Consider the following 115,343-nt stretch of genomic DNA (forward strand, 5'->3'; position numbering starts at 1 on the left):
GATTTTCGTGCGGATGTGTTGATTTCATTACCAAACCATTTTTTAAAGAAGGTGGAACATTATTTTTAGATGAGATTGGCGACTTGTCTTTAGATGTGCAAACTATGCTACTACGCACTTTGGAAGATGGTGTCATACGACCTGTTGGTAGTGAAGTAAATCGTCAAATTAATGTACGTATTATTGCGGCAACTAACAATAATTTACAAAAACCGACATACATCACGCCTCTTATGTATTGCGTAAACTACAAAAAGCAGGAGTTATTATTAAAAAAGGAACACGGCGTTGGAGCTACTGCTTATCCTGACAGCTACTCATGTCAACTATTCTGTCTTTTGATTTGATTTATTGATGAGATTTACAATTTTTTCATAGTTAAATTCATAGAGTAACTTACTTAAATATTCGATAGTTGCTGTATGCTCCATAGACAATTCTCCTATAATATTCTGTATTGTTTCTATTTCTGCTTCGGTAGCAGCCTGTTTCAATAAAAACTTTTGCTCGTTAGAAAACACTCTCATGAGTTCTAAAGGCGAAAGCTTTTGTTTCTCGTCTTCATCTTTACATTGAAATTGCAAAGTTAAATGTTTTTCTATGATTTTTAATAATTGTGGTGGAGAAACAGGTTTTGTCAAAATATCATCGCAACCACTGGTAATAATAGCCTGCTTTTCTTTGTGAAAAGCGAAAGCTGTGATCACAATAATAATAGCTTTATTATCAGATCTTTTGATATCCTTTATTACTTGATGACCGTCTAACTCTGACATATGTATATCTAATAAAATGAGATGCGGTTTATATTTCTGCCATAGGTCTATTACTTGTTTGCCATCGTGAGCTTCATGGATTTCAAATGCAAATGGAGTCAAGATTTTTCTTAGTAGTAAACGATTGACTTCTTGATCATCAGCAATTAGTACGCGTAGTTTTGAAGATGGCTGAGTGTTCAGTGGGTGGATATGAACATCTTTTTTCACCATTTCTTCCGACACAGTAACCAGTATATCAACCGCTATTGTAGTGCCCTTCATCGGAACGCTATCAATTGAAATTTCTCCGTTCATAAGTTGAACAAACTTAAGACTAATAGCCATTCCTAATCCGGTACCTTCTTTTTTTTGTTTACCAGATTTTGTTTGTGCAAATGGCTGGAAAACTTTTTGTATTTCGTGTTGTGCTATCCCGCTACCAGTATCGCGTATTGTAAAAATAATACGTATTTTTTGTGCTGAAATGGGTTTCGAAGTTACCAAGAAGTGAACAGAGCCTTCTTCAGTGAATTTTAAAGCATTGGAAAGAACATTGAGCAATATTTGTCTTACTTTGGTTTTATCACAATAGACAAAGTGTGGTAAATCTTTTCCTTCGAAAAGAAACTGTATATTTTTTTGCTGCGCCTGAAAACTAAAAATATTACTCAATTCTTGTAAAAGCTCGAATAAGTCAACATTTTGTAATTCTAATTCCATACGTTCTGCTTCAATTTTTGATAAGTCAAGAACCATATTGATAATGTTTAGTAGATGTTCTCCTGATTGATAGATTAATTGAAGATCTTTACGCGTTTCTCTACAGATATTTTCCTTTTGACCTAATGTGTAAGAAAACCCCATAATCGCATTTAGTGGTGTACGAAGTTCGTGGCTCATGAGGGCTAAAAACTCGCTCTTAGCACGACTTGCTTTCTCTGCAAATATTGTTGCCTCTTTTAACTGTGCCGTTTTTTCATCTACCATTTTATGTAATCGCGACTTTTCCTGTTCTTGATAAGCATAAAATTGTCGTTGTAAATGTAGTTTTTCTTCTTTCTCTTCGTTAACACGATCAGCTAAAGCAAGAGAAAAAGCAATCGCTTCAAAAATGATTATAGATTTTGAAATGTCATTGTCCCATACATTGTAAGGTATAAAGCCTTCCGTATGAAGAAACATAACTATTGATGCCAAACCAACAGAGAGCCATCCTAATCCAAAGTAAATGATACTACGATTTTTATGGCGGAGTTTCCATGTAAGCCATGGGAAACTACATGTGATAGATAAAATGCCTACCGCTAAAAATTTGATATTATTTTCAAAAGCCATTATTCCTGCAAAGTACAAGCATGAAATTGTTGGTATTGCAGTGATAAAAAAATGAAATACGTATTTCAAACGCGGAAAATGCATTCTCACATCAAGTAAGTAGTAAACAAACAAACAAAGAAATAACCATGCACAGAGAATGGAAAAAATATGCAACTCGTTATCAAAATTGTGAACATTATAAGCAGCAGTAATACCTTCCTGTTGCAATAAAAAAAGGTTTACTCCTACAAAGTATAGACAATAGTATAAATATTTTATATTTCTAGTAAAAATACCAATAACAGTGTTGTAGATTAGGAGAATAAAGAAGCAACCGTAAAAGAAAGCTTGGTGTGTTAATTCTCGCACATCATTTTTTATAAACGCTTCTTTTTCATAAAGGCGGATATCAAAACGAAGAATTCGACTAGACACAATACGTAGGTATACAACATAACTTTGGTTTTGTTCAAGATGTAATGGAAACAACAAATAACGATGTTTTACATCGCGCTTGTTGTAAGCGACTTTTGTTCCTACATGCGATTTATATACTATACGTTTGTTGTGTTCAAGATAAACATCAAGATAGTTGAGCGGTTGTACAGAATACAACATCCATTTTTTGTATTCACTATTGTTGGTAATTTCTAATCGCAGCCAAAATGCCGACGAAGAATGACTGAAATTATTGATTTTCACGGCATTCCAATTGGGCATAGGCAAGGATTTTACTTTCCCTATGCCTAGGTTACCAGTCTTATCTTCGTAATATGTGAAACGTATATTGTCATTAACTTTCGTTTGTAAAACAAGTCCTTGAATATGAGCAACGAAAATAAATAACAAAAAAAACTTTTTCAACATAACATTATACCTATTGCGAAATTATAATTTGTATTTCAGAATGAAATAGTCCAGTAGACATTATAAAGATTTCATTGTCATGGTTAACATTTCTCTGAGTTCTTTCAATGAGCTATATCTTTTTGTGGAATCTTGGTGCATTGTTTTGTATAGAATTTCTCTAACGCCCTCATTTAGGTTATGTGAAATCTCTTCTAAGGGTTTCTCCTTATTAGGATCTATAATTTTTCCTTGTGGAATCTTATAGGGAGTATTGTAGCATACCATTTTATATAGACATGCTCCAATACTGTAAATATCGTTTTTTATCGTAGATTTTCCAAAAGAAGCGGGATCATTCCAATCCTTATAAGAATCAAGGGCATAATTAGGGAATAAAAACATTACCCCTAAAAATAAAATTTTGGGAACAATAATTCCTTGTTTTTTTTGTAAAAAAATAGCACATGGATTTAGACTCCCATGCCCTATGCCAAAAGAAGAGTGTGTATATTCTAATACAGAAGCAAGTGTGTGTGCTATTTGTAAAGATTCTAGCAAGGAAAGGTTTTCTTCTTCTAAAAAATCGCACAATAAAGCACCTTCACAAAATTCCATGGTAACAACACACTTCTTTTCGTGGTAGAAAGTATTGTTTATACTTAAAATATTAGGATGTTTTATTTGTAAAAGTAGTGTCGATAATTTGTGTATGGCAGTATCTTCGAGTACTTTTTTCGAATATAGTACATCGCTCGCGATAACAAAAAATTTTTGCGAATCGTTTCTCGCGATAAAAGATTCTTCACTTTGTCTCCATATTTGTGTGTGAGTAATGCGAACATTCGCAAGTCCAGGTAGTGTTGTTTCCCAATCAACACAAACAGGGCTCTTCTTAGGACGCAAACTGATATGGCTATATGATTGAAGTGTATGAAGATACGAAGAAAATTTTTCATGTAAAATTTCTATGTACGACGCAATACTATGATTTTCTTGAGACTCTTGCTTGGCTATTTGTTTATTACGCTCTACAAAATTGTATACTTTATTAGAAACAAAGAAAAAATGATTACCCAAAATCTCAAAAGGTTGTTCTCCTGAAAGAATTTTCTCTTCCCCCGTTTTTAGTTGTGAGTTACCAACACGAATATAAGCCTTCCCTAAATTTTTTATATATACGTTTTCTTGTTCTTGGTAGAGAAGGAGATGTACTCTAGATACAAGATCATTGGAAATAACAATATCACAGATAAAAGAACGGCCTAAATAAAAGTTACGTTTACGTATAGGATAAATAATTTTTTGCTTATTTTTTTGTATAGTATAAATGTATGGAAAATCTGTCGTAGAAGATTTGTAAGCCATAAAATCAAGTAAGTCGATGTGCAGATCTTGTGCATTTTGATATCTATTTTCATGTTTTTGACATAAGCATTTGTAGTAGATATCTTGTAATCGCTTTTCTACTTTGTCATCATCATAAAAAATGACCTCTCTTTTTTTTGATATGTTTATCATAATTTGATCATAATTATTACCTTGGATATAATATCGCTTTACTAAGATTTCATAGAAAGTAGTACCTAAAGAATAAATATCACTAGATGGAGCTGGCTTAAATTTCTTCTCAAATCTTTCTGGAGCTGTATAACGTATAGTTCCTGAATAATTTTCAATAAAATCATCACTAGTTGCCAATCCAAAATCAACGAGTTTTGCTCTGCCGTCTTGAGAAACAAGAATATTTTGCGGTTTAATATCTTGATGATAGATCGTTTTACTGTGTAAATAACTAAGAGCATCTGCTAACTCTGAAAACAATTTGCATACAATAGATACGAAGGTATTTTGTGAAATATTTTTACAGTATAACGATATTGTTTGCGACTCTAAATACTCCATCACAATGTATGGGTTATTTTTCGCAATACCAAAATCATAGATTTGTACAGTATTTGGATGATTAATAGAGGCAAGAACTTGGGCTTCTTCAATAAACTTAGCTATCATTTGTTCACTATAAGCGCTTTTTACTATTTTAATGGCCACATAACGGCATAAAACAGGGTCCCATCCTTTATAAACTAATCCAAATCCTCCCTTCCCAATCTCATGTAAAATTTCATACTTACCTATGTAAATTTTGTTTTGCCTCTTTTTCGCGATTTCGCCTGACAAAGATTTCGAAGTAGTAGAATCTTTATCTCTTTTATTATCAGAGACTTCTGGGATTTTTAATTGATCTCTTGTAAATTCAAGTTGATTTGAAGTAGACGACAATATCTTTTGGTTCTCTTCTTTTAATTCTAAGTTTGTTACTGAATTTTCTTGCATATCGTTAAGACTTATGAGAGGTAAAAGTTCGTCGTATTCAACAATAGATTTAGTAAAAAAAGTTAAATCTGTCTGCGACTGCACTTTTTCAGCAACAAACTTAGAATTAAAAGAAAAAATGCTTGCGGTGTTTGGACATTCATATGAATCGCCAAATTGGTAACACCTAACTTTATGATTTTTAGAACAATAGGGACAAGTGATTTTTAATATTTGATATTGGTTCATGTTTTTCCCATGGTTACTTCAAAGTATCGCGAAATAATACGACAATACTATCGTAATCAAAATTTTCGACTAGTTTCCTAATATGGTTTGCAACAATAGGCTTTTTATCTTGTAGTTGTAAACTAATTTGTAATAGTAATTCTACATTTGCTTCTTCTGCCGCATGAATGATTTGTTGAATTTGATGCGTAGGAATCTCTGCTAGATCGTTAACTGTTACTGGTTGACAACTCGTAGAAATTTCGTCTAGATCAAAATTCTTTTCTACAGAATAAGATATGTGCTTCATTATTTCACTAACTAAATCTCTTTTACTAAGTGGCTTTCGTAGGTAACCATCGCAAAGCTGTGCAATAATTTTTTCATCTTGTTTTAAAGAAGAAGCAGTAGCTGCAATAATGGGAATATGCCGCAGTTCAGGGTCACGCTTGAGAATATCAGAGGCTTGATAACCGTTCATTATCGGCATTTTCATATCCAATAAAATTAGGTCTGGTCGATGTATTTTAACTTTTTCAATACCCTCTTTACCGTTATGAGCAAAAACGATGTCAAAATTCCAATTTTTAAGATAGATGGCAAATATTTCACGATTGTATTTTACATCGTCCACAATAAGAATAGTCGCTGAAGAGAAATTTATACAAGACAAATCTAAAGAGTTGTCTACTTGTGTTTTTATATTCTCGGTGGAAGCGATTTCGACATCATCAAATGTTATGCGAAAAGTAGTACCTTTCCCAAATTCAGACTCTACCTCAATTTTCCCTTCCATTAATTCAACAAGACTTTTCACAATTGCCAAACCTAACCCAGTACCACCATACACTGCATAATTTTGTTGTTTTGATTGGGAGAAAACTTCAAAGATGCGTTTATGTTGTTCTTTGGCAATGCCAATACCGCTATCGATAATTTCGATAACTAGTCTAAAGCGCTCTTCTTTTGGTACTTCATGAACTTTTGCTTTTACTTTAATATGACCTACATGGGTAAACTTAATAGCATTGCCAATTAGGTTTATAAGTATTTGGCGTAACCGTACTTCATCGGAAATAATGATAGGGAAATTATTATCTATATCAATCTGAAAATCTAATTCTTTGTCAGATGTTTGTTGACGAAAAATAACTTCCATTTCTTCTAGCAAAATCTGTAAGCGCACAGCACTAAATTGCAACTCTATTTTCCCTGCTTCTATTTTAGATATATCAAGAACATCATTGATAAGAGCAAGTAAAGCTTTACCGCTAGTATGAATAGCATTTATATAACTTTTCTTTTGCGGATCATGTTCTTCCTCGGAAAGTATTTCGGTAAAACCAAGAATAGCATTCATTGGAGTACGAATTTCGTGTGACATGTTTGCTAAAAATTTGCTTTTAGCCTGATTGGCTTGCTGTTCTGCCTTTTTAGCTTTTTGTAATTCGCAATTGGAGGCAATTAAATTTTGTTGTGCAATTCGACGTTCTTTTATCTCTTGACCAAGGCGATAATTCCACAATAAAATTAACACAAAAACAATCGCAACAATAAAAAAAATAATGGTAATTCGATACCAAAATTTTTTCCAATGCACTTTTTTTTCAATATGGATATTGCTCCAACGATGCTCTATATCTTTCTTTTCTTCTTGCGAAAAAGAAGCAAGATAACGGTTGAGGATTTTGACCAACTCTGGCCAATCTTTTCTTACGCCAAAGGCCATGTCGTAACTGTATTTGGTTGTTGCTGCCACTCGTATATTCATTATTCCTTTAGTTCTTATGGTATACGTGATTGTGGCTAAGTTTCCAATAAAAGCATCGACTTCGCCTTTAGAAACGCTTTGTAGTGCGTTTTCGAAATTATCATAAAGGTGGCAATTTAGTGTTGGCCAATCTCTTTTTAGAATTTCAACAATAGCATATCCTTTCACAGCAGCTATTTTTTTACCAATAAGTCCCTGCAAACCATTAATAAACGGAGCATCTTGCTCACTAATAATAATTAATCGTAAAGACAGGTACGGTTTAGTAAACCTAAGATAATGACTACGACTTGGCATTTTCACTACACATGACAAAACATCAATTTCTTTATTTTTTGCTTTAGCGAGAACCTGTTCCCAAATTAAACCTTTTTGCGGATTCATTTTGATATCAAAAGCTTGATTAATTTTTTGTACATACTCGCTGGACACTCCTTGAAAAACTCCTACTTCATTAATAAATTCTATCGGCGCCCAATCTGAAGTTATCCCCAAATGCAATTGTTGGTGGTCTTGTAACCATTTTTCTTCTTTAGGAGTTAAACGAAAATCTTTTGAGGAGCGATCACTACCTAGTTCTAGCCATTTTTTGTTGATTGAATGTCGTTGTTCTTCTGTCATTGCGTTTAGTGCCTTTTGAAAAACATTGCGTATTAGAGGCCAGTCACTTCTAATACCAATGCAAAGTTGATCAAAATTTTGTAATCGTTTATCGACAAGTTTAGAGTTTATTTGTAGACCATTTAAAAAATGTTTCTTGATACTGTAACTGACAATACCAATGCTATCCATGCATGCATCTACGCGATCAGATTGAACTAACAACAGTGCTTCGAGAATAGTAGGTGTAGTAACGATTTTAATTTGCGGGTATAATTTGGCTATGGCGGAAATCGTAGCAACGCCCTTTTGCAAAGCAATCGTTTTTATATGATCAAGACTTTCAAGTACTTGAGCATTTTTCTTCATAACGAGCACAAGAGGATTACTAATATATCCTGCGGTAAAATTCATATACTGCCGTCGTTCTTCAATGTCCCATAACACAGGCAATACGTCTATTTTGCGTTCGCGACACATATTTTGAAGTTTTCCCCATCTATAACCATGAATATATTCGAAACTAGTATCGGTAAGTATTGTATCGATAAACTTCATGTAACTAATAGCAAGTCCTTGGGGAGTGCCATTTACATTATAATCAAATGGAGGCCAATCTAACTCGTTACCAATGCGAATAATAGGATACGTTTCTAAAAAAGCTTTTTCTTGCGGTGTCAGTGCTTTTTCTAATCGGCGTATAGTCTCTTCTATATTTTGCGCTACGGCGATACAAGCAAGTAAGCATAGGGCCAAAGTAAAACTTACGAGTTGTTGCAATTCAAACATTCTAATGAATCTCCTTATGTTCAATATTATTTGCCGTATATCCTGAGCAAGAAATTAAGTCGCTATCAAAAAGTACAATAAATCGTTTCACAATGTGTGGTATAGCCAGTAGATTATAGCTTTATTTATAGTTTTTTATTGTAATATTTTTGCGAGTAACTGTACATTGTAGTCTTTTGAAAAAGCAAATAGTATGCCATTACAGACCGAGCACAAACTCTGTTTTTCGGCATTTCAAGATGAATTGTCTTGCATTTATTTCGAATAGATTTTTTATATTTTGAATAGGTCTTATGTATTTTGAATAGATTTCCTACATTTTGTATAGACCGCTCCATATTTTGAATAGTAAAATCATTTTAATAAAAGACACAGTACTTTTGGTAAAAAAAATGAAAGTACGCACATAATTATTATCATTTTAGGTGTATTATCAGCTACGATTATGGCTAGGGTTGCGGTCGACCGTAATATCTCAGTTTAAGTCAACAGTAGTCAGATTGTGGTCACAGCTACAAATTTTTCAGCATAATGGCTTAATTGATGACAGGTCTAAACTTTTTTTATTATTTTAGGTGCAATATTTGCATATTTGATGATTCAAAAGTGGCCATTTTTATTTAGGAATAAAATATGTTAAACAACGCGCATGTTCTAATTGTTGATGATGTGGCAAAAAATATTCAGGTATTGGGTACTGTCTTACGTGGGCAGAGTTATAAAATAAGCTATGCGCAAAATGGTAAACAGGCAGTCGAACTTGCGAAAAAAAAACGTTTTGATTTAATTTTACTCGATATTATGATGCCTGAGCTAGATGGTTTTGGAGCATGTAAAGCTTTAAAACAAGATGGACTAAACACCGAAACACCTGTTATATTTTTAACAGCAAAAATCGAAAAAGAAGAAGTTGTTAAAGGTTTTGAAATAGGAGCTGTTGATTATATAAGTAAGCCGTTTAATAGCCAAGAGCTGCTTTCACGCGTGCATACTCATTTGACGATTGGCTATCAAAAGCGTAAGATAGAAGAGCAAAAAGAAGCGCTGAGTAAAGAGTTAGAAATTACCGAAACGCTATTTGCAGAGGCTTGCTACAATACCGATGGTGAATTACTTGGAAGTAGTGAAGTTATTACTAAAGTACGCGATTCTATCGCAAAATATGCTAGTGATCGAAAGTCAGTTTTCTTAATAGGAGAAACCGAATGTGCTGAAGAAGCTATTGCACGCACTATTCACAAATTATCTAAATGCGAAGGAGCATTTATTCAAATTAATTGCAACGCTTTCAAAGTAAACTTTTTTGAAAAAGCGCTTTCTCTAAATAACGATGATGACTTTATTCCAAAAGTACTTCTTGCTACTTGTGGTACTTTATTTTTGGAAAACATCTATGAATTACCAACTACTCTTCAAGAGAGTCTGCTAGAAATTCTAAAGCAACATGAGATAAATATAAAAATTGTATGTTATGGTGGGTCAAAAGCGAAAAGTAATCTACACTCAGATTTAAACAGCTTGCTAAGCAAACATGTTTTACACGTCCCTACTTTACTTGAAAGGCGCGAAGACATACCAATATTGATCGATTACTACATTAAATTTTATGCACAACAACGCGGAAAAAAAATTACCACCATGGATGAAAAATCTCTTAAAAAACTAAGCAATTATTCATGGCCTGGCAATACCAAGGAATTAAAAAACTTGATCGAACGCAGCGTTACTTTTTCTAGTCCTGATACAACAGAAGTTGTTATTGATGATGAATGGTTAGCTCCTGGAATACGCATAGATAACTATCGTTTAATCGAAAAAATTGGCCAAGGCGGTATGGGAGAAGTTTGGAGAGCAAAACACCATGCCTTGGTAAGGCCTGTCGTGATAAAGCGCATTCAGGAGGAACTACAAGATAAAAATGCCTCGATAATATTAAAACGTTTTGAGCGCGAAGCGCAAACAATTGCAAGACTTCAATCACCTCACACAATTACTCTTTACGATTATGGAATTGATCAATCTAATTCCATTTATTATGCAATGGAAATGCTATACGGACTGGACTTGGATCAATTAGTTTTAAATCACGGTTCTATTTCTCCTCAAAGAGCTGTATATATTTTATCGCAAGTGTGTTTGTCTTTAATGGAAGCTCATTCTAATGGGATTATTCATCGCGATATCAAACCAAGCAATATCTTTTTGTGCAAACTAGGTTGGCAATTCGATTTTATCAAAGTACTTGATTTTGGTATTGTAAAAAAAGTGGATGAAAACTCTAATCTTACAGGAGAATATATAGTTGGTTCTCCTCTTTTTATGGCTCCTGAGTTAGCGTATGGTAAAGAAATCGATGAAAGTATCGATGTTTATTCTTTTGGTTGTGTAGCTTATCATTTACTTGCCGGTCGCCATGTCTTTACTGGTAATAACCCGATGTACATTATTCAAAGGCATGTAAATGATATTCCTGAACCTATTTCGCAATTTTGTAACGATGAAATCCCCAAAGATTTAGAAAATTTAATTATGCAATGTTTGCAAAAAAAAGCAGAGAAACGACCTTCTATACACCAAGTAAAGCAGCGATTAAGTGAAATATCGTTTGTAAGTCCGTGGACTTGTACAGATGCACAACAATGGTGGGAAAGACAATTACCTGATATTGCTAGCTCCTAATTTCAGTAATTGCGTGGAGAGACAGTAAATGAAAACTCAAAATAAATTTGATATTTTAATTGTTGATGACAAACCTGAGAACTTGAAGTTATTGTATGATATTCTTAGCAAACACGATTACTTTGTTCGTCCGGTGTTAAAACCGGATCAAGCTTTAAGTATAGCGGAGCGCAAGCCGCCAAACTTGATACTACTTGATATTGATATGCCTGGTATAAATGGTTATGAAGTGTGCTCTCGTTTAAAAAACAACGAGAACACAAAGAATATCCCTGTAATTTTTATTAGCGCTTTAAATGAGCAACAAGATAAAGCACGAGCGTTTGATGTTGGTGGTATAGATTACATTCCCAAACCTTTTTATGCAGGAGAAATCTTAGCGCGTATCAAAGTCCATTTGAAACTTTACGAAGCGCAAAAAACGCTAGAACGAAGGAATATCGAGTTACAAAATCAAGCAACAGAACTAGTCGAAGCCAAAAAACGTGCTGAAGTTGCAAATCACGCCAAAAGTGAGTTCTTGGCCAATATGAGTCACGAAATTCGTACACCAATGAATGCAATCATTGGTTTTACTGAAGTGTTGGAAAATTTAATTACTGATGGACAGCAAAAAGAATATCTATCATCTATTAAAACAAGTGGTCAATTATTATTGCTTTTAATCAATGATATTTTAGATTTATCTAAGGTAGAATCCGGTAAATTGAAATTTGAATATGCAAACACAGATCTTCTAACAGTATTTAGTGAAATAAAGGCTATTTTTCGACAAAAGATATTGAATAAGAAATTACAATTTCATTTAGAGGTTGCGGATAGCTTTCCACAAATAGCTATGATAGATGAAAGACGCTTGCGCCAAATTCTCATTAATTTAATTGGAAATGCTGTTAAATTTACAGAGAAAGGTTATGTTAAATTAACAGCAGACTATCGAGTTAAAGATGCACAATGTGGTGATTTGATTTTTAGTGTCGCAGATAGTGGTATTGGTATCCCTAAAGAACAGCAAAAATTGATTTTTAATGTTTTTGAACAACAAAAAAAACAGAACCAAGATAAATACGGTGGTACTGGACTTGGCCTTGCTATTACAAAATCCTTAATCGAAAAAATGAATGGACAAATAACTTTAGAAAGTAAAGTTGATTGTGGTTCTACCTTTTACATAAATATTTTTGATGTTCCTGTAAAAACTAACAATGACAAGGAGGTAGAAACAACAGAAATTAATTCTGTTGTATTTGAGCCAGCTACTGTTTTGGTGGTCGATGATATAGAAAACAATCGCAAACTCATTGCTGCATATCTTAGACCATGCGGTTTAAATATACTTGAAGCTAAAAATGGATACGAAGCTTTTGAATTCGCGAAAAAGCATGTCCCGGATTTAGTCTTAATGGACAAACGAATGCCTCTTATTAGTGGAGAAGAGGCTATAAAACTTATTAAAAATCATCAACAAACAAAAGATATTCCGATCATTGCCTTAACCGCATCAGCAATGAAAAAAGAAGAAGAAAAACTTAACATTATTGCTGATGGCTTTTTAAGTAAACCGATTTCATCTTACAAATTGATTACAACGTTGACCAAATTTTTAGCGCACTCTTTACAACCAGTAAATTCTGTGATCAAGAATCCTGAGACAGACAGAAATTCTTTGCAGGTGCCACCAGAAATTCTAGAAGAATTGCAGAAAAGGCACAAGACATGGAAACAACTTTGCGATTTACGCGAAGTTGATGAAATTCAAAACTTTGGAGTACAAATTAGCCTACTAGGTTCAAAGCATAATATCAAAATTTTAAAATCCTGGGGAAACACTTTGGAAGAACAGGCGCAGATATTCGATATTGAAAAAATGATGAAAACTCTCAAAGAGTTTCCCAAGATTATTTCGCGTTTTTTTTCCGAAACTGATAAATAAAATTTCTGTTTTTTTGTAGGATAAATCGCGATTAGCACTGGAAATAAAAGATTACGATGGCTTAAAACTGTACGCCGAAGAATAAATATTAGTACACTCTAATGTCTTGTATATCTTGTATGAGTGGTCTAACTGACGACAACTTTTAGAAAGAAAAAAATTTTTTTCAAAGATATCTACCTTGTGCACAGTCTAATAGGGTGTACAAAGATATTTTCGAGTTAATTATTTTAATTTAACCAACAAATTTCAAATTAGAAAGAAAACAAAAATGAACGCTCAATATTATTTACTCAACTATTTATACCTGCTGTTATATAGCCTTACGAAGCGAAGGTGCGGAGATATTTTGCCATGATAAATATCATACCCTAAAGCCCTGAACTTCGACGAGTTCAGGGCTTTTTTTTTGCCCAAAAAAACTGGTGTGCCCAAATTGGTAAAGGGACTTGACTTAAAATCAAGGATTTGTGGGTTCGACTCCCACCACCAGTATTTAGAAGAGATGCCCAAATTGGTAAAGGGGAGTAGACTGCAAAGTTACTGACCGAAAGGTTTTGGAGGTTCGAATCCTCCTCTCTTCATTTTTGTGAAAACTGGTGTGCCCAAATTGGTAAAGGGACTTGACTTAGAATCAAGGGTTTGTGGGTTCGACTCCCACCACCAGTATTTAGAAGAGGTGCCCGAGTGGTTAAAAGGGGTAGACTGTAAATCTACTAGCCGAAAGGTTTTCGGAGGTTCGAATCCTCCTCTCTTCATTTTTACAAAAAACTGGTGTGCCCAAATTGGTAAAGGGACTTGACTTAAAATCAAGGATTTGTGGGTTCGACTCCCACCACCAGTATTTAGAAGAGGTGCCCGAGTGGTTAAAAGGGGTAGACTGTAAATCTACTAGCCGAAAGGTTTTCGGAGGTTCGAATCCTCCTCTCTTCATTTTTGTGAAAACTGGTGTGCCCAAATTGGTAAAGGGACTTGACTTAGAATCAAGGGTTTGTGGGTTCGACTCCCACCACCAGTATTTAGAAGAGGTGCCCGAGTGGTTAAAAGGGGTAGACTGTAAATCTACTAGCCGAAAGGTTTTCGGAGGTTCGAATCCTCCTCTCTTCATAAGTGGCCCGTCAAAAGTGTTGGCATTTGTTTACGCACCATACTAGAAAATAAAAACTCTGTACTCAGTAGGTAACTACTTTTGTCAGGTCACATAGTTTAAATCCTTAAAGTAATAGTTCACTTTTTTGGGAATAGTAAAATGACGGCAAAAGAAGAGAAAGGCTTTTTTGATGAAGACGAAATACAAAATTGTATGGATCGCATAAAAGCAACTATTCGTCGAATAGTTGTAAATGAAATCGACGCGGAAGATCTTGCTCAAGAGGTTTTTATAAAAGCGTGGAAAAATGCGGGTAGTTTTCAAGAAAAAGCAAAAATATATACGTGGTTGTACAAAATAGCTATCAATACAACCTACACATTTCTATCCAAAAACAAAAACAAGAAAGTCTATGCTTGTTCTCAATTACCAGAGAGCGCGGATCTTTCTCCTTCTACATTGGATAAAATGATATATGAAGAGGAGATGGAAATGGAAACAGGAGTAGGTAAATTCCTGCAAATGTTATCTCCTAAACTCAAATCAGCCATTGTTCTTACTATTTTACACGGGATGGACACCGGAGATGTCGCAAAAATGGAAGGTTGTTCGGAAGCAACTATCTATTGGCGAATACATCAAGCCAAAAAAGAATTGAAATTGAAGTTAGCACAATAACTGACTGTAGGTCGTAACTTATTAGGGCATGTCGACATTTAGAAAATAACATCGATTTTGCTATTTTCATAAAATTTAAATGTCGGCACGCCCTAGGATTGTGCGATACTAAACCAACACCAATCTATCTAAAATATTTATCAATACTTCTATTTCTCAAACTCTTAGATTACATTGGACTCGAGCTCGAAGAATGATGATAGCCTTAGATAACAGTTTATAGGACTAACAATAAATTGAATATAATTTTCGCTGTAAACGATAACGGCGTTCAAAGAAAATCTTATCTTGCAAATGCCATTTTGATGAAAGTGTGAATTTTTTTTCTATCCGTTTGCGTAAAACTTTTTCGAATTGCAGTTGCAAACTCAACCGCGCATCGCCTTTTTGGCAATGTTCGTAGGATAGGTCTTCGATGCTTAAGTGTCGAGCATCTATCATTTTACGTGGATTTGTCAAGACTTGAATAAACCTTTGTATTTGCTGCTTGCATTCGTTGATATGCTGTTCAACATTGCGCAGGTTATAGTTTTTATTAAGAGATGCAATCATTGAGTCTTCATAACTATCTAGTAAAAGATCTTGATCTTTATCTAAACTTTTTACTATGAAACGACAGCTCATTAACATTTCACCATACATTACATAAATATCTTTGCGCGAATATTTCATGACGAATGCAAAAATTATAAAATCTTTGCACGGAGTGAATAGTTCTAGAGGATTTGGTACAAAACTTTTGATAAAATCTCCTAATGTACTTTTTGCTGTGTGAGTCATTTGCTCTTTTGTTAGCAAAGATAAGTCCCTTTTCATTTCATCCATACGATACCTAAGATCGTAAATCAAATCTAAAGTAAATGCTTTTTTTACTTGTTTCTCATTGTATCCTGCAAATTGAAATAACTGTGAAATACGAGAACGAACAATTTCTAGATCATCTGTTATTCCCGCAATTTGCATTTTCACGTCATGGCGTTCTATACGTCTCTTGATACTTTTTCCCATTTTCCAAGTGCGATATATGTTACTAACATACCCTGCGACAAATTCGACAAGACTATCACAAAAATTTATAAACACTACTATACGCAAACCTATCGTCATTTGCAGTGCTTTTAATAGTAATTTTGATTGTGCTAGAGTACGTTCTATAATTCCGGGGCGTCCAGCTTCTTCACTTAGCATAGCCTCAAAAGCAGGGATTTCGACTTCAACAATTTTTTGTTTATTCCTTTGGCTGAACCACAAAAACACTCTTTTTCCAGCAGAAAAAACAAATTTAAAAGGAAAAATAGCTATAACAAGTGGTACAGTTATCGCAAACTTGATTGTTTTTCCTATGGCAGAAAATAATTTAATCATACCTTGACCAATGCTAATGCGATCTTCCGTTTTACCAACAGCTTTTTTTATGCGTTGTGTGATACCCATTTCTTGTTGTAGAAGTGCATTTTTGATACGCGCTGTTACACCCATTTCTTCAGGATTAACTTGTAGTCTATGACGTTGTATGGGTTTTTGATCTTCTTTCTCCAATAAAGTTTCCTGAATTCTTTTTGTTAAACTAAGATCTTGTTCCAAATCAATTTTTATTTTTTGTGGTTTTTGAGGCGCACTTGTTTTTCCTTTAGATAGTCTTAACCGAGCGCTACGCTTTTTTTTTACAACTTCTTTTTTTTGTGTAGCAGATTTTCCAAATTTAGTGGAAAACCTTTCTACTCTGCCGGAGATATCTATACCTGCTCTTTGCGGGCTAGGCGTTGTTGCAAAGTTCGGGTAATTAAAAGAGACATCCTCTTTATGTAAGAATAGTTTACCTTCTTTATAGATAGCTCGGATTGCACCCATCGATATTTTTTGTAGAATGTCGTGTTCCTCTACTCCCGATTCAACGAGCTCTTTTATCTCCAAGGTACAATCTACACTATGAGTATAAAAATCACATATTTCTTGGTAGTGAAAAATAATATTTCCATTTATATAAGTTGCGTATATTTTTCCTGTGTATATACCATGAAGTAAACTATCTTTATGTGTCGAAAAACAGCGCAATACACTATCTATTGTCGAGACACAAAGAATGTATTTATTGATATTTTTAGCAAAATTTTTTCGAATAGGAGCGAAATTATCAACCTTAGATTCTAATCGACTGTCAAGGAATTCGTTGATGTTTTTTTTAGTAATCGGAACTTTCCTCAAATCTCCACGAATTAACTGTAGTTGCATTTGCAAAGGAGCAACCATTATGTTGTTTCCACGAGAAAGGCGACGAAGACAGGCTATTGCTAAACCGCTAGAGGGTGTTTTTTTATTTATGTGGTAGAAAAATTTTTTAACAATTGTATTCCATGTCTTGCTGTTACCAAGAAAAGCTTCCCATTCCAGGATAGCAAATAAAAATTCTCGATGCTTACCTTGTTTCTGTTCAAGAAGTGCATCGATAACTAAGAGATTTTGCATGTTATTCTCCGAAACTCAGTGACTTGACAAAAGCAGAAATTAAAATACCAAAACTCAGTAGATAAATACTTTTGGTGGGTCATTTACATTGCAAAATGAAGAGCAAATACGGATAATTACAATTGTTCACGATTTATCCTTTAACAAATGGTTTGATTAATAGTAATTTTGTTATATTGGGGTAAGGACTTTCGTAATAAACAACTCCATTGCTATTTTTAACAGCGCTGCTTGTAGTTGGCCCAATTGAAATAATTTTTGATTTTATGTTTTGTAAACTTTCGCTATTTACAGTTTTCAGAAAACCTTGTATCGTTGATGGCGAAGTAAAAAAAACATAATCGTTTTCATTATTGCTCCACTGTGCGCGAAGTACTTTGTTTACTGTACAATCTGTACGGTACACCGAAATTGCAATAAAATTCCACTGCTCCTCGTATAACCAATCACTAAAGTCTTTTCGTCCCTTGTTTCCTTGTATAACAACTGTTGGATAAGGTAAAGTTTTGCGAAATAACCTTATCATGCCTTCAGCATTTTGTTCCTTTGGTTGTTGTGCTAAAATTTTCCATTTGCTTTCAATAAGATCTTTTGTCGATTTTCCTACAGCAAAAACTTTGTGTTTTAACAATGGGAAGTACTTTTGAAAACCAATAACACCGTGTTTACTGAAAAATACACAATTGCATTTTGTCCCAAGCATCTCTAAAAGTTGTTTTTCATTATGTGGCAAAGTATATGTAATTTCAATTGTAGGCGTCCAAATAATTGTCTGATCTTTTGGTGGAGTCTTGCTTCCTGTGTAAAAAATCTGATATGACACATTGTTCTCCTGAAGCGTTAGACTTGCATTTTATTAAAGACTTAATATAATATATCAAATATTTTATATCAATTCAAAATCGAAGGAGGGAATATGCGCATCATACGAAAAAAAAGCAAAAAAGTCGCATCGCAAAACAAAGGAAATGTTTGGGGAAGTCCTACTTCGCGCTATGTAGGAAATAATGCCAACAAGCCTACAGCTAAACCACTCAGACCAGGACGCCGTACAAAATCACTTACTGGTCCTGTTCACCCAGGTTTTGAAAAGTCAGCTACCGCTTACAATAAACGTAGATCTGCGACAAAGACAGTTTCAGCTCCACGTCTTACATTACAAAGAGTAAACCAAAGCCAAGATTTGTATAGTAATGGTAAGCCTCGTTCTGTTCGTAAACGTCGTACTCGTTAGAAATTAGGACGTAATCCTATTGCGCTCTACAAGATGTCCTCTCCTGTAAGAGAGGACTCTTTTGTAAAGCAAAATAGTCATGAGTTGCGAATTTAGTGTATTGTTTGTGTTTACCGAGTGGAATAATTTCATTGCTATTATAGAAAAAAATAGTTTACGATAAAAAACTTTTACCACTTTTTACCATCTTGCGTAAAAGAGGACTAGGTCGGTAACGATCTTCTCCGTACTCTTCATATAAACCCTGCAAAAATCCAAGAACATTACCTGACCCTATTTCTTCTAACCATGCAATAGGTCCTTTAGGATAATTAACCCCCTTTGTCATTGCAAGATCAATGTCTTTTGCTGTAGCTACTTGTAAAAATACCGCATCAACTGCCTCATTTATGATCATTGAGACAACACGCATCATAATAGTTTGCGCTAAATCTTTATCTTCTGTTGGCTGTGGTTTTGCAACGTTTTCAGCATAATTATAATATCCATGGCCACTTTTTCGACCATAACGTTTTGCTTGGACAAGTCGTTGTTGAGTAAAAGAAGGCTTGTAACGCTGATCATAAAAGAAAGCTTCGAAAACAGAACAGGTAACTTGGTAATTTACATCATTGCCAATAAGGTCCATTAGTTCAAAAGGCCCCATGCGAAAACCCTGCTCTTTCAAAGCCCAGTCAATAGTCGCAACATCAGCAACTCCTTCTTCAAGGATGCGAATAGCTTCTCCATAGAATGGCCGTGCAATGCGGTTTACGATAAAACCTGGCGTGTCTTTAGCTACAACAACAGTTTTCCCCCACGAGTCGATAAGCATTTTTGCCGCTTCTAGTATTTTTGAATCAGTAACTAAGCCTGGAACAATTTCAACTAAAGGCATAAGGGGTGCTGGATTAAAAAAGTGTATTCCGATGACGCGAGAATCTTTCTCGCAAGCCGCAGCAATGGCGGTAACGGATAAAGAGGATGTATTGGTTGCGAGAATACAGTTTTCATCAACAATTTTTTCGAGTTTTTGAAAGACTTGTTGCTTTATTTGCACATCTTCAATAATTGCCTCAACAACTAATTGACAATTACTTAATGATTCCAGGTCCGTTGTAAAAGTAGTTCGCGCGATGCTCTCTTGCATTTCTTCTAGAGTCATGCGCTTCTTTTCAACTAGTCGACTAAATATTTTCTCGAGTTTTTTACTTGCATTGACAAGTGCCTGTTCTTCATTGTCTATAATGGTGACGTCGTGTCCACTTGTTGCAGCAATTTGAGCAATTCCTGTTCCCATGGTGCCACTACCGATGACCCCTATTTGAATTTTCTCTGTCACAATTAATTCCCCGTAAACTTAGGTTTGCGTTTTTCTAAAAATGCTTTGACACCTTCTTTGTAATCCTCTGTTTGTCCAGCAAGCGTTTGCAGCTCTTTTTCTACTTCTAATTGTTGCTCTAAACCATTTACTAAACTACTATTTAAAGCTTTTTTGATATAGCCAAGACCTTTTGTTGGTTGCGTGGCTAAATATCTTGCTGTTTCGTGAGCTTCTTCTAACAAACATTCATCTTCAATAACTTTGTAAATCATTCCCATTTCATATGCGTGTTGTGCACTTACCTTGTCGCCAAGTAACATTAGAGCACTTGCGCGACCAAAACCGACTAAGCGCGGAAGAAAAAACGAACCGGCCGTGTCAGGCACAAGACCTATTTTGCAAAAAGATTGGATAAATGACGCACGGTTAGAGGCAAATACAATGTCGCAACACAAAGCAAGATTCGCACCTGCGCCTGCTGCGACGCCATTTACAGCACATACCACTGGTTTCGGCGTTTGACGTATTCCATTAACGATAGGGTTATACATTTGCTCGACAAAGTTACCAAGGATTTTTTCTTCCTCTGGATTTTTTGTTGCCTCTTGCAAATCTTGCCCAGCACAAAAAGCACGGCCACTACCTGTTAATAAAACGCAACGTACATTTTCATTACTATTTACATCTTCTAAAATCTCTTGGAGTTCTGCCGCCATTTCGGCATGAAAACTATTGAGAACGTCAGCTCTGTTAAGAGTAATAAGCCCGATATTGTCTTCTATTTTATATGTTACATATTGATATTGCATTGAAAATATCCTTATAAATAACAAAAGGCTACCGGTTTACCGTTAGCCTTTTCGTTTTATTGTTATTTTGCTGACTCTTAGGAAGTGGAAATAAATAATATACCCTTATACAGGGATTTTGTTCATTCGCAAGGCGCGACGAAGGCACATAGTCTTTATTCTGTAACAGAGGAACAACGAAGCAAATGAACAAAAGAACAGTAGGATATTTATTTTTTCTGCTTCCCTTAATTAGAACGTACCAACACGTTCTATATATTGATAACTCATATACATTTAAAATGTTCAAATGGCTGATGGCATCCATCGCAAAAATGCAGTGATTTGCAAAGTGTCGAACCAAATTCACTTGTTTTTTTTGTCTTTTTTGATTCGCAATAAGGGCAATGAACAATTCGGTCATCACCGAAAAGGCTAAGTAATTCATTTGTTGGTACTTTGTGTGGAGGCGCAATTCCACTTTCTTTTAATTTTTGCTTTGTTTCTTCGTCAATCCAATCTGATGTCCATGGTGGAGATAACACTGAGTTAATGACAAAATTCTCAATACTATTTTCACGTAGCTTTTGATCAATACCATCACGAATCTCTTTTGATGCAGGACAACCAGAGTATGTAGGCGTAATAATAACCTCTATATTTTCACTTGTAATAACCACATCGCGAACGATTCCCATTCCAACAATTGTCACCAGTGGTATCTCTGGATCTTTTACCTCTGCGAGCATTTGCCATATGTCTTCGCTTGTGAATTTTGTTGTTACCATACAGCACCAGGGTGAGATCTTGGTAATGTTTGCATCTCAGCTAACATATGACCTAAATACTCTGTATGTTTGCCTTCACGACCATTGTGATACAAATATTCATTACTTTCTGGAGTAATGAGTGTCGCTTCTTTTAACACCTGTTCTATTATTTCCAACCACTGTTTTTTTGAAGAATCCATATCAAAGATAATATTTTTTTCGATAAGAACTTGATCTTGTGGCATTTGAACAAATAGTTCATTTGTATAACGCCATAATTCATTTAGCGATTTTTGGATGCGTTTATGACTTTCTTCTGTTCCATCTCCCAAACGAAGAACCCATTCACTACTATGACGAATATGATACTTTACTTCTTTAATACTTTTTTGAGCAATACTTTTTAAATCATCGAAACTACTGTTACGCAACTCTTTAAAAATTATATATAAGTATGTTGCAACTAGAAACTGACGCATTATTGTAAACCCAAAGTCACCACGTGGTAGTTCTGTAATCGTGGCATTACGAAAGTCAATAGCATCGCGAAGATATGCTAAGTGATCTTCGTTGCGATCTTTTCCCTCTATTTCACCAGCAAGTTTAAGAAAATTAGCCGATTGTCCAACACAGTCTAAGGCTAAATTCGCAAGCGCAATATCTTCTTCAAGCATTGGTCCGTGACCACACCATTCTGATAAACGATGGCCAAGCACTAAATTGCTGTCTCCCAAAAAAAGTAAGTATTCAAACAAAGCTTCTTTTGCAGAGATATCTAAATCTTCTAATTTCATAACAACCAGCCTTATAAATTTTTAATGGCTTTAGGAACCCTGTAAAAATTTGGGTGACGGTAAATTTTGTCGTCCGATGGATCAAAAAATGGTGCTTCATCATCGGAACCTGAAGCATAAATTTCTTTTGAAGGAACAACCCAAATACTACCGTTTCCACCTCGACGGGCATATACATCGCGAGCGTTTTGTAGTGCAAGTTCAGCATCAGCAGCATGTACATTGCCAACATGCTGCTGAGGTCCACCATTTTTTTGCTGCATAAATACTTCCCATACAGACAGTAGTTCATTATCCGACATTTAAAAATCTCTCTAAATTCTTTCCTTGTTTCTTTTTAGCATAAGCAATAGAAGCTTCTCTTACCCAAGCACCATTATCGTGTGCATCATTACGTGCTTGTAGTCTCTCTTTGTTACAAGGCCCGTGTCCTTTAATTACTGCGTAAAATTCATCCCAATTAATTTCACCAAATTCCCAATTTCTGGTTTCACTGTTATATTTAAGGTCTGGGTCTGGTATTTCTAAACCAATTGTGTGTGCTTGAGCAACTGTTATATTGACAAAATGTTGACGAAGTTCATCATTGCTTTTCTTTTTTACTTTCCATTTAAACAAATCAGCGCTATTTGGAGAATTGCTATCGTGTGGTCCAAACATCATTAGTGTTGCCCACCAAAAACGATTTAACGCATCTTGGGCCATTTTTTGCTGCTCTTTTGTCCCCTTCATAAGAGTACAAATAATTTCATAGCCTTGCTTTTTATGAAAGTTTTCTTCTGCACAAATTCGTAACATCGCACGAGAATATGGACCATAAGAACATTTAGCTAACATTGTCTGATTTACAATAGCAGCACCATCAACTAACCAACCTACAATACCAATATCAGCCCAGGTAAGAGTCGGGTAATTAAAAATACTAGAGTATTTAGCTTTACCTGTAAGAAGTTGATCGACGAGCTCTTGCCTTGATGTTCCTAGAGTCTCAGCCGCGCTATAAATATAAAGACCATGGCCAGCTTCGTCTTGAACTTTTGCTAAAAGTGCCATTTTACGACGCAAATTAGGAGCACGAGTAATCCAGTTTCCTTCAGGTAGCATTCCGACAACCTCAGAATGAGCGTGTTGAGACATCATTCTCGTTAATTGTTTGCGATATTTTTCTGGCATCCAATCTTTTGGCTCTATTTTTATTCCTTCAGCAATACGTGTATCAAATTCACTATTACGAGTTAACTCGTCCATGCTTAGCTCCTTACAAAAATAGTTTATAGTCGCTATAGTATCCACTAAATTACGAAAAAATAATAGAGGACATGTACTAGCTACATGCCTCTATTTTACTGCAAATCATGATATTATGCAACACTATTACTTGTTATCTTTTTCGAGGAAGAATTTTAGTATCTTACCATTTTCATTGCGCCAATTTTCCCATGAAAACCCACCGACATATGGTTTACTAACACAATTTTCATTTACCTCATTAATGGCTTTAGCCACGTTAACTCCACTATCTATTAAACTCCATCCTTCGTAAGGGCTACGTAAGTCGTATTTTCCCCAACTAATATAAAATTTTACTGGTTCTTTGATTTTTTTTACTAGAGAGCTTAACTCCAACTCTTCTTTCTTTAAATAAAAAGCCGATACACTTGCACCTCCCGAAAAAATGTTGGGATTTTGAGCTGTAGCATAGAGGGCTAATGTTGCACCGTTTACAAAACCGATATTGAATTTAGGCTCATTTTTTGTACTATATTTACTTTCAAGAAAAGGTATCCACTCTGAAACGAGCAAATTTATATAGTTATTGCGAGAAGCCTCTACAGAATATTCTCTACCGTGTTTCTGTGGAATAAAAACAGCAATTGTAGCAGGTAATCCTTCTGCAATTAGATTATCAAGTGTATTTTGCCATTTTCCTTGCTTTAGTGCTGATGTACCGTCGTGAATAAAAAGAGTTGCGTACGATTTTTTCGAATCATAATTATGTGGAAGGTAAACAGTCAATTCGCGCTTGTCTTTAGTTTTTTCACTTTCATAAGAAAGCTTGTGTGTTGTGCCTTTTTGTTGTGCTTCTTTTAAATAAGGAGCTGCTTTCCATTTGGGCATTTTAGTAGTCGAAAATGTTCCAAAAAAGTTTTGCGAGGTTTTTTTGTTTAGAGGATCGGTAAGAATTTCATCGAAATTTTTAATAAAACGATAAGCGATACATGCATCTTCCTCTAAGTAAGAAGAAAAGTAAAAGAAATTAGTGTCCGGTATTCTTTGCATTGGGTAGTCAATACGAAAGCCAATGATGTCTCCTTCAAAACCAACATCGTCAGCCTCTCCACGGTAAACAAAATGAATAGAGTTTTTTTCTGTTATTGGAAATTGTTTTTGTTTTTCCATAAAAGCATCAATAAGTTCTTTTTTATTAGCAGAGTTGCGCACTTTCTCTACAAAATCAGAAAACTGCGACTCTACTTTTTCATAAACAACCTCTGTGTCACTGCTTACAACGGAATCACTATTGGCAATTGAAACACAAGCGATTTCTCCGAGACTGCGTATGTATATTTTTCCGTGTGCAAAGCTAGGAGGTGTCCACACTAAATCATCAAAAACCTTTTGTTTGTCTAATGATTTATACTTGCCAGAAGAGTCATTGGCTAAATGTAGGTGACCATCTTTTGTTATCAAAACAAAATGGTCGTTAACTACAATGAAAAATCCATCTCCAGGCTGACGTGATTTCCAAATTTTCTTTCCTTTTTTAACATCGATGCAACTAAAAAATCGCCCGCTATAACCGTAAATTTTATCGCCCAAAACAACTGGAGGGGAAAAGGCTTTTTTAATGTGTCTTGTCGTCCACACTTTTTTGACAGGCTCTTTTTCATCTCCGGTTAGCTCAAGTAGCGCAGCTTCTCCACCTTTGTATTTCAAGAAAATTTGCCAAGGAGTTTTCCCCACAACAGTTGGAGCTGTTGACCAATTCCCTCCCTTGTGTTCGTAGCGCCAAATTTCTTTGCCATTTTCCGGGTCAATACAATAGAGATAATTGTTTCCACCGCATAACAAGTGTGTGTTTTCTAAATTATTAATAAGAAGAGGTGACTGGTAATTGACAGCATCATCGCCCATTGTCCAGATAAGTGCACCACTTTTTTTATCAAATGCAGAAATAGTCCCTTTTTTCGATCCAGTTTGCACTATGAGAAAATTTTTGTATAAAATAGGAGAAGTTCCAAATCCATAAAAAGGCTTTTGAACTTCGTGCTCTACCGGCAAATCTTTCTTCCATACCAAACTACCATCATTCAATTGTAAACAAAGTAGTTGTCCATGGGCATCTAGTGCAAATACATAATTTTCTTCTAACACAGGTGTTGAAATGGGTCCGTCATGCGAACCGTCGTGCCCAACGTAAGTGTCGCCAATTGTATACTGCCAAATTTTTTCACCGCTATGGGCATTACAGGCAAATACATAATCTTTTTTCCCGTCAGAGTACATAGTAACGGCGTAACGATCCCAGATAGAAATACTCGAATAACCAGAGCCAAGAGAGCGCTTCCACAAAGTCTTTAGTTTGTAAGATTTGCCATTTTGTAATACACGGCTATCTTGGGAAATAGAGCTGGCATTTTCACCGCGCCACTGCGGCCAATCACTTTGCGCGCTTATTATCGCAATACAAATAAAAAATAAATACAATTGCTTCATAACTAACTTCCTAAAGACGGAAAAATAAAAACGTTTGTTTTACGAATTGGCAAGTGACGAATAGCGCCTCCTGTATGTGCTGTCCAACACAATAGGTACATGATAATAACAACCATACATAAAATGACATACCTGTGGAGAGATGATGGCTTTTCTTCTTGAAAATATTGCGCTATAGCGCTAAAAGAAGCAATGCCCAAAATAATCATCGCCATAAACGAAATTTTACCAAGCATAGCATGCTTATCGACATATTCTTTGTCTAAATCTGTTTGGGCCTCGTAAGCAAGAGGCCCTGAAATATAAGCACAAACAGCAAACACAGCACATATAATTATAAAACTATAGCTTATTTTATATAGAATTTCTTGTTTGGTAATGTGTGCACAAACCAGTAAAATAAATGAAAAAAATAGTCCTACAACAGGGACGTGCACCACCACGAGATGCCAATGAACAGCCCCCATCTACTTACCTGTCTTAATAGCTTTTGCAGGGTCAATACCAGCATCTACTTTCGAATAGTCTAGCTCGCTACCATGGATGCTGTGAGGAATTACATATACCGCTGTCATTACTATTGCAGCTATGATAACTAATATTCGTGGTAATGTTTCTTTAGCTTTTTGTTTTATTCCAACAACAGAGATAGCCGCTACCCACGCAATCCACATAATAAGCATCTTGTTATCCGTCCAGTCTCCTCCCCAAGGGAAGCCTGTCCAGTACTCTCCGAAAGCATATTTTTGTACAATCGGACCTAAAACCATGCCTCCTATAGACATTGATATAAAGGAAAACCATACAAATGATCGCATACTATCAGGTGCAAAAAGAGCTCCTAGTGCAGCGCGCATTCCAACCAATATTGCCAAAAACATCATCAGGATATGTGGAAAAAGTATATAAGTTGGTACATAATCTTTAAAACGTATAACAATATTTTCCTCAGAGTTGTTTGGAATACGTATTTGTTTATCTTTAGTTTTAATTATTACATAATACTCTAATTTTCCCGCTGCTGGTTGTTTTGGAAGATAAGCTGAAAAATTATCTTTGCCTTTTTCCATGAGCACTTGAGTGAAGTCATCTTTTGTTTTTAATCTTTTATAAAACAAAGAAGGAGAGTAGTCTCCTAGTTGTAAAGTTACAGCAGCATCCTCATAACTATTTCCACTGCGAATTAATTTGTGCTTATGTGTTTTTCCGCCAACATCGTAACTTCCTCGATAAGGATGTGTTGGTCCTGTTCTTTTCTGATAAGCGTAAGCAGAAAACATTATTATAATTGAAATAACCCACAATACGGTTTTCTTTCCTTTGCCAGAAACTTTTTCAGACATAATAACTCCTTGTGATCTTGTTTTGCCTTGAGAGTGGTTAACGAATTCCTTGTCGTTAAAATTTGTCGTACTTTTACGTAGTAAACTCGAACACTGATTACATCAGTTACTTCTTCTACACTACTTTTCGGCAAATTATAAATTTTTATTTCAATTTTTTCTACTATTTTATTTCAAGCAACGTACTTAATAAAATTAGCCTTTGCTGTTTTTTGATTACATCACTATAATTATAATAGAACCTAAACAAAAATGTTTGTTATTTTAGGTGTGTTATCTGATTTGTTTTTTGAATAGTAAATTAACGGAGAAATTACATGCCATTGTATGAATATTATTGCGAACACAACCAACAAATTTTAGAAGTGCGACATGGAATGTCGGAAACTGTTAATACATGGGAGAAACTATGTTCTGTCGCCGATATAGATTTAGGAACCACACCACGTGATTCAGAAGTAAAACGACTTATTAGTGGTGGAATGAGTGTGCCGCGAAAGAGTGTTGGGGAAGTAAAAGCTACAACCATACCTAGTAATCATTCTGGAGGGTGTAGTTGCTGTTAAACTATTAATCTTTGCTCACTTAGACATTAGTACGTGATTTTTGATCAACCACGTTACTACTGTCCAAATAATATCTAGGGTATAATTCCTAAGATGTTTTACAAAAGATTTTCTTCATAAACGAAAAAAAACTTTTAAATTTTGTAGTAAACTCAGCGTCATATTCTTTATTGACAACACTAGCAACATCCAACGCTGTTTTTTCTTGATTTTCGTTTTTTTGATTTTTGTATTCGGGATAACGATCGTCCATCTTAAAGCGCCCAGTGGACTTTAATTTGTGATTTGGTGCAATTTTCTTTTTAATACGCAATAGAAAATTTTCTAATGTTTGATAATAGACAGTTGTTTTTGTGTCATTGATTCCCCCTGTCATAGCACCTTCCCCTCTTGTAGAATGTAAACAAGCTAGAATAATAATAATTTCTATGGTAACACAACGAAGGCAAGTTGTCAAATAGAGAGTAAAGCGAAAGGATTTAGGCATGAAAAAATTATTAGTAACTTTTTGTCTGTTCTGTACATTGTTTGCAGAACAAGATCTTGTAGAAATAATCAATAAATATTACAAGCAGCTCGATCAACATGCGAAACGATCTGCCAGAGTAGAATCATTGACTAAGGCTTACGAAAAATTTACACATCTTCCTGCTTTACAAGATTTTTTGACCTATGAAGGAATCGAGTCAACAACAATAGAAATTGCAAATTCAAGAAAAATAAGTAATAAACAGATGGGCTTTTTCTATCCAGCCAAATTGTATGACAACCATCAAAAATTAATTGTAGCAATGAGCCCACTGCGTCGTTCACAAATAAAAGCAAAGTTAAATAATCTTCGCGCCGACTTAGCAAGTGAAATTGCCGCAAAGAAAGTCCAAGAAACAGCGTTAAAAACTTTAGACAAGACGATCGCAAAACTCGGTGAAAAACAACGAAAAGCAAATTTGCAACTACAGCAAATAGAACAAGCGATTAATTTGTTAGAACAACGTATAGACGACGGTCGTTCAGAGATAGATTCTCGCAGGTCTCTTCTTCGTAGTAATGCAGAAGAAGAACTTCGTCTTATTGCTATAATTCGTCGCCTAGATGGACAAATTGTTAGAGAAGTGGACGAAATACGCCGTGCTTCTTTGGTTCGTAGAAGAAATGCTTTTGAACGCCAACGACGTGCTATTATTGCTGAAGAAGATAGATTTATAAGAGACGCACGAAAAATAGAGGCGCAAATTTCTATAGATCTTAGGCAAATTAATAGTTTGAAACGTCAACTCCCAAAAATAGAAGAAAAAGCTTCTCAAGCTTCTCCAGAGTTAGAAGATTTAAAGAACAAACGCGCGCAAATTCTCAGTGGAATCGAAGCGCTAGAAGAAAAATTGTTGCCTTTGGATACACTCAACCAAGAAAAAGCGGAAACGTTAGAAGTCATTAATGAATATCAAAAATGGTGGCAAACAGCAAAACATCGTCCCAAATATCATTTTTTGTTGGCAATGTATGCTATCGATAAATTGCCAAAACAAAATATTGACATTCAAGTAAAAGAGTGGATAGGACTCGAAGGTATTGTTGAAGTGTACTTTCGTTAGAATAACGAGCGATTAGCCCTCACGGGCTTTCCTCCCGCGCTACCTTAACGGTTGGTTCCATCCAAACTAAGTACTTGGCTAGCTAGCCTTAACAAATTTTAACTCAGTACTACCATCTTTATTTTTGATAATCAAAAGCCCATCCTTAACCACCATCTGACTAGTGTCTCTAATCGTTTTAATGAAAGCATCTTCCTGCCGGTGCAATTGATCTGCATTATTAGAAATAGAAGCCATTTCAGTATGCGAAATTCCTGAATCTAGCCACAACATAGCTCCATTTTGATCTACCTGAAGTACTCCTGAGTAAGTATTGACCGTACTCTTTCCTGTAACAGCTCCACTAGCATCGCAAGTGAAAGTAATTTTCGATCCTTTAACTAGCTTTAACACTAACCCTTTATACTTCATACTTTGTAACACCCATTTAGCAGCTTGTGCTCGCTTAAGGGGATTTGTACTCGTATTCATTTTTGAAGTATCTGTCTTGGGAGGATCTGATTTTGCGTTGGCACCTGAGCTTTCGTCATTGCATGCTATCAAAATTACAAAAGAGAAAATGATAGAAATAATCCTCAACTTCATAAAAAATTTCCTTAATAAGAAAACGATATTTAAAAGAACAACTAGGGCGTGTCATCATTCAATACAGATAAAAAATATAACAGATTCGTTTAATGATACGCCAGTAGTATTGAGCCCGAGTCCGTTTGCGAGCCCGCGCCCGAAAACTTTTTGAGAGCGACAGAAAGTGATTTATTAGTTCAATACTAGTTTTTTGCGATGGAAAAAGAAACTTTGCTTCTTTGATAAATTGTTAGTGAAAGTTTCGGAAACGGGCTCGGGCTCGAAAAAACACACAATATTTTGAATAATGACTCGCCCTAAAACAATAGAACTTAGCAAGTAAAAATATAGACATAGCACAAAGAAGTCTACTTTACTTTCGCTAAAATGCCTTGGAGCAAAATGCGAAATTCTTTCATCGTTTGTACTCTTGCATTGGGGTCTTTGTGTAAACACATCATCACAATTTTTTCGAAATTTGCAGGGATTGATGGTTCATATTCTCGAATAGGAATGGGTTCTTCATTGATAATTTTTGTAAAAATTTCACGTAGACCACCTGTAAAAATTTTATGATTTGTCACCATTTGATAAATAGTTGCCGCTGCTGAGTATATATCTGAACGCTCATCCGCTTCTTTCGCGTTTTCTAGTTGCTCCGGAGCTAAATAATCAGGTGTCCCTAATCCCTTATTTGACATTGTAATACCACTGAGTCCTGTCTCTTCATATCTTTTCGCCAAACCTAAATCAGCTAGTTTTATATTCATCGCCTTGTTTTTTTTCACCACAAGAATATTCGCAGGTTTTATATCGCGATGGATAATTTTATTATTGTGTAAAAATTCAATTGCTTCTGTTAACTGTATCATAAAATTTTTTGCCATAGCGAGGGTTAAAGGACCACTGTTGTTTGTAATATACTGTTGCAAATCAATTCCCGGTACATATTCCATTGGAATGTAAAAAAAACCATGCAGTTCGGAGTAACCAGCGCGATAATAATTAACAATATATTTATGACGTAACTGCGCACCAAACTCCGCTTCCTGTAAAAAACGTTTGATTTGATTTTCATTAGGTTGCATACTTGGATGGGCTATTTTTAAAACAAGTGAACGCTGTGTTTTGATGTGTCTCGCCAAGTAAACAGCTCCCATTGCTCCACTACCAATACGGCGTAAAATTTCAAAGTCTTCTATCACTCTTAAAGGTTGTTGCTTTTCTTGTTGCTTGCACTTTTGACAGTAGTATTTATTAGCAAATGTACTTGCTTCACCTTTGGCAAATGAATCATCTTTCAATACGCATTTACATTTATCGCAATATTTTACAATTTTTAGTGGTGGTATTTGTACGCGAAAAGTTGTTCCTCCCACTCGTATATAGTGGTTGTTTTCAACATGCTCTTCACTAATGCGTTTAAACAGAATTTTTTGGGTTTTGGTATCGGGAATACCATAAAAAGTGCCATTGCTACTTCCAAGATCTTGGATATAACAGTTATAAGGCGGTACAAACTCTAACAAACAATGTAAGCGCGAAATTTTCGGGTCTTGAGGAAAGGAAAAATAAGCTTTTGGTGAACGTCCTATTGAGATTTTGCTGTATTCATCAAAACTGAAGGTTTGCCCTTTTAAATGACCAGTAACAACTTTTAAACATATTTTCATTTTGTATCTTTTCCTCGGCCAATACAATAATCTAAGACAAATTTTGTGAGTGTCAATATTTTAGGTTTTATAAAAAAGATAAATGTCGACATACTCCAACAATATAATAAAATAAAAACCAACAATAGTAAACAATTAAGTCAAGCTCTTTTGTGTATACTTATTGTAAAAAAGTGTTGCGTTTTGGATACATAAAGCTTCTGCCTTTAAAATTTCAAAGACGAAAGTTTTACATCTAAGATTTTGAAAAAAAACAACTTAAGATACTTTTCTATAATTGACAGGTATTTGGCATAATACTTGCATAAACACATAGTGTCCTTTTATTATCTCAGTTATAAAAATGTAGTTTTGGTACTATTTCATCAAGAGACAAACTAACAATTTGTTCTGCAATAGTTCATTTATTCCTAGAGCGTCAGCGCGCTCTAATAAGAAAGGAAATACAAATGCGACAAAAAATATTCATTATGACATGTGTTGTAGCCATAATGGCAGTTGGTGTTCTCTATGCACCAAGCGTTCAAGCTGATGATTCTCAAGACGCAGCTATTGCCAGATTACATCAGCAATCCCAAGCATTCGTACGCGTTGCGAAAAAAGCAACTCCAGCAGTTGTCCATATTTCTGTAGTGCGTAAAGTATCTAGTAAAGGCGGAGCGTTTGAGTTCTTCCGTAACCATCCGCAATTAAAAAATCGCGTTCCGAAAAAACAGCAAAAACAACAAGGGGCGGGTTCAGGAGTAATTGTTGATCCACGGGGTTACATTTTAAGTAACCATCATGTAGTTGACAAAGCAGAGGAAGTAATTGTTACTCTCGATGACAAAAGAAAATTTAAAGGAAAAGTCATCGGCTCTGATTCGAAAACAGATGTAGCTGTTATTAAAATTGAAGGCCGTAATCTACCTGTAGCACCTCTCGGAAATTCAGCAAATCTTGCTGTTGGGCAATGGGTCCTTGCTATAGGAAATCCCTTTGGTCTAAGCCAAACAGTAACTGCTGGTATTGTAAGTGCTAAAGGGCGTTCAGGAGTAGGTATTACTGAATACGAAGATTTTGTTCAAACGGACGCAGCAATCAATCCCGGAAATTCTGGCGGACCACTTATCAATCTCCATGGCGAGGTTATTGGAATTAATACTGCTATTCTTAGCCGCAGTGGTGGTTACCAAGGAATTGGTTTTGCAATACCTGTGAACATGGCGCGTACTGTCATGAAACAGATTATGCAAAACGGCGAAGTACGCCGTTCATGGTTGGGTGTGCAAATAGAAGAAGTCACACCAGATATTGCGCAAGCCTTTGGATTGAAAGGATCTTATGGCTGTTTAGTTCAACAAGTATTTCCAAATAGTCCTGCAAAACGTGGAGGACTTAGATCTGGAGATATTATACTTTATTTTGATGGCAACAAAATTATTCGTCCAGCACAACTGCGCCACACAGTATCAACAACTCCTGTAGGCAAAAGAGTCTCTGTAAGAATATTTCGCAAACAAAAAAACATCAGTTTGAATATTCTACTTGAGGATATTAAAAAAGCCACATGGCAGCAAGGTGTGGCAGTTCAGCCGAAACAACCAGAAAAATCTATGCCAGAATTAGCCAAAATTGATCATTTGGGGATAGAAATCCAGCAACTAACAGCAGACCTAGCCAAAGCTTTAGGTGTAAAAACAAACAAAGGTGTGGTTATCACGAATATTGAGGATCAAACCTCCGCTTCTCGTTCTTCACTAAGACCTAACGATGTGATTACTGAAATCAATCGCGTAAAAATCACAAACATTGAAGACGCCAAAAGAGTTCTTTCGCAAGACAAAGAATTGTTTTTGTTCCGTGTTATTACAGGGTTTTCACGCCGATACGTTGTTGTCAAAAAGCATTAAGCTAATGGGGATCAGATTCATTCTGGTCCCTGTTTATAACCTTATCTCTCAACATACCTTAGCTAACGCCTTTCCTAATTTCTTGCTGATCAACTTAAACGTGCTTCTTTATCCATTCTTCTTAATATTGCTAAAAGTAATGGTAAATTTACTGGGCACTCTCTAGATGTAATAAAACTCGATTCTATTATATTGCTCGCAACTCTGCACGCGCTGCTATTCTTGATACTGTTCATATTATTTAAGCTCTTGATTCTCAATAATGGTAAGATGGAAAACTTCTGTTTGTTTATGTTCTCCAAAATGTTATAATTATTCGGTTACGATAACAACCACATCTTTTACTTGAATCAGAACAGACCCAACACGCCGCTAATCATTCTTTATAAAATTTTAATTTTTTGATAAAGTTTTCTAAATGTATATCGTCTTCAAAAAATTCAGGATAATAATTGAAATCTTGTTTCGAAAGATCAAAGATTGCTACTTCTTCAAGACTAGCACAAACCATGTGTTTCCAGCCACTAGTAAAAGAAGCCCCCATACTTTTGTAGTAGCCAACAACAGAAGAAACAAAAAAATCGTATCTTAAATCATAGACAACAAAACTGTCTTCTGTAAAAATAGCGAGATATCTATCTTGTGGATCAAAACCAATATCAGTTATAGGACTTTGGGTTAGGTATTGTAATTTTCTCTCTTGCCATTCATTGTTTTGTTTTGTAAGCAAGTGTACTTCGTTGTTACTCACAAACGCCAATGTTTGTTTTGTGTTCGCCCAACAAAAACGATTAATATTTTTGGTGTGTAGATGTTTTACTTGGTAGTCGAGTTTGTTATTGGCAAAAATGGATAAAGATCCTCCTCCTTGTCCTACAGCCATAAGATTTTGTTTTATTTTTATAGACACAATTCGCGCATTTACACTACAAAACAACGATAAGCTTGTTAAGAGAATTTTTCTATTATTTAACAAATACTCAAGTGGACACTTCCAAATTTTTTGCATCCCGCCGATATAAATAAATCGATTATCGTTAGAAAAATCAAACGCTTGTATGTAATTGTCTTTTTCAGCATCAATATAAATTTCTTTTTTATTTTGATATATATCTTTACTCGTTTGATATAAGTGAAATTTACAGGTACTTTTGGAGATAGTGTTAACTAGATAAAGTAATACCCATCTTTTGTCTTTACTAAAGGCACTGTACTTCATCATGAATAGTGGCGCAAATGGTTCTATTTTACTTTTATAAGTGTCGCCGTATTTTTCCCACATAAACATCGCAATACTTGTCGGCACAAATATACAGTTTAAATTTGGGGTTGCAAATGCTCTTAAAGAGTTATCATGCATTGTTCCCGTTGACAATTTACGAAAATCATTTATTTGTTTTGTACTTATGTGTGGATCTTTAGGTTGTAGTATTTTAACTAGAGAAGGGTAGATGTTCACCTTTTTTAAGATACAATTAAGTTCGTTTGAAGAATGTTTTTTTGTAGAGAATAATTCTAATGTGGTGTTGGAATAGTTATGTATTTGTCCTTGATTTTTCAATGAAAGTATTGTTTTCTTCGTACGTATACTAGATATTTCTATCTGCTGTAAACTTTCACTAAGTACCAAGTCGTTATTCAAAAAAAATACTTCTTGGACTTCACTTGCATGTTCACAAAGTTCGTATTCAGCCTGGCTTTCTAAATTTTTTAAAAAAACTTTTTTTCGCTTGGCAAGAATGATGTTCTCAGAATTTATTTTCACCAGATCCAAGCTAGGGTAAAATTCTTTTTGAGAGTAATTTTGGTACTGTTTCTCAATAGACCATTTATTATTTTTTAACTCAAAAAATATATTTTTTGAAAGATAATCACGCAAATACAGCTTAAGTTTGTCACCGCTATACCAAAAAGTAGCGCCAATATTCCAATCACTCAGAAAATTTTGAAATACCTGTATTTTTGAATTTGTAACATTACCTATACACATATGTGAAGGGGCTATCATTAATAGCCATTTTTCATCAGGAGAAAACAGTAAACGCTTTACTGGTTTTTCGGTTTGAAACTTAGCTTTTTCGAGTAAGTTTTGCGCAGAAAGAACAGTGATTTCATTTTTCTTACTTGTATAAGCAATCATATTCTTTGCAAAAATTATACGCGGATGCTTAAAGCAAGGAAAAGAGGGAATTTCTTTTCCTTGTTTTAGAGAAAAAAAATGTAAACCTTTCTTTTGGTAAACCACATATTTATCGTCACGAGAAAATCCCATAAAAATACCATCTTCTTGATACAATTTGCGATTTTGATCGTAGATCTCCAAAGCATTTTCATTATAACTAGCCACATATCTTCCTGAATGTGAAAGTTTTGTTTTCCCTAGCTGCTGAACAACAAATAATTTTGTTTGTTTCCGTTTACTTAAGCGCGGAAGAATAAAGAATTTCAAAAAAGTATGTGTTTTTTCAAAACGACGAAACCACTCATTTGTTATTTTTTTTGATTCACTAATCACTTTATCTACTTCTTTATAAGCTTCGATCCATTTATCAAGGAGAGGCAAAAAAACACTTTTATTATTTATTGCAAAATCCATATGATATTCTAATTGTCTAGCAATGTTATTTAGCTGCTTTTCATGTCCCTCTGCGATTTTCAAATGCGCTTCGTTTACTATAAGATTTACTGCTTCTATTTTTTGATCTGTAATCTTCCATAACACTAACGCCCAAATAATAGAAGCAATAGAAATAAAAGCAAAGAATTGCGCCAAAGAATTTTGCTTGAACTGAAGTAGTAGTTTTTTTACGCCACGAACAGGGCGTATGGAAATGGGCTTTCCTTCTCTAATAGCACTTATTTCTTGTTGCAATAAGGAAACAGAGTGAAATCGTTTCTGGGGTATTTTTTCAATAGCTTTCATACAAACCAGTTCAATGTCACTATCGCGCACAATTTTTCGATTTAATTTAGAGGGGAGCATGGGAGTTGTTGTTGCTAGCTTAAAAATAATTTCAATAGGGTTTTTTCCGTCAAAAGGAACAAAGCCTGTTAGCATTTCATATAAAATTACTCCGAGAGAATATAAATCAGAAAGATGATCTGCTTGTCCAGAGGTGACTATCTCAGGAGCGATATATTTAGGCGTACCGAAAATTTCGCCGGTTTGTGTTAAATGAGTGTCTTTATCGATGTTTTTTGCTAACCCAAAGTCTAAAACAATTGCAACATTATTTTCAGTAACAATTATGTTATGTGGTTTTAAATCACGATGGATAATATTGTTTGCATGTGCATAACCAACGCCTTCGCAAATTTGGCAAAAAATAGATAATTTTTGCTCCATACTATCTTGCTGTTGTAGCCAAATATCAAAAGAAATGCCTTTTACATAAGCCATTGTAAAATAGGGATAAGTAGTACCATTTTGCTCAAAATAACTAATTTCGTAAACCTGAATAATATTAGAATGATGCAATTTCGCAATAGCACGTGCTTCTTCAATAAATCTTTTCCGAGAAACATCTGTTGTATTGTGTAAAACTTTTAAGGCACATTCGCGATTGAGTTGGCGATCATGTACATGGTACACCACTCCCATTCCACCACGCCCAAGTTCCTTGATTATTTGATATTTATTATTCATTAACGACCTACATTACGCTGTACTTTCGGGAACTTTAGTGTTACAAAATAACCGCAAAACAAACAGTAAAACGGTAAATGGTCCAAGATAAAAAGTCCAAAAAGTTTGAGATATTGCCTGAATTCCAGTGGATTCTAATGAATCAGGACCTAGTCCATCGCGACAAATCCACGCAAAAGGAATTAATAGAACGACCAGCAAAAGTAAAAAATTTATAATTGCTTTGATAAAAATGCCCCCAATTGAACATACAATATTTCGACTAAACGTAACAAGCTTCTTATTATAACTATAAACTACCACTGTTCAATGGAATTTCTTAGCAGTTGGAATGCAATTCAAATATAGCTGTGATTTTTCATTCCAAAATAATCATCACTTTGTTTTAGTATTCGTTTTTAATTTTTCTAAAGCTTTTTCCAAAACAACATCACTTGTTCCTAATTCAAACTCAGGTTGCGAGTACACCAATATATCAGGAAAAATACCATTACAATCGTATAGTTTACCATTTGCCTGAAAAGAAGCCATCCTCGATATTTTAAAACCAATGCCGCTATTTTCCAGGCGAAAAGTTTTGCTCCTGCCACTACCTCCACTACTTGGTGTACCGATAATTTTTATATTCTTACGTCTTTTTAACGCACCAAGAAAAATATCTGTTGCACTAAAGCAATTGCTATTTATAAGTACAACAATAGGTTGACTGTAATAATACACACTTTTGTTACCGGAGTGCTTTAAAATAAAATAATGCCATTGAGAAAAATCCTGTACAGGAGGATTCCACTCAGGAATAAAAGAAGTTTTGAACTGCGCAATTACTTCTCGTTCTTCTTTTGACCAAATGGCAGAATTTTCAGGGTAAAGAAAGCGACTTTGTAAATAACCATCCTCAATTTCATGAGGGGATTTTCGGTATTTTGCAACATTGACAATCTGCGGTTTTTCGCCAGGTGACATAAAGTAGGCAAATAAAACCTTAAGAATATCGCGCGAACCTCCACTATTTCCTCGAACATCAATGATCAATCCTCGTGTCGTTCTAAACTGATCCATCGCAGTATAAATTTTTTCAATGTCTTCAATCTCATCGCTCATAGAAGGAATTCGTAGGTAGCCTATATTTCCAATAAGCTTGGTTTTAGTTCGTGGCCATTTTCCGTAATACGCTTTTTTTGAAGATAATTTAACTTTCGTTTTAAAAGTTTCCGCTTGCCTTGACTCTAAAACTAGTTCTAACTCATTAGTATTTTTAACACCTAATTCTTTTCGCAAAATTCCAATATATCGCAAGTTTTTCATAGCTCTTTTTCGCATCAATTGGGGAGAACCTTTGACCACAGATTGCTTGCTTACTTCTAGCCATTTTTCTATTTTAATCCCATCCATTTCTTTAATATAAAGAAATTTTTGATGAAAAAAAGATTCGCGATTTTCCATAAAAATAAAAATTCGTCGATTATGTTCTCCAAATAAAAAAGGAGTGAATAGTTTATTGGGAAATACCTTTCTCGCTCCTCTTATAGCAGCATGTCCATCAGGAAAAAGAGCCAATATTTTATTAATTTGTAATGCCAAATTCCCCACCTCTATCCCTTCTCCAATATTACTAGAGATAACCTCTAAAGCTTTTTGATAGTTTACCTCGCGCAAAAGTAGATAAGAAAATTTACTCTCTAAATATTGCTGGAATTCTTTTAAATCCTCAACTGCTTGCGCACGAGGTAACCAACGTTTTGCCCATTTATTTTCATTTGGATACTCAAAACGCTTGCTAATATAAGAAAAATCACTCTCTTGACAAAAAATTCCCACCATTGAAATGAATATCAAATTTAATAAAAACTTCATAGAAAAATCCTTAACACATAAAGCCTATTAAGTTAGTGAAGAAAAGTAATGTCGCGTTACTTTCTCTCGCTAACTTATCAACGGGTACTGGGTTTGTTATTAATTGCTAAAAAAGCCTCATACTGCGCTACACAAAATTCCGAAATTTTTTGTAAGAAACGGCAATACTTATCATCGAAATGAGCAACAAGAAAAGTACACTCCACACTATTGTCCAAGATAATTTAAAAAGTATTATCAATAAACTCACTTCAAAGACAAATGCTGCACTAGCGCAAGTGATAGGACTTTCTATTTGCAGAGAAATAAAAAAGCAAAAAGCAAAGAGAGACAACGAAACAACGATAAGTAATTTTGGCGCTACTTCAAAATACTGTTCTGCGGAAATATACAGCAGAAAAATCACTATTATCACTAATCGCAAACTAAGTTTTACTAACCATATTGTAGAACGCCGCGCTGTTAAACTTAGTAAAAACAATAGGTTATTTTTGCTTTGTTCAGTGCTAAACGATGTTACACCCAAAAAAAGTAAATATATTACCCAAACGCCCATAACCACATGATCAACATAATATTTTTCAATTGTCACAAACCGCATTATCATAAAGGCAACAACAATTGCAAACGTCATATTTTGTATTGTGCGCCATTCTTTCCAAAAAAGAGCCTTAGTCATATTTATATCTCCTTAATGCACAACAATAGAATTGTCATTGCGGTCACTGTAGTAAAGTTTCTTATCTTCACCAACATAAAAAACGCCTTGATTTTCATCGATGTAATCTACCCAGGAATGGGCAGGCAATTTTTTGTCTAATAATGTTTGCTTTTTCGTATCATAGTAATAAAGCTTTTTATTTCCTTGGGTATATCCCAAAATAATATAACCTTTTCTCTTCCAATTTATCATCCGCATAACATCAAGCGATTTTTCGTATACGATTTTATTGGTCGTAAATTCTCGCTTCTGCACCACATTTTCAGTATTTAGTAAAAAATATTGATTTCCTATGTCAACGAACCGACCTGTCAACTCTTTTGTTTTACCATTTTCCAAGTCGACAAAAATCATTTGCTCGTAGTTCGAAATTATACATTGGTTGGTGGCTGTGTGGATTTTTAAAACGTACACTGATCTATCGCTTCTTTTAGCCTCGTATATTTTTTTTAGCTGGTTACTGCGTAAATCCTGTATCCAAAACTCAATAGAATCCCCTGTATAATAACTTTTCTCTAGGACAAGAAAGCGGTTTTCTAGTATTTCTACATTTAAATTAAATAGCAAAGGATCATTTTCTGCTCCAAAAATTTGTTTAGTACTTTGGTCTATTTGCATAGACTTACTGTTAAGTCCGAACTTTACCAAATGTAGATTTTTTTGGTTCAAAAAATAAGCGTAGTTATCGAATATTCCTATAAAATTTAAAGATCTATCTATTTGATAAGCAACATGATTATCTAATCTATCTTTAACCTGAACAATATCCAATTGCTTTGATCCTAAAAAAAGTAAATAATTTCTTTTACAGTAAAATGTTCTATGAACACTAGGATCAAATGGAATGTCATATTTTTTTTTATTTATACAATTATATACATAATACTTCTTTAAAGATGGTATTCCCCAACTGTGCTCGATGTTATAGGCTAATAAATATATTAATTCATTCCCCCAAGAAAAGAAATCATCACAATACACATTTGTCTCTTGCATTTTTTTTGATTCATAGTCAAATGTTTTTATACTTTGGCTGTAGAGAATCATTTCTTGAAAGTGTGAGGTCTTTTGGGCTCCAAAAGTATTCTTATTTATATGCCAATAATCTAATTTATACTGCACATTATTAAGCTGTAAAAAAATGCAAATAAGAATAGTTCCGATACTAAGAAATAAGGAACTAATTCTTCTTATTGATTTATAATAAATAAAACGTTGGTAGCTCATAAGAATTGCGGAAATCCCTACTCCTACAAAAATAACAATACCGCTTTTACGAATAACCTCGAATATTTCTTTTTCGTAGGGACGATATACTTTTCCTATTTGAAAACTGTAATAAATGCAAAAAATTTCTACTGTAAGCAACAAACCAATCAAGACTTTTACTATAGGAATTTCTTTTTTTGATAGTAACAACAAACCAATAATGATTGCTGTTACGCAAATAATTATCGTTAGAATAGGCAAAAAATATAAAGCATACAAAACTAACGATAAAGCTATTGCCCCTACGCAAAAAACTACAACACTCGAAAAAACGATCACCAAACTATTCTGAAAGATATGAGAACTTAATATCGCTACAGTCGTTAATACAAAGTATAAAATATACACTACAGGTTTAAATGCGTAGGCATAAAAAACACCGTGAAAAATGATAGATAACAACGCTATGTAAAAAAGGTTCGAAAACCATACAAAACGACGCGAAATTGGCAATGCTGTCGAGAATTTTCCACTATTTTGTTCATCGTCTCCACTAAAAACAACAGCAGGTAATAGTAAAGATAAGAATATTGATGTGAGTCCATATACCAGAGTAGCCACTAAGTGAAGCCTTGCGTCAGAAATAACTATAGCGAGTAAGTTAAGCGCGCAAAACAGAAAAAAAATTGCCCGCGTTTTGCGCCACTCTTTCCACAGCAATTGTTTCATATTATCGCCTCCTCAGTCAGACATTCTACAAAGACATCTTCAAGACTCATGTGTACAATACGAATGTCTTTTCCACCCATTTCTCTCAATGCTTTTTCGTGTAGCTGATTGTAGTCGCGAATAGTTAGCATACACTCTCGTCCTAATTGTTGCTGGTGTAAAACACCTTCTAGCTCAATATTTTCAGGATAAACATCAAATGAAACTTGCACTTTTCGAAATGTATTTTTTAACTCATCCACAGAGTAAGTTTTTTCTATTTTCCCATTGTGAAGAAAACCAATCGAGTCAGCAATGCGTTCTACATCTTGCAATAAGTGAGATGAAATAATGACTGTATGTCCTTCTTTCTCCACAGTCTCAACTACGCATTCCAAAAATTCGCGGCGAACAGCAACATCAAGCCCCGAAGTTGCTTCATCTAGAATAAGTAGTTGGGGACGATGCGCCATAGCCATTGTAAGTAGTAATTTACTTTTAAAGCCGCGTGACAGATGTTTGATTTTGGCTTTGCGATCCAAAGAAAATTTTTCTACTAGTTGCTTTTCATACTCAAAATCCCAAGTAGGATAAAATCGCGAAACAAACCACAAAATTTCGCGAATAGTCATCCACTCATACATTTGTAAACCTTCAGCTACATAACCTACGCGTTGTCGTATTTTCCAATCATACTTTTGAGAATTTAAGTCAAATACTTTTGATTCTCCACTTGTAGGAATTTCAAGCCCTAACAAAGTGCGCAATAATGTTGTTTTACCTACCCCATTCTTTCCAACAAGAGCATAAACAACACCAGCAGAAATACTTAAATTTACGTTGTTAAGAACCTGTTTTTTTCCAAACGTCTTACTTAAATTTTGTATAGAAATCACTTCACTCATATGTCTTTCTCCTCAATGTTTTTGAACGCAGTAATTTTTTCATCTAACACATTGCGAATCTCATCAAAAGTAAGCCCTAAGTTTAAACCTTCAACAATAGCAGGAGACATTTTTTCCCCTACTAAACGCTTTTTCTCTTCTTCAGTAAAAATATTCTGCGTAACCATAACAAAAACCCCTTTTCCTTTATGTGAACGAACAACGTTATTTCTTTCTAATTCACGATAAGCTTTTGCAACAGTATTAGGGTTTACTATTAGCTGTTTTGCTAGTTCACGCACCGAAGGTAACTTCTCATTTTCTTTCAAACGATTTGATGCAATAGCATGTTCAATGTGATCCATTATCTGCTTATATATTGGAATACTCGATTCTGGTTGAATTTGAATAAACATTCATATCCTTTCAATGTATAACGGCAACAATGCACCACTGTATTAGTTCAGCAGTACAGTTATCTGTATTAGTGTATTAGTACAGCATTTCTTTGTCAATCTTTTTTTTACTTTTTATAATAAAATAATAGGGCGTGTCATCATTCAATACAGATAAAAATATAGCGGATTCATTTAATGATACGCCAGTAGTATTGAGCCCGAGCCCGTTTGCGAGCCCGCGCCCGAAAACTTTTTGAGAGCGACAAAAAGTGATTTATTGGTTCAATACTAGTTTTTTGCGATGGAAAAAGAAACTTTGCTTCTTTGATAAATTGTTAGTGAAAGTTTCGGAAACGGGCTCGGGCTCGGGCTCGAAAAAACACACAATATTTTGAATGATGACACGCCCTAGTTTTTTTTAAGGAAATGAGTGTTTGGAGTGTAAAACAGAAATGTTGTTTATTCTAGCTTTATTGGTATTGAAACTAGATTTCTCAGCATCTAAAATTTGATAATGTTTGTGTACTTATTTTGTAAATAAACATTATAAGAATCTAGACTATTTTGATTCTGAAAATGAAAATTTGCGCAGGCTTTTGAGTTAGCTTCAACTGCAACAGCTATTTTTTAAGTTTAGAAATAGCATTTTTTCTAAAAGGCTCAATGCTTTTTGACAAATGAGGAGATATTGCCACTGCTTTGTCCCAATCGTCTAACGCTAATTGATATTTTTGCGTATAAAAATAAACAAGCCCTCTACTTTTATATGCGCTAGAATCTTTGTTGTTGAGTTTGAGCATAGCGTTAAAATCAGGTAAAGCTTTGTTAAAATTTCCTTTTGTATAGTAGACTCGCCCTCGATGATAGTAAGCTTTCCTATACTTCGGGTCTAAATCAATCGCTTTGCTATAACTATCAATAGCAAATTTATATTTCTCTAACGATATATATGATAGGCCCATTATATGGTAACCTTTTGGATTCTCAGAAATTAATAGGCCTTGTTCGCAGGCTTTTATTGCTTCTAAATTTTTTCCCATAGATCTATAGCTTACAGCTTTACTATTATAAAATTTATATGATTTGGTAATTGATTTTTGAATGCACGCATTTTGATCTTTTATTGAAAGTTCAAATTGTTGGGTATTATGATAAGCGAGTCCTCTACTGTTTAGAGAGACAATATCATTAGGATTGTGGTCAATTAGCTTTGAAAATAAGTCTATAGCAATATGAAATTTTCTAGCATTGAAGTTTGCGTATGCTTGTGAGTAGATAGTAGATCTTTGTTTTGCGGTTAGTTTTTTCTTTGCTTTAGGATTGTTTTGTTTTTTAGGAGGTACTTTATTTTGCTTTTTTGGTGTTTTGCCGTTTGTTTCTTGAGAATTTTCTTTTGCACTTGTTTCCTTTATGTGTTTTGTCGAATTTTTTGTAACACTTAACTTAGAAGAGTTATCTTTTTTTCGTATTTTGTTTGGGTTCTCTAAACTACTTGTTTTATTTGGCTTATCAGCTGTGCTTGTTTCCTTTATGTGTTTCATCGAATTTTTTGTAACATTTAACTTAGAGAAGTTATCTTTTTTTTCTATTTTGTTTGGTTTCTCTAAACTACTTGTTTTATTTGGCTTATCGGCTGTGCTTGTTTTAACTGCGACTTCTACTTCTTCGTATTGTGTCTGCGGTTTAGAGGAAGTTTGAAAAATGAGTAGAAAAAAAATAAAAGTGACAGCAACACCACTAACAGATAACCACATAGAAAATTGGCTCTTTTTTTGTACTTGGGTACGTAATTTTTTTGCACTGCGACTTTTGTTTATGGATGTTTTTTCTCTTTGTCGCTTATCTATCTTAGCTGTTTTTTCTCTGTGACCTTTTTTTATCTTCGCTGTTTTTTCTCTTTTGGCTATTGATTTTCTATTTTGATTCCTAGACGACCTCTGGATTTTTGACGTACGCCCACTTATGTTTGTCGCCTTAAGATTTGTACTAACGTTGAGAAATTTTTGAATTCCCTTGAGTTTTACCTCTAACTCTTCACTGGAAATACGGTTGTCCCCGTTTTTTTCAACCGCTTGTTCTATAGCAACAGTGAGTTGTTGCGGTAGCTTTTGTTCACTGCATTCGGACAAAAGAGGTAGTTTAGTATTCACGATTTTATTGATAGTTGAAACATATGTTCCGCCATAAAAAGGAGAATGTGATTCCCAGGTAAAAAATTGGTGAAACATAGCACCAAGGCTAAAAACATCGCTGTTTTTGTGAACTCCTCCTTCTACTTGCTCTGGACTAATATAACTCGGAGTACCAACCACGCTATCAGTGTTTGTCAAAGTAACTAAACTTTCTTCATCAGATTTCGCAATTCCTAAATCAAGTAGTTTAACCTGCCCTTCACAAATAATAATATTGGAAGGTTTTATATCGCGATGAATTACTCCATTGTTATTTAAATAAGCTACAGCACTACAAATTTGTATGGCAATGTCTATTTGTTTAAAAATATCAAGTGAAAAACGTTGATTGCGAATAATGTAAAGTAAATCAGGGCCAGAAACAAATTCCATAATGAGAAAATAACTATGCTGTAGATTTAATAACTCGATAGCTTTTACGATATTGTCGTGATTTGCCTTTTTCAAAAAGTAATATTCTCGTTTAAAGCGCTCTATTTTCTTGCTACAGTTTTCCCCTTGCGTAAGCAAACACTCCTTTACCGCAACTAAACGATTTTCCTTCATATCCAAAGCAAGATAAACTTTCCCCATGCCTCCTTGTCCTAATATTTTCTGGAGTTGGTAGCGGTTATTAAGCACTATATTTTTCATTTTGTTCCCCTTGGGATTTCTTTACCTAAATATATTATTATTCTTATTTATTTTATAATAGGTAGACTACATGTTCAATTAGTAAATAATTTAGCTAAAATGTCAACAAGTCACGATTTAAAAGACATTACTATCCGAGAACGAGAAAAATTTTTCGAATTTATCCGTATTGCGGATATTGTTTTGCAGCCATTCAAATGTCATGCGGAAATGAAGAAATTTCACCCCAAAAACCTACCTACTATGTATATAACAGCTGTTACAATGGCGGACAAAGAAAAAGTCAAAAAAGCAAACCGAAAATGGCGCACATCTCCAACTGGCTATTACGCAGATTGTAAGAAATGTGAGAAATTAAACCACGTACGTTATCTAGTTTTTATGCGGCAATATAAACGAGCTTTTGACAAAGCAGAAGAAATTTTCGAAGATACTTCTAGTTATTGGAGGTGAAGAAGCGTTGGAGGATGCACCAGGAATTTTGATGATCCCAGCTCTACAAAGAGGCGAAATCGAGCGCGCTAGACGTTACCATAACACATCAAGTACTTAACAATAAATACGATACCCGTTCTCCCTTTTTTGCTTCTTCAACATCTTGAGAGAAACATAACAGACATAAAAATATCACGACAAGAACAGCACACAATTTTTTCATTTTTAAATCCTTATTTTTTGCCAAAACCAGGCATTTTGAATTTTATACTCCCGGTGGGAGTATAAACTTCTGTTTCTTCAAAACTAAAAGATGTTGTTACAAGAGCTTCGAATAATTCTTCGGTTGTTTTTCGTGGTTCTTTGTCAAGAGCGTACTCGATAAAGCGACCCGGTATTTGAAGATGTAAATCAAAAGCAGAAAGTTGCGGTTTTTCTAAGCTTTTAGGGATTTGAGTGATAGATTTTTTATACCATTTAGGAAGTTGCTCGATGCCTATTTTACTTTGAGAAATATACTTTCCCAGTGTTTCTTTTCGTATGTCAACTTCCCACATAGAAATGCTGCTAACAGTATTGGCGGCCAGAATTTTACCATCTTTATGCCAACTTAAGGCATATACAGATGAAGTGGCTTCTAAAGTTGTTATTTTCTTTTGGCTAAAAACGTTCCACAGATCTACGGTTTTATCAGCTCCGCCAGTAGCAATAATACGGCTATCTGGTTTCCAAGATACTGCATAATTTAAGCCATGAAGCGGTAACTTACCAATTATTTGGTACTTTGTCATATCCCAAATATATATATAATCACCGTTTTTGGAACGCGAACTAAGCAGTTGTCCATTTGGACTCCACATCGCGCCTCCTTCTATAGGTTTTTCATGACCACTAAGAGTTTTGATTTTTTGCCAGTTTTTTCTCTGCCACACATGTATATCCTTGCCTTCTGTTGTTATAAAGCGTTCACCATCACTACTCCAATCGACTCCTTTTGCTTGAATAGTTTTTACTTTGGTTTTTCGTTGCCAATCCCAAAAGACAACGTTAGCACCCAATGATGCGAGAATTTTGCCATCGGGGCTCCATACCACAGCAATTACCTTGTCTGGATGCGAAAAAGTCGCGAAAGGGGTAGATGATCCTATACGCCACAAACGCACGGTTTTATCATAAGACGAAGAAGCCAAAATACTATCTTGTGGATTCCAGTCTAAAAAAACTGCTAAATCGCGATGGCCGACAAATTCTGCTATTTGCTTACCACTTTTCGTCGCAACATATATATTGTTCTTCACTGCCAATGCTATATTCGCTCCCTGATTATCCCAACGAATAACGTTTATTGAACCATCTTCTTGTACGGGAATAGGTGCTAAAACTTTAGGTATAGTCACATCCCAAATAGCCACTTTCTCTACTGAGTGAGAAGCAAATGCTGTTCCGTCATTATTCCACTCGCCGTGTGCGATTTTTTTGTGTCCTGTAAAAGTAGAAATCTGTTGCTGTTGTTTGACATTCCACAAACGTATTACCGTGTCGAAGGAAGACGTTGCAATTAAACTATCATTAGGACTCCACTTGGCAGAGATAAATGCATGTTTATTTGGGCTACGCAGTAAAGCAATTTGACCTTTTCCATTGCTATCCCATACGCGAATTGTCCTGTCTTGGGAAATAGTAGCTACATACTTACTATTATTACTCCAACTAGCTCCTGTAATATACTTAAGATGTCCACCAAAATCTCTTTTTTGCGCTGTTTTGATATTCCACAAAGTAACGATATTGTCAAAAAAATGACAGACCAAAAATTTTCCATTCGGACTAAAAGACATAAAGTTTATTGCTGTTTGATAGCGTTTGCCATTTTCGATAGCAGGAATCATGCGGTGCGTAGAATTGTGTAGAGTTTTTATTTTTTTTCTAGTGCGAACACTCCATATATGGATGTCCTTTTCATTTTGTCTGAGAACAGCTATGTATTTTCGATTCCTGCTAACAACGACCTTGGAGACTTTTGTAAGTGGCAATAAAACTTCTTTTTCACCGCTAAAAATATCTAAGGTAGTAAGAGGTTCTAAAGAAGTAATCATTCTGCTTTTATCTAGCCATGAATAAAATATGTGATGTGAGTGTGTTTTTACTATTTTGCGCTTAGATACACTCCAAATATTAATATCACTTTGCGAAGTAGCCATTAAAAATTCTCCGCCTGGAACCCACGCAATAGAATTGATACGATTATTTTGGGTAAACTCTGCTATTTGTTTATTAACGTCAATATTCCAAATGAAAATACGGCTTACTTTTTGACTAGTAGAAAAGAAAGCCAATGTTTTATTATCTTTATGCCATACCGTTTTCCCCATTGATGCTTCTTTGTCTTGCGGAAAAATTTTGCGCAATAGTGGATATCTGTACATCGCTGCTTGCACAAGAGCCTTACCTTTTTTTATTTCCACCGCTACTTCTTCACGAGGTATATCTTTTATTACCTCTAAACCCATGCCAGCAAAAACACCACATTCGCGCCATTTCCCCTGATCGTAAGCTTCTTCTGCTTTTACCAAAACGATTTTCGAAAGTCTAATCGCATTTGTTTTGGCATTTTTCTGTGCTTTTTGTTTTGCTTTCTCGGCTTTTTGTTTTTCTTCTAAAGCACTTTCTTCTGCTTCTAGAGCTTTTAGTTTTTCATTAATCGCAATCCGCTGCGCTTTTTCTGCAATGCGCCACTGCAAAAATGAAAATACACTACCAACAACAACACATAGAAAAATTACTGTTGTTGTCAGAAAAGCGGTGCGATGTCGTTTTGCTAACTTTTGCAAACGTGTCCACGTCGTAGGTGGTTTTGCCATAATTGGGCGGTCTTCGAGAAAATTTTGAAGATCTTTCGCTAACATTGCCGCACTTTTATAACGCTTTTTAGGATCTTTCTCTAAGCACTTTAAGATGATTGCCTCAAGTTCCATCGATGTTTCAGGGTTGAGGGAACGAGGGTGTATTGGTTCATCATTCCAAACTTGTTGAATAATATTAATATAAGTAACACCCTCAAAAGGAGCGCGCCCTGTTATCACCTGATACAGTGTTGCTCCTAAAGAATAAACATCAGCGCGTTTATTGATTTTCTTATCACCACGTGCTTGTTCAGGAGGCATATAAGCTGGAGTCCCTATCACGTCACCCGTTTTCGAAATGTTGTCTTGTGATCCCACAACCTTTGCCAAACCAAAGTCCATAATTTTCGGTTGTAGCGCCTTATCAATCATAATATTAGCAGGCTTGATATCGCGGTGAATAATCCCCTTGCTATGCGCATAATGCACCGCTTCTACAACCTTCAACATCATGCCAACCAGTTGCCGCGCATCAACGTTAGTAGATTTCACAAATTCCTTGAGCGAAGCGCCCGCCACTAAGTCCATAGTGAAATAAGGGGTTTTGGAAAAAACACCAATATCGTGAACGCGAATAATATTAGGATGGTCAAGAGCGGCCGTTGCTTTTGCTTCTTTAATAAAACGATTTATTTGCGTTTCACTATCAGTTTCGGCGATGAGTGTCTTAAGCGCAACGGTTCTATCTAATTGAATGTCTTGTACCTTATAAACCGTTCCCATTCCTCCTTGCCCTAGTTTACAGATAACCTCGTAGCGATTTCCCAAAATTTTGCGTGAATCATTCTGCGGCGCATCGTCATTCGCAGATTTATTGGATGCGTTTTGGTGTCGCGGAGCTTGGGTGTCAGGTTTAACACGAGACACTCCTTGTAATTGCCCTAACATGCTTTTAGCCTGCGCATGATTTGGATCAGCAGCCAAAATAGCAGCTAAATCGTTCTGCGCTTCTACCATTTTGTTCAAGCGAGTCCGCGCAAAAGCAAGATAGTAACGAACATTTACATCTTGAGGATACGTAGATAAGTATTGCACCGCACATTTTTCTACTTCGCTCCACTGTTGCTGTTGCAGTAAGCGATAAATATGCTGTTGCATTTGTTGTATGCTACTCATTTTTTAAGCTTCCCTTGGATTTTGACAAAATTGTGTTAAAGGCAAATACAATTAGCGCTTATATCAATTTCTTTATCGAAAATTATAAATACAAACCATGGAAACATCTAGTGAAATTATTTTATATCTTTCTACATTGAACAGCTACTTGCCTTTTGTTATATTCTTGTGCTATTCCAATCTTCTATAATATTGCGAGGACAAAAATGAACATTCGTAGAGAAATAAAGACAGATGAAGAAGAGGTTTATACAATAAACGAGTTAGCATTTGAAACATCAGCGGAAGCAAATCTTGTAAACGTTTTACGCGAAAAAGCGCACCCGGTGATTTCTCTAGTTGCTGAGAAAAACGGCAAAATTGTCGGACATATCATGTTTTCACCTGTTAATACTTCTCAAAATGTCAAAATTATGGGTCTCGCACCAATGGCAGTGCATCCAGAGCATCAGCGTCAGGGAATTGGTGGAGCTCTTATTCGCAGGGGAATAGAAGAGTGTCAACAGCAAGGCGTTGTTGCTATTGTCGTTTTAGGGCATCCGCAGTACTATCCTCGTTTTGGTTTTGTTCCTTCTACACAATTTGATATTAGCTGCGAATACGATGTACCGCCGGAAGTGTTTATGGCAATGGAGCTGCAACCTGCTGCGCTGGAAAATATAACAGGAGTTGTTAAGTATCATGAAGCTTTTGGCAGTGTTTAAGCAAAATAATAAACCGCAAAAGTTATAATTGACTAACTTTTTTATAGTTCAATTACTTTTGTTCTTTTTTCCATAATTGTAGGAATATTTTCGCTTGCGAATATTTCCTTAACTTTCTATAACATTGCGATATTTCTAAATAAACATTTACAAAGTCGGTTTTTAGTCTCTTTGCTTTTTTGTAATCGAAAATCGCTTCATTGTATTTTTGCAGTTTTTGATAACAACGACCTCTTTTGTAATAGCCTTCGTAATCATTAGGGTACCTTTTTATGGATAACGAAAAATCGTCCATTGCTAAAGAGTATTTTCCTAATTTATAATATGTGTCGCCACGTCTTATAGCCAAAAAGCGAGCAGGATAACCCATGTCAATAGCTTTATTCATATCTGCTAAGGCCGAATTATCTTTGTTCAAACTTGTAAAACTAATACTGCGATTAACATAGTGCTCATAATTCTTTGGCTGCAATTCAATTAGCTTAGAGAAGTCTTTAATAATGATGTTATTCCTTTTTAGAATACCTGCTATGTTGATCCTAAACTCATATAAATATACTTTGTGTTTCATTTGTATAGGTTTCGATATAGCTTTGTCTATAGCTATAGATATATATTCAAAAGCTTTTTTATATTTCTGTTGCTGTCTATATATTAATGCGATGCTCTGGTAATAAAAATATAGGGAACTGCTTATTTCTATTGCTTTTAGATAGGACTCTATCGCTTCATCATATTTTTCTAAATAATAAAAACAAATTCCTTTGTGCATGAATAAACTATGTACATCAGGAAGTTCTTTTATAGCTACTTTCGAATAATAAAGTGCTTGGCGGTGATTTTCTATATCATTATAAGTTTGAATTAAATTTTTATAAGCGTCTATATTCTTCTTGTTTAAATTAATCGCTTTTTTGAAATCAATGATTGCTTCTTTCTGTTTTATCATTTCAAGGTGTATCTCACCACGAGATTGAAGCATTTCGCTTGTTGGTTTTATTGCAATTGCCTTATCAATAGCTAATAAAGCTTGCTTAAAAGCATTGCATCGGAAATATGCCTTAGCTTGTGCAAGATGTGCATTGGCATTTTTTGGATTTGCTTCCAGAACTTTATTATTATAACTGATAGAAGCGCCATATTTCTTATGAATATACGCCCATTTTGCTAAGCGCTCATAGTTTTTTTTCGGAACTTGTGGCTTAGAGTTTTTTTGGGAAACCACAAAAGCTAGTATTAAAATAATAGAAGAATAAGTAACACGAAAAACATAATCGCGGTATTTCATCGCGAAATTGTGCAATTTTTTTTGTGGCACAACGGATGATTGTCTTTTTTTTATTTGTTGTAGTCTTCGCGAGCGAGAAGTTATTCGCAAAGCGTTATTTTTTTTAACTAGTGGTGATTTACTTGGAGGTGATTTACTTGGAGGTGATGTACGAACAACATCTTGTCCCAAAATAGCACAAAAAGCGCGATGCATTTCGGACACGTCTATGCGTTTATTTACATCGCGTACAATCGCATTGTCGACAATTTCCGAAATAGGGTCATAAAAAGAATGTACTTTAGGAACGCGAAAAATAATGGGTGGCAACGTTGTTTTTGTTATCTTATCTAAGGCAGCAGTAATACTTGATGCTTGATGAGGAGACTCAGGCAACCATAAAAAAAATTGGTAAAACATCACTCCAAGAGAAAAAGCATCGCTCTTGTTGCTAGCACCTTCAACGAGTTGTTCTGGACTCATATAAGCAAGTGTACCTATAGTATGACCAATTTTTGTCAGGGCTGTTTGGCCTTGTTGCATGTCTTTCGCAATCCCCAAATCCAAAACTTTGGGAATTCCACGGTACTTACACAAAATAATATTCGCTGGTTTTAAATCACGATGGATAACACCTTGTTTGTTAAGCATTGCGATAGCACTACAAATTTGAATCACAATGTTCAACTGCTCTTCAACACTCAAAGATAAAGGCTTTTCTACAATCAGTGATTCTAACGAATAACCATCCACATATTCCATAACAATATAATAAGTATTTTGATATTCAAAGAAATCAATCGCACGAACAATATTAGGATGGTTAATACTTTTTAAAAAATCATACTCTCTCTGCAATCTTTTAAGCTTACGTTGCTCATCAGCTGAAGGCAAGATAATTGTTTCTTTGACAGCCACAAGAGTGTTTGTCTCTATATCAAAAGCACGATAAACCGTCCCCATACCGCCACGACCAAGCTCTTGTTCTATTTTGTATTTATTATTAATTAGCATAATACTCCACTTTCTTGTGAAAATAACAAGAATATTATACCAGAGCGATATCGCAAATCAGAAAACTATTTCTAAAATTCAATGTGGTCTGGGAGGTTACAAGACCGTATCTTGTTATGGTGTCAATAGTATAGATCTGATATACGGTGCAAACAATGTGTATTTGTATACCGCACCATGCAATATTTACAACAAAACCTTATAAACAACAACACAATACAACACCCAATAAACGAAGAATCCCTATAACAACGTGCGATGCAGGGGCGGTCTTGTGCCGCCCGGATTACAATAAAAGACGATAAACAACAGCTTTGTATATCGCAAATGTGCATTGTTTACACCAAACACGAACAAATCCCTATAACAACAAGCGATGTAGGGGCGGTCTTGTGCCGCCCGGATTACAATAAAAGACGATAAACAACAGCTTTGTATATCACAAATACACATTGTTTGCAACCAATCCCTATAACAAACATACTTTGTATACCACACCATGCAATATTTACAACAAAACCCTATAGCAACACGCGATGTAGGGGCGGTCTTATGCCGCCCGGATTACAATAAAAGGCGATAAACAACAGCTTTGTATATCACAAATACATTGTTTGCACTGTATATCAGATCTATACTATTGACACTATAACAAGATACGGTCTTGTTATGCCCAGACTACATTGAATTTTAGAAATAGTTTTCTGGTTTGCGATGTAGCAAAAAGAAAATTACCCTCATTTTTATTTGTGATTCTACATTACAATCAAGACATGTCAATAAGAGATCAAAGCTGTTGCTTATTGTCTTTTATTGTAATCCGGGCGGCACAAGACCGCCCCTACATCGCACGTTGTTATAGTTGTTTTTTTTGTAGATATTGCGTGGTGTGGTATACAAAGTTGTTGTTTATCGTCTTTTATTGTAATCTGGACGGAACAAGACCGCTCTTACATCGCACGTTGTTATAGGGTTTTGTTGTAAATATTGCGTGGTGGTATGCAAAGCACGTTTGTTATAGGGATTGGTTGCAAACAATGTGTATTTGTGATATACAAAGCTGTTGTTTATCGTCTTTTATTGTAATCCGGGCGGCACAAGACCGCCCCTACATCGCGTGTTGTTATAGGGATTTGTTCGTGTTTGGTGTAAACAATGCACATTTGTGATGTACAAAGCTATTGTTTATCGCCTTTTATTGTAATCTGGGCGGCATAAGACCGTCCTACATCACGCGTTATTGTAAGTTTAAATTTGAACTGGAATAATCGTCCTAGAAAGTTGCTGTTTTGCGGTTTGGGGTATTAAAATGTTTTCCACATGAATATCTATTAAGGAGAACATATGTTACCAAATCGCAAAAATATTCGACTAAATTCATACGATTACTGTAAGGCAAGAAAATACTTTGTAACAATATGTTGTGAGGGTGGAACAAGTTATTTTGGAAAAATAGAACATTCGCAAATGTTTGTTAATAAGTTAGGAGAAATGATCGAATCACAGTTGATCATTTTACCAAAGTATTTTACAAATGTTTGTATTGATTGCTATCAAATTATGCCCAACCACATTCATGGCATTATTGAAATAAAATCAAAAAGGACTGGTATTAATCTATCGAAGATTATAGGACAATATAAATCGATAACAACAAATCTTTATATCGATGGTGTACATAAATATAACTGGCCAAGGTTCAGAAAAAGATTTTGGCAACGCGGCTTTTATGAACGCATTATTCGCAATGATAGAGAATTAAAAAATACGAGGATATATATCAAACAAAACCCTATAAATAACCAATCCCTATAACAACGTGCGATGTAGGGGCGGTCTTGTGCCGCCCGGATTACAATAAAAGACGATAAACAACAACTTGTATACCACACCACTCAATATTTACAACAAAACCCTAAACAACCAATCCCTATAACAACATGCGATATAGGGGCGGTCTTGTGCCGCCCGGATTACAATAAAAGACGATAAACAACGGTTTTGTATACCGCACGATGTAATATCTACAAAAAAAACAACTATAACAACGTGCGATGTAGGGGGTCTTGTGCCGCCCGGATTACAATAAAAGACGATAAACAACGGTTTTGTATACCGCACGATGCAATATCTACAAAAAAAACAACTATAACAACGTGCGATGTAGGGGCGGTCTTGTGCCGCCCGGATTACAATAAAAGACGATAAACAACAACTTGTATACCGCACGATGCAATATCTACAAAAAAAACAACTATAACAACGTGCGATGTAGGGGCGGTCTTGTGCCGCCCGGATTACAATAAAAGACGATAAACAACAACTTGTATACCACACCACTCAATATTTACAACAAAACCCTAAACAACCAATCCCTATAACAACGTGCGATATAAGGGCGGTCTTGTGCCGCCCGGATTACAATAAAAGACGATAAACAACAACTTGTATACCGCACGATGTAATATCTACAAAAAAAACAACTATAACAACGTACGATATAGGGGCGGTCTTGTGCCGCCCGGATTACAATAAAAGACGATAAACAACAACTTGTATACCGCACGATGCAATATCTACAAAAAAAACAACTATAACAACGTGCGATGTAGGGGCGGTCTTGTGCCGCCCGGATTACAATAAAAGACGATAAACAACAACTTGTATACCACACCACTCAATATTTACAACAAAACCCTAAACAACCAATCCCTATTAAATCCAAGTGCCTTAGTGGAAATAAGAAATAGAAAGGGCGAACTCTTAGAATTCGCGAAGATGAATTTTTTCAAGATCAAAAAAGAAAAAAAATGAAAACTTCTCAAGGTCGAGCCGAAATAAGAAAAAAAGCTCTTGTTGAACATCGTATTTCTCATCAAGTTAAAAGTCAAGAGCGTAAGGCTCAATACTTGGAAGCCGTAAAAACCAATTTGATGGACGATGTCATGCTGCTATTCTTAATTTGCACCTTGCCCTTCAATATTGAGATTCACAAAAAAACAAGCTACCGCTTAGATAAAACTATTCGGTGTTCTAGTATTGAACCCTTTCTGTCGCTCTCAAAAAGTTTTCGGGCGCGGGCTCGCAAACGGGCTCGGGCTCAATACTACTGGCGTATCATTAAATGAATCCGTTATATTTTTATCTGTATTGAATGATGACACGCCCTAGTTTTTAGCCCCTACTTTTTTTTACCAGATCCCTGACATATTGATGCATTTTGCGATGCTTTTCTGTTGTGACATCTATTTTATTTGGCATCGCGATGAAGCCAAAAATTTGTTCTATTTCTAGTTCGTTTTTTTGTATTTTATTTTTGATAAATTCGCGAAATTGTGGGTTTTTTTCATATGAATCAATAAATAGATTTTTTTTCTTTTTCGTACCGAATCGAATACCTCGTGAAAAAGATAGTCCATCATCGTCTTGACGAGCCAATTTCCAGTTATGTATGTGCTTTGTTTGTAGGTAGTCGCGATACACATGAGTAGAGGATGTTTTCTCTATTACTGGGTTTGAGATTGCTATAGATCTCTTCCAAATTTCAAAACGGAATTGTTTGGTGTATTTCTCCGAATGACAAGTTAAACATTGGTAGTTGGCAATAGACTTATGAGAATATAGAACTCCCACAATCAGTGATGTAATAGTAATAACTATAAAAAACCATATCAAATATGTACTGTATTTTCTCATTTATACATCTCATCTTCTGTCTTAGTGGTTAAAGAATAATTTATCTTTTACAAGAGAGCCAATTTTTTGTATCGATTCACCAATTGTTTCAATGGGAACAGATACTTCTTGTATACCACGGACATCGCCTTCTTTCCAGTCTGTTTTTGGACTTTGCGGATGATTGTTGTGGCAATTGACGCAACTTTTTTTCAAAGGCACTGCTTCTGAGTACCGAAGATACGATCTACCGTTCATTTTTTCAATTTTTGCGAAAGAAGTGATACTAGGGTTTTTTTTAATTGACGCGAAAATGTTCTTTTGAAAGGAATCAAATTCGTTTTGAGCGCGCCATGGAAAAGGATATTCACTGTACAGTTCAACGTGCAAGCCATGTCCTTTTTCTCCTAGTTCGTCTATTTCTTTTGCAAACGAAATGGTAAATGTTGCAGGAAAAGGAATTTCGTTGATATTTTTGGGATCATGAGAAACTTTAATTTGAGGATTTAGTTTTAGTTTGGCTACTATTTCATTAGAGTACTTAGAGCGAATTTGGTTTAGTGATTTCACAAAAAATTTAGCGGTTTTTAAGGCTGCTCTTTCATGCTGGTGTTGCATAGTAAATATTGTGCTAACTAAAATTACCGAAACAGCAAATAGTAGTATTGCAACTCCCCAGTATAAGCGGCGTATGATTTTTTGGGTATTTTGGTGTTTGTGTGCTGATTTTGTGATTTTCTGCTGGAGAGCGGTTACTCCTTTATTCTTTGCGGTAACTTTTGCTATTTGGGATTGAGCTAATGCGAATTCTTTATTGCTAAGTGCTAACTGCGCATAGTCTAACCTTGCTACATCTTCGCCAAGAACGGCTGTTTCATTGTTGGGCCATAATAGTAAAGATTGCTGAAATGCAGAGATAATGTCTTGGAATTTTTCGTACATGTCATCTTTTGATGTTTCTTTGCTGATACTTTTTAATTTGTTGTGGGCATTATTTGAAATGGTGATACTTTCTTTGTGCTCTAAAAAGCGATTGAGTTCTTGTTGAAATTCTTTGACATTTTGATAGCGATCTTTAGGTTCTAGACTCAGTGCTTTGTAACAAATATTGGCAATACTTGGATGAATATGATCAGGAAGAGGTTTGATATCTCCTTCTAAACTCTGCAAGAGAGTGCTGCGGATATCTTCTCCACAGTGAGGCGGAGAGCCGCTAAAAATTCGATATAAAATTCCTCCTAATAAATATATATCAGTCCAGCGACCAATGTTTTGACCATTGCCGGCTAGTAATTCTGGGGCTATATAACTTGGAGTTCCCATTGCTCCGACAACATCACTTTTCGATAAGCACAAGTGACTGTGGTCCTCTGAAATATCAACAGCCAATCCCCAATCCATTACAAATACTTCACCAAACTCACCAATAATAATGTTCTCTGGTTTTAAATCACAGTGGATAATATCCTTGCTATGAGCAAAGGCAATTGCATTGCAAACGGATATGAGAATTTGGATGTGTTCTTTTTCGCTTTTTCTTTTAGGCTCAGCAAGTAACTCCATCCATGTTGTACCAGCGACCAACTTCATTGACATAAATAGATTATCATTATCGCGAAATAAGTCATAAACAGGTACGATGTTTGGATGATTTAAAAAAGCCGTTATTATAGCTTCAGCGATGAACTTATGATTTTGACTGAGACAACTTTTTTTGCTGTTTTTAATGGCGACAGAGCGTTGTAAGTTTTTTTGCCAGCCTTCAAATACAACAGCCATACCACCTTCTCCAATTTGTTTTTCTACATTATAATTAGTTAAGTTGTGAGGCATTGCAATTGAAGAAGTATTTGAAAAATCGACATCTATTGTGTCATTTGGAGAAGCATTTTCGTCTATTAAAGTTTGTCTTTGTTCCATGCTTTCCCAGTTTTGATCGTTATCAAAAGTTGCTCCTGGGTCACAAATTTTATTCAGAATATCTTCATTAATATTTTTCATGGCTATCTCTATTTATGATTTTTATAAAGTGATTGAAAAATTGCATTAACATTTAGTCGCGGAAATCTTATTTTCCATACATTTTTTCTAAAAAATCGCGTATTAGTGATTAGCTAACCGCCAAAAGTAATTACCCATTGGCATTTTGCTCTTTTATTTCCTAGCTTTGTTGCTCCTTAGTTACGCAGCTATAGCTCCGCGCCTTCGTCTCGCCGCGCTAAAAAATAAAATCCCTGCATTCAATGGGTAACTACTTTTGTCAGGCCACTTAGGAAAAAAAACTCGTTTCGCTCTGCTTTTGGTTGATTTAATCAAATGCGTAGTAAGTAGCAAAAAATATGGAACTTTTTTTGAAAATAGTAATCTAAATATACATAAACTACAAAACACAAACCTAAATAAGGACTACAATAGTGAAGATATTCATATTAAGTATGAGCATTCTCTTATTATTGTTTACTGGCTGCGATAAAAACACGGAAAGCAAGCAAGCAAATAATGACAAGAAAAATGTTCAACAAAAAAACGTACGCAATACAGATAATCCGTTTGCCGCAAATATTGCTCTAGAAGCACAAGATATAAACGAAAATGAAGACAATGACGATAGCGATGAAAACGAAGTTGTTGCCAACGAGAATCGCAATATCAACATTCCTAGCAAGTGGAACATTGAAGATAGTTTTGCTTCGTTACCAGTAATTGATTTTCGCAAGTTTAAGTCGATCAATAATTCTGCGATTTCAAAAGAAGAAAAAGAAAGAGAGCAAAAGGCACGAGAGGTGTATAATCGTCTTGTTAAGGCACTAGGAAATAAGGATAGATCAAAAGCATCGGATTTGCGCGAAGAATTACATAAGAATTATAAGAATGCAAATATATCTATCGATGGCGCTTACAAGTATGCTCAGTATCTCGAAAATGTTGACAAGAAAGCCTCGATAAAGGCTTACGAATGGATTTTGATGCACTGGCCTGAGTCTTATCGTAAGTGGACTGCTATTTCTCGATTACAAAATCTACAGAATATGTACATGCATTTGTATGCCTCGGGAAATTATCACAATCCTGATTCCTCGAAGATCCGTTTTCAGCTTTCAGGAACAAATATTGGTAAAGTGGAATTGACAATTTACAAAGTCAATTTGGTCAAAATGATAGATGAAGGTCTCAATCCGCAAGCACCATCAATTCCAGAGCATGCTGAAGAAGTAAAGAAATGGACAGAAAACGTAGAAGAGAAGGCGCGTGGACGATGGTTTTATCAACAAATCCAGATGCCAAAGTTGAATGATCCGTCTTATTATATACTATCTGTCAACTCTAAGTACATCACCATGAATACCTTGTTTTCGACATCGCGCGTATCTTTAATGACAAAGTCAGATGATCGCATGTTGCTTTGTTGGGCAAAAGATATCGATAATAACATACTGAAAAACAGTAAAGTGATTGTACTTAAGGCTGGTAAGGTTGCCTATCGTGGTGCTGCAAATGCAAATGGTTTGTTTGCGGCGAAAATGTTGATGCGCAAGAATGATTCAGATAATATTCATGTAATTATCGATACTCCAAAGGGGCAAGCTGTTTCTGGCTCTTATTATTACTGGTATGCAGGATACTATCAAAGAATAAATTACGCCTATACCGACAGGCCAATTTATCGCCCTGGGCAAAAAGTACATTACAAAGGTTTCTTTCGCGAACGCAAACACGATGATAGTATAGGAGTCACAAAGGGCAATATTCGTTTAACTGTCTATGACCAACGTTGGCAAAAAGTACACGAAAAAGATTTGACGATGGATGAGTTTGGATCTATAAGTGGTGAATATACTATACCTGAGACAGCAAAACTCGGTTACTACTATTTGCAATTTAACGGTAGTGGTTATTACCATTCTGCAAATTTTGATGTTCAGGAATACAAAAAGCCAGAGTACGAAGTTTTTGTAAAAGCTAGCAAGGCAAATGTACTACAAGGTAGTAAGATGCAAGTTACAGCTAATGCCGTTTATTACTTTGGTGAACCAGTCAAAGAAGCTGATGTCGAGTATAGAATCTATGAAAGTAATTATTGGAGTAATCCGTTTTACAGATATGATAGATGGAGTTGGTTTCACGATAGCTATAGAGGTAGGTGGTCTCCTTACCAAGGACGAGGTCGTCTTATTAAGCAAGGTAAGGGTAAACTCGATGATAGTGGCAAAATCACTTTAGACATCGATACACGTAAAAATAAAGATCAAGATTTGAAGTACACTGTTGAAGTTGCGGTTATTGATAAGAGTCGTCGCAAAATTAATGGTTCTGGTACGTTTCTCGCTACGCGTTCGTCTTTTACGCTTGCGGTAAATACCGATCGCTGGTCATATCGCCCTGGAGAAAACGTTCATCTTGAAATTTTAGCCCAAGATTACGGATCAAAGCCAATTGCCGACATTGATGTTACCTTAAAAGTAACAAAACAAGATGACAAAAAAGAGCTTGTAACAAAAACCTTGCGCACCAATGGTAATGGAGCCGCTTCTTTCGATTGGAAAACAAATAAAAATGGTTATCTAAACTTTTATGTAGAAGCGCGTGACAAAGAAGGTAATTTGGTTCATGCTACGCGAAGTGTGTGGGTGGCAGACAATAGTTGGCGTTCTCCTTACTCTTATACTGGACTTAATATTGAATTAGAGAAAAGCACTTACGCTCCTGGTGAAGAAGTGCGCGGCGTTGTGACCACTGGTTACAAAGATTCATGGATACTGATGACCACAGAAACACATCGCATTCAAAGTTATGATCTGGTGAAACTAAAAGGAAGTGTTTATACGTATAATCGCGTTGCCAATGAAAAATTCCAACCGTATGTCGATGTCAAGGCAACGATGATGGAAAACAATTCTCTAGTGCAAAAGCAAAAACGCATTGTTGTGCCACCAACAAAATCGTTTTTGAATATCGCAGTTGCTCACAAGGATACATACCAGCCAGGTCAGAAAGCAACGTACACAATTAAAATAACTGATGCTGAAAATAAACCAGTTGTGACGCAGTTTTCTTTTGGTCTTGTTGATGAGGCAATCTATAGCTTACGCACAGATGATACTCCTGACATCCGTAAAGCGTTTTTTATGACACACCGCGGTGCTGTCAGAACTAACTCTTCTTACTATTTTTATTCCCTTGGATATGGTGGTCGTTCTAGTACAAATAGCAAAAAAGATAGTAAAACGAAGTTAGCCAAAGTAGCCCGTCGCGAAATAGCCGCAGGTGCTCCAGCTGAAGATCGCGACGAAGCGTCTCCCGAAGCAATTGTTCTAAAAACTAGCATGGGACCACAATTGCAAAAACCACGTGTGCGCACAGAGTTTGCAGATAGCGCAGTTTGGGAACCGAATGTTGTGACTGATGAACTTGGTATGGCAAAAGTATCATTCACCATGCCAGACAACTTAACAACTTGGCGTGCTACTATTCGCGGAGTGACTATCTCTGGAAAAGTAGGGCAAACTGTAGACAAAGTAATTACTCGCAAAAATCTCATGGCGCGCTTACAATGTCCACGAACGTTTACCGAACGCGACGAAATAGTTGTTTCTGGTGTTATTCACAACTACCTAAGCGAAGCGAAGAATGTCGTTTGCCGTCTAAAAGCAAAAGGTGTAAAGCTTCTGGGTAGTGAAGAGCAACAAGTGGTTGTCGCTCCAGGTAAGGATGTACGTGTCGATTGGCGCGTGGCGGTGAACACCATAGAAGAAGCGACTTTAGAACTCGAAGCGCTGACCAATGAAGAGTCAGACGCAATGCGCCTTAACATACCGATAGTTCCATATGGTATTGCTCTACGCCAGTCTCATTCAGGTGCAACGAGTGATCAAGTGACTATGAAGTTCAATTTGCCAAGTTCAAGTAGCGAAGATCGTGCGCGCCTTGTTGTGAGTGTAAAGCCTACTCTTGCTGGTTCGATGCTCGAATCATTGGAGTATTTAGCGGGATATCCTTACGGATGCGTTGAACAAACGATGAGTCGCTTCTTGCCATCAGTGATTGTTGCGCAGACACTGCAAAATTTAAATATGCGCCACGCAGAACTCGAAGAAAACTTACCGAAGTATGTTGCTAAAGGAACTGAGCGTCTTTACAAGTTCCAACATAGTGATGGTGGTTGGGGTTGGTGGGAAAGTGATGCCACAAATCCGCTAATGACAGCCTATGTTATGTATGGTTTTGCTCAGGCACAAAAAGCTGATTTTTCTATCAAGAGTGATGTCATGTCTCGCGGCCAAAAAGCTCTCGGAAATTTGATAAATAGTGAAAAGAACTTTGAGCACAAATGTTACATGGTATTTGCATATTCTGAAGCGAAAAAACCACAGCAAAAGTGGATCGATGAGTTGTATTCAAAAGTAGATGAAATGAACGACTACTGTCGTGCTTTACTTCTTATTATGGCGAAAAAATCTGCGAAAATGGATATCGCAAATGATCTACTAAAAATGTTGGAGAAAAATGCCAAAGTGCAAGGTGGACATTGTCACTTTACAGGAAAAACTGTACGCTATGGTTGGACAGACAATCCAATAGAAACAACGGCATACTGTTTAAAGGCGATTGTTGCGATGGACCCAAATCACTCGCTTATTCCGCAAATCTTAAAGTGGTTGGAGATCAAAAAACAAGGTAAGCGTTATCAATCGACAAAAGATACCGCAGCTGTTGTGTTTGCTTTTTGCGATTATCTTATGCACTCTGATGAGCTTAACCCTAATTACACAGGCGAAGTTATTATTAATGGTGTCAAAAAGCCTATCGAGTTTCATTCTACAGATAACGCTGCTTTAAAAGAATTCTCTGTGAAGCCGCAACTAGGTGACAATACTATCACTATCAAAAAGAATGGCCGCGGAAAAGTGTATTACTCGGCTTATATTGAGTACTATTCTACAGAACAAGATATTCCTGCGGTGTCTGAAGGTATTGGCATTAAACGTAAATATTTCAGACTAACTCCGAAAACAAATGCTGATGGCTCGATTACCCATGAAAGATCTCCTCTGGAAGGAACAATCAAGCAAGGAGAAGTTTTTGAGGTAGAGCTAGACGTTTCGGCAAGTCGCAATTACGAATATATGATGTTACAAGACTATATTCCTGCGGGTTGTGAGTTTGAAAAAGATAAAGAGAAGCGCCAAGGATATTACTACTACTGGTCCAACAAAGAGTATCGTGATGATCGTTTGGTGGTGTTTTTCGGTAGTTATTCTGGACAACAGAAAATAGTGTATCGTTTGCGTGCCGAAACTCCAGGAAATTATACAGCAATGCCTGCGCGGGCGGAAATGATGTACTTTCCTGAAATACACGCTAATTCTACACAGCGTGGTTTACAAATTATTGAAAAGAAAGATTAAGTAGGACTCGCCATCAATTAAAGTGTAACTTTCGCCGTAATCATATAGCTTTTTTTTAAAAGAGCAAAAGACGGTGAAGGTTACGCTTGTGGTGTAATGCCACCACTTCCTTCGGTTTTATTTTAAAAGCAGTATCTGTCGTTGTCAGAGCTGCGACATTGAGGTTATAATTACTACAGACTTCTGCGATTAGATCCTCGTTTCCATCCACTAGATGTAAAGATCTGAAACCAAATTCCCCACATTGTTAAAATCGCTTTTGTCGCTTTGAAAATTCCAATCAATTCTGTTAGGTAAGAATTAATTTCTTTGTACCCAACATTCCACAAATCTAAAAAGTAGTAGCGGCAAATCCTAGCAATATTGATAAAAACTATCAAAACATACCTCATCTCCCCACATTCCACTATTTCGACTAAATAACTCGTTTACAACAACTTACAACCAAAAACGCCTTCTTTGTCTCATTTGGCATAGTATTTGTTTTATATACCAATAATATTTCAAATAAGGAGAACAGTATGAAAAAGTGGGTGATTGGTTTACTGATAATAATAGTAGGTGCTAGCGCAGCGCTTTATTATAAAAAAGAAAAAGTGCAACAACTATTACAAACGACAGTACCCAAAGTGAAGGTAAAAAAAATATCAGCGAAAGTAAACTCAGTGGTATGTCTTGGGCGCCTAGAGCCTACGAATAGTCTAAAGATAGGGACTTATGCTGGTTCTATTATCAGGAAACTAAATATCAAAGAAGGCGACTATATTAAACGCGGACAAATTGTCGCTTATTTGAGTACTCACAAAGCAAAATTGCAAGAACAGAGGTATACAGAGAGTCAAATTGTAGAGAATAAAAGACGCTTAGAAGCTGAAACCAATTACGCAAAATCATTTATCCAAGAAGCAAAAGTGCGACTGGAAACGTTGAGAAAAACTAGAGCCGTAGAATTAAACGCGCAACAAATACAGGTAAGCATTAGCAAGGAAGATTTAGCGTTTGCCACTAAAGAATTTGATCGTTTAGAGTCAATGCGCGGCGAAGGGATTTCAGAACAGCAAATTGAAAAGCAATCTTATATTGTTGCTAGTAAACGCGAAGCATTGCGCTACAAGCAAAATAAGATTGAGCAGATAAAAATCAATCAACAAATGTCTATATTGATGGCGGAAAAGCAATTAGACACAGCAAAAAAAAGGTTGCCGCAAATTCAAAGCAGTATTCCGCTACACTCTTTACAACAAACTTTAAAGCTCGTAAAAGAACAGCTACAACAAACTATTGTTCGCTCACCAGTTGCAGGACAAGTTCTAAAGATATTTATTCGTGAAGGAGAAAATATCAATGGAACGCCCATTATGCATATTGGCAATACTAAAAAAATGAATGTTATCGCTGAAGTTTACCAAAATGATAGTCACAAAATTCGCGTTGGGCAAAAAGTCACGATTTCTAGCTCTTCTATAGCGAAACCTTTAAGTGGAATCGTAACAGAAATAGGTAATTTAATCTATAAAAATGATGTGCTTGGTGTTGACCCATCTGCCAAAAAAGATGCACGTGTTATTGAGGTTAAAATTGCGATTAGTGATAGCCAATCTGTTGCGCGTTTTACGAACTTGCAGGTAACTGTAAAAATAAAAATTAGCGAGGAACAGTAAAATGTCTGAGCCTCTAATAACGATCAAAGATTTAAATTTTTTCTTTGGGCAAGGGGAAGCGCGCAACCAAATACTTTTTGATATCAATATCGAATTTATGCGCGGAGAAGTCATTATTATGACCGGTCCTTCTGGATCGGGAAAAACCACTCTTCTCACTCTTATTGGCGCATTGCGAACGGTACAACAAGGTAGTTTAGTGGTAAGTAAACGCGAATATAGTGGACTTAATGAAAAAGAATTAGTTAAAGCTAGAAGAAACATTGGATTTATTTTTCAATTACACAACTTGTTTGACTCTTTAACAGCAATACAAAATGTACAAATGCCTATGGATTTAAAAGAATATACCCGTAAACAAAGACATGAACTAGCTACCGACGTTCTTTCGAAACTAGGGCTTGCAGAGCGACTATATTATAAACCAGCGGCTTTATCTGGAGGACAACGTCAACGCGTGGCAATAGGACGTGCGATTGTAAATAAACCGCAGATTATTTTGGCAGATGAACCAACAGCAGCGCTTGATACTGAAATTGGACGCCATGTTATTGGTACTCTGAAAACCACAGCTAAAGAAAATAACGGTGTGGTTTTAATTGTTACTCACGACAGCCGTGTTCTCGACTTTGCTGACAGAATCATCAACATGGTCGATGGCCGTATTGCTTCTGATATTCTAGTCGAAAAATCGATTGCTTTATGTGAATACTTGACAAAATCAAAAGTCTTTCTTGGACTTACTCCCGCAGAATTAACTGAAATAGCATATAAAATGAAAATGGAAAAATTTAAGCCCGACGAAACCATTATCTACCAAGGAGAAGAGGGCGAAAAGTTTTACATCATTGACGAAGGAGAAGTTACGGTGCAAGTAGATGGTAGCCCTGTCGCAACCCTTGGCAAAGGAGATTTTTTTGGAGAAATGGCTCTTGTGACAGGACAAAAACGCAACGCCACTTGTATCGCAAAGTGTAATAGCAAATTATTTTCCCTTGATAAAGATGCTTTTCAAAAAGCGCGCGCGGCTTGCGAGAGTCTTCCTGAACAGCTCATCAAAGTTTTTTTTCAAAGAGGATAAGGTTATGTTACATCCGCTAGCTGTTATGAATATTGTTCACAATAAAAGCCGTAGCCTTTCTTCTATTGTGGGGATTTCTTTTGTGATTATGATTATTTTTTACCAAATGGGTGCTTATAGTAAGGTAATTTCGGCATCAATGCAAGTATACAATGAGCTTGAATTCGATATCATTGTTCTCTCCAACGATTATTTTCACATGGGACAGTCATTTACCTTTCCCCGTCAACGGCTGTATCAAATTAGTGATATATCAGGTGTCGAAACAGCTGTACCTTTTTACATCGCGCTTTCCCCGTGGCGCAATTCTTTAAACGGGATTATTCGCCCAATTTTAGTTATGGCAATGCCTATTAATAACCAAGGTAGTCAAGTCTTTTCTTCTAACGAGATAAGAGAATCACTACCCCTTATTATTCAACCAAATACTTTGTTATTTGATAGACGTTCGCGAAAATTTTATGGACCGCAAACACCTGGAACCACTGCCGAAATTGCTGGAAATGAATTTAAAATCCTTGGTAACTATACAATGGGTGGAGCCTTTATATCTACAGGAACAACGATTGTTAGTGATCAAAATTTTCAGCGAATTTTTTTTCGATCTTTAGACAACGTATCTTTTGGTCTTATTCGTTTAAAAAATTCAGCACATGCTGATGTAGTGGCAGAAAAAATGCGCCAAATCTTAGAAGAGGATGTGTTGGTTCTTACCAGAACTGAACTAGAACAACGTGAAAAATCATATTGGGCAACAACATCGTCCGTCGGTTTACTTTTAGGATCAGGGGTCATTGTTGTTTTTCTTGTTGGAATTGTTATCTTATCGCAAGTTCTCGCAACGCAAGTTATGAACCACATAACAGAATATGCTACTCTTAAAGCTTTTGGCTATAGTAGTTTGCACCTTGCTAATATTGTATTACAACAGGCCTTTGCTTTTGTGATTATAAGTTATGTCATTGGCTTTGGATTGGCAGTGGGATTTTACAAATTGACAAGTATGTTAGCAGGTGTTCCTATCGGCATGACTACATACCGTGCTATTGCTGTCGCTTTAATGACAATATTTATGGGAACAACTGCGAGTATAACCTCATTAAGAAAAGTTTTATTGGCGGATCCTGCAGATGTTTTCTAATAAAGTACCTTTGTCATGGCTCAATTTAATGCACAACAAACGCAAACTACTACTGTCTATTTTAGGTGTTACCTTTGCTGTTGTTATTATGTTTGTCGAAGTAGGATTTTATTTAACTTTTTTTGATAAAAATACAGTTCTTATCACTAAACTCAATAGTGATTTGATTATGGTGAGTAAATCAAAGTTGTCTCTTATCTTTACACAAAGATTTTCGCGTACGCGTTTATATCAAGCAGCGAGCGTTGACGGTGTTTACGCTGTGCATCCTTTGTATATTGAAAGAGCACTTTCGATGTGGAAAAATGACAACAATCAAACGCGCTCAATCCGCGCCATTGCCTTTGACATTACTCAAAAAATTATCAATATACCACAAATCGAAAAATACAAAGCACAGCTTGCTCTACCAAACACAGTACTCATCGATAACAAATCTCGTAGTTGTTACGGTTCGAAAGAGGTAAACACTACTACCGAGCTAGCAAATAGTCATGTACAAATAGTTGGTGATTTTACTATGGGGCCTGATTTTAGTAACCATGGAAACATTATTATGAGTGATAAAAACTTTGCTATACTTTTTCAAAAAAATGCTATAGACAAGTTAGAAGGTGTCTCATTGGGTTTGATTCAAATTGATCCTGATTATGATATTGAAAGTGTACAAAAAAATTTGCAAAAAACTCTTACTGATGATGTGAACATATATACACGTGATGAGTACGAACAAAAAGAAAAAGACTTTTGGAAGGTTACTTCTCCCGTTGGTCCCATATTTTTAATGGGAACTGTCGCAGGTTTTCTTGTCGGTATCATTATTTGCTACCAAATTTTATATAGCAATGTAATGAGTTATCTCAAACAGTTTGCAACAGTGAAAGCTTTTGGTTTTGCAAACCGCTATTTACTCAAAGTAGTCCTCCAAGAAGCACTTTTACTTTCTATCTTTGGCTTTTTTGTCGCTTTTGGCGCGACGAGAGTTATTGCTAGTATTATTGCTGAACACAGCAGTATTAACATTACCGTCGATTTATACATCTCTACAATCATACTCATTCTTACTGTTGTGATGTGTGTAGTTGCAGGAATTATGGCTGCTAGACGCGCTTTTTTGGCAGACCCGGCTGATCTATTTTAGGAGAAAAATATGAATGTTACTTTAGCAATTTTATATATTCCCAATAAAGAAACTGCAATGAAAGAAGTTGCAGGAGTGTCTCTTATTTCTCGCGCTTTGGTCTGCGCACTTCGCGCTGATATAAATAAAATTTACTTGTTGGGAATCGAAAATAGCGAGCATCAAAAACAAATAGAACAAATGCTTAAACGAGATCCAAGAGTAACGAACAATTGTTGGCAATGGATCAATTCTCCTGAACAAATAGAAACAACACAAACAACTATTTGCTATAGAGTAGATGCGCTATTTCGTCCGGCAACATTTGACCGTTTTGTAAAACAAAACCACAATGCCACAAAAGTACAGGAAGGTAATGTCTTTTTGAAATTTGCTTACAACGAACAGCAATGTATTCCGAGAACGTGGTCAACATTCATAAAATACACCGTTCTCACCCACACAATAACAAATGAAGTGCATATTGTTAACTCTACAAGAATCAAAGAAGCAGAAAATCATATGTTAAATAGTCTACAAGCTCCGTGGGAAGGAAAAGTTGATACTTACTTTAATCGTCCTGTTGGACGACTAATAACAATGAAACTTGCGCGCGCAAAATGTTCTCCAAATTTAGCGAGTTCCATCGCTATCATTCTTGGAATCATTGCAGCACTACTTGTCGTCAACGGCTATTACTGGCAAACAATACTTGCTGTCTTACTCTTACAAATATCAGCAGTAATTGATTGTATTGATGGAGATTTAGCCCGTTTGCAATTTAGAGAATCTATTCTCGGAAAGTGGTTAGATATTGCTGGCGACAACTTTGTTCATGTTGTGTTCTTTATCTGTTTAGCGATTCGCGAATATAGTATAGTTCCTACAACAGTAGTTGTTTATTTGGGGATTTCACTAGCAGTCACCACAACACTTTCTTTTTTTCTTGTGGTCTACTATCAAAATAAGTTAAAGCCGCAAATAACAGGCTCAAATAAAATGCATAATTTTATCGATGGTCTTATTAGTCGCGATTTCACCATTCTTTTACTCATCGGTAGTATCTTTGGTAATTTACACTGGTTCTTATGGTTAGCAGCTATTGGCGGGCAACTGTTTTTATTCTTGTTAGTTTTAATTGTTTTAGACGCTTCGCTAACATATCTAAAATCTCCTATTGTTATAGAAGAACAATAAAATGAACCGCCATCTAAATAGGTGCCTACTTGATACCAATTGTTGGTTCCCTCTAAAAACAATAGATTATCCGTTCGTTGTTTATATTTGGCATATCTTATTACGTCAAATATATTTTTGGGTAGGGATTATCATTATTATTTTAAAAATAGTTTTTTCTAAAGTTGTTAACACAACGCGCACCAAAAAGATAATAAAAAAAATTTCGCTTAAAAAGTCATCAGGAGCATCTTATTTTATCACCTTTTACTCAACTGTCGGGCATATTCATGGGCATGGTTTTATTGCCTGGGGAAACGAACAGTGCACCCATGAGAATTTTTCAGGATTTTATCCATCCAGCAAATTTCGAGGCCATACAAGTGTATTTGTGAAAGCTAAAGGTAAAATTTTATACGAAGAGGATAAAAAATACATCAACGATGTCATCTACGCATTACAAGTAGAAGTTGATTTAGAGACTTACAATTACGCAAAACACATCACTTGTTTATGGCAAGAATCATTTTACGCTGGAGGAAAAAGAGACTGTGTTACCTATTTGTATTCAGTAGCGCAACACATCGGACTAAAAACACCTGTGAGAGGATTTTTTTACCTATATACAATACCAGAAACTTATTTGCCTAAACTGATAAAAATGAATAGTTGAAAATCCGCAGTTATCAAATTTACAATTCGCGGTTCTAGTAAATGTTACGCTAGACCTAAAACTGCAATTGACAAAATGAGAATTTTCTATAGAATAATCGACTTCATCCAAGTAAAATGCACAACATACGTAGTTGGTATCGTTTCCTATATCTTATAGTGATTTATTTTCAATTGTTTTCACTAGACCTGCTCTCCGCATGCTTCTTTTATTGCTGCCTGCGCTAACAGTCTAGTCGAGTCAAGTGAGGGTAAGGGGCAATCATTAGGATCGACAAGCAGTGGTATTTCTGTGCATCCTAGAACAACAGCGTCGCAACCTTGTTCTTTTTGCTTTTGAATTATTTCATTAAAGTAAAGACGAGATTTTTCAAGAAAAACACCTTTTATTAATTCGGTAAAGATAGTTTCATGAATTCTTTCTCTTTCTTGTTGCGATGGAATAACATATTCTATATCTAGTTTTTGAAAATACTCACTATAAACAGGACCTGTCATCAAGAACTCCGTTCCTAACACCGCAACTTTTTTATAGTGAAGACTTTTGGCTACTTTTGTTACCACCTCTGCAATATGTATCCATGGAATCGACGTGCGATCTTTTAGATAGGGAAATGCTTGGTGAATTGTATTGTCTGGGCATATCACAAAGTCAGCGCCACATTTAACAAGTTTATCTGTAGATGAAAGCATAATTTCTGCTGCTTGTTGCCAATCGTTGTTGTTTTTTGCTTTCATGTATTTGCCAAATGAATGTGTGTGCATACTCACTTCAGGGTGTTCGTATTCTCCCAATTTCTTGGATGCTTCAACGCAGATCGTCTTATAACATAGAGCGGCTCCTTCAGAGCTGCACCCTACTATACCTATATGTTTACTCATGCTGTCTCCACTAAAATTTTCTCAAATATTTTCACAACCTGTTTGATATCTTCTTTGGTGGTTTGCCAGTTTACAACACTCATCCTCATCACCAATTTGCCATCCCAACGCGAATCAGAGAAAAAAGCTTCGCCGGTTTTATTCACAGAATCGATAATTTGTTTTGTATAAAAATCATGATCAGCGTTTGTTTTTCCTTTGGGGTCGACAAATCTAACAAGTCCTTGGTTTAAGGTAGGTCTCCAGATAACTTCGGTGTTGGGCAATTTTTCTATTTCGTCTACAAATAATTTACAATGATCGCAACAACGTTCGATCAAATCTGCAACGCCATTTTTTCCTAGCTCCATTAGTGCGGCGTAAACAGGAATTCCTCTGGCTCTTCTTGACCACTCAGGAGTCCAGTCTATTTGATCTCTTGCTGTTTTATGTGGAGTTATATAAGAAGCATGCATTGTCATTGAATTGCGATGAGCTTCCTGATCTTTTACAATAGCGATACCGCAATCAAAAGGAACATTCAGCCATTTGTGTGCATCTGTTGCCCAACTATCGGCAAGTTCAATGCCTTCTGTTAGTTTTTTTGTACGCGCGCTAGCCCTTGCAAAAAGGCCAAAAGCTCCATCAACATGAACCCAAGCATTGTGCTCTTTTGCAATTGGAATTAACCGCGAAAAATTATCGAAAGCGGCAATATTTAAATCTGCAGCGTCTAAAACAATAATTTTAGGTCCGACATGTTCTTTTATTTTCTTTTCAAACTCTGCAACTTTTATTTGGCCATTCTTGTTTGTTTGAATTGCCTGTAACGACTTATTTCCTATCCCAAGGTATCTTATAGCTCTGTCAACAGAGCCATGACGATGTTCACTTGTAAATACGCGAATAGGAGGCGCTCCAAACAATCCATCTTCTCCAACATCCCAGTTATTTTCTTCGAGTACTCTATAACGAGCAGCGGATAAACAAGTAAAGTGAGCTAGTTGGCATCCTGTGGTAAAGGCAAAAGAACTTTGCCGCGGAAGGTCTAACAGCTCCAATACCCAACCTCCAGTTACCTCCTCAACAGCGCTTGCGGCGGGACCGGAAGTAAATAAGGCAGCATTTTGATCCCAACTACTCGTAAGCCAATCACTTGCTAAAGCAGAAGGTAATCCTCCTCCAATAACCCAAGCGAAAAATTTTCCTCCTGGACTAGGTAACAAACCATCTTTACAACTATTGACAAGATGTTTTACTACCTTCTCTGCGCAAGTACCATACTCGGGCATCGCCATCATTAGTTTAGCCAAGAGCTGTTCGCGATCTGTTTTTGTTGGTGTAGTATTTTTATCTAAATTTTCTAACCAACTCTTTGCTTCTTGAAAAGCTAAATCCAAAGCTAGGTATTTGTCCTTCATTAAGTTATTTTTCCTAATTGTCGACAAAGAAATAAACAATAGGAGAATCACTTTCGTCTAAGCGCTGTCCTACTTGGATTCCCACAGGTAGATCAAAATTTTCTAATGGAGATAGATCTATACGTATACCAGCACCTACCGAAAATACAAAATCAACTTGATCATAGTCTTGGAATTTTGAAATGACATCCTCGGTTACAGTACCTACTTGAAAAAACAATATACCGCGAATATCCTTGATCAAACCAAGGTCAAGTAAATAGTTATTCCAATCGCGATATATCGGAAAACGATATTCCATTGTTGCGAACATTCTTTCTGTTCCTTCAAGATCATCTTCGGAAAGACCGCGAATAGCTCCATTTCCTCCTAGGTCAAAAAGCCCTGGAAATCCAGCAGTTCCAATGTCAGCATCAAAAGATAAATGAATGATGTGATCTTCAACAATGCTCCAATAGTACCTAAGATCTAGCTCTACAAGTTGGTAACTATCATCTGATCCTAAAAAGCTTTCGAAAAATGATACGCGCAGTCCCGCTTTGTAACCATACGTATCATCAATACCACGAGTGTACTTATTGGCTACGTTAATTTCAAAAAATATTCCGCCTGACCAAAATTCTTCATCATCAAAGTCATCGTCGCTAGTTTTTTGGTAAATAAGTGTGTATCCTGTAAGTATTTCTAAACGAGGTGTTATGTTGAAAGTAGTAAAAATATTTGTTCCAGCAAAGTAATCAAATGCATCGTCGTTGTCATCATCGTCGTCATCATCGTCATCATCATCGTTGTCATCTGCGAGTTCTAGACCACCAAACAATGAAAATGTTAAAAAATTAGCAAAGGTATAGTTGACAGATCCTTGAATACCAATATCTACATCAACATTGTTTCCACCATTGTTTGGATCTAAAACCGCGCCAGACACAACACCAAACTGTGTATCTACTTGGTGCGCCCCAACAATATCGCTAAACCTAAGTACATTTACTGCTAAAAACGGAAATATGTAATCGGTAGTGGTATCGGCTTTATATTCACTAACTTGCCACTTTTCTGCTTTTTCGGCGGGTAGCATAGATACATTGTAAGGTTTACTACGCTTATTTAGAGCGGAAGCTTGCAGTTTGCTATATTCTACGCGGTATAATCGCGCTTCTTGGTTATGGTAATAAGAATAATATAGCCATTTATTGTCGCGTGTTAAAGTTGGCGCTACAATTACTCCGGGAACATTGCTTAAAACTTCCCAATTTTTTCCATCGAGATCTGTGCGCGCTAGATTAATAAAATGACCGTCATTTAGAGTACATAATATTTTATTGTCATTAGTAAATGACGGATATCCTTCTACAACACCTATATTTTTAAGCCGCTTTTGCTCTTTTGTTTTTAAGTCGAGTATAAAAATATCTCTTTCAAGTTCTACTTCGGCAATGTATGTGATTTTGGTACCATCGGTAGAGAAAGAAGGTTGTAGTTTCGCGGTATTATCAGAGGTAAGTTGCGTAACATTTTTAGTTGCGATGTTATAACTATACAACTGAGAATCACCAGAATTAATTCCTACAAATACAAAAGATTGACCATCAGGTGCATAACATGTACCAGCGTAATCGTCAAAATTTAGATTTAGATTCTCTTCTGCGAGAATAGCATTTAAGTCAATCAGGAACAGCTGTATTTGGTAGCCGTCTTTTGCTTTTACTATTGCAAACTTACCATCAGGTGAATAAGCCGCGGGAAATTCAAACCCTTCAAGTTCGTCAATCCCCCAACCTTGAGTCAACGCCAATAAGCGCTTTGTTTTTAAGGTATCAGTCTCCATTGTATAAAGTTCGACATTATCGCGACGATCGGAAAGAAAAATCATTTTCTTGCCATCAGAGGACAACACAGGAGAAAAGTCAAGACGCCTGTAATACGTTTGGTATTTTGTTAGCTTCTCATCAAAAGAGTGATTCATTTTTTGGTATGAACTGCGCCACTTATTGCGTAAGTGCTTCATTATCTCATCTGAAAGAACAATTTCATCTTTACCTAAAACTTTTTCTAAAATACAATCCGTAGGTGTCAATTTCATTCCGTAAAGAATTTGTCGTACTTTTTTTAGTCCGTATTGCTGCTCTATGTAGCGAAATACTTCAGCCATATATCTGTAAGAAGGGGTGTCTTCTAAACGATTCAGGTGATCTATACCTTTTAACTCTACTAAAGGACGTAAGCGATTTTTAAAAAGCGCGTCCACAAATGTTGCTGTAGCAAAAGGGTCATAGTCTATTCCTGCAAGATAAATAGGAATACCTGTCATCATCCATTCTGAGTAAGCGTAGCGTATAAATATAGTGTAATCTGCTTCGGGAAATAAATAGTGAAATACCAACATTTGAGCAAGGTTTAAGCGTAATTGATATATATTATCTCGTTCAGAAGGAGAAACCCACAATACTATTCTTTTTTTTATGGGTTCACTAAAACCAAAACGACTTTTAATACCAAAAGTAGACTTGATATTCGTACGCTGGAAGGAACCTTGTGATTCGTAAAGTACAACCGACACGCGCATTTTTTCTGGTAGTTTTAGTCCTAATTTATTGAAAAATTCATCATGCGCTGCTTCTAAAACTCTACCAGCTTTTTTAGCTTGCGACTCTAAACTATCTACTGAGAAATGAATATCAAAGTTTTTCGTAGATAGAACTTTGTATGCTTTTAAAGCAATAACTGCATTCTCATCATCGCAATATATAAAGCAAAGAATAATACTCCAAATTACTAAGTATTTTTTCATTAGGAATCCTCTTTGTCTTTTTCCCAAGTTTTCTTTTTCGCAGCAAGTAAGCGACTTGTATAGTCAGGAGCTTGCTGCGTTTTGGTTTTTTCTTGGGTAGTTTGTTTTGTTGTGGTTTTAGTTTGAGTTGTTTCTGTCTTCGAAAAACCTACTGTAGGATTTTTTATCTCGCTCTTGCGGCCTAAATTCTCTAATTTTTTGAGATCTAAATTTGAATTCACGTCCATTTTCTGACGCGCTTTTTCCTTGCGTAGCATTAAACGCGACATTGTTGAATCTTCTTCTCCTGAGAGTTCGCGTTTTAAAGAAAACGTTTTGATGCTCTGCCATATTTTTTGATAGTCGAGAAGTACTCTGCGAACAAAAATATCAATAAAAAAAAGAATAACAAATACTGTTACTAAAATACGCCACAATTCTTTTGGCTGTCCACCTCTAGGTTTGTCGTGTAGAAAAATTTCTTGCTCAGGAAGCTCTGAAAATTCGAGTTCACCATTCTCATCTATGTCCAAACGTTCAAAAACGTTGGCGTCTTTTTTCCACTCATCAAACTCAATAACATTGTTAAAATTGAGATCCATAAACGAATATTCGAGGTTACGCCCTCCTGTTGAGGATGCAATTTGTCCCAGTAGTCGCGTATTACTACTGCTAAAAAGATACTCGGAAGAAAATGACACAGAAAGGCCTGTTGTTAAATATTGACTGTTACCATCCTTATCTTGATACACAACACTTGCAAGGTACGTTCCTACACCATCTACTTCAAATTCACCTTGGTAACGACCAACACCTTTTTTAGAAAATTCTATAAGTTGTGTGCGTCCATCAGGTTTTATCAAAGTTCCTTGCATGCGCAAATAAGGCATATATTCACCTTTGCTATTAATAGCATCAATGGCTATTTGCCCCTTGCCTTTTTTAATTTGCGTATATATCTTAAAGTTATTTTTGTTAACTTGTCGCGCCGACCAACGCACTACTTGTCGCCAAAATTTATCGTACTTTTCCCATGAAATCCAGTCTTTTCCCCAACGATTCTTAGCATCGGATGTAAAAGCGACGCTTCTCCCTAAGCCATATTGTCCATGGACAAGAAGAGGTTCGTTGTCTCCTTGTGGCCCCTTGATATAAAGAGGTGTATGTACCAATCTCTTTTTCGGAATCGTTAGTATACAACCGTATATCGGTGGAATTTCTCCTGGTTGAATTCCACGAACTAAAGTAGTTGATTCATTCATTTTGGGGGCGCGCTTTTCTTCAAAAATAAGTGTACTACGCACTACCATACTTTCTTTTATAAAAATGTTTGGTAGTTGCTTAGCGTTTGTTACATCGTAAAAATTTCCACCTGTGTACTGTGCAATTTGCTGCATAAATTTCCCGTCTCCAGGCGAGTGAGGGTTAATCACTATGGTGGTAATACTTATTTTTGATTTAACAACTTTCTTCATCAGTGTTTTGTTTGGAGTACTTGGGTCACCGTCAGTGATTATTATAATATGCTTTTTCATCGCTGGAACATTTGAAAGTCCCTGATATGCTGCGCGCAGTGCTGGATCAAAACTTGGCATGTCACCAGCATTTGAATTATCAATGGCACTCATAATACGACTTTTGTTAACAACTTTTGTTGGAGGAATTAACCATCCTGCTCCCTTGGTATAGTCGTAAATAATAACGCCTGCATAATCTTCAGGAGAAAGTTTTTTGATCGCTTGTTTGCATATCTCTCTTCCCGTTGCATTTCCTTTTGGAAATTCACAGGTGTGTAATATAACAGCAAGGGCACCGTTGGGAATGATGCGGCGATTGCGAATGTCCATATCTACAGGCAGGGCTCTTTCAATAGGAGTGTTCTTATAGCCCCCGGCTCCAAAACTTTTCTCTCCTCCGATCATAATAAGCCCGACACCTGCTTCGTGAACAGCGCTCTCTATCAGTTGCATCTGTTCTAAAGATAATTCATAAGCAGCAACATTAGACAAAATAATCGAATCGTAGGTATTTAGTGTTAAGATATCTGATGGTAGCTGTTCTGGAGAAATTCGATCTACGTGCATCACAGCCTTGCCGTTTTTCATATTTTGAATAGCATCATACAGATAATCACTGTTGAGCATATCACCTTCCACATAAAGTATTTTAGGAACACCCCTTACGTAAGTGAATTCCTCAACTATGTTGTTGGCGATAATCGAATCATCCTTGCTATTAATGATAGCTTTGAGTTTATGAAAACCAAATTTTACCCATTCACCAGGTATAAGTAAGTCAAAACTACTTTTTCCTTTTTTTAAATCAACATCAAAATCGCGGACAAGTTCACCATTTAAAAAAAGTCTTAAAATACCTGTTGTGTTGGTACGACTTGACGCAACTACCGTGACTTCGTAGGATTGTCCTTCATTTACATGACTAGGCACTAACATTTTATCAATGAGAACCTCTTTGTCATTTTGAAAAGTAAGTGGAACCACATCAATGGTGATTTCGTCAGAAATAGCCTGTTCTATTTCTTGCATAGCATCACCAATAGTTTCATTACCATCACTAATAAGAACTATTCTTCTTTGCCCAGTATTCGGAAGAGCAGCTATTGACAAACGTATTGCTCCAGCAATATCGGTTTGATCTTTTGTTATTTGCGACTGAATATTTTTGAGTTTATGTTTTTTCTTTTCACTTAAATACTCAAAACTAGCATCTTTTCCAAAAACAAGGAGACCATACTCGTTGTTTGCAGCATCCATCTCCCCAATAGCGTTTTCAATAAAACGCCGCGCTTTTTTTTCCGTTTCTTCTGGTATACTTTTAGATAAGTCCAATATAAAGAGAACTGATAAACGCTTGCTGGAAATGGAGATATTTATATCAGCCAAAGCAAGAATCAAAAGCATGAGAAGAACATAACGCAGAAATACACTTACTCGTCTGCGAAATTTAGAAAGGCCTGCTAAACTTTTTTGCGATACATAGTGAATAAAAGGAATAAAAAGTAATAGCAAAAAGGCCCAATAATTGCTTACATATAGAGACACGTGTCACCTGCTTATAAAAAAGGCATTAACGAATAAAAACAAAAATGATAGAATAGGGCGTACCCTAGACACACTTTTGTTATAAAAATTGAGTATCACAGAATTCCAATAATTAGGTTTTTGGGGATGCGGTAAAAAAAAATTTTTCCGTCACCTCTCTTATCCTTGTTTACTTATGAGTGGTGTATGATGATAAAATTATTTCATAATTTCTAAGTGATCCTAATTATTGAAACTTTGATCATAAATTTATCTCAAGATATATATTAAGAATATATATAGTAATATATATAGTAATATTATATGGAAATTATTTTTCAATGACAACAAAACGTTTTTACATAACGTCAAAAACATTTGGAATAAGTGACTAGCCAAAGGGAAATTTTAAATTGACTCTACCATATTCATCTTCTTTAGAAGTCAGTTTATTCGTCACTAGTGCATTAGTTTTGTTACTTTTTAATTAGGTGTGTCGACACACCTAGGTAACGATATTGTCGCAATATGATAGATGGAAGGGTTCATCATGAAAACATTTACTTTATTTCTCACGTTATTATTTGTAACCAACTGTACATTTGCTGAAAAAAAATGGCCTAAAGTTTACGACTCCAGTAACAGTAAGTGGATTGATTTAGAAGAAGTAGAAGAAATTTTACAAAAACAACGTGTCGTTTTCGTAGGAGAAAAACACGGGCATCGTTGGGGACATAGAGTTGAACGAATGTTACTTGAAATGTACTGGAATGTTCGCGGTGATGTTACCGTTGGAATGGAAATGTTTGAACGCGATACTCAACATGTGCTTGATGGTTATGTTCGCGGCGAGGTAAGCGAGGAATTTTTAATGCGCAATACACGTCCATGGAAAAATTATAAAACCGACTATAGACCACTCGTTGAATTTGCCAAAGATATGCGGCTATCTGTTCTAGCGATGAATGCACCTCGCCGCTATGCTTCTTTTGTGGCTAAAAACAAAGAAGAAATTTTATTTGCCATGCCAAATAAAGAGCAAACGTTTATGGCACAGAAAATAACAGCTCCAAAAGACCTTTATTTAGAAAAATTCAAAGAAGCAATGAGAGGTATGCCAGATTCAATGATCTCTTCTTATTATCGTGCTCAGTGTTTTAAAGATAATACTATGGCGAAATCAATGGCTGTTCTTCTTGCGATGAAACCTAGGACTAACATAATTGCTTACATGGGTTCTTTTCACAGTGATAGCAGATTGGGCACAGTGCAACGCTTTTCAGCGATGGTTCCACGAGTAAAACCACTTGTTATTAGTATTATTCCTGTTGAGAGTGAAAATATAGAGGATGTAGAACAGTACAAATCCTTAGGAGATTTAATTTTCTTTGCACCTGAAAATCTCAATAAAACAAAAGGCCCTACTTCTCACCCACACACAAAAGGAAAAAATCCTGTAAATCCGCACACAAAAGGAAAAGTTCCTGTAAACCCACATACAAAAGGGAAAAACCCTGTAAACCCACATACAAAAGGGAAAAACCCTGTAAACCCACATACAAAAGGGAAAAACTCTGTAAATCCGCACACAAAAGGGAAAAACCCTGTAAATCCGCACACAAAAGGAAAAGTTCCTGTAAATCCACATACAAAAGAAAAAACTCCTGCAAATCCACATACAAGTGAAGAGACATCTGCCAACACGCAAACCGAAGAAAAAACATCTACTAGCCTAGATATAAAAAAAGAAGTGAATGAAAAAACGGCAGAAAATCCTCATACAAAAAAGGAAGTTGCAAAAGAAAATGCAGATAATGTTGTAGAAAAGGAAAATAAATCGCAAACTAAAGATAACGACTCTCGTGAGCAAAGTGACGAAGTTGATAATAGCGATAATAAAAAAGAAAACAACAACAAAGAAAAAGCATAGATTGGAATTTACAAGTTTCTAAAACGACGGATAACTACTGTTGAGTTAACAACTGAATCTCTATTCTGTCAGGTTTCATAATTGTCATTTGTAATCTGGTGCTCAAGCTCATTTTAAGCACCTAGGTTCCTACTTCAATGCCATTAATTTAAGAAAAATTTCTTTGTATTGTAGGGAATACAAAGCCCCATACTATTTGTAGATTACGATATACAAGATTTCAAAAGTATGTTATTTTCGCCAAATCAGTAATACCAATTATTCGAAATTTTATGGATCCCTGCTTTCGCAGAGATGACAAATGTAAGAGATTATTCTTTGGTAAACCTTTTAAAGAGAGAAAAACAAAGCTTTTAATAGCATTTGAATTCCTTAAGTCAGCAGTAGTTAAGCGACGGATAACTTGATAAAACAAGAGGAGAAATGAATGAAATACTACATAATTGTCTATGTTTGCTTTGCAATGTGTGTTGCACAAGCAAATATGAATAAAATCATAGGGCAAAAAGAATGCAAGGTCTGTCATAAAAAAGAATATACTGTTTGGGAAAGAACTCTACATAAACAAACATATGATTCTTTACATGTTAACTCTGCAACAGCTAAGATAATGAAGCGCCTTAAATTAGGTGACAGTCCTAAAAAACAAGAAAGTTGTCGTCGCTGTCACTACACAGCAAAACCTCGAGGATCTTTTATACGAACAATTGGAGCTGTGGCTTGCGAAAGATGTCATGGAGCAGCAAAAGATTGGGTAATGGTTCACAATGTGACCCATATTGAAAAACAAAAACGTAGAGAAATGTCTGCTAAGGCTGGCATGTTCCACCCTGGTGATGTTTATGGTATTGCAAATAACTGTTATAGTTGTCATATTATAGACGATGAACAACTTGTTGATCGCGGTCGTCACCCACTAGGTAAAGAAGATTTCAAATTTGTTGTGGACACACAAGGCAAGATGCGCCATAACTTTACATCAGGAAAAGGCACAAATATTGCTGCGCCGATCGAACGCAAGCGATTGTTTTATATTGTAGGACAAAGTTTAGGTTTACAATATCTTCTACGTGCTTTAGGTAACGCTAAACAACAACGTAATTATTTTCTACTAACTCGTAAACGTTTAAAAAGTGCCGTTGATGAGATGGTTGCCATACATAAAGTTGTTAACAAAAAAGAAACTGGGTACATTCTAAAAGTTCTTGCAGAAGTAAAAGCAGTGGCAAATAATAAGAAACAACTACATAAAGCTGCGCAGCTTATTGACAAAGCAACGAAGACGCTTATTAAGAATTACAAGATCGAGAAAATTACGTCTTTAGATGCGCTATTACCAAAGAGATAAAATGGATATAGCAATATTAAAAGCAGAAATAACTCATGAACCTGTCAGAGAAAAAGTATGTGATGTCACTGATTTATATAAAACGTTTTTCTCTGGACACACAACTACGTTTTTTGATGTTTGCCAAGGAGTGTATCCTCAAAAAAAACATGATTTATATGTTTTGACAGGTAGCGCTGCTAGTGCCTATGATAATACTCCGTGGGTAAAGACATTACAAAAATTTGTTGTAGATAATAGCAAGGAACGATTTCTGGGGATTTGTTTTGGGCACCAGCTAATTGCAGAAGCACTTGGGGGAAAAGTTGCCAAAGTGTTGTGGAATTTAGGTGCTCGCGAAGTGACGATACAACAGCATGAAAAATGGATGGTAACAAAGCCTGAAAAACTATATGCGATTTTTAACCATAAAGATCAAGTAGTTACGCTTCCTAATAATGCAAAGTTACTTGCTGGAAATGATATTGTACCGATACAAATGTATTGTATTGAGAAGCGTATTTTATGTATGCAGTGTCACCCAGAATATATACCGTCGTATCAAAAAGTACTTATGAATCATATTAAAAATGTAATCGGTGATGTTACCGTTATAGAAGAAGCGATGCGTAGTTACCAAGAAAACAAATCTATTTTTTCGATGAAATTGTGGATTGAACGCTTTTTCAACATGCAATAAAAAAATCCCCCAATATGGGGGATTTCTTTATACGTAGTGACCTATTAGTAAAGCTTTTGCCTCGGCGTGGTATGCTCCCTGAGGCATCCATTCAAAATAATTCTTTACATAATCTTCGTCTTGTGTTGTTTTGTAAATTTCGCAAAACGCCTGCCAAATGTAGTCATCGGTGGTATCTTCATCAGCTCCGTTTTTTAGTGCTTGGATGTGATAATTGATAGAGCTTTTGTAATTACCCATCGAATATTCAGCAGCGGCCATTTCAGAAAGAAATATAGTTTTAGCATCAGAACTACGTTTCATAAGTTCTTTGTAAATTGCAATTCCTTTTTTACCATCACCATTAAGAATATATAAAGAAGCTATTTTAGCTGCTTTGTTAGTGCTATTTGAATTTACTACGTTTTCGTAATCAAAAATATCTTTCTCGGTCGTATTTGTGGTAACATGCATAGATATCGTATTTTTAGTCAGGCTGTATATTAAACAGCTACTTGATATTGCTAAAACAACGACTTTAGCTACAACTGCGTTTAACATGTAATTGTGGCTTAAAGAAATACATACAAATCCTAGTATGGCGAGAAACAAAGAAAAAATCTTGCGTTTCATAAAACACCTCCATAAACAAGAAAGAACAGATTATTTTTATAAACCTATGATATAAAAATAATAAAGAACAAACACCCAAAGCCTCCAGGCCTTTCTTTAAAGCGATCTCGGAGACTCGTCAATTCGTGTCCCTTATAATAAAGGCCAATAAACAAGGTGCTGCCTTGTGGGCTTTAAAAAAATTGGTTGGACGTAGATTTTGCATCTTATCGATACATTTTAAAAGGAAATTTCATATGTTTGACTTTATGGTTTTTGATCTTCTAGCGCGTTTCAAATTTTTAGATCAAGTTACTGATATCTCTTTACTACTTGTTTTTGCAACTTTATATTCTTTAGGATACTTTTTTACTTTTGTTAAACTAGGTTATGGAAGGTCGGCATTTGCTCTTTTATTTCCTATTATTAACTTAGTGATTATTTTTGATTTCATTGAAATACGCAAGTGGCTCATTTTTCCTTGGGTTTTTTTAACATACGGCTTATTTATTCACAGTTTAGAGCAACCCCTTATTAAGGATGTACTCCTCGTATTGTTTTGGATTGTAAACACATACATTTCAGTTCTCTTGTCATTACGAGTTGCACAATCTTTTTCAAAAGGAAAAATCTTTGCAGCATTTTTGTTTTTCTTTGGATCAATCGGTTACATTATTCTTGCTTTTTTCAAAGTCCCAGGAATCAAGAAGGGTGTCGTTGGTAAAAGACGTAATGCTGTTCCTGGAGCAACATTTAATGGGTAGGAGAATTACATGAAGAGAATTTTATTTGTTTGCCTGGGGAATATTTGTCGTTCTCCTACAGCAGAAGGTATCATGGTGAAGATGATCGAACAAAAAAATTTAAGCGATAAATACCAATGTGATTCTGCTGGTACTTCAGGTTATCATATAGGTGAAAAAGCTGATCAAAGAATGATTTCTCATGCCAAAAAACGCAATTACGATTTGACAAGTCTTAGTCGACAGTTTGATCGCAAGAATGACTTTGAATTATTTGATTACATCATAACAATGGATCAGCACAATTACGAAAATGTTTGCGATTATGACTTTGGCAATAAATATCAACACAAAATATATCCAATGGTAAAATTTTGTAGTAAACACAAGGTCGACAAAGTCCCTGATCCTTACTATGGCGGTGCACAAGGATTTGAAAATGTTATGGATATTCTTGAAGACGCTTGCCGTGGTTTATTAGAATATGTAGAGAGTAACTGAGTTGTTAACCAAAACGATGATCTCTGAGGTTGAAAATTTTGCAAAAAGCAATAAAGTGAAAATCACGCGTTTAAATGGTGGTTGTATTGCTTCTAGCTATCGTTTGGATTTAGAAAATAAACAAACTATTTTTATTAAAACCCACAGTACCCAAGATTTTAACAAAGAAGCCAACGGACTTCGAGAGCTGAAAAAAGCTAATTCAATCGCTGTTCCTGACATTTTAATCTGCCGCAAAAACTTTTTGGCACTAGAATGGATCGAAAGCGGTCGAAAGCCAAAAAACTTCTTTAAACACTTTGCTGAAGAACTTGCACAGTTGCATCGTTATACTTCGGATAATTTTGGTTTTTACGAAGACAATTATATAGGAAGCATGACACAAGAAAATATATATGACACTAAAAATTGGCAGGATTTTTATTATCATAAACGTTTGCTATTTCAAATAAAAATAGCGGAAAAAAATGGTTATGCCACAAGAGAATTTAGCAAAGCATTTTTGTCTGTTGAAAAAAAATTAGTTACTCTTATGGAAGGAAGTGAAAATATTCCTTCGTTGTTACATGGAGATCTGTGGAGTGGTAACTATATGATTGGAAATAAAGGACAGGCTGTTATCATTGATCCAGCAGTTTACTATGGGAACCGAGAAGCTGACTTAGCAATGACCATGTTGTTTGGCGGTTTCCCTATGCTCTTTTATGAAGAATACAACAAGGCTTTCCCTTTGGCAAATGGCTATGAGAAGAGGATAGACCTTTACAAATTGTATCACATTCTCAATCATATGAATTTATTTGGTATTTCCTACCGCTCGCAAGCGATAACAATGATGAACAATTTAGGGCATGAATAAACTTGGACATGCTCAAATATTCAGGCGTATCGCCATTTATCTTTCTTCTAGTTGGCATCTTTTAGAGATTAACTTCACTACTTTTCTTTTACACAGCACAATTTTGTGCTTTTAAAGTACCTTGCTACTTTCTAAAATAACTCAAATTATATAAAAACCTAAATGTTGACACCTACAAAAAGAAAGTTAAAAATGTTGAAACACACAATTATCATTGCTTTTATGTTTTTTGTATCATGCAATTCAGAGAAAGCTAACCCTATAAACAATTCAAGTTTAGCCTATTCGCAAGCGAAAAAGTCATCCAAAGAAACATATAGTGAACTAATTAAAATATTAAAGTCAAAAAAACCAATTGGTATTATTGCAGAGGTAAACCACAGCGAAAATGCTCAAAAAGCAAACATCGATTTAGATTATACCCGCGTTGTTTTATTTGGAAATCCTAAATTAGGAACTCCTATTATGCAGAAAAATTTACAGGCGGGCCTTGATCTTCCTCAAAAGATGCTTGTCTTTTCGCGTTCACAACAAGCTACTGTTGTTTATAATTCTACTGATTATATTGTAAAAAGACATGGAGTTAGTGGTGTAGAGTCTCTTTCTAAAATGTCTAAAGCTTTAGAAGCTATCGCAACAAAAATTACCGGAAAAAAACCTCAGCTACGCAGTGGTCAAATTAAAATTAATGAAGGAATTATCACAAAGCACAGTAAAAACAACGTAGATACTACCTACAACAAAATAAAAACGATTATTGAGAATAATCCAGCTTTGGGTGTGATGGCAGAATTAGACCACCAAGCTAACGCTGCGCGAGTAAATTTGCAACTTCCACCATGTAGGCTAATTGTCTTTGGAAATCCCAAACTAGGAACACCTTTAATGTTGGAAGGACAAACAATTGCAATTGATCTACCACAAAAAATGCTGGTATATGAAAACAAAGAAGGAAAAGTGGTGATTGCTTACAACAGTCCATCTTATCTTGCTCTTCGACATGGTATTGTTAATAACGATATCATAAAAAAAATAACGAAAGCTCTTGATACAATTTCTAATAAAGCCTGTGAGTAAATAACGGAGAAAATAATGCTACATAGTTGTCTTTTTTTTACATGTCTTATTATCATAGGCAGTCAAGTTAGCATTGATGTTCCTCTGAGCCCTGTACCAATAGTATTGGCCAATTTTTTTACGCTCCTTGCCGGATTAACTCTTGGTAAAAAATGGGGAAGTTTAAGCGTTGGCTTATACCTTTTGTGTGGCGCTACTGGTCTTCCAGTTTTTGCAAAAGGTACAGGCGGACTCCAAACGTTATTTGGACCAACAGGAGGATATTTATTTGCATATCTCGTATCTACATTTTTTGTAGGAATGATATCTGAGCGCGGCAAACATAGATGGCAAAGAGATTTATTCGCACTTACTACTGGAGTATTTATTCTATTTTTTATTGGATTGCCTTGGCTCAAAATATCATCTGAATTAAGCTGGGAAAATACGATAAAGTTTGGCTTTACTCCTTATCTTTTAGGTGCTGTAATAAAAGTTCTCTTTGCATTTTTCATCGCGCAATTGTGGTTTTATAGAAGTAAACTCAAGCAGAAAAACCTCCCTACAGATCAAAGTAAATAATTTATTTTGATTCTTTGTAGGATTTATATCTTTTCAGACAGTATACTGACATTATTAAGTAATAGACAACTGCAACAGGAAACAGAAAAAAGTAGAATACCCAACCTACTTGCGCGTATGCTTTGTCAAAAATAATAGCGACCATTGGTGAAACTAGTATGATGCACGTGGGGGCAAAAATAATTAAAAAATAGTGCCTAGCTTTTTGATAAAGTTTTTTGAGTAAGAAAGGCATTACTGGCAATAAAGACAAAAAACCAACAACTACTATTACAACTATAGTTGCGATATGAAAACCACCTTTGATAAATGTTTCCATCTCAACACTCCTTAGGATTATTTTATGAAATATTTATTTTTTTTAATTGTTTTTTATCCGTTATTGTACTCTCAAACTTTGGATAAAACACTGCAGCAAATACAAAAAAAACATGATGTTGTTGGAATGTCAATTGTTATTTCTCATAAAGAGAAAGTTATTTTTGAGGGATAGGACAAAGGGATGTGGAGCGAAAATTAGCTGTAAATAGCGACACTCATTTTAGAATTGCCATTGTTATGCCCTAAAGGTCAACACTTTTCACCGAAGCTATTTGATGATAAAAATCCGCCAGGTATTATTTTTATAGCAAACGGTGGCAAAAAATGGCAATCGGGAAAGTACAGTGCTTGGTATGCATGATGGAAAATAAGTTACTAAATTTTAATAGGTATTTTCAATGCGCATAATAAGTGACCAAACAAATCTGTTATTAGCGAGGGATTGATTGTGGAACAGAAAAAAAACAATGGCATTTCGTGGGGACTAGTGTTTGTTATTCTAGCTCTAATTGCTTTATCTTTCTGGCAAAGAGAACAAAGCAAAAAAGAAATGAATTTACGCATTTTACAAGAAGTAGTCTATACTCTTGTGCGCGAAAAAATTTATATAGCAGCTTGGAACTACATTCATGCTTATCCTATAACAAATCAACAATATACACAAAACTTAAAAACATATATACAACAACAAGCTGAACAAGAAAAAGATCGCGTATGGTTGCTACTTGAAAAAAATTGGCAAATTGAAAAACAACGCGACAATAATATTGCTGCAGCCAAAAAAGCGCAACAGCATCAACTACTCACAAATATTAAATTTTTTCAAAATAAAATAAATAGTCTACCTGTTTTGTTGCCACCAAAAACAGTTTCCAAAGAAATAAAACAAACCCCCAAAGAAATAAAACAAGATATTCCTAAAGAAATAAAACAAGATATTCCCAAAGAAGTAATAAAAAAAGTTCTATCAAAAAATGAACAATTGCTTCAGGATTGGCAAGATTTACTCGCCAAAGAAAAGCCAGAAATTCGCGGTACTTTGAAAGAACTAGAAAAGTATTTGAGAAACAAAAGAATGTCTCTACGAATAAAACAAAAACAATTTGACATTTTTTCATTGCGTTCAAAAGCAATGGTTCCGATGTTTCTTTCTTTGATGCAAAGTAATTACCGCCACGATTATTTTTCTCTAAAAAAAGCAGGGAAAGTGATCACTATTTTAACAGGAAAAAAAATAGAGTTTTCAAATATAAAAAGAATTCAAAAACTTGATGATCTAATAAATTGGTGGTTAAAAGACAAACAAAAAATAACAACGGACTATAAGTCTTTTGATCGCGACATGAAAGATAATTGTGTTCTTGCTATCATCGATGTGACTACAACAAACAACGGTTACTATTCGTCTTTTTATACAAAAAATACCAAATTTCGTGGTTTAAAATCTATATTTGACATGCTGAACAAAAACTCATCTTACCGTCCTTTTGTGGATGTAAAGTGTATACCTGAAATGATACCTCAGTTTCTAGAACATACTAGCAGTCAAAAGTGGTGGGGACTTGTCCATATATTTCACAATCTACACAAACAAGGAAACTTTAAAAATATAAAAGATATTGCCAACGACGAAAAACAAAATTCCATGGCTCGATTTATTTGTTTGTTAGCTTTGCGAAAAAATGGCGAAAATTTTTCTTCGGAGAAGCTATTTTCTATATTAGAAAAAGAAAAACAACCGATAAACAAAATATTTATGATCATGACGCTCAGGAACAGTAATAATCTTAAAAAAGTATTACCTAGATTGTTAAGAAAACTAGAACAAATAGACTATCGAGTCAGGCAAGCTATTTGTTATTCACTCGAAGAATATATACCAACATCAGAACAACGATTTGTGTTTACTCCGTACCTTCCTATACTAGAAAAAATGCTGATATATTCTTTAAACGATAATGGATGCTTACGTGTATTGGCAAATATATCAAGCCAACCATCTATTGAGATAATTGTTTCTTACATCGAAAAAGTATATAGAAATTCTAAGCAAAAACATATTCTTAGCCAAGGTTTGAAATATTTAAAGCAGGCAACTTCCGCTAATTGGAGCGTTGGCAAATACTACGAGCCTAACTACCAAATTGCCCAGCAAGTTATTCAAAAATGGCGCAGATCAGAACAAAAAATAGAGACAATAGATTTAAGACAAAATAAAGTATCTTGGCTGAAAGATTTACCTCAAGGCACTACTTTTACCTTTGACAAAACTAAAGAAGTTCATCAAATAAAAGAAGCATTAAGTAAAGCGCAACCTGGAGATACTATAGAGCTTTCTTCTGGATCGTATTTTGGTAGTTTTCATGTTCCTGCAGGAGTTAGGATTGTCGGAAAATCACCTACAGAAACAAAAATTGAAGGAACTATTGCCCTTTCATCAAAATCAAGTATTGAAAATATTTGCATTCAAAGTTCCAATGTTCCTATTAAAGTAGAGAATGCAAACGGCACTTTAATCCGAAATTGTTGGATTAAAGGGATTTCTGGTCGCTCTGGAATGAGTAAAACAGCGGCCATAGAAATTCAACGCTCTTCTGATGTCGTTCTACTACAAAATGTTATTTATGATATTGGAGTCGACAGTTCTTCCGATGTCTATGCTATAGATATGGTAGAAAGTAGCGGCTTGATTGCAAACAATATTATTGGTCGTATTATCTCTAAAAAGCTTTCAGCTTATGCTGTGTGTGTTAAGAGATGTAAATCTATACAGATATATAACAATACTCTTAGCCATGTTAAAAGCACTTTAAATACAAGCTATGGTATTTATATTGATCATGAAAGTTCTGCTCTTGTTGAAAATAACATTGTTAATGCCATTTATGGTAAAGAGAGCTACGGTATTGTAAATCAAAGTATCACTACTAAATTACAATACAATGTTGTTTCTGAAGCACAGCTTGCTTTTGTCGGAGAGTCTCATAGTAACTATCAACAAAATCCTTTTTTTAAAAATGATCGCAGCGGCAATTTTACTTTGCAACCTCAGTCATCTTGTATTGGAATTGCAAATATGGATTCAGTACCAAAGATAGAAAACATTGTTATTGATAAAAAAGATTTTGCGAATCAACTAGGTGCTTTTGGTGGGTACACTATTTTTGATTCGAAGCATAATAGTCATTTACAAAAATTTAAACCGCAAAAAAGTAATATAAATAATTCTCATAAAAGCATATGGTATGGTTATTCAGGAAGAAATCTGAAAAAGAATTTGCATAATCTGCGCGATCCTTTAAAAAAGATGCGCGCCAAAATGGAAATCAAGCGTCATAAACAAACAATAATAGAAGTTCTACAAATGATTGTAGATCGCCGTGGCCCTGCTGAATTCAGAGGACTTGAGAAACAAGTAGAACAAATCCTTAACGAAATGAAACAGGAAATGCAAATAGGTTCTTGGTCTTTTGGCAAACACTAGTTTGTAGTATTCATTCGTAACTACGACTAAGATGTATTTAAAATTGTGGTTTCCGCTCTAAATACGCTTAATTTAGAGGAAAGTTAATGAACATCTCTTCAAAAAAAATAAAATGCTGTAAAACAATTATAAAAGTAAATAACAAAGCAACTGTTAGATGCAAGTTGTGTGGGGGAACAATCCAAATTTATCGAAAATTGAGACATAAAGAAAAAGATTTAAAGCTAGTGCTTGTTAATCGAAATATATGTTGGAACAGTTATATCGCACTAGATAAAGAAAATACCCCAAAAACTCTTTATCGAGAAACAAATCATAAATATTTATTAAGAATCAATAAACATCTTCATAAATTAGAACATCCTGGTATTCCCAAAGTTTATAAAGCTACAAGAACAGATTTATTAAGAGATTATGTACAAGGAAGAAATCTATATCACTATATAAATAAAATACCAATAAAAGGTACATTAAGCTTGATCTACAACTTGATTGATATTTTAGAATATACACAAACATACGGAATTACTCATGAGAATGTTAGGCCAGCAAAAATATTAATCGACAGAAATAATCAAGTTAAATTAATAGGTTTAGGTATAAACACGCATTGTATTGGTAATTCTCATTATTATAAGCTCACAGAAGATTATTCTTATATGTCCCCAAGTTATATGACAGACGGAACAGCCGATTTTTTAGATAACATTTATAACTTAGGTATGATCATGTATCACTCGCTAACAAAAAAAGCTCCGTTTCCACGCGTTCCATTTATAGATTTACTATATCTTTACCCAAAGGGACACAAAAATATACGAATTGTGGCTCCCAAACTACCAGAAGAATTGATAGTTATAGTAGAAAAAGCTACTGCTAAAAAACGTGAAGACAGATACTCAAGTTATTCTAATTTTAAACGAGATATTAAAAATATTTGGAAGTCCTATAAATAAATACGCAAATGTATCTGTGGAGAATACAAAGAACAAAGGCTTTGTAAAGCCTCTGTTTTTTGTTTTACTATAAATTTCACCAATTACAAAGTAGGAATATCGCCATCGTGAACACATTTACCAGTAGCAAAAGTTTGCACAATAAATACGATGAGCGAAATAACTCCCCAGCTAAGACCAACGACAACTCCCCAATCAATAATCCCCCTCCACGGCTGCGGAACATACTTTAACAAAATAATAAGTACGACTATAAACGAAGTAAGCGAAATTGTAATAATTTTAGTTTTTCGCGACGCGTGGAAGTATCCCATACAAAAAAATGGTGCAAATAAAAACAATTCCCAACTAGCATGCTTTGATAGATAGTGAACGCGGGCTGTTACACGCGGCGAAAAGCTTTTTTGAAATCCCCTGTATCCTTCACTATGGGCCATAAATATTACATTTATAACAAGTACTAAGTAATGGTACCAGTGTAGCGAATGGTCAAAAATATCCCATGCAATAGGTGTTAATCTATAAAGAGCGGTAGCTAGCAAAGTAAAAACTCCAAAAGCTCCCCAAAATGCTGCTAAATATCTCATGTGTTACTCCTGAAGTGGCTAATCGAATTTGCATAGTATTCTAATAGCGCAATTTCATTTTCATTTATAAAGTACTTGTCATTTTTCAATAAAATTAGTTGACGCATAAATAACATCTCAATTGCATGGTCAATCGTTCTTTCTTTCGGCCTTTCATCATTTTTGATAGGGGCTCCGTTATTTTGTAATTCTTTGATAAGAGAATCAACTTTAATTTTAATATCAAAAGAACTTAGGCCGTTTTTATTATCTAGTAATATATTGGCTATTAAAGGAATAGGAAGTATGGGAATAACTTTAGAAATAGATTCCATTAAGTACTCTGTAAGTTTACTAATTTCCTGAAAACGCTGTTCGCGTGGTAATTCATTAAAAAAGACTTCCTGTTCTGTACAGTATTCCTTCAAAGACATGGGATTACCAAAATTAACTCCTGCGTATCCAAAACGTCGCCAACGTTCTTTAGTAGAACGCAGTAACGAATTTTTAAAAAGAAAATGGATAGTTGTTGATATTATAAACCATGGGCTGCGATTTGGCGCTTTGGGATCTAATTTACGAAGCAAAGATCTATCTTCTATTGTTCTGTCGAAATTGATTCCAACAGGCACAAAAACAATATCTCTTTTGGTTTTTATGTCGTAACTACGTAACATATAATCAATAAATCCTAGTTTTGCAGGGCGTATTTTTCCATCTTTAGTAAGTCCTCCCTCTGGAAAAACAGCCTGGCAAACGCCTTGCTCGGTAGCCATATGAACATAGCGCTCTAAGACCTTACGATACAAAGTGTTTTTCGATCCGCGATGGACAAAAAAAGCGCCCATTGATTGAATTAGCGATTTTAACGGCCAAAATTTAGCCCATTCTCCTACAGCGTAAGAAATAGTAGTGCTTTGTGAGGCTAAGTATGAAACAAGTATATAGTCCATATTACTTCGATGGTTTAAAACAAATACTATTGTGGCATCAGGATCTACATTCATTAATTTTTTGGCATCTAAAACGCGCCCGCGAACTCTATATAAATGCCATGACATTTTTTTCGCAAACCAGTAGCTACAACGCTGATAAATGTATGCATTAAAAGAGGGAACTGTTTCCCACACATACTTTTTCGCTAACTTAAGCGATTTCTGTTGTGAGATATCGTTGTCTTCTGCATGCTGCTTGATCGCTTGAGCAACCTGAGGATCGTGTAGCAAGCGATCTGCAATTACTTGTTTTTTTGTCAACTGAAAAGGACGTATAGAAATACGTAAATGATTGCTGATTTCAGCTAAGGCTTTGTTTGTTCTACGCCGCAAATACCAACGAAACGTTGGCAGAAAAACCCATTCAATAAATGCAACACCACTCACCATAACCAAAACAACAAAAGTCCATAATGGAATGACTATTTCTTGTGATAACATAAATTATTTCCAATAATTTTATATACTAAATAAAGATTGTGATCGAATTTAGAGCCTGTTACAAAATTAATTGAGGGCGAAAAACTTGAAAAGTTTTAGCTTCTAATAAGGCATTTTTTTAGCGTAAAATAGTAATTTTATAATAAAAAAACAACGAAATTAGAAGTTAAGCAAGTCGCAAAAAGTTTTTAAGAGCACGCAGTTTGCCTTTGAGTCCCATAGCGGCGTTGAGCCTTCGCCTACATAGCTACAGTTATGTGCCTCTCAGGCTACCCTTGCTCTGACACTCAAATTCTACGCTGACTTGAAACGTGCTCAAAAACTTTTTGCGACTCACTTAAAAGGAACTATTTTGCACCTTAAAATAATTTTATAACAGACTCTTAGTTCTTGGATTGATCCAAGAACTAAATTCTCAACGATCACTTGTGTGTTTATTATTCACTATAGAATTTTTTATTGCCTTTTGCATATTCTTGTAAAATAGGTGCAGGAGTAAAACGAACACCATGTTTATTCTGTAGTGACTCTAGAGTTGCTACAATTTTATCTGCACCTACTGTGTCAACATAACGAAATGGACCACCTCTAAATGGTGGAAATCCCAATCCCAAAATAGCCCCTAAATCTCCATCTCGCGGTGATTTCAAAATACCATCTTGCAAACAAACAGCGGCTTCATTTACCATCATAAGTGCAATGCGAGATTGCATCTCTTCTCTATCAAAATCTTTGCGAGATTTCTCACCAAAAAATTGATATATATCGCTGTTAATTTTTTTATTTTTGCCTTTTTTGCCAGAGTATAAATAAAACCCTTTTTTGTTTTTGCGCCCTTTGAACCCTGCTTTAGTAATTTTATGTGCCACATTACTCCCAGTAACACCTCGTTTGCTAAATAGTTCATTCATTACATCTGTCACATGTGCTGCAACATCAAGACCAACTTCGTCGAGTAAGGTAATTGGTCCAACAGGATATCCAAACAATTTCATATTGCGATCTATGTCTTCAATTTTAGCCCCTTCTTCTAGAAGACAAATAGCTTCATTCATAAGAGGAGCTAGTATGCGTGTCGTATAAAAGCCTGGTCCATCGCCAACAACAATTACGGTTTTACCTTGACGTACGCCTAAATCGTAAGCGGTTGCTGTTACCCAATCGGCTGTCTTATCTGTAGTAATAATTTCTAAAAGCGGCATTTTAGGTACAGGGGAAAAGTAGTGCATGCCGATAACTCGTTCGGGATGTTTAGCTTCGGCAGCGATATCTGTAATCGGTAGGGAAGAAGTATTACTCGCAAAAATACAGTCTTCACGTACTACGGCTTCTGTTTCCGCAAGAACTTTTCTTTTTAAATCAAGGTCTTCAAAAACCGCCTCGATAACAAGGTCTGTATTACGTAAAGATTCGTACTCTTCTGTAGGAAACACTTTGCTTACAATGGTATCCTTTTCGAAAGGAGTATAAATGCGTTTTTTACACTTGATACTAATATCTTTGTATACGGATTTAAAACCATTATTTGCTGCCTCTAGCGAGATATCTTTGAGTATTGCACGAATACCTTTTGTTGCCGAAATATTAGCGATACCAGCGCCCATAAGACCAGCACCTAGTATTCCAATGTTTTCACTCTTTTTAACATGCTCTTGCAGCGGATTTTTTTTACTAGCGTTCATTGCAAAAAACAAATTCACTAGTTGTTTACTTTCTGGACTAACTACAAGCGCACCAAATTTCTGTGATTCTATCTCTAAACCCTTGTTGATACTTGTGCGCATTCCTTGCTTGACGCAATCTAGAATCTTTAAAGGTGCTGGGTAATTTCCATAAGTTTGTCCCATTACTTGTTTTTTAGCTGTTCGGTAAATAATACTTCTTGTAAGCGGGGTGCTTTCTAGAGCTTTCTCAACAAAAGACATGCGATTTTTGCGTTTATAAGGCTTATTCACAAGTCTTTTGGCTGTGTTTTTTGCCGCTTGTAGCAAACCGTGAGGATGAATAATTTCGTCGGCTAGACCAATCTTTTTAGCCTTGTATGGATAAACACTTCTCCCTGTTAACATAAGGCCTAATGCTTTTTGTATACCAATTAATCTTGGTAATCGTTGAGTTCCTCCACCTCCAGGAAGAAGACCCAATTTCACTTCTGGAAGCGCTAATACAGTTTTAGGATGATCTGTAACAATGCGATAATGACAAGCAAGAGCAACTTCGAGTCCACCTCCCATTGTCGTACCGTTAATAGCTGCGACAAAAGGCTTCGGAAATTTGCTTACACGAGTAAGAAGATCATTGCCATCTTTGCTAGCTTTTTGCGCATCTTCCTTCTTGTCAAACGTTTGCAATACATCCAGATCTGCACCAACAATGAAGTTATCTTCTTTTTTACTAATAAGAACAACGGCCTCGACCTCCGTGTCGTTCTCTAATTCATCTAGTAATTTAGAAAAAACATCCAAAGTTTTTACTGAAAGAGTATTTACTTTTTCTCCCGAGCGATCTAGCCATAAAATAGCAACTCCATCGTCTTTTTGTAAAATAACATCTTTGCTTTCTTTGTCGCTCATTGTTTTATCCTCTGCAGTTTTCGATAATCATTGCGTGTCCTAGTGCTCCTGCTGCACAGCTAGCGATAAGAGCAAACTTTTTATTTTCGTGTATAAGCCTATTCGCAGCGCAAGTTACAAGTCTTGATCCTGTAGCTCCAAAAGGGTGCCCTATTGAAAGAGATCCGCCCCAAGTATTTATTTTCTCCATCGGAATTTCGCCTACTTTTTTTGATAATCCTAAATTGTCTTTTGCAAAAGAATCACTATTCAAACATTTTAGTGCGGCAAGAACTTGTCCCGCAAATGCTTCATGAATTTCGAAAACATCAATGTCATCGATAGTGAGGTTTGCTTGTTTTAATACTTTCGGAATCGCATAAGCAGGACCTAGTAATAATTCATCTTCAGGATTTTGGGCTGTATAGGTATAGCTTTTAATAATCGCTTTAGGCTCATATCCAAGAGCACGTGCTTTTTGTTCATCCATCAATAAAACAAAAGCAGCACCATCAGTAAGAAAAGATGCGTTACCTGCAGTAATTGTACCATGAGGTTTAACAAATGCTGGACGTAATTTTTGTAGTTTTTCTGCGGAACTATCCTTGCGAAAACCGTTGTCTGTAGAAATAAGTTTAAATTTTGGTTCTATCGATATAGGCGTGATTTCCTGTGCTAGAAATCCTTTTTCTGTAGCTTCCGCTGCGAGAAGGTGAGAGCGGACAGCAAACTCATCTTGCTCTTTACGCGTAACCCCTATACGCGATGCAGTACGCTCGCAATCTTGTCCCATTGTTCGATTTGTTGCAAATTCTGCAACACGCGGTATTTCAGGTAACCAGTCTTTTAAATTCAAAAAAGTAAGAAATTGCCACGGCTTTTTAAACTTTTGTGCTGCCATAAGTTTACGTCTGAATTTTTTCTTATAACGTATTGGAGCGTCCGATAAACTTTCTGTTCCACCAGCAATAACCACATCTTTTTGCCCACTAGCGATTAAATCTACGCCACTGGTAATCGCTTGATTTGCAGAAATGCACGCCATTGTTACAGTAAAAGCGGGGATATTATGTGCTAAGCCTGCACCAAGAAGGGCATCTCGTGCGACATTGCTTGTTGTAAAATTAGACAGTACAGTACCAGCAATAACTTGCTCCAAATCTTGGGGTGACAGTTGCGTTTTGTCTAGCAAACCTTTTAATGCTAACCTTGCCAAGTCGTAAGAGCGCAAATTTTTATAAGAGGTATTTGCTTTCAAAAATGGTATTCTAGAACCGTCGATGAGCACTACTTTCCTTTCGCTCATATTTATGTAGCCTTTCCTTAAAATGTAGCTAAAAATTTGGAAACTACATGATCTATAGTAAGCCTTAAAAAAAGCTTGCATTCATATGAACAAATAACTATCATGTAGTATGGTAAAACATCTATTGTACCGACAATTGTTTTATCCTAATAAAACTATGCCGCACAAGCAAACGCGATACAACAAATCACTATTTGTGGTGTGATAGTTGTGTATTGAAATTGTTGTGTAGTTCCAGGAAGCATAATCTGAAGAATTATTTGGTGTGACTATATTTTTTATAGGTATGTGGCGAAAAATACTTTACCGTTTTACAATTTATTCATCAGCGCTATTTTTCATTTATAGAACTATAGCTACACGTGTTCGAAATGTATTACTGATGAATATTCTATGTAAAAATTTGGAAATTATTTTCCACCATATCCCTAAGTCAAAACTTGGGAATTTAAATAATGCATGAAGCAGACCAACTAAAGGATTATATATCCTCTGAAGCCTTGAAGGAATGTTTAGAAATACAACGCACAAGTTCCAATAATCGCTCATTGTTTATTATAGCGATTGAACAAGGATATATCAACGACAAAACTCTTGCAAAAATAGTAAAAAATATCTCTCCCAAGGGGCCTGAAAAAGAAGATCGTACACCACCCAAAAAGAAGTTTGGCGAATATTGTGTGGAAAAGGGTTTTGCTAGCCAAGCACAAGTTGATGAGTGCATAACTATTCAAACAAAATTAAAAAAAGAAGGTAAGCACTTTCGCATCGGACAGATTCTTATAGAAAAAAAATATGTGGCTTTTCGCCAAGCACAGTACATTCTTGAAATGCAGGGCAAAAAGATAATGCGCTGCGAATCATGTGACACGAAATTTAACATTCGCAATTTTAAAAGCAATAAAAAATACAAATGTCCTAAATGCAGCGATATACTTAGCGCATCTATCAATTCTGTATCTGTGGGTGTCAATAAGAGTATTGTCAATAAAGAAACAGTTGAAATAGACGATGAAGCTGTTTCGTTATCTGGTCGTAAAATTGGTGATTATGAAATCACTGAACTATTGGGTGAAGGAGGAATGGCTGATGTTTACAAAGTAATTAGCCCTTTTCGCCGTAAACCTAGAGGTTTAAAAATAATGAAAGCTTCTGCGGGAATGGAACGTTTTACCCGCGAATTTGAAAGCGCTCATGCACTAAGACATCCTCATATTGTTCGCGTATATGAAACTGGAAACCTAGACAATCGTCCCTATTTCTTCATGGAATTTTTAGACGGTGGGTCTTTAGATAAAAGAATCGAAAAGATGGGTGTTATTCCACTTCTCGAAGGACTGACAATTCTCAAACAAGTCACAATGGGGCTTAAGTATGCTCATGAAAATAAAATAGTCCATCGCGATATCAAACCAAATAATATTCTTTTAACAAGAGGAAGCCGCCGCGAACTAATAGCCAAAATCACTGACTTTGGAATTGCGCGCGCCGTAAACGACAGTCACATAACCGTTACTGGGCAACTTGTCGGAACTTTTAAATATATGGCTCCCGAATACATAAAAGGGGCTGGGGTTGATGGTAATAATGACATTTTTAGTTTAGGTATTACTGCCTTTGAAATGTTTACAGGGAAAGAACCTTTTAATGTTGACGAACCCATTGGCTATTTATTTGTCAATATCAAAGAAAACGTAGCTCCTATACACCAAGAAAACCCTGATTTGCCAAAAGAGCTGACTCAAATTGTAAATAAAATGGTCGCGAAAGATCCTCGCAATCGCTATAGTTCAGGAGAATTGCTTCGAGATTTGGATCGTTTATGTCGTTATTTACAAAATGGTGAAAAGTTGCAACAATCAGAAGACAAAAGTTCTGTTTTTTATGAAAATAAAAAAATATTCGCCATTAAAAATATTTGGGATAAAATTTCTCAAAAAATTTCAGGCACAGAAACAGAAGCAGTTACTGAAACTCCTAAAGAAAAAGAAGAAGAAATTGATTACGAAAACTTAAGTCAAACAGTAGAGGTCGATAGCGAAGAACGAGCAAAAGAAATGTATCAGTGGGGACTTACGCGTATTCAAAAAGGTGACTATGAAGAAGCGATGAAAACGTTTTATAATATAATTAAAAGTTACCCTAAAAGCTCTCCTGCTGAAAGTGCGCGAAAAAAAATAAAAGCCATTCGTAGTCGAAAAAAAAAAGAGCAGCTAAGTAAGGCACAAAAAAAAAAATAGCAACAGTTAAATTTCCTCAATCGGAAAAAAAAGCGCCGCAACCAGTGCAATCAAATATTCATCCCACAACGCCTGTTATTGCTCCTGATTCTAACCAAGCAAAAAAAATATCTGACTTGCAGGAAACAAGAAGGATCATACTGAGCGAACTTCCTATCAAAGATACTACACAAGATATAAAAGAAACGCAGGAATTTCTAGTTGCCATCAAGAACTTTATTGACACAGTACGTACTTTGGAAGAGTATGAAAAAAAGCAACGGTGGTGTAACGAAATTTTTAATAAAATAACGGATTACACTTGGAAACAAGCAAAAACTGAAGTTTCGGAGATTCTCTATAAGTGGGGTCGTTTTTTACTTGATAACGGTAAATATGTTGAAGGGTTAGAAAAATTCTGGAAAATCTACGAAAAATTTCCCGACAGTAAATGGTACAGAACTGTATTTGAAGAATTAATCGCTCGAGAACAACCAAAAAATATGGTATTTATTAATGATAAAAATATAGATGCTTATTTTATCGACATTTATCCGGTCACCAATTTAGAATATCTTGAGTTTCTCAAAGACATGAACTATCCAGTTCCTCATCACTGGAAAGGTAATATGTATCAGGTAGGAACAGCCAACCACCCCGTTTGTTGGGTATCAATGGAAGACGCAGAGCGTTATGCTTCTTGGTGCAGCAAACGACTTCCAAGTGTTGAAGAATGGGAAAAAGCTGCTATGGGCCCAAGTAACGCAACTTGGCCATGGGGAGACAAATACGAATTGAAGAAATGTAACTGTTTGGATAGCGGTGGTAAGGGAACTTCAGTTGTAGGAAATTATCGTGAGGGAAAATCTCATTATGGTTGCCACGATATGGCAGGAAATGTTTGGGAATGGACAGGCAGCTGGTATAGCGGTGATCACACATATAAAATACTCAAAGGAGGATCGTGGTACACTTGTAAAGAATATACAGAAAATGTGTATCGCTATTTTGATGTACCATCGGTAGCTAGCGGTTTATATGGATTTCGTTGCGCTAAAAGTTTTGCGTAATTAACAAAAGTAGTGCCACTCTTTCAAGAGTACTTGTTTAGGATTTTGATTTATGCAAGATTTACCTTTTTTAACATGCGATTTACCTGGTATCGGCGGCAATATAAAGCAATATCCTGAAGATTTTATGGTAGAGGAAAGACTTCTTTTTCCTCTCAGTGGTAATGGCGAGCATCTATATGTTCTTGTTGAAAAAAAAAACATAACAACAACGGAAGTTGTACGCATTCTATGCCAAAAACTTTCTATACAAAAGCGTGCCGTAGGATATGCAGGGCAAAAAGATGCACGTGCAATAACTAAACAACATTTTTCTTTACATGGCGTATCAGAACAGCAACTCAAAAATCTACAAGGTCTGGATTCTTGTAAATTTCTCTCGTCAAAACGACATGATAAAAAGTTAAAATTAGGCCAAATAAGTGGCAATTTTTTTTCAATAGTTATTCGTAATTCGAAAAAAGACATAACTCTTGTCCGTAAAATATTATCTCATTTACAAACGGTAGGTGTCCCTAATTATTTTGGCGCACAAAGATTTGGCAGCACGTATAACACTCACTTACTAGGTAAATATTTATTGCTTAATAATCACAATCTTTTTGCCGAAGCTCTTTTTCAGCCACATCACAATGATCGATCTAGAGTAGCCACAGCAAAAAAATATTTTTCGATTAAGGAATATAAAGAGGCATACAAAACAATGCCTGGAACATTCGAAGCAGAAAAAGTAGTATTAAGTAATCTCGCAAGAGGAAAAGAAATAGAATATTCTGTAAAAAGAATACCTAAAAAAATAAAATACTTCTATATTTGTGCTTATCAGTCTTACTTATTTAATCTGTCTTTGGCTCAAAGACTACCGACACTAGACATATTATGGGACGGAGACCTAGCAGTGCTACATCCATCGCGATCCGTTTTTTTAGTTGACAATAGTGTCAAAGAACAACCTAGATGTACGAAAAATAATATTTCTCCCTCAGGTCCAGTTTTCGGTTACAAAATGACATGCCCTAGAGGGAAACAATTACAAATTGAAAAAAATATTGCCACCCAAGAGAATCTTGATATAGAATTATTCCGCGACTATAAAGCAAAAGGAGAACGACGATCTTATCGCTTTTTTCTCCAAGAAACAGATGTAAGCGAGAACGAACAAGGAATTTTGGTGCACTTTTTTCTTAATAAAGGATGTTATGCTACCACAGTTCTACGAGAAATAATGAAAAGCGACAACAAAGTTTCGTAGCATGTTATAAACAAAATCACCCCTTAAATTTCGCTTGACTCTCAGGCAATTTAAGGTACACTAAAAATTTAAAGTAATTTTTTAAACTCAATTGGAGAGTTCATAAATGCTAAACAAAAAATTTATATGTATAGCACTTATTACCTTTATTCTTTCAGTATCTGCAGTATGCGACTGGGAAGATCGCAAAGGAGCCCCACCTGTAGTTTATCTATCTCAGATTATGGAAAACCCAGAAAGCTGGTTGGACGTTCCAGTGAGAATACCACTTCGTTTTTCAAGCATACGCGATATATATACTGCATACTTTACAGCTTTTGATCGTGATAGACACCTCAATTTTTCAGCGTGGGATATCCATACTCATGTTTGGCAAAAAAAAGGTTTTCTAAACGACTATCCATTTTTTTATGTAGAAAAAGATGCGAAAGAATTTAAAGCATTTTTACGCCTAAAAAAGTTTGATACAATCGCTGTTATGGGAAAGGTTGTTTCTATCTTTCGCGGTAAACCGTATTTCAAAATTGTTTGGGTATGTAAACAATCAGGGAATCTTAATGTACATAACTTAACTTTACTAAATCGCGCATCTGCTGCTTACGAAAATCGTATGTTTGATGATGCTGTTTCTCATTACGATCAAGTAGCTAAAACAAATCCTCCTACTGACATACAGGCAATGACTCACAAAGTAAGAGCAAACATTTTTCTATACCATAAAAAAAATTACCAAGCGGCGATGAGTGAATTGACTCAAGGATTAGAATTAGCGAAAAGCGATCCACAACTTGTTGAAATGTATTCTCAATGCGATTATTACCTAAAACATGGTGGTGCAGAACCCCAACCAATGGTTGTAAATGCAGAACAAGAAAACTATTTCAAAGAACAAAGTAATAAACTCTCAGGTACAGAAGTTGTTCAACCGTACTCAGGAGGAAGTTACACCACAGTAAATACAAACAAAAATAAACAAGACAGTAACAATTCAAGTCAATACACAGAGCCAGTCAAAAATCAACAATCTCAAGGTGAAGAATTTTCTGAAAACGATGAAGAATCTTATACAAACAACGATGACTTTTCATACGAAGAAGAATTCACAAGTGATGATGATAATGATGAAGAATTCACAAGTGATGATGATAATGATGAAGAATTCACAAGTGATGACAATGATGAAGAATTCGTAAGTGAAGATGACGAGTTTACTGAAGAGTTTACCGAAGATGATGGTGATGTAGAAGATCGCGAATAGTTTACTTATTATATCTCTCATCCCGCTTTTGTGCGGGATTTTAAATAAATACAGACTTAGTTTACAAATCTACTACTTCAATAACAGGCGCTATACAATACCTTCAACCTAGCTATAGCTAGGTTTGTCGTTATTGCGGTAACACATTTGCAGAATAAGACTGCGTTGTTTTGTTAGTAACTTTATTTGATGGGACGCACACAGGCATTCAAAATGCCTAGTCGCAATCTTTTCTATTTATTACTTTTATGTAACTATTAACATAATGCTCATGAGCTTAATATGGATTTTTCTGGTACTTTTTTTACAGCGTCTTATCAATCTCACATATTTATTAAAGTAGAAGGGTGGGCTATTCAAAACAACTCTTTGTTTTTTAAAGATTTTGTGGATAAAATGGTCGCCACTGGTTTTAAAGATTTTATTGTTGATTTAGAAAATTGTCGAGGTATGGACAGTACCTTTATGGGCACTTTACTTTATATCATAAATCAAGTAAAAGTAAGCTCAAACTCTCCTATTACCTTGGTAAATACAAAGGAAGTGCACCGCGAATTATTGCAAAATCTTGGTATTATTCACATATTAGATATCCGAATGCAAAATATTGCGCTTCCCAATAACAAAATGCAAAAAATATCTTTAGACACATCGTTTTGTGCAAAAAGGCACATTGAATTGGTAAAAAAGGCTCACGAATGTTTAGTTGAGCTAAACGATAAAAACAAAGAAGAATTTCGTGATTTCCTTGAAATTCTCAATCAGGAATTAGAGTAATGAGAAAAATACACATTTTATTAGCTTTTTGTATCGTTTTCTGTAGTTGTTTAAATAGAGACAATTTAGCACCGTACCAAACAAACATAACTAAAAACAGAACTGGTACTTCAATGCTAACAACAGAAAAAAGTAACATTATAAAAACAACAAAAAGCCTAAAAGAAATGTCAACAGACATAGAGGAAACATACAACAATGTACACACTGCCTACACAACTTGCCTAGAAGAATTAAGAATTTGTTGCGAGCAAGATAACATAAAAAGACCAAAATACCAAGACGCACTAACTAATCTAGAAAGTAAATACCAAGAATTTTTCGCTCATGCAAAAGATAACAAAAAGAGCGCAGAATTATCTGAAGATATATATCCTTTAGAAGTAGCAATGAAACGCATATTCAACAAATATCGTCGTGGTAACCAACAAACAAAAACAACAACATTAGCTTCTATTGATAACTACAAGTTACCAGCGTTTGATAAGCTCTAATGATTTCAAAATGTTTGCGTTTACTATATAATATATTGTTTTGTATAGTCTTGCCTTTTTTGATTTTGTTTGCTCTCTTTGCACTATCATGGCGCATCATTTGCAATATAAACAGCAAAGAATATAGTATAAGAAAAGACATTCTATCAACAAGTAAACAATTACGCGATCGATTAGCTCTTTACCATCCACTGCAAGAACAAAAAGAGGTTATTTGGTACCATGGATCTTCTCTCGGAGAAGTTTTATCATTAATCCCTTTAATGAAAGAGTTCAAAAAGCAGTACGATCATATCCAAGTACTAACAGTGAGTACTGTTCGCGGTGAAGCAATAGCTTTACAAAAAAAAGCGGCCGATTATTTGTTTTTCTTTCCTTATGACTCCTTCTTTGCAACAAAAAAAGCTTTGGATAAAATTTCGCCGAAGTTTGTTGTTATTTTAGAAACAGAGATCTGGCCTGATTTCTTTTGGCAAGCTGCAAAAAGCCATAAACCTATTGTCATTGTTTCTGGACGAATATCTGAAAAGTCATTTCCAAAATATTACTTTGCGCGTTTCTTTTTTCGTCGTGTTTTACAAAAAAACCATTGTTTAATGCGTAGCCCAGATGATGCAGAGCGCATAAAGTTAATAGGAGCTAATCCTCAAAAAATAAAAACTTTTGGGGATATAAAATATGACGGGTTACAAACAGAACTCAACGAATCAGATAAAAAAATATTGCATAGTTTCCCACAAAATAAACGTATTATAGTTGCAGGAAGTACACACTCTGGCGAAGAAAAAATTATTTGCTCTGTTTTTTGTGAGCTACAAACTCGTTTTAAAGACATATGTTTAATTGTTGTTCCTCGCCACTTAGAGAGACTTGACGAAGTTAAAAAAGTAGTAGCAAGTCATGATCTAGATTTTTGTCTGCGATCGCAACTTCCTCAGCAAAAGAGCGTAATAATTGGAGATACATATGGCGAACTACGTAAAATGTACGGAGTTGCAGACATTGTCTTTGTTGGTGGAAGTTTGGTACCTGTAGGAGGCCATAATGTAATGGAAGCTGTGTGTTTCTCGAAACCTGTCATTAGTGGAAAATACGTTTCCAACTTCCGACGCCATGTACAAAATCTCAAAAGTTGCAATGCTATATCTATAGTAGAAAATGAAGCTCAACTACACGACACAATTTTTTCTCTTTTACAAAACCCAAAGTTAGGGAAAGAGATGGGTAAAAGAGGACAAAGTATTGTTTTAGAAAATCGCGGAGCAATAAAACAGTGTATTGATTTTTTACTTCCGCTTACTAAAAACTAGGTGAAATAGCTCAATGGATGAATTTTTACTAGCAACAGAAATTGTTTCGCGTTTACAAAAAAAATTTACCGCTTACCTTTGTGGTGGATGTGTACGCGACCAATTACTTAGCCGTACGCCAAACGATTACGATATTGTTACCAGTGCCCAACCTAATGAAATAAAAGAAATATTCCATGTTGCTATTGAAGTGGGGATGAAATTTGGTATTGTATGTATAAAATATAAGGGAAAAATTTTTGAAATAGCTACTTTTCGCAAAGATGGTAATTATGTTGATGGAAGAAGACCAGAAAGTATAGAATTTTCAGACGAAAAAGAAGATGCTAAACGTAGAGATTTTACAATTAATGGGTTATTTTTTGACCCTACTAGTAAAAAAATAATTGACTATGTTGGCGGAGAATACGATATCCGCAATAAAGTTATCCGTACAATTGGAAAACCACAAAATCGTTTTGAAGAAGATCACCTACGTTTACTAAGAGCCATTCGCTTTGCAACTCAGTTAGATTTTACGCTGGATAAAGAAACTTGGGCAGCGGTAGTTGCTATGGCTGATTCTATAAAAACAGTAGCAAAAGAAAGAATTCGCGAAGAATTCTTTAAAATGTTAATGGGAAAAAATCCTCAACAAGCTTTAATTCTAATGAAAAAAAGCAGCATTTTATATATACTTTTTCCAAAACTCTTTTGTAATGATGAAACATTTGATAAAACAGTAAAAATACTAAACCAACTTCGCCCTTTTACTGAAGAAGCATTAGCTTTATCCGCATTTTTGTCTTTCTCTTACATAGAAAATAAAAAACAGACTATCTATATTTGTGAAACTCTAAAACTCGCAAATAAAACTCAAAAGAGAGTACTGCAGACTTTAGCAAGCAGTGAAGACTGTGCTTCGCTACTTGATTTGAATATCGCATCACTAAAGCGATTTCTAAGACAATCGAATATCTCTGATATTCTCAAAATACACTATGCAAATTGTTGTATAAACAATTTGAGTAAAGAAAACTACAATTTTGCTCAACAAAGTTTACAAAAGTATAGTGATGACTTGTTTCCAACTAAAGTAATAAATGGCAATGACTTGAAAGAAATGGGGGTGCCTCCCGGACCGTTGTATAAAAAAATATTATATGATGTAGAAGATCAACAACTTTTAGGCAATATACATAGTTATAAACAAGCTACTTATTATGTTCGCGATAAATGGTTACAAAGGGAAAGGATTGAGATTGAAAAATTCGAAAAAGAAAAGTTCTGAGTTGGTAAGGCTTTTATGTTGGTCTTGCGGTAAACGAGTAAAAGTTCCTGTTAAATTTGCTGGCAAAACCGGTACTTGTCCTAAATGCAAAGCAAAAATTCAAATTCCTTCTCTCAAAACAATTAAATCCACAATTAAAGAACTAGAATCACAGCAAAAAAAACAAAGCAAAAATACATTAGAAAATATCGATTTTCCAAGCTTACCATCTTTAAAAACAATTGTTTTGGAAGACACTGACCCACAGTCTCCAGGTGGAGGAAATAAAGGCTCTTTTTCTGTCAAATCACCAAGTCCGGAAGGTACAGCAGAAATGCTTATGAATTCAGGCTCTACAGAAATGTCAGACTTTGACATCTCAGGAGATATTGGCGATGATTTTGATAACGATGATATTGAAGCTCCTGCTTTCGAAGATTTGGGCAAAGTAGCAGTACCACCGACACGTAATATTAAACCCGATGATCAATTTATTACAAGCGCCGACGAACAATTTTATAATGAATTGGCAAGCAATTCTGGTGTCGAAAAAACAGAAACTTGGGCAGAATCGCAAGATTTAAAGACTGTAGACTCTAATTCAGATATATTTCATACGCCAAGTAGTTATGATGATTTATCTGATGATGCGTTAGCTGTTACAGGTAAAGAGGAGTACAAAGAGTCTAGCTTCTCAGCAGAACCACTTGACAATGACTTTATTTTCGGCGAAGGTAATGACGATCCTCTTTCTCCTATTGCTGAAGATGATTTCGCAGAAGCTATTCCAGGGCCAGAGAATGACCAAGACATAGCTTTTGATGTTGAGCCTTTAGAAGCAGGTGTTGAGGCGGAAGACTTTGTTCCTGCGGAAGACTTTGCTCCTGCAGAAGAGTTTGCTCCTGCAGAAGAGTTTGCTCCTGCAGAAGAGTTTGTGCCCGCAGAAGAGTTTGTGCCCGCGCAAGAGTTTGAGCCTGCACAAGAGTTTGAGCCTGCACAAGAAGCATTTGTTCCTGATGCCGTACCTCAAGAAGCTATTGCCCAAGCAGTACCAGAAGAAGTTGTTGCTGAAGAATTTCCTGCTGACGATTTCGATAATGACAATGACGATTTCGATTTTGATGTTGAAAGCGTAACCGATGTTGAGGTAGAGGAAATAGAAGATGATATAGACGAAATATCCTCGGTAGAAGATGCCATTGAAGAAGGTGCACTTGGCGAAGATATTGAAATCGAAGGTTCTGAAATCATACCTGCCGACATTACAAACGGAGCTGCAGATGCGGTTTTTGTGAGTGATGCAGAGAAAAGTGAAATAGAAGTATCTGATGAAGAGTTTTCACTTAGTCACAATCAAATTCTCGAAGAAGAAAATTTTGTAGGTAGTGCACAAGATATCCACTCAGGATGGCAAAGTTTTCAAGAAAAGCAGTGGGATAAAGCACTTTTCTTCTTTTCAAAAGCAATCATTGAAAAGAGTGATGCCGCCACTGGCTATTATGCTAGAGGTTTAATATATGCTTGCGAAAAAAACTGGATAAAAGCATTACAAGATATAAAACAAGCAAAAAAACTAGGTTACCACAAAGCTGACGCTGAAAACCGCTATAACCAAATAGTATTCCACCAAGCTAAGAAGAACTGGGAAGAATGTGCTTTTACTCAAGCACTTAAAACTCTAAATTTAATCGAAACTAAATCATCTCAAATGCTTAAAGGCAAAGTTTATTGGAAACGTGCACAATTTATGATGGCCCAGGGAGCAACGAAACAAGTACTTGCTGATTTAGATGAAGCCATTTTTCATAACTATGTAAAACCTGAGTTATTCGTAATGCGTGGGCGTATTCATTTCTCTAAAGGAGACTATGAATCTGCCATATATGATTTTACTGCAGCAATCAATCGAGGCAAAAAAAATGATCTTTTACTTCGCGCGCGTAGTGAATCATATTATTTTTTAAAAAAATACGACGACGCTTTACAAGACATATCAGAAGCAATTACTTTGGAACCCGAAAATGCTTCTTTGCACAATCTTAAAGGTTTATTACTCACTCAAAAAGAAGATTTTCCTGCTTCAGAACTAGCCTTTGATAAGGCTACAGAATTAGATCCAAATAACTGTAATCACTATTTTAATCGTGGCCTAGCCTATATTATTCAGAAAAGATACGACAGGGCGATAGATGATTTCACAAAAGTAATACAGTTTTCTGAAGACAAGGTAGCTTACTTTAAACGCGCAATATGTTACCAAGAAAAACCAAATCCTAATTTAATACAAGCTCGTGAGGACTTTAAGACCGCTGATAATATGAGTGCCGATTCTACATATCGCACAGACCTATTTCGAGAGTAGATCCATATGAACAATAATCGTTTTATGGAAAATATAAAAGCTTACGCTTTTATATTTCCTTTTCTTTTAGTATTTTTGATGTTTTTAGGTTACCCGATATTCTACTCTTTATGGCTAAGTGTTCACGAAGTACCTGCTTACAGTGATTGGTACAATGTAATAAATGATATGGATTATGTGGGAGGAAAACACTATTTAGGTCTACTACAAGACAAAGAATTTGCCTGGACTTTGATACTTACGTTTTATTATGGTGTCCTCACAATTCCCACAACAATAGCACTCTCTTTATTTTTGGCTATCTTACTACAAAAAAGTTTTTTTGGCCGTACGTTTTTTCGTAGTGCTTACTTTTTACCTAATGTTTTGGATTTGTTGGTAATAGGTGTGATTTGGATTTTACTTTATCGTCCAGAAACAGGTATTCTAAATATACTTTTCCATGCTATTGGTTTACTACCTGAGAAGTTCGAGTTTTTAACAAATCCGTACAGTTGCCTACCGTCTATCGCTGTAGCAATGGTTTTTAAAGGCGCAGGTTTTGGGATGATATTGTTTCTTACCGCAATAAACAACATCCCTAAATCTACTTATGAAGCTGCGCAAATTGATGGTGCAAATGAATGGCACAAACTGTGGTACATCACTTTACCTTTAGTAAGGCCTATCGTTCTTTTTATGACCATCACAGGAACAATAGCTTGTCTTACGGCCTTTACAGAAGTTTACGCCATGACCACAAATTCAGGAGGACCACCTGTAACTTTTTTTGGCGAAACCTTTAAAGCAGCAAATCTTTCAGGGTATTATTTATATAGAGGCTTTATCGATGGATTTTACGGAAAAGCAGCTGCTGTGTCTTTCGTTCTTCTTACTATTGCTCTAGTTATTTCTTTTGCCAATATGAAAATATTAAAAAAGCAAGATTAGGATCTATTCATATTTTCCATAAACTAGGTACTTTTAAGGACTAACGGCTTTTAAGCACATAACAATATTATGTACTTTCAAAGTGCCTTGCTATTCTTTCTCGAATTCTACAAAAATTAAATAGAGACTCGTCCTAAAATGATGAAAATTATAAAAAAAATAGCTATGTACTTCATTCTTTTGACAGGTTCAATATTAGTGTTATTACCTTTTTTTTGGATGGTTTTAACTGCTTTCAAACAACCAGATCAAACATTGAAATATAATTTTGTACCTAACCAAGATTTTGTAGGTACATGGAAAAAAATACCTAAAGAAAACAGTAAGCGTTTTACACTACAGTTTGATCCTCATTTATATAAAAATTTACCTGAGATAAATAGAGTAAAAGTTATTGGAGACTTTAATAACTGGAGCGAAGAAAAAGATACTCTTATTTGTGATCGCAATCTGTGGATTATTTATCTTGATGGACTTGAGCAACAAAAAAAATATTACTATCAATTTGTGATCAACGGTTCAATACGTGTCGTAGATTACGCTAATAAAAATCGTGATAACGATAAATCATTTTTTATTACTAATAAATCAACATCAAATACACAATTAGAAGACGCTAGTTTTGTTGAAAACAACAAGCTATTTATTAAATTACTGTGCGATAAGCAAAAATCTCCTGTTGTTGAATTAGGTAATAATAACCAAATTTCTTTAATAGAAAAAGCAGGTTACTTTACAGCAGAAATACCCTTAACAGAGTCTCATGGTAAATATCGCATCATTGAGCAAAAAGAATGGCAAGAAGCTGTTGATGATTTATACACGCTGAGTAATTTTTTTAAAGTACTATACAATAAAGACTTTCCTTTCGCCCTCTTCTTTTTAAATTCACTTATTGTATCTACCTTAACAGCATTTATTACCGTAATCATTTGTACGATGGCAGGCTACGCTTTTTCTAAAAAAGACTTTTGGCTAAAAGACCAAATATTTCTTCTGCTGTTGAGTTCAATGATGGTTCCAGGTATGATATTCATGATACCTCAGTTTTTGCTGGTAAATGATTTAGGATGGATTAACACCTACCAAGGAATGATTGTGCCACATTTAGCAAATGTATTTGGATTATTTTTATTAAAGCAATATATTGACACTATTCCCAATTCTCTTTTTCAAGCCGCAAAACTCGATGGTGCAAACGAATGGCAGACCTTTAGAATTATCATAGTTCCTTTATGCACTCCCATCATGGCAACCTTATTTTTAATGACTTTTGTAGGCCAGTGGTCAAACTTTTTGTGGCAACTTATTGTAAATACTCCTGATTCAGTCTACCGCACTCTTCCTGTTGGTCTGGCTTTATTTCGCGGTCAATATGCTTCTGATTGGGGACTTATGATGGCAGGTGCATGTTTCTCCATAATACCTATAGCAATGTTGTTTCTGTTTACGCAACGATATTTTGTAGCTGGAATGACAAGTGGGGCAGTAAAATGATAAAAAAATTATCGATGATTTTTATATTGTTTTTCTTGTGTGCTTGCGATAAGACCACACAAGAGGAAAACGACAGCGTTGAGTTAACAGTTTGGGAATGTTATAAATATGAAGAACACGAACTTTTTTTAGATTTTGTTTCGCGTTTTTGTAAAAAATATAAACAAAAAAACGGAAAAAACTTAAAAATACATGTCAAGCGCGTTCCTTTTGATGATTTTGTAACGAACATTAAATTAATGGCTTTACGAGGTAAAACCCCTGACTTAGGCTGCTTTGACAGTTTAAAGGTATTGGAATTTGCCTATCATAAAATTTTAGTTCCTCTAAATAAGTTACCTAATTTTGAAGAAAAAAGTATAGCACAAAAGCGTGAGAGCTATATTAGTGGTGCTTACAATACCAATGTTATACGTGTGCGTGGTGAAGAAAATCTTTATGGACTACCTCTACAAATCACTTGCCTAGGATTATTTTGGAATCGTAAACTTTTTCGCGAAAAGCGCGAAGAACTCACAGCAGCTGGTTTAGACTACCAAGCGCCTCCGCGAGATTGGGACAACTTTGTGCGCTACGCCAAAATACTTACTGACTCCACCAAAAATCAATATGGCTTCGCAATGAAAAACTCAATGTGGTTTACTATTCCGTTTTTTGCAGCATACAATACAAAATACCTACGATGGGATCAAGAACAACAAAATTGTATTCTTGGTGATGAAAAATCAACCGCCGCTCTGCAACTCAAAGCAGATTTATATGCCAAATACAAAATTGCTGCTGCAACTTGGGCTGGACAAGATGATCCTGATATAGGTTTTCAAAATGAACAGTACGCTATGATTTTTATGGGACCATGGAATGTCAGTAAATATCGTAATAGTGGCCTAGATTTTGGTATTAGTCTAATGCCTCGCTTATCTCGGCAACAAGCTATTGCAGCAAAAATTATTAAAGAAAATACTTCGCAGCAAAAATATTTAGAAACGGTAACTCCTGCGACAAATATTGGTGGCCAGAACATTGCAATGTTTAAAACGTGTAAAAATAAAGAAATCGCTTACGAGTTTATGAATTTTATAACCTCTACTGACGTCCAGCTCGAATGGTGCCAAAAATTGAATCAACTTTCTATCAACAAAAAAACGGCACAGATTTTACGAAATAACACCAATACTGACTACGACATACGGATTTTTATGGAACAAGCACTATATTCAAATGCGCCACCTAAATTACCGCGCTATGGTTATCTTGAAGCCGACATTTTAAATCCAGAGATGGAACTTGTTTTTAAGGGAGCTAAATCAGCAAAACAAGCCCTACAAGATGCTGCAAAGAAAATCAACGAAAGAATTATAAAGCCATTCCAAAATCCTAAAGATAAAGACTAGATATTCATTATTTTAGCCTCTTACCAGTAGAAAGTTTTTAATGAACAAAAAAACATACATAATTCTCGATTTTGAAGCAACATGCTCTAATGATGGCAAGGTTCCGCGTAACGAAATGGAAATCATTGAATTTGGTGTAGTTGCAGTTGACTATAAATCTTTAGAAGCAATAGATGAATTTCAAAGATTCGTACAGCCTGTACGCCATAATTTACTCACCAATTTTTGTCAAGAATTAACGACAATACAACAAAAAGATGTAGACAATGCCGATGGATTCTCAAGAGTACTTGCCGAATTCAAAGAGTGGTTAGCGCAATTTTCATCTCCTATTTTTTGTTCATGGGGAGGTTATGATAAAAAACAATTACTCCATGATTGCGCTTATCACAAAGTAGAGTATCCTTTTGACAAAGAACATATTAATTTAAAAAATGTATTTTCTAAAAACCAAAAAATAAAAAAACGATTCGGCATGAAAAAAGCCCTAGAAAAAGCCAACATAACTCTCGAAGGTACTCATCATCGCGGTATCGATGATGCACGCAATATGGTAAAATTAATGCCATATATTGTAGGAGATGTCAAACTTGATTGAAACAATTACCATGTATCGTCCCATCGGTAAAAAAGAATGGCAATTAGTGCAAGACAGTGACTGCACAAAGTGGCCACCACGGTTGCCTGAACAACCGATATTCTATCCTGTTACCAATGAAAAATACGCACGAGAAATTACATGTAAATGGAATATTCCTGACGACGGTGTTGGTTATGTCTGTCGTTTTGCTGTAACCAAAAGTTTTGCTGAGCGTTATAAAATTGAACAAGTTGGAGCAGATTACCACACAGAGTGGTGGATTCCCGCAGAAGATGTTGACAATTTAAACGAAAATATCGTTGGTAAAATTGAGTTAGTCGGAGAATATCATTAAAGGTAAATTTATCTATCGCCTATATTTGTAGTAAATAAGGATGCGCATGAAAATGAAAATACTAGTGGTTGTATTTGTGTGGATTTACACATCTATATGCGCTGAAAATTGGTATGGATACTACTATAAAAATCAGCAAATAGGTTATGCTAAAAGTAGTTACAAATACGATGCTACAAATAATGTATATCATCGCAAAAGAATCAAAAAAATGTTGTTGCCAAATTGGCAGCAAACAGAAGAAATTTCAGCAGTACTCAATAAAAA

83 protein-coding genes and 8 tRNA genes (2 of these 91 cut by a window edge) are annotated in these 115,343 nt (G+C 35.5%); 53 read left to right on the forward strand and 38 right to left on the reverse strand.

Annotated features, from left to right (window positions below):
- Window positions 1-347, forward strand: partial view of a response regulator gene (locus tag UABHE_RS10865; protein ID WP_372370303.1) — the 3' portion only. The gene continues 280 nt to the left of window position 1, outside the view; the window shows 347 of its 627 coding nt (coding positions 281-627); its start codon lies beyond the left edge, outside the window; it ends in the stop codon at window positions 345-347.
- On the opposite strand, the gene UABHE_RS10870 is transcribed toward UABHE_RS10865, so the two are convergent.
- Genes UABHE_RS10870 through UABHE_RS10880 form a run of 3 tightly spaced genes read right to left on the reverse strand, consistent with a single transcriptional unit; the run spans window position 327 to window position 8,625 of the window.
- The gene (locus UABHE_RS10870; protein WP_372370304.1) at window positions 327-2,942 is read right to left on the reverse strand and encodes a 7TM diverse intracellular signaling domain-containing protein; all 2,616 of its coding nucleotides are present in this window, start codon (window positions 2,940-2,942) and stop codon (window positions 327-329) included. The genes UABHE_RS10865 and UABHE_RS10870 overlap by 21 nt on opposite strands.
- A 60-nt stretch (window positions 2,943-3,002) precedes the next feature.
- Window positions 3,003-5,486 carry a protein kinase gene (locus UABHE_RS10875; protein ID WP_372370305.1) on the reverse strand — a complete coding sequence of 828 codons (2,484 nt, stop codon included), beginning with the start codon at window positions 5,484-5,486 and terminating at the stop codon, window positions 3,003-3,005.
- A 13-nt stretch (window positions 5,487-5,499) separates the two neighbouring features.
- The gene (locus UABHE_RS10880) at window positions 5,500-8,625 is read right to left on the reverse strand and encodes a transporter substrate-binding domain-containing protein (protein ID WP_372370306.1); all 3,126 of its coding nucleotides are present in this window, start codon (window positions 8,623-8,625) and stop codon (window positions 5,500-5,502) included.
- A gap of 633 nt (window positions 8,626-9,258) precedes the next feature.
- On the opposite strand from UABHE_RS10880, the gene UABHE_RS10885 reads away from it, so the two are divergent.
- The 11 genes from UABHE_RS10885 to UABHE_RS10935 all read left to right on the forward strand — a co-directional run bounded on the left by UABHE_RS10885 (window position 9,259) and on the right by UABHE_RS10935 (window position 15,005).
- Window positions 9,259-11,304 carry a protein kinase gene (locus UABHE_RS10885; RefSeq protein WP_372370307.1) on the forward strand — a complete coding sequence of 682 codons (2,046 nt, stop codon included), beginning with the start codon at window positions 9,259-9,261 and terminating at the stop codon, window positions 11,302-11,304.
- Window positions 11,305-11,332: 28 nt separating this feature from the next.
- Window positions 11,333-13,237 (forward strand): response regulator, encoded by a 1,905-nt coding sequence (locus tag UABHE_RS10890; protein ID WP_372370308.1) that lies wholly within the window; start codon window positions 11,333-11,335, stop codon window positions 13,235-13,237.
- Window positions 13,238-13,658: 421 nt separating this feature from the next.
- Window positions 13,659-13,732 (forward strand) — tRNA-Leu (locus tag UABHE_RS10895).
- A 4-nt stretch (window positions 13,733-13,736) separates the two neighbouring features.
- A tRNA-Cys gene (locus UABHE_RS10900) sits at window positions 13,737-13,821 on the forward strand.
- Between the two features lie 11 nt (window positions 13,822-13,832).
- A tRNA-Leu gene (locus UABHE_RS10905) sits at window positions 13,833-13,906 on the forward strand.
- A 4-nt stretch (window positions 13,907-13,910) separates the two neighbouring features.
- Window positions 13,911-13,995 (forward strand) — tRNA-Tyr (locus UABHE_RS10910).
- A gap of 12 nt (window positions 13,996-14,007) precedes the next feature.
- Window positions 14,008-14,081, forward strand: a tRNA-Leu gene (locus tag UABHE_RS10915).
- 4 nt (window positions 14,082-14,085) lie between these two features.
- Window positions 14,086-14,170, forward strand: a tRNA-Tyr gene (locus tag UABHE_RS10920).
- A gap of 11 nt (window positions 14,171-14,181) precedes the next feature.
- Window positions 14,182-14,255 (forward strand) — tRNA-Leu (locus UABHE_RS10925).
- 4 nt (window positions 14,256-14,259) lie between these two features.
- Window positions 14,260-14,344, forward strand: a tRNA-Tyr gene (locus UABHE_RS10930).
- A gap of 142 nt (window positions 14,345-14,486) precedes the next feature.
- A complete protein-coding gene (locus UABHE_RS10935; protein WP_372370309.1) occupies window positions 14,487-15,005 on the forward strand; it encodes an RNA polymerase sigma factor in 519 nt (172 codons plus the stop codon).
- Between the two features lie 225 nt (window positions 15,006-15,230).
- Here UABHE_RS10935 and UABHE_RS10940 read toward each other — a convergent pair whose 3' ends face one another.
- A complete protein-coding gene (locus UABHE_RS10940; protein WP_372370310.1) occupies window positions 15,231-17,471 on the reverse strand; it encodes a hypothetical protein in 2,241 nt (746 codons plus the stop codon).
- Window positions 17,472-17,604: 133 nt separating this feature from the next.
- Window positions 17,605-18,294, reverse strand: coding sequence for a uroporphyrinogen-III synthase (locus tag UABHE_RS10945; protein WP_372370311.1), 690 nt, complete (start codon window positions 18,292-18,294; stop codon window positions 17,605-17,607).
- A gap of 93 nt (window positions 18,295-18,387) precedes the next feature.
- Between UABHE_RS10945 and UABHE_RS10950 the strand changes: the two genes are divergently transcribed.
- A complete protein-coding gene (locus UABHE_RS10950) occupies window positions 18,388-18,705 on the forward strand; it encodes a hypothetical protein (protein ID WP_372370312.1) in 318 nt (105 codons plus the stop codon).
- A gap of 154 nt (window positions 18,706-18,859) precedes the next feature.
- Here the strand turns inward: UABHE_RS10950 and UABHE_RS10955 are convergent, their stop codons facing one another.
- The 9 genes from UABHE_RS10955 to UABHE_RS10995 form a co-directional block, all read right to left on the reverse strand.
- Entirely contained in the window at window positions 18,860-20,029 is a 1,170-nt protein-coding gene (locus UABHE_RS10955) for a 3-hydroxyacyl-CoA dehydrogenase NAD-binding domain-containing protein (protein ID WP_372371602.1), read from the reverse strand.
- Window positions 20,029-20,817, reverse strand: a complete 789-nt coding sequence (locus UABHE_RS10960) for an enoyl-CoA hydratase-related protein (protein ID WP_372370313.1) — start codon at window positions 20,815-20,817, stop codon at window positions 20,029-20,031. Before UABHE_RS10960 ends, UABHE_RS10955 begins: the two co-directional genes overlap by 1 nt.
- Before the next feature lie 266 nt (window positions 20,818-21,083).
- Window positions 21,084-21,584: a 1,2-phenylacetyl-CoA epoxidase subunit PaaD gene (gene paaD, locus UABHE_RS10965; protein WP_372370314.1), complete on the reverse strand. Its 501-nt coding sequence runs from the start codon at window positions 21,582-21,584 to the stop codon at window positions 21,084-21,086.
- Window positions 21,578-22,360: a 1,2-phenylacetyl-CoA epoxidase subunit PaaC gene (paaC, locus tag UABHE_RS10970; protein ID WP_372370315.1), complete on the reverse strand. Its 783-nt coding sequence runs from the start codon at window positions 22,358-22,360 to the stop codon at window positions 21,578-21,580. Before paaC ends, paaD begins: the two co-directional genes overlap by 7 nt.
- A gap of 11 nt (window positions 22,361-22,371) precedes the next feature.
- Complete coding sequence (gene paaB / locus UABHE_RS10975) at window positions 22,372-22,662, reverse strand: 1,2-phenylacetyl-CoA epoxidase subunit PaaB (protein ID WP_372370316.1); 291 nt, start codon at window positions 22,660-22,662, stop codon at window positions 22,372-22,374.
- Complete coding sequence (gene paaA / locus UABHE_RS10980; RefSeq protein WP_372370317.1) at window positions 22,652-23,608, reverse strand: 1,2-phenylacetyl-CoA epoxidase subunit PaaA; 957 nt, start codon at window positions 23,606-23,608, stop codon at window positions 22,652-22,654. Before paaA ends, paaB begins: the two co-directional genes overlap by 11 nt.
- Before the next feature lie 126 nt (window positions 23,609-23,734).
- Window positions 23,735-26,077: a PQQ-binding-like beta-propeller repeat protein gene (locus UABHE_RS10985; RefSeq protein WP_372370318.1), complete on the reverse strand. Its 2,343-nt coding sequence runs from the start codon at window positions 26,075-26,077 to the stop codon at window positions 23,735-23,737.
- Window positions 26,078-26,079: 2 nt separating this feature from the next.
- A complete protein-coding gene (locus UABHE_RS10990) occupies window positions 26,080-26,544 on the reverse strand; it encodes a DUF2231 domain-containing protein (RefSeq protein ID WP_372370320.1) in 465 nt (154 codons plus the stop codon).
- On the reverse strand, window positions 26,545-27,420 hold the full coding sequence (locus UABHE_RS10995; RefSeq protein ID WP_372370321.1) for a hypothetical protein: 876 nt from the start codon (window positions 27,418-27,420) through the stop codon (window positions 26,545-26,547).
- A 317-nt stretch (window positions 27,421-27,737) separates the two neighbouring features.
- On the opposite strand from UABHE_RS10995, the gene UABHE_RS11000 reads away from it, so the two are divergent.
- Window positions 27,738-27,986, forward strand: coding sequence for a zinc ribbon domain-containing protein (locus UABHE_RS11000; RefSeq protein ID WP_372370322.1), 249 nt, complete (start codon window positions 27,738-27,740; stop codon window positions 27,984-27,986).
- A gap of 88 nt (window positions 27,987-28,074) precedes the next feature.
- Here UABHE_RS11000 and UABHE_RS11005 read toward each other — a convergent pair whose 3' ends face one another.
- Complete coding sequence (locus UABHE_RS11005) at window positions 28,075-28,362, reverse strand: hypothetical protein (protein ID WP_372370323.1); 288 nt, start codon at window positions 28,360-28,362, stop codon at window positions 28,075-28,077.
- Window positions 28,363-28,471: 109 nt separating this feature from the next.
- Between UABHE_RS11005 and UABHE_RS11010 the strand changes: the two genes are divergently transcribed.
- Entirely contained in the window at window positions 28,472-29,578 is a 1,107-nt protein-coding gene (locus UABHE_RS11010; RefSeq protein ID WP_372370324.1) for a hypothetical protein, read from the forward strand.
- 78 nt (window positions 29,579-29,656) lie between these two features.
- Here the strand turns inward: UABHE_RS11010 and UABHE_RS11015 are convergent, their stop codons facing one another.
- On the reverse strand, window positions 29,657-30,163 hold the full coding sequence (locus tag UABHE_RS11015) for an META domain-containing protein (RefSeq protein WP_372370325.1): 507 nt from the start codon (window positions 30,161-30,163) through the stop codon (window positions 29,657-29,659).
- A gap of 350 nt (window positions 30,164-30,513) precedes the next feature.
- Window positions 30,514-31,818 carry a protein kinase gene (locus UABHE_RS11020; protein ID WP_372370326.1) on the reverse strand — a complete coding sequence of 435 codons (1,305 nt, stop codon included), beginning with the start codon at window positions 31,816-31,818 and terminating at the stop codon, window positions 30,514-30,516.
- A gap of 449 nt (window positions 31,819-32,267) precedes the next feature.
- Here UABHE_RS11020 and UABHE_RS11025 point away from each other — a divergent pair, with 449 nt between their 5' ends.
- Entirely contained in the window at window positions 32,268-33,710 is a 1,443-nt protein-coding gene (locus tag UABHE_RS11025) for a DegQ family serine endoprotease (RefSeq protein WP_372370327.1), read from the forward strand.
- A 376-nt stretch (window positions 33,711-34,086) separates the two neighbouring features.
- Here the strand turns inward: UABHE_RS11025 and UABHE_RS11030 are convergent, their stop codons facing one another.
- The 7 genes from UABHE_RS11030 to UABHE_RS11060 all read right to left on the reverse strand — a co-directional run bounded on the left by UABHE_RS11030 (window position 34,087) and on the right by UABHE_RS11060 (window position 45,955).
- Window positions 34,087-37,356 (reverse strand): serine/threonine protein kinase, encoded by a 3,270-nt coding sequence (locus UABHE_RS11030; protein WP_372370328.1) that lies wholly within the window; start codon window positions 37,354-37,356, stop codon window positions 34,087-34,089.
- Window positions 37,357-37,731: 375 nt separating this feature from the next.
- Window positions 37,732-39,210 (reverse strand): S41 family peptidase, encoded by a 1,479-nt coding sequence (locus UABHE_RS11035; protein WP_372370329.1) that lies wholly within the window; start codon window positions 39,208-39,210, stop codon window positions 37,732-37,734.
- A gap of 127 nt (window positions 39,211-39,337) precedes the next feature.
- Window positions 39,338-39,889, reverse strand: coding sequence for a hypothetical protein (locus tag UABHE_RS11040; protein WP_372370330.1), 552 nt, complete (start codon window positions 39,887-39,889; stop codon window positions 39,338-39,340).
- 12 nt (window positions 39,890-39,901) lie between these two features.
- Window positions 39,902-41,869 (reverse strand): hypothetical protein, encoded by a 1,968-nt coding sequence (locus UABHE_RS11045; RefSeq protein WP_372370331.1) that lies wholly within the window; start codon window positions 41,867-41,869, stop codon window positions 39,902-39,904.
- Complete coding sequence (locus tag UABHE_RS11050; protein WP_372370332.1) at window positions 41,866-42,753, reverse strand: ABC transporter ATP-binding protein; 888 nt, start codon at window positions 42,751-42,753, stop codon at window positions 41,866-41,868. Before UABHE_RS11050 ends, UABHE_RS11045 begins: the two co-directional genes overlap by 4 nt.
- A complete protein-coding gene (locus tag UABHE_RS11055; protein ID WP_372370333.1) occupies window positions 42,750-43,148 on the reverse strand; it encodes a GntR family transcriptional regulator in 399 nt (132 codons plus the stop codon). Before UABHE_RS11055 ends, UABHE_RS11050 begins: the two co-directional genes overlap by 4 nt.
- Window positions 43,149-43,750: 602 nt before the next feature.
- A complete protein-coding gene (locus UABHE_RS11060; RefSeq protein ID WP_372370334.1) occupies window positions 43,751-45,955 on the reverse strand; it encodes a protein kinase in 2,205 nt (734 codons plus the stop codon).
- Window positions 45,956-46,054: 99 nt separating this feature from the next.
- On the opposite strand from UABHE_RS11060, the gene UABHE_RS11065 reads away from it, so the two are divergent.
- Window positions 46,055-46,408 carry a hypothetical protein gene (locus UABHE_RS11065; protein WP_372370335.1) on the forward strand — a complete coding sequence of 118 codons (354 nt, stop codon included), beginning with the start codon at window positions 46,055-46,057 and terminating at the stop codon, window positions 46,406-46,408.
- Window positions 46,409-46,623: 215 nt separating this feature from the next.
- Here UABHE_RS11065 and UABHE_RS11070 read toward each other — a convergent pair whose 3' ends face one another.
- Window positions 46,624-50,409, reverse strand: a complete 3,786-nt coding sequence (locus UABHE_RS11070) for a protein kinase (protein WP_372370336.1) — start codon at window positions 50,407-50,409, stop codon at window positions 46,624-46,626.
- 206 nt (window positions 50,410-50,615) lie between these two features.
- Here UABHE_RS11070 and UABHE_RS11075 point away from each other — a divergent pair, with 206 nt between their 5' ends.
- Complete coding sequence (locus UABHE_RS11075; protein ID WP_372370337.1) at window positions 50,616-51,113, forward strand: GNAT family N-acetyltransferase; 498 nt, start codon at window positions 50,616-50,618, stop codon at window positions 51,111-51,113.
- Between the two features lie 52 nt (window positions 51,114-51,165).
- On the opposite strand, the gene UABHE_RS11080 is transcribed toward UABHE_RS11075, so the two are convergent.
- The gene (locus tag UABHE_RS11080) at window positions 51,166-53,394 is read right to left on the reverse strand and encodes a protein kinase (protein ID WP_372370338.1); all 2,229 of its coding nucleotides are present in this window, start codon (window positions 53,392-53,394) and stop codon (window positions 51,166-51,168) included.
- 1,344 nt (window positions 53,395-54,738) lie between these two features.
- Between UABHE_RS11080 and UABHE_RS11085 the strand changes: the two genes are divergently transcribed.
- Together UABHE_RS11085 and UABHE_RS11090 are read left to right on the forward strand one after the other, a co-directional pair.
- Window positions 54,739-55,209 carry a transposase gene (locus UABHE_RS11085; protein ID WP_372370339.1) on the forward strand — a complete coding sequence of 157 codons (471 nt, stop codon included), beginning with the start codon at window positions 54,739-54,741 and terminating at the stop codon, window positions 55,207-55,209.
- Between the two features lie 995 nt (window positions 55,210-56,204).
- Window positions 56,205-56,522: a hypothetical protein gene (locus UABHE_RS11090; protein ID WP_372370340.1), complete on the forward strand. Its 318-nt coding sequence runs from the start codon at window positions 56,205-56,207 to the stop codon at window positions 56,520-56,522.
- Window positions 56,523-56,568: 46 nt separating this feature from the next.
- Here the strand turns inward: UABHE_RS11090 and UABHE_RS11095 are convergent, their stop codons facing one another.
- Together UABHE_RS11095 and UABHE_RS11100 are read right to left on the reverse strand one after the other, a co-directional pair.
- Window positions 56,569-57,090 (reverse strand): hypothetical protein, encoded by a 522-nt coding sequence (locus tag UABHE_RS11095; RefSeq protein WP_372370341.1) that lies wholly within the window; start codon window positions 57,088-57,090, stop codon window positions 56,569-56,571.
- Between the two features lie 21 nt (window positions 57,091-57,111).
- Window positions 57,112-59,070 (reverse strand): protein kinase, encoded by a 1,959-nt coding sequence (locus UABHE_RS11100; protein WP_372370342.1) that lies wholly within the window; start codon window positions 59,068-59,070, stop codon window positions 57,112-57,114.
- 413 nt (window positions 59,071-59,483) lie between these two features.
- Here UABHE_RS11100 and UABHE_RS11105 point away from each other — a divergent pair, with 413 nt between their 5' ends.
- From UABHE_RS11105 to UABHE_RS11135, 7 genes are all read left to right on the forward strand, one after another.
- A complete protein-coding gene (locus UABHE_RS11105) occupies window positions 59,484-64,475 on the forward strand; it encodes an alpha-2-macroglobulin (protein ID WP_372370343.1) in 4,992 nt (1,663 codons plus the stop codon).
- Window positions 64,476-64,996: 521 nt separating this feature from the next.
- Window positions 64,997-66,136, forward strand: a complete 1,140-nt coding sequence (locus UABHE_RS11110; RefSeq protein ID WP_372370344.1) for an HlyD family efflux transporter periplasmic adaptor subunit — start codon at window positions 64,997-64,999, stop codon at window positions 66,134-66,136.
- Between the two features lies 1 nt (window position 66,137).
- Window positions 66,138-67,217: an ATP-binding cassette domain-containing protein gene (locus UABHE_RS11115; RefSeq protein ID WP_372370345.1), complete on the forward strand. Its 1,080-nt coding sequence runs from the start codon at window positions 66,138-66,140 to the stop codon at window positions 67,215-67,217.
- A 4-nt stretch (window positions 67,218-67,221) separates the two neighbouring features.
- Complete coding sequence (locus UABHE_RS11120; protein WP_372370346.1) at window positions 67,222-68,358, forward strand: FtsX-like permease family protein; 1,137 nt, start codon at window positions 67,222-67,224, stop codon at window positions 68,356-68,358.
- The gene (locus UABHE_RS11125) at window positions 68,348-69,499 is read left to right on the forward strand and encodes an FtsX-like permease family protein (RefSeq protein WP_372370347.1); all 1,152 of its coding nucleotides are present in this window, start codon (window positions 68,348-68,350) and stop codon (window positions 69,497-69,499) included. The genes UABHE_RS11120 and UABHE_RS11125 overlap by 11 nt, the downstream gene beginning before the upstream one ends.
- 9 nt (window positions 69,500-69,508) lie before the next feature.
- Window positions 69,509-70,675 carry a CDP-alcohol phosphatidyltransferase family protein gene (locus UABHE_RS11130; RefSeq protein ID WP_372370348.1) on the forward strand — a complete coding sequence of 389 codons (1,167 nt, stop codon included), beginning with the start codon at window positions 69,509-69,511 and terminating at the stop codon, window positions 70,673-70,675.
- 1 nt (window position 70,676) lies between these two features.
- Complete coding sequence (locus tag UABHE_RS11135; protein ID WP_372370349.1) at window positions 70,677-71,327, forward strand: hypothetical protein; 651 nt, start codon at window positions 70,677-70,679, stop codon at window positions 71,325-71,327.
- Between the two features lie 182 nt (window positions 71,328-71,509).
- Here UABHE_RS11135 and UABHE_RS11140 read toward each other — a convergent pair whose 3' ends face one another.
- Genes UABHE_RS11140 through UABHE_RS11155 form a run of 4 tightly spaced genes read right to left on the reverse strand, consistent with a single transcriptional unit; the run spans window position 71,510 to window position 79,440 of the window.
- Window positions 71,510-72,208 (reverse strand): aspartate/glutamate racemase family protein, encoded by a 699-nt coding sequence (locus UABHE_RS11140; RefSeq protein ID WP_372370351.1) that lies wholly within the window; start codon window positions 72,206-72,208, stop codon window positions 71,510-71,512.
- Window positions 72,205-73,608: an aspartate aminotransferase family protein gene (locus UABHE_RS11145; protein WP_372370353.1), complete on the reverse strand. Its 1,404-nt coding sequence runs from the start codon at window positions 73,606-73,608 to the stop codon at window positions 72,205-72,207. Before UABHE_RS11145 ends, UABHE_RS11140 begins: the two co-directional genes overlap by 4 nt.
- Window positions 73,609-73,621: 13 nt before the next feature.
- Complete coding sequence (locus tag UABHE_RS11150) at window positions 73,622-76,399, reverse strand: BamA/TamA family outer membrane protein (RefSeq protein WP_372370354.1); 2,778 nt, start codon at window positions 76,397-76,399, stop codon at window positions 73,622-73,624.
- The gene (locus tag UABHE_RS11155) at window positions 76,399-79,440 is read right to left on the reverse strand and encodes a glutamine amidotransferase (protein WP_372370356.1); all 3,042 of its coding nucleotides are present in this window, start codon (window positions 79,438-79,440) and stop codon (window positions 76,399-76,401) included. Before UABHE_RS11155 ends, UABHE_RS11150 begins: the two co-directional genes overlap by 1 nt.
- A gap of 529 nt (window positions 79,441-79,969) precedes the next feature.
- Here UABHE_RS11155 and UABHE_RS11160 point away from each other — a divergent pair.
- The 3 genes from UABHE_RS11160 to UABHE_RS11170 all read left to right on the forward strand — a co-directional run bounded on the left by UABHE_RS11160 (window position 79,970) and on the right by UABHE_RS11170 (window position 83,376).
- Window positions 79,970-81,349, forward strand: a complete 1,380-nt coding sequence (locus tag UABHE_RS11160) for a ChaN family lipoprotein (RefSeq protein ID WP_372370357.1) — start codon at window positions 79,970-79,972, stop codon at window positions 81,347-81,349.
- A 427-nt stretch (window positions 81,350-81,776) separates the two neighbouring features.
- Window positions 81,777-82,697, forward strand: a complete 921-nt coding sequence (locus tag UABHE_RS11165; RefSeq protein WP_372370358.1) for a multiheme c-type cytochrome — start codon at window positions 81,777-81,779, stop codon at window positions 82,695-82,697.
- A 1-nt stretch (window position 82,698) separates the two neighbouring features.
- The gene (locus tag UABHE_RS11170) at window positions 82,699-83,376 is read left to right on the forward strand and encodes a type 1 glutamine amidotransferase (protein ID WP_372370359.1); all 678 of its coding nucleotides are present in this window, start codon (window positions 82,699-82,701) and stop codon (window positions 83,374-83,376) included.
- A 27-nt stretch (window positions 83,377-83,403) separates the two neighbouring features.
- On the opposite strand, the gene UABHE_RS11175 is transcribed toward UABHE_RS11170, so the two are convergent.
- Entirely contained in the window at window positions 83,404-83,988 is a 585-nt protein-coding gene (locus UABHE_RS11175; protein ID WP_372370360.1) for a hypothetical protein, read from the reverse strand.
- A 236-nt stretch (window positions 83,989-84,224) separates the two neighbouring features.
- Here UABHE_RS11175 and UABHE_RS11180 point away from each other — a divergent pair, with 236 nt between their 5' ends.
- The 5 genes from UABHE_RS11180 (at window position 84,225) to UABHE_RS11200 (ending at window position 87,708) form a co-directional block, all read left to right on the forward strand.
- On the forward strand, window positions 84,225-84,731 hold the full coding sequence (locus UABHE_RS11180; RefSeq protein ID WP_372370362.1) for a hypothetical protein: 507 nt from the start codon (window positions 84,225-84,227) through the stop codon (window positions 84,729-84,731).
- A 9-nt stretch (window positions 84,732-84,740) separates the two neighbouring features.
- A complete protein-coding gene (locus UABHE_RS11185; protein ID WP_372370363.1) occupies window positions 84,741-85,211 on the forward strand; it encodes a low molecular weight protein-tyrosine-phosphatase in 471 nt (156 codons plus the stop codon).
- A gap of 55 nt (window positions 85,212-85,266) precedes the next feature.
- Window positions 85,267-86,070: a fructosamine kinase family protein gene (locus UABHE_RS11190; RefSeq protein ID WP_372370364.1), complete on the forward strand. Its 804-nt coding sequence runs from the start codon at window positions 85,267-85,269 to the stop codon at window positions 86,068-86,070.
- A gap of 192 nt (window positions 86,071-86,262) precedes the next feature.
- Window positions 86,263-87,147: a DUF302 domain-containing protein gene (locus UABHE_RS11195; RefSeq protein ID WP_372370365.1), complete on the forward strand. Its 885-nt coding sequence runs from the start codon at window positions 86,263-86,265 to the stop codon at window positions 87,145-87,147.
- Between the two features lie 15 nt (window positions 87,148-87,162).
- Window positions 87,163-87,708 carry a biotin transporter BioY gene (locus UABHE_RS11200; protein ID WP_372370366.1) on the forward strand — a complete coding sequence of 182 codons (546 nt, stop codon included), beginning with the start codon at window positions 87,163-87,165 and terminating at the stop codon, window positions 87,706-87,708.
- A 1-nt stretch (window position 87,709) separates the two neighbouring features.
- Here the strand turns inward: UABHE_RS11200 and UABHE_RS11205 are convergent, their stop codons facing one another.
- Entirely contained in the window at window positions 87,710-88,027 is a 318-nt protein-coding gene (locus tag UABHE_RS11205; protein WP_372370367.1) for a hypothetical protein, read from the reverse strand.
- Window positions 88,028-88,051: 24 nt separating this feature from the next.
- Here UABHE_RS11205 and UABHE_RS11210 point away from each other — a divergent pair, with 24 nt between their 5' ends.
- From UABHE_RS11210 to UABHE_RS11220, 3 genes are all read left to right on the forward strand, one after another.
- Window positions 88,052-88,201 carry a hypothetical protein gene (locus UABHE_RS11210; RefSeq protein ID WP_372370368.1) on the forward strand — a complete coding sequence of 50 codons (150 nt, stop codon included), beginning with the start codon at window positions 88,052-88,054 and terminating at the stop codon, window positions 88,199-88,201.
- Between the two features lie 276 nt (window positions 88,202-88,477).
- Window positions 88,478-91,513 carry a nitrous oxide reductase family maturation protein NosD gene (locus tag UABHE_RS11215; RefSeq protein ID WP_372370369.1) on the forward strand — a complete coding sequence of 1,012 codons (3,036 nt, stop codon included), beginning with the start codon at window positions 88,478-88,480 and terminating at the stop codon, window positions 91,511-91,513.
- An 86-nt stretch (window positions 91,514-91,599) separates the two neighbouring features.
- A complete protein-coding gene (locus tag UABHE_RS11220) occupies window positions 91,600-92,469 on the forward strand; it encodes a serine/threonine protein kinase (RefSeq protein ID WP_372370370.1) in 870 nt (289 codons plus the stop codon).
- Window positions 92,470-92,552: 83 nt separating this feature from the next.
- On the opposite strand, the gene UABHE_RS11225 is transcribed toward UABHE_RS11220, so the two are convergent.
- The 4 genes from UABHE_RS11225 to UABHE_RS11240 all read right to left on the reverse strand — a co-directional run bounded on the left by UABHE_RS11225 (window position 92,553) and on the right by UABHE_RS11240 (window position 98,329).
- A complete protein-coding gene (locus UABHE_RS11225; RefSeq protein ID WP_372370371.1) occupies window positions 92,553-93,056 on the reverse strand; it encodes a hypothetical protein in 504 nt (167 codons plus the stop codon).
- Window positions 93,053-94,471 (reverse strand): 1-acyl-sn-glycerol-3-phosphate acyltransferase, encoded by a 1,419-nt coding sequence (locus UABHE_RS11230; protein ID WP_372370372.1) that lies wholly within the window; start codon window positions 94,469-94,471, stop codon window positions 93,053-93,055. The genes UABHE_RS11225 and UABHE_RS11230 overlap by 4 nt, the downstream gene beginning before the upstream one ends.
- Window positions 94,472-94,908: 437 nt before the next feature.
- Window positions 94,909-97,044: a 3-hydroxyacyl-CoA dehydrogenase NAD-binding domain-containing protein gene (locus tag UABHE_RS11235; protein ID WP_372370373.1), complete on the reverse strand. Its 2,136-nt coding sequence runs from the start codon at window positions 97,042-97,044 to the stop codon at window positions 94,909-94,911.
- Between the two features lie 4 nt (window positions 97,045-97,048).
- Window positions 97,049-98,329: a thiolase family protein gene (locus UABHE_RS11240; RefSeq protein WP_372370374.1), complete on the reverse strand. Its 1,281-nt coding sequence runs from the start codon at window positions 98,327-98,329 to the stop codon at window positions 97,049-97,051.
- 455 nt (window positions 98,330-98,784) lie between these two features.
- On the opposite strand from UABHE_RS11240, the gene UABHE_RS11245 reads away from it, so the two are divergent.
- The 15 genes from UABHE_RS11245 to UABHE_RS11315 all read left to right on the forward strand — a co-directional run.
- Window positions 98,785-100,569, forward strand: a complete 1,785-nt coding sequence (locus tag UABHE_RS11245) for a protein kinase (RefSeq protein WP_372370375.1) — start codon at window positions 98,785-98,787, stop codon at window positions 100,567-100,569.
- Between the two features lie 44 nt (window positions 100,570-100,613).
- A complete protein-coding gene (locus tag UABHE_RS11250) occupies window positions 100,614-101,618 on the forward strand; it encodes a formylglycine-generating enzyme family protein (RefSeq protein ID WP_372370377.1) in 1,005 nt (334 codons plus the stop codon).
- Window positions 101,619-101,670: 52 nt separating this feature from the next.
- On the forward strand, window positions 101,671-102,870 hold the full coding sequence (truD, locus tag UABHE_RS11255; RefSeq protein ID WP_372370378.1) for a tRNA pseudouridine(13) synthase TruD: 1,200 nt from the start codon (window positions 101,671-101,673) through the stop codon (window positions 102,868-102,870).
- A 106-nt stretch (window positions 102,871-102,976) separates the two neighbouring features.
- The gene (locus UABHE_RS11260) at window positions 102,977-104,128 is read left to right on the forward strand and encodes a hypothetical protein (RefSeq protein ID WP_372370379.1); all 1,152 of its coding nucleotides are present in this window, start codon (window positions 102,977-102,979) and stop codon (window positions 104,126-104,128) included.
- A 282-nt stretch (window positions 104,129-104,410) separates the two neighbouring features.
- On the forward strand, window positions 104,411-104,905 hold the full coding sequence (locus tag UABHE_RS11265) for an STAS domain-containing protein (RefSeq protein ID WP_372370380.1): 495 nt from the start codon (window positions 104,411-104,413) through the stop codon (window positions 104,903-104,905).
- Window positions 104,905-105,399 (forward strand): hypothetical protein, encoded by a 495-nt coding sequence (locus tag UABHE_RS11270; RefSeq protein WP_372370381.1) that lies wholly within the window; start codon window positions 104,905-104,907, stop codon window positions 105,397-105,399. Before UABHE_RS11265 ends, UABHE_RS11270 begins: the two co-directional genes overlap by 1 nt.
- The gene (locus UABHE_RS11275; RefSeq protein WP_372370382.1) at window positions 105,399-106,709 is read left to right on the forward strand and encodes a 3-deoxy-D-manno-octulosonic acid transferase; all 1,311 of its coding nucleotides are present in this window, start codon (window positions 105,399-105,401) and stop codon (window positions 106,707-106,709) included. Before UABHE_RS11270 ends, UABHE_RS11275 begins: the two co-directional genes overlap by 1 nt.
- 13 nt (window positions 106,710-106,722) lie before the next feature.
- Window positions 106,723-107,979 (forward strand): CCA tRNA nucleotidyltransferase, encoded by a 1,257-nt coding sequence (locus UABHE_RS11280; RefSeq protein ID WP_372370383.1) that lies wholly within the window; start codon window positions 106,723-106,725, stop codon window positions 107,977-107,979.
- Window positions 107,951-110,320 (forward strand): tetratricopeptide repeat protein, encoded by a 2,370-nt coding sequence (locus tag UABHE_RS11285; RefSeq protein ID WP_372370384.1) that lies wholly within the window; start codon window positions 107,951-107,953, stop codon window positions 110,318-110,320. The genes UABHE_RS11280 and UABHE_RS11285 overlap by 29 nt, the downstream gene beginning before the upstream one ends.
- A 6-nt stretch (window positions 110,321-110,326) precedes the next feature.
- Window positions 110,327-111,250, forward strand: coding sequence for a carbohydrate ABC transporter permease (locus tag UABHE_RS11290; protein ID WP_372370385.1), 924 nt, complete (start codon window positions 110,327-110,329; stop codon window positions 111,248-111,250).
- Between the two features lie 138 nt (window positions 111,251-111,388).
- Window positions 111,389-112,747, forward strand: a complete 1,359-nt coding sequence (locus tag UABHE_RS11295) for an ABC transporter permease subunit (RefSeq protein WP_372370386.1) — start codon at window positions 111,389-111,391, stop codon at window positions 112,745-112,747.
- Entirely contained in the window at window positions 112,744-114,141 is a 1,398-nt protein-coding gene (locus UABHE_RS11300) for an extracellular solute-binding protein (RefSeq protein WP_372370387.1), read from the forward strand. Before UABHE_RS11295 ends, UABHE_RS11300 begins: the two co-directional genes overlap by 4 nt.
- A gap of 40 nt (window positions 114,142-114,181) precedes the next feature.
- Window positions 114,182-114,739 carry an exonuclease domain-containing protein gene (locus UABHE_RS11305; protein WP_372370388.1) on the forward strand — a complete coding sequence of 186 codons (558 nt, stop codon included), beginning with the start codon at window positions 114,182-114,184 and terminating at the stop codon, window positions 114,737-114,739.
- A complete protein-coding gene (locus tag UABHE_RS11310; protein WP_372370389.1) occupies window positions 114,723-115,076 on the forward strand; it encodes a hypothetical protein in 354 nt (117 codons plus the stop codon). Before UABHE_RS11305 ends, UABHE_RS11310 begins: the two co-directional genes overlap by 17 nt.
- A gap of 46 nt (window positions 115,077-115,122) precedes the next feature.
- On the forward strand, window positions 115,123-115,343 hold the 5' end (the start) of the coding sequence (locus UABHE_RS11315; RefSeq protein ID WP_372370390.1) for a transglutaminase family protein. It continues 1,504 nt past the right edge of the window; only the first 221 of its 1,725 coding nucleotides appear in the window; it begins with the start codon at window positions 115,123-115,125; its stop codon lies off the right edge, out of view.

The sequence above is a fragment of the Candidatus Uabimicrobium helgolandensis genome, assembly GCF_041508025.1.
GTDB lineage: Bacteria > Planctomycetota > Uabimicrobiia > Uabimicrobiales > Uabimicrobiaceae > Uabimicrobium > Uabimicrobium helgolandensis.

Excerpts from the sequence above, each read along its gene's own strand:
- UABHE_RS10870 (WP_372370304.1), bottom strand. The coding sequence starts at position 2,942 with ATGTTGAAAAAGTTTTTTTTGTTATTTATTTTCGTTGCTCATATTCAA.
- UABHE_RS10875 (WP_372370305.1), bottom strand. The coding sequence starts at position 5,486 with ATGAACCAATATCAAATATTAAAAATCACTTGTCCCTATTGTTCTAAA.
- UABHE_RS10880 (WP_372370306.1), bottom strand. The coding sequence starts at position 8,625 with ATGTTTGAATTGCAACAACTCGTAAGTTTTACTTTGGCCCTATGCTTA.
- UABHE_RS10885 (WP_372370307.1), top strand. The coding sequence starts at position 9,259 with ATGTTAAACAACGCGCATGTTCTAATTGTTGATGATGTGGCAAAAAAT.
- UABHE_RS10890 (WP_372370308.1), top strand. The coding sequence starts at position 11,333 with ATGAAAACTCAAAATAAATTTGATATTTTAATTGTTGATGACAAACCT.
- UABHE_RS10935 (WP_372370309.1), top strand. The coding sequence starts at position 14,487 with ATGACGGCAAAAGAAGAGAAAGGCTTTTTTGATGAAGACGAAATACAA.
- UABHE_RS10940 (WP_372370310.1), bottom strand. The coding sequence starts at position 17,471 with ATGCAAAATCTCTTAGTTATCGATGCACTTCTTGAACAGAAACAAGGT.
- UABHE_RS10950 (WP_372370312.1), top strand. The coding sequence starts at position 18,388 with ATGCGCATCATACGAAAAAAAAGCAAAAAAGTCGCATCGCAAAACAAA.
- UABHE_RS10960 (WP_372370313.1), bottom strand. The coding sequence starts at position 20,817 with ATGCAATATCAATATGTAACATATAAAATAGAAGACAATATCGGGCTT.
- paaD (WP_372370314.1), bottom strand. The coding sequence starts at position 21,584 with ATGGTAACAACAAAATTCACAAGCGAAGACATATGGCAAATGCTCGCA.
- paaC (WP_372370315.1), bottom strand. The coding sequence starts at position 22,360 with ATGAAATTAGAAGATTTAGATATCTCTGCAAAAGAAGCTTTGTTTGAA.
- paaB (WP_372370316.1), bottom strand. The coding sequence starts at position 22,662 with ATGTCGGATAATGAACTACTGTCTGTATGGGAAGTATTTATGCAGCAA.
- paaA (WP_372370317.1), bottom strand. The coding sequence starts at position 23,608 with ATGGACGAGTTAACTCGTAATAGTGAATTTGATACACGTATTGCTGAA.
- UABHE_RS10985 (WP_372370318.1), bottom strand. The coding sequence starts at position 26,077 with ATGAAGCAATTGTATTTATTTTTTATTTGTATTGCGATAATAAGCGCG.
- UABHE_RS10990 (WP_372370320.1), bottom strand. The coding sequence starts at position 26,544 with ATGGGGGCTGTTCATTGGCATCTCGTGGTGGTGCACGTCCCTGTTGTA.
- UABHE_RS10995 (WP_372370321.1), bottom strand. The coding sequence starts at position 27,420 with ATGTCTGAAAAAGTTTCTGGCAAAGGAAAGAAAACCGTATTGTGGGTT.
- UABHE_RS11000 (WP_372370322.1), top strand. The coding sequence starts at position 27,738 with ATGCCATTGTATGAATATTATTGCGAACACAACCAACAAATTTTAGAA.
- UABHE_RS11005 (WP_372370323.1), bottom strand. The coding sequence starts at position 28,362 with ATGACAGGGGGAATCAATGACACAAAAACAACTGTCTATTATCAAACA.
- UABHE_RS11010 (WP_372370324.1), top strand. The coding sequence starts at position 28,472 with ATGAAAAAATTATTAGTAACTTTTTGTCTGTTCTGTACATTGTTTGCA.
- UABHE_RS11015 (WP_372370325.1), bottom strand. The coding sequence starts at position 30,163 with ATGAAGTTGAGGATTATTTCTATCATTTTCTCTTTTGTAATTTTGATA.
- UABHE_RS11020 (WP_372370326.1), bottom strand. The coding sequence starts at position 31,818 with ATGAAAATATGTTTAAAAGTTGTTACTGGTCATTTAAAAGGGCAAACC.
- UABHE_RS11025 (WP_372370327.1), top strand. The coding sequence starts at position 32,268 with ATGCGACAAAAAATATTCATTATGACATGTGTTGTAGCCATAATGGCA.
- UABHE_RS11030 (WP_372370328.1), bottom strand. The coding sequence starts at position 37,356 with ATGAATAATAAATATCAAATAATCAAGGAACTTGGGCGTGGTGGAATG.
- UABHE_RS11035 (WP_372370329.1), bottom strand. The coding sequence starts at position 39,210 with ATGAAGTTTTTATTAAATTTGATATTCATTTCAATGGTGGGAATTTTT.
- UABHE_RS11040 (WP_372370330.1), bottom strand. The coding sequence starts at position 39,889 with ATGACTAAGGCTCTTTTTTGGAAAGAATGGCGCACAATACAAAATATG.
- UABHE_RS11045 (WP_372370331.1), bottom strand. The coding sequence starts at position 41,869 with ATGAAACAATTGCTGTGGAAAGAGTGGCGCAAAACGCGGGCAATTTTT.
- UABHE_RS11050 (WP_372370332.1), bottom strand. The coding sequence starts at position 42,753 with ATGAGTGAAGTGATTTCTATACAAAATTTAAGTAAGACGTTTGGAAAA.
- UABHE_RS11055 (WP_372370333.1), bottom strand. The coding sequence starts at position 43,148 with ATGTTTATTCAAATTCAACCAGAATCGAGTATTCCAATATATAAGCAG.
- UABHE_RS11060 (WP_372370334.1), bottom strand. The coding sequence starts at position 45,955 with ATGAAAAATATAGTGCTTAATAACCGCTACCAACTCCAGAAAATATTA.
- UABHE_RS11065 (WP_372370335.1), top strand. The coding sequence starts at position 46,055 with ATGTCAACAAGTCACGATTTAAAAGACATTACTATCCGAGAACGAGAA.
- UABHE_RS11070 (WP_372370336.1), bottom strand. The coding sequence starts at position 50,409 with ATGAGTAGCATACAACAAATGCAACAGCATATTTATCGCTTACTGCAA.
- UABHE_RS11075 (WP_372370337.1), top strand. The coding sequence starts at position 50,616 with ATGAACATTCGTAGAGAAATAAAGACAGATGAAGAAGAGGTTTATACA.
- UABHE_RS11080 (WP_372370338.1), bottom strand. The coding sequence starts at position 53,394 with ATGCTAATTAATAATAAATACAAAATAGAACAAGAGCTTGGTCGTGGC.
- UABHE_RS11085 (WP_372370339.1), top strand. The coding sequence starts at position 54,739 with ATGTTACCAAATCGCAAAAATATTCGACTAAATTCATACGATTACTGT.
- UABHE_RS11090 (WP_372370340.1), top strand. The coding sequence starts at position 56,205 with ATGAAAACTTCTCAAGGTCGAGCCGAAATAAGAAAAAAAGCTCTTGTT.
- UABHE_RS11095 (WP_372370341.1), bottom strand. The coding sequence starts at position 57,090 with ATGAGAAAATACAGTACATATTTGATATGGTTTTTTATAGTTATTACT.
- UABHE_RS11100 (WP_372370342.1), bottom strand. The coding sequence starts at position 59,070 with ATGAAAAATATTAATGAAGATATTCTGAATAAAATTTGTGACCCAGGA.
- UABHE_RS11110 (WP_372370344.1), top strand. The coding sequence starts at position 64,997 with ATGAAAAAGTGGGTGATTGGTTTACTGATAATAATAGTAGGTGCTAGC.
- UABHE_RS11115 (WP_372370345.1), top strand. The coding sequence starts at position 66,138 with ATGTCTGAGCCTCTAATAACGATCAAAGATTTAAATTTTTTCTTTGGG.
- UABHE_RS11120 (WP_372370346.1), top strand. The coding sequence starts at position 67,222 with ATGTTACATCCGCTAGCTGTTATGAATATTGTTCACAATAAAAGCCGT.
- UABHE_RS11125 (WP_372370347.1), top strand. The coding sequence starts at position 68,348 with ATGTTTTCTAATAAAGTACCTTTGTCATGGCTCAATTTAATGCACAAC.
- UABHE_RS11130 (WP_372370348.1), top strand. The coding sequence starts at position 69,509 with ATGAATGTTACTTTAGCAATTTTATATATTCCCAATAAAGAAACTGCA.
- UABHE_RS11135 (WP_372370349.1), top strand. The coding sequence starts at position 70,677 with ATGAACCGCCATCTAAATAGGTGCCTACTTGATACCAATTGTTGGTTC.
- UABHE_RS11140 (WP_372370351.1), bottom strand. The coding sequence starts at position 72,208 with ATGAGTAAACATATAGGTATAGTAGGGTGCAGCTCTGAAGGAGCCGCT.
- UABHE_RS11145 (WP_372370353.1), bottom strand. The coding sequence starts at position 73,608 with ATGAAGGACAAATACCTAGCTTTGGATTTAGCTTTTCAAGAAGCAAAG.
- UABHE_RS11150 (WP_372370354.1), bottom strand. The coding sequence starts at position 76,399 with ATGAAAAAATACTTAGTAATTTGGAGTATTATTCTTTGCTTTATATAT.
- UABHE_RS11160 (WP_372370357.1), top strand. The coding sequence starts at position 79,970 with ATGAAAACATTTACTTTATTTCTCACGTTATTATTTGTAACCAACTGT.
- UABHE_RS11165 (WP_372370358.1), top strand. The coding sequence starts at position 81,777 with ATGAAATACTACATAATTGTCTATGTTTGCTTTGCAATGTGTGTTGCA.
- UABHE_RS11170 (WP_372370359.1), top strand. The coding sequence starts at position 82,699 with ATGGATATAGCAATATTAAAAGCAGAAATAACTCATGAACCTGTCAGA.
- UABHE_RS11175 (WP_372370360.1), bottom strand. The coding sequence starts at position 83,988 with ATGAAACGCAAGATTTTTTCTTTGTTTCTCGCCATACTAGGATTTGTA.
- UABHE_RS11180 (WP_372370362.1), top strand. The coding sequence starts at position 84,225 with ATGTTTGACTTTATGGTTTTTGATCTTCTAGCGCGTTTCAAATTTTTA.
- UABHE_RS11185 (WP_372370363.1), top strand. The coding sequence starts at position 84,741 with ATGAAGAGAATTTTATTTGTTTGCCTGGGGAATATTTGTCGTTCTCCT.
- UABHE_RS11195 (WP_372370365.1), top strand. The coding sequence starts at position 86,263 with ATGTTGAAACACACAATTATCATTGCTTTTATGTTTTTTGTATCATGC.
- UABHE_RS11200 (WP_372370366.1), top strand. The coding sequence starts at position 87,163 with ATGCTACATAGTTGTCTTTTTTTTACATGTCTTATTATCATAGGCAGT.
- UABHE_RS11205 (WP_372370367.1), bottom strand. The coding sequence starts at position 88,027 with ATGGAAACATTTATCAAAGGTGGTTTTCATATCGCAACTATAGTTGTA.
- UABHE_RS11210 (WP_372370368.1), top strand. The coding sequence starts at position 88,052 with ATGAAATATTTATTTTTTTTAATTGTTTTTTATCCGTTATTGTACTCT.
- UABHE_RS11220 (WP_372370370.1), top strand. The coding sequence starts at position 91,600 with ATGAACATCTCTTCAAAAAAAATAAAATGCTGTAAAACAATTATAAAA.
- UABHE_RS11225 (WP_372370371.1), bottom strand. The coding sequence starts at position 93,056 with ATGAGATATTTAGCAGCATTTTGGGGAGCTTTTGGAGTTTTTACTTTG.
- UABHE_RS11230 (WP_372370372.1), bottom strand. The coding sequence starts at position 94,471 with ATGTTATCACAAGAAATAGTCATTCCATTATGGACTTTTGTTGTTTTG.
- UABHE_RS11235 (WP_372370373.1), bottom strand. The coding sequence starts at position 97,044 with ATGAGCGACAAAGAAAGCAAAGATGTTATTTTACAAAAAGACGATGGA.
- UABHE_RS11240 (WP_372370374.1), bottom strand. The coding sequence starts at position 98,329 with ATGAGCGAAAGGAAAGTAGTGCTCATCGACGGTTCTAGAATACCATTT.
- UABHE_RS11245 (WP_372370375.1), top strand. The coding sequence starts at position 98,785 with ATGCATGAAGCAGACCAACTAAAGGATTATATATCCTCTGAAGCCTTG.
- truD (WP_372370378.1), top strand. The coding sequence starts at position 101,671 with ATGCAAGATTTACCTTTTTTAACATGCGATTTACCTGGTATCGGCGGC.
- UABHE_RS11260 (WP_372370379.1), top strand. The coding sequence starts at position 102,977 with ATGCTAAACAAAAAATTTATATGTATAGCACTTATTACCTTTATTCTT.
- UABHE_RS11265 (WP_372370380.1), top strand. The coding sequence starts at position 104,411 with ATGGATTTTTCTGGTACTTTTTTTACAGCGTCTTATCAATCTCACATA.
- UABHE_RS11270 (WP_372370381.1), top strand. The coding sequence starts at position 104,905 with ATGAGAAAAATACACATTTTATTAGCTTTTTGTATCGTTTTCTGTAGT.
- UABHE_RS11275 (WP_372370382.1), top strand. The coding sequence starts at position 105,399 with ATGATTTCAAAATGTTTGCGTTTACTATATAATATATTGTTTTGTATA.
- UABHE_RS11280 (WP_372370383.1), top strand. The coding sequence starts at position 106,723 with ATGGATGAATTTTTACTAGCAACAGAAATTGTTTCGCGTTTACAAAAA.
- UABHE_RS11290 (WP_372370385.1), top strand. The coding sequence starts at position 110,327 with ATGAACAATAATCGTTTTATGGAAAATATAAAAGCTTACGCTTTTATA.
- UABHE_RS11295 (WP_372370386.1), top strand. The coding sequence starts at position 111,389 with ATGATGAAAATTATAAAAAAAATAGCTATGTACTTCATTCTTTTGACA.
- UABHE_RS11300 (WP_372370387.1), top strand. The coding sequence starts at position 112,744 with ATGATAAAAAAATTATCGATGATTTTTATATTGTTTTTCTTGTGTGCT.
- UABHE_RS11305 (WP_372370388.1), top strand. The coding sequence starts at position 114,182 with ATGAACAAAAAAACATACATAATTCTCGATTTTGAAGCAACATGCTCT.
- UABHE_RS11310 (WP_372370389.1), top strand. The coding sequence starts at position 114,723 with ATGTCAAACTTGATTGAAACAATTACCATGTATCGTCCCATCGGTAAA.